We start from the raw sequence: 115343 nt of genomic DNA, 5'->3' as shown, positions 1-115343 counted from the left end.
TCCGCTCGGCTTCACCCGACAGGGCTGCGACGTCTACTCGCGGATCATCTGGGGAACCCGCACCTCGCTCGTGGTGGGCCTGCTCGCCACAGTGATCGGCACGGTCATCGGCGTCGTGATGGGCGCCTTCGCAGGCTTCTACGGCGGCTGGCTCGACTCGTTCCTCTCGCGCGTCGGCGACATCTTCTTCACGATCCCCTACATCATCGCCGCGATCGTGGTCATGTCGGTGATGCCGGTGCGAAACGAGATAGTGCTCGCGTTCGCCATCGGCGGGTTCGCCTGGGCCTCGACGGCGCGCATCATGAGGGCCGAGATCCTCAGGGTGAAACAGGCCGACTTCGTGATGGGGTCCGAGGCCGTGGGTCTCTCGCGGTTCCGCACGCTGCTCGTGCACGTGCTGCCGAACGCGATGGCACCCGTGATCGTCGTCGCGACCCTCGCGCTCGGCGGGGCGATCGTGGCGGAGTCGGTGCTGTCCTTCCTCGGTGTCGGCCTCGGCGGCAGCACCATGTCGTGGGGCAACGACATCAGCCAGGCGCAGACCAGCATCCGCACCGCGCCGATGGCGCTGTTCTGGCCATCTCTGGCGCTGACCGTGACGGTGCTGGCGTTCATCACCCTCGGCGAGCTGCTGCGCGACGCCGTCGACCCGAAGGCGAGGGCCCAGCGATGAGCGAGCCTCTTCTCAGCATCCGCGACCTCAAGGTCGCCTTCCGCAGCGGCAAGATCTCACGCGAGGTGCTGCACGGAGTGAGCTTCGACGTGATGGCCGGCGAGACCCTCGCCATCGTCGGTGAGTCCGGCTCGGGAAAGTCGACGACCGCCGCGGCGATCATCGACCTGCTGCCCGGCACCGGAACCGTGACCGGCGGAACCATCACGCTCGACGGTCGGAACCTCACGAAGGCCGGCCGCAAGGAGATGGAGCGCATCCGCGGCCGGGAGATCGGCTACGTCCCGCAGGACCCGATGTCGAACCTCAACCCGGTGTGGTCGATCGGCTTCCAGGTGAAGGAGGCCGTGCGGGCCAACGGGCTGGCGCAGGGCAAGAAGCAGGTGCACGACCGCGCGGTCGAGGTGCTGCAGCAGGCCGGCCTCGCCGACGCGGCGCGGCGGATGCATCAGTTCCCGCACCAATTCTCCGGAGGCATGCGTCAGCGCGCTCTGATCGGCATCGGCCTCGCGGCCGACCCGAAGCTGCTGATCGCCGACGAGCCCACCAGTGCGCTGGACGTCACGGTGCAGCGGGTGATCCTCGATCACCTGTCGTCGCTGACGAGCGAGCGGGGCACGTCGGTGCTGCTCATCACGCACGATCTGGGACTCGCCGCCGAGCGCGCGGACCGGATCATCGTGATGAACCAGGGCGAGATCGTGGAGGCGGGCCGAAGCGCCGAGATCCTCACCAACCCGCGGCACCCGTACACGCAGCGCCTCGTGGCCGCGGCGCCGAGCCTGGCTTCGCAGCGCATCGGCATCACCGAGCGCAAGGCGGAGCCGGTCTCGACCGCTCCCGCGGTGGTCGAGGTGCGCGGCCTGGTCAAGGACTACTCGATCCGCACCGGCGGGCTTCGTCACGAGCAGTTCCGCGCGGTCGACGACGTGTCGTTCTCGATCCCGCGCGGCAAGACGATGGCGCTGGTCGGCGAGTCCGGATCCGGCAAGTCGACGGTCGCCAAGATGCTGCTGCAGCTCGAGAAGCCCACCGACGGCGAGATCCTCATCGACGGTCAGGCGACCAGCACGATGTCGCGTGCCGACATCTTCAAGCTGCGCCGCCGCATGCAGCCGGTGTTCCAGGATCCCTACGGGTCGCTGGACCCGCTGCGCAGCATCGGCAGCCTCATCTCGGAGCCGCTGCACGTGCACGGCGTCGGCACCAAGGATGAGCAGCACCAGCGCACTCTCGAGCTGCTCGAGAAGGTCGCGCTGCCCCGAGAGCTCGCCTGGAGGTATCCGAACGAGCTGTCCGGCGGACAGCGGCAGCGCGTCGCGATCGCCCGTGCGCTGGCGCTGAAGCCCGACATCGTCGTCCTCGACGAGGCCGTGTCGGCGCTGGACGTGCTGGTGCAGGACCAGATCCTGCGCCTGCTCTCGGACCTGCAGCAGGACCTCGGTCTGACCTACCTGTTCATCACGCACGACCTCGCGGTGGTGCGCGTCGCCGCCGACCTGGTGTGCGTCATGGAGAAGGGCCGCATCGTCGAACAGGGCAGCGTCGACGACATCTTCGCGTCGCCGAAGGAGGAGTACACCCGGCGGCTGCTGGATGCGATCCCCGGTGCGTCGCTCACCCTCGGCGGTGGCGCGGTCTGATGTCGGCTGCACGGCCCCCGCGGGTCTTCCGGGGCACCGGGGCGCTCGTTCTGCTGATCCTCACGGCCGTCGTCGCCGCAGCGCTGCTCGTCGACGCGGCCGTGAGGTCGGGCCTCGGCAATGCGCTGCTGCTGGCGCCGTGGCCGCTGCTTGTCGTCTGGACCGTGTGGGTGGTCGGCGTCGCCTCTGATGTGCGCGCCGATCAGGCCGGCGTGCAGGTGCAGAACCTGCTGCGGCGCATCTCAGTGCCGTGGCACCGGGTGAAGCGGATGACGATGCGCTGGCAGCTCGAGATAGCCGTCGACGACGGCTCGGTCGTGCGGTGCTTCGGCGGTCCGGCGCGCTCCCGGCCGCGCCGGCTCGGTCCGGACCGCGGGAAGGAGCACTCCGTCGCTGAGACGGACGACGGCATCGCCGCCCTCAACCGCCTGCGTGCCCAGGCTGCGGAGGCGGCTTCGAACGCCGGGTCCGGGGCGAAGTCGGATGCCACGATCGTGTGGACCTGGGACTGGACCGCGATCATCGTTCTCGCGGCGCTCGTCGCATGGGCGATCGCCGCCGTCGCGATCACCCGCTGAGTGATCAGCCGGGCAGACCGAACAGCGCCGGCCACGTCGCGGCCGCCCACGGATAGCCGACGAACACCGCGGCGTCGATCAGGAAGTGCGCGACGAGGAACGGCAGCAGCCGCCCGGTGCGCGCGAACAGCCACCCGAACAACAGCCCCATCGCGAGATTGCCGACGAACGCACCGGGCCCCTGGTACAGGTGGTAGGTGGCGCGCAGCACGCTGGTGGCGATGATGATCGGCCAGGGCCCCCAGCCCAGCTGTCGCAGTCTTGCGAACAGGTAGCCGAGCGCGACGAACTCTTCTTGGATGGATGCCCGCGCTGCGGACAGCAGCAGGATCGGCACAGTCCACCAGTGCGCGTCGAGCCCGGCGGGGTTCACCGCCACGAACCAGCCCAGCGACCGGCCGAGCAGATACAGGCCGAGACCGGGGACGCCGATGGCGAGCACAAGCAGCACCCCCGAGCCGGTGTCGCGCGCCGGCTTCGTGCCGTCCAGCCCCAGCGCACCGAGGTGAGGGCGTCGCGACTGCCACAGCAGGAAGCACACCAGCAGCACCGGCACGATGCCGAAGCCGATGGACAGCAGCTGGTAGATGAAGTCGAAGACCTCGCGGTCACTGCGCGACGGATTCAGCGTCGCGGTCTGGTCGCCGAGCGGCGTCTCATCGGTCAGCCGGTAGACGATCTGGACGATCGCGTAGATCGCCGACTGGCCGAGGCCGAGGGCGAGCACGATCCCGATCTCCCACCACAGCCGGGTGCGGGAGGGAGCGGATGCCGTCGAAGCCACAGCTCCGATGCTACGACCTGCCGTACAGGAACCGGGTCTGACCGTGCGTTATCCTGGAACGTCACTTCGTCTCGCTGGCGCTCGCTCAGTACAAGCGACACTCCATCGCATCCCAACTTCCTCTGAGGACTCCTGAATGGCGCACGCCCTCCGCTCTGATCTTCGCAACGTCGCAATCGTCGCGCACGTCGACCACGGCAAGACCACGCTCGTCGACGCCATGCTGCGCCAGACGGGCTCCTTCGGCGAACACGCCCACGTCGACGAACGCGCCATGGACTCCGGTGATCTCGAGCGCGAGAAGGGCATCACGATCCTCGCGAAGAACACCGCGATCACCTACAACGGCATCCACAGCGAGACGCCTGTGACGATCAATGTCATCGACACCCCCGGTCACGCCGACTTCGGTGGCGAGGTCGAGCGAGGTCTGTCGATGGTCGACGGCGTCGTGCTGCTCGTCGACTCATCCGAGGGCCCGCTGCCGCAGACGCGCTTCGTGCTGCGCAAGGCGCTCGAGGCGAAGCTGCCTGTCATCCTGCTGGTCAACAAGACCGACCGTCCCGATGCGCGCATCTCCGAGGTCGAGGCCGAGGCGCAGGATCTTCTGCTCGGCCTGGCATCCGACCTCGTCGATGACGTGCCGGACCTCGACGTCGACGCCCTGCTCGACGTGCCCGTGGTGTACGCGTCCGGCCGCGCCGGCGCCGCCTCGCGCAACCGCCCCGCCAACGGCGAGCTGCCGGACAACGCCGACCTCGAGCCGCTCTTCGAGGCGATCCTCGAGCACATCCCGGCTCCGGCCTACGACGATGAGGCGCCGCTGCAGGCGTGGGTCACCAACCTCGACTCCAGCCCGTTCCTGGGCCGTCTGGCGCTGCTGCGCGTCTTCAACGGCACGCTGAAGAAGGGCCAGACCGTCGCCTGGGTGCGTGCCGACGGCACCACCAGCAGCGCCCGCATCACCGAGCTGCTGATGACCCGCGCTCTGGAGCGCTACCCGGCCGAGTCCGCAGGACCGGGCGACATCGCCGCGATCGCCGGCTTCGAGGACATCACGATCGGCGAGACCATCGCCGACCCCAACGATGTCCGTCCGCTGCCGCAGATCCACGTCGACGACCCCGCCATCTCGATGACGATCGGCACGAACACCTCGCCGCTGGTGGGCAAGGTCAAGGGGCACAAGCTCACCGCCCGCATGGTGAAGGACCGTCTCGACCGCGAGCTGATCGGAAACGTCTCGCTCAAGGTCGTCGACGTGGGCCGTCCGGATGCGTGGGAGGTGCAGGGTCGCGGTGAGCTGGCCCTGGCGATCCTCGTCGAGAACATGCGCCGCGAGGGCTTCGAGCTCACGGTGGGCAAGCCGCAGGTGGTCACCAAGAAGGTCGACGGCAAGGTCCACGAGCCGTTCGAGCACCTGACCATCGACGCCCCGGAGGAGTACCTCGGTGCGATCACGCAGCTGCTCGCGAACCGCAAGGGCCGCATGGACAACATGATCAACCACGGCACCGGCTGGGTGCGCATGGAGTTCATCGTTCCGGCCCGCGGTCTGATCGGCTTCCGCACCGAGTTCATGACGACCACGCGCGGCACCGGAATCGCGAACAGCATCTCGCACGGCTACGAGCCCTGGGCGGGGCAGATCACGACGCGCCAGAACGGCTCGATCGTGGCCGACCGCTCCGGCGTCGTGACGCCGTTCGCGATGATCGCCCTGCAGGAGCGGATGTCGTTCTTCGTCAAGCCCACGCAGGAGGTCTACGAGGGCATGGTGATCGGCGAGAACTCCCGCGCCGACGACATGGACGTGAACATCACCAAGGAGAAGAAGCTCACCAACATGCGCTCGGCCACCGCGGACTCGTTCGAGTCGATGACGCCGCCGCGCGAGCTGTCGCTCGAGGAGAGCCTCGAGTTCGCCCGCGACGACGAATGCGTCGAGGTGACGCCCGAGGTCGTGCGCATCCGCAAGGTGATCCTCGATCAGACCACTCGCGGACGCGAGGCTTCGCGCATGAAGCGTCAGGACGCGAACGTCTGAGCGCAGCTTTCTCGTCGAAGGCCCCGGCACATGCCGGGGCCTTCTGCGTATCCGGCGGGTCCAAGATAACGAACTCATAACACATGCGCGGCCGGAAAGCATGTGAGCATTCCCGGGGACTGGCCACGCAATCCCCAGGCCGGCGATGGGTTCCGCCCAGGCGGGGAAGACAGAATCGAATCTCGTGCCCGGGAAGCCGCTCCCGATGAGCAACCCCGTGCGGGTCCGGGCCGACGACGACCCGAAAGTCGAACCCACCCAATGCTTCACCTTCAGAACACCCGTGTGTCCCGGCGCGTGGCATCCGCAGCCTCCGCCAATACCGCAATGCGCCGTCCCCTGATCGGCATCGCGATCGGCGCGGCGCTCGTCGCGACCGCCGCCGCTGGCATCGTCTACGCGCCGGCAGCCCTCGGAGCCTCCGACGACGCGATCGCACAGGCATCGGATGCCGTCGACGACGGCAAGATGGCACTGACCTACGCCACGGCCCTGAACAACGTCGTGGCCGCTTCCGACGTACAGCCCGGAACCGTGACGACCGCTGTCGATCTCGCCGAGCTGACCGCCGATGTGAAGGCGCTGGACGCCGTCGACGAGCTCTCCGCTATCAGCCTGGCCGGGCTCACCGACGACGTCGTGAAGGGCACCGCCCAGGTGCAGAGCGTGACCGTCGCCCTCAGCAATGCGCTGCAGACCGCCGAAGAGGCGAAGATCGCCGAGGAGGCCCGCCTGAAGGCCGAGGCCGCTCGCATCGCCGCCGAGAAGGCCGCGAAGGAGGCCGCCGAGCAGGCGCGTCGTGCCGCCGAAGCCCTGGCCGCGGCGAACACCCCCGATGGTGCGAAGTCCGTGGCGCGCTCGATGGCGTCCGAGCGCTACGGCTGGGGAGAGGGGGAGTTCTCCTGCCTCGAGTCGCTGTGGACCAAGGAGTCCGGCTGGAACTACCAGGCGTACAACCAGAACGGCGGAGCCACCGGCATCCCTCAGGCCCTTCCAGGTGACAAGATGGCGACCGCGGGAAGCGACTGGCGCACCAACGCGACCACGCAGATCTCCTGGGGCCTGGACTACATCAACCGGGCGTACGGCACGCCGTGCTCCGCATGGGGCCACTCGCAGGCCGTGAACTGGTACTGATCGGCGCCGGAAGATCCTGCGGATCGGGTTCCACGTGGCAGGGCAAAGCACTAGGTTGACAGGTGCAACCGACGGCAAGGAGCCCTGCTGTGATTCCGACTGCCCTCCGCGGCGTACCTCAGGAGGTCTCCACCGGCGTGCTGCCCGGCTGGGACCGAGTGGAGCAGCTGGTGCAGGAGGCGCACGACCGCTACCGCGATGACGACAGCGGCACGGTCGCGGACTACATCCCCGTTCTCGGCGCCGCCGATCCGACGCTGTTCGGACTCGCCGTGGTGGATGCCGCCGGCGGCGTGCACGATGCAGGCGATGCGCTTCACCTGTTCTCGATCCAGTCGATCTCGAAGATGTTCGTGTACGCGCTGGCGATCCAGGCGCACGGCCACGAGCGGGTCCGCGACATCGTCGGGGTCAACAACACGGGTCTGGCCTTCAACTCGGTGATGGCGCTGGAGCTCAACGGCGGGCATCCGATGAACCCCATGGTCAACGCCGGGGCGATCGCCACAACCGCGCTCATGCCGGGGGAGACCCCTGCAGAGAAGTGGGAGTGCATCCGCGAGGGCCTCTCGGCCTTCGCCGGGCGGTCGCTGATCATGGACGGCGAGGTCTACCGGTCGGAGATGCAGACCAACGAGCGCAATCAGGCCCTCGGGCGCCTGCTCAGCAGCTACGAGCGGCTGGAGGGCGATTCGGATGCCATCGTCGACGTGTACACGCGACAGTGCGCTCTGAACGTCACGGCCCATGACCTCGCGGTGATGGGAGCGACCCTCGCTGACGGCGGGGTCAACCCGGTCACGGGCGAGCGCGTGGTCTCCGCGGAGGTCTGCCGCGACACGCTGGCCGTGGTCGCGGCGTCCGGACTGTACGAGCGCAGCGGCGAGTGGCTGTTCGAGATCGGCATTCCGGCGAAGTCCGGCGTCGCGGGCGGCATCGTCGCGGTCTCACCGGGCAAGGGGGCCGCCGGTGCCTTCTCGCCGAGGTTGGACAGCGCGGGAAACTCGGTCCGATCGCAGCTGGCGATCGGATACCTCTCGCGCGCCCTGGGGCTGAACCTGTTCGCCTCCGCGCCCAGAGTCGCCGTGACGGCGGAAGGACGCTCATGACTGTCGAGACCGCACCCGAGACCACCGAGAAGCGCTCATGGCTGCCGATGGTCAGCCTGTTCCTCGCGCAGGTCCTGATGTCGTTCAACGTCGCCGCGCTGCCGATCTCGCTGGGCGGCATGGTCGAGGACTTCGGCGTGCCGCCGACCATCGCGAGCTCCACGATCGTGGTGTACGGGCTTGCGGTCGCAGCGCTGGTCATGACCGGAGCGAAACTCGGGCAGCGGATCGGATGGGTGCTGATCTTCCGCGTGGTCATCGCGCTGTTCGCCGGCTCGTCGCTGATGATGATCTTCTCGCCGACCATCGGCTGGGCCATCGCCGGTCAGGCCGCCGCAGGTGCGGCCGCTGCGATCATCGTTCCCGCACTGGTCGCCCTGATCGCCGAGAACTATCGCGGCGCTCAGCAGGCCACCGCGATCGGCGCGTTGGGGTCGGCGCGTGCGATCTCGGGTGTGAGCGCCTTCCTGATCGGCGGCACGCTGGGAACACTCGTCGGCTGGCGGCCAGTGTTCTTCATCGTGCTGGCCATCGCCGTGACGGTCTTCGCGCTGAGCTTCACACTGCGCGGTGACCGCGGCAACGCCTCGATCCGCATCGACCTGGTGGCGGCCGGCCTGATCGGCGCCGCGGTCGTGCTGCTCACCCTCGGCTTCAACAATCTGAACACCTGGGGGGCCACGACCGCTGCGGAGGGCGCGCCGTTCTCGCTGTTCGGACTGTCGCCGGCACCCGTGTTCATCGTCGTGGGCGTCATGCTCGGGCAGGGGTTCTTCCTCTGGACCCGTCGACGGATGAAGCGCGGGCAGGTGCCGCTGATCGACCTCAGCGTCGTCGACTCGCCCCGCGAGCGCGCCGCCGTCTACGCGATGTTCATCGTGGTCGCTCTGGAAGCGTGCGTGAACTTCTCGATCCCGCTGTACATCCAGATCGTGCAGGGCAGAACTCCCTTCGACACGTCGCTGGCGATGATGCCGTTCAACCTGACGGTCTTCGTCACGGCGACGCTGGTGGTGCGCTTCTACAAGAGGTACCCACCGCGTGTGATCGGCGTGTTCGGCTTCATCCTCACCACCGCGGCGCTGCTCTGGCTGGCCTTCGTGGTGAACAACAACTGGGAGACGCTGCCGACGATCCTCGGGCTGTTCGTGTTCGGCGTCGGCCAGGGCGCTCTGGTCACCCTGGTGTTCAACGTGCTCGTCACGGCCGCTCCGTCGAAGCTCGCCGGAGACGTCGGCTCGCTGCGCGGCACGACACAGAACCTCGCCTCGGCGGTGGGCACGGCAGTGGCCGGTGCGCTGCTTGTCTCGCTGCTCGGCCTCAGTGTCGGGCGAGCTGTCGTCGAGCACCCCGAGATCCCGCCGACGCTCGTCGCGCAGGTGAACATGGACAACGTCAACTTCATCAGCAACGACGAGCTCCGCGCCGTGCTGGAGCAGACCGATGCCACGCCGGAGCAGGTGGATGCCGCGGTCGCGGTGAACGAGGAGACGCGTCTGCGCACGCTCAAGCTCGGACTGCTCCTGCTGGCCGGCATCAGTGCGCTGGCGATCGTCCCCGCGTCCCGTCTGCCGCGGTACAAGCCGGATGAGATCCCGGACCCCGCGCCGGCCGGCGGCGCTGACTGAGCGGCGCTGAATGACCGGCGATTGCTGAGCGGGGTCAGCGCAGCTCCGTGATGAGCACCGCGCTGGTGCCGGCGACGCGCGCTTCGAAGACGTGCGGAGCATCGCCGGCATAGGAGAGGTAATCGCCCGGGTGCATCAGCTCGGGCGCCTCCGCGGGGCCGATCAGGGCCTCGCCGCTGACGAGCACGACGTGCTCGGTGGTCCCGATGTGGTGGGGGAGCGATCGGCGCGGTTCGCCGGGCTCGGCCTGGATCAGGTAGATGTCGCGCCTGCCACCGGGCGCGGCTGCGGACAGCAGCGTCGCGAGATACGGCGAGGCCGCTGACGGGACGCCGGCGTGGTCGCCGAGGCGGATCAGGCGCGGTGCCGTCACGCGCTCCTCGACGAGCGTGGCGAACGGGATGCCCAGTGCGTCGCCGATCGCCCAGAGCGTCTCGACGCTGGGGTTGCCCGAACCGCCCTCCAGCTGCGAGATCGTGCCCTTGGACACTCCTGCGCGCCGGGCGAGCTCGGAGACCGAAAGGCCGGCGCCCTCCCGCTCTCGGCGCAGGGAATGGGCGAGGCGTTCACGCAGATCCATGTCGTTCAGTATTGCAAACGAACGTTGATTTGACTGACCGGGAATCCGCGTTCAGAATGATCGTCATGCGTTCAGCAGATCGAACAGCCGAGGAGGCAGGTGACCGCGCCGCTTCACGCGAGGTGTGGCGCGAAGGGCTCGGCGTGGCCATCGCCACGAGCGCCTACGGCATCTCGTTCGGCGCGCTCGCCGTGGCATCCGGTCTCGACGTCTGGCAGACCTGCGTGCTGAGCGTGCTGATGTTCACCGGGGGCTCGCAGTTCGCGTTCATCGGCGTCTTCGGTGCCGGCGGCCTCGCCGCGCTGCCCTCGGCCGTCGCCTCGGCCGCCCTGCTGGGCGTGCGCAACGTGGCCTACGGCATGCGGATGTCGACGATCATCGGCGACGGCTTCTGGCGCCGCGCCGCCGCGGCGCAGGTGACGATCGACGAGTCGACGGCCGTCGCGATCTCGCAGAGCACCACGAGGCTGCGCCGCCTCGGGTTCTGGATCACCGGCCTCGGCGTCTTCATCGGCTGGAACCTCACCACGCTCGCCGGTGCCCTGCTCGGCGACGTGCTCGGCGACCCCAAAGCGTGGGGACTGGATGCCGCCGCCGCCGCGGCATTCCTCGCGCTGCTGTGGCCACGCCTCAAGCAGCGTCAGGCCATCGCCGTCGGCGTGGCGGCCGCAGTGGTCGCGGCGTCGCTCACACCGCTGCTGATGCCGGGTCTTCCCGTGCTCGTCGCCGCTGTCGTCGCGATCGTCGTCGGCTGGTTCAACTGGCTGGGCCGGAACGACGCTCGGAGACCATCCCTCGCAGCAGGGGAGTCATCGTGAGCGTATGGAGTGCAGTTCTGCTCGCCGCGTGCATCTGCGTGGCGCTGAAGGCGTTCGGGTACCTGATCCCGGCGCATCTTCTCGAGGCGCCGCGGCCGGCGCGCATCTCCGACCTGCTCACCGTCGCGCTGCTCGGCGCCCTCGTCGCGGTGCAGACGCTGGGCGCTGGTCAGGCGGTCGTGGTGGATGCCCGTGTGCCCGCTGTTCTCGTGGCGGCAGGGCTTCTGTGGATGCGCCAGTCGTTCCTGGTCGTGGTCGTCGCCGCGGCAGTCGTCGCGGCGCTGCTGAGGCTCGTCGGCTGGGCGGTGTGATCGGGCATCCGCCAACTAGGCTGTGTCTGTGCGCAGCATCTTCATACGCGGCCTGTCCTGGCTCGCAGCCGCCCTCGTCGGCGCCATCTACGGTATCGCCGCGACGATCGCGCACAGCTTCACGCTGGGGGTCGTGCCGGTCGGCCTGATCGTCGGAGCCATCGGCTGCGCCGCGCTGCTGGTCGCACTGCGCGCTCTCACGGGCGACCGCTGGGCGGCACTGGCCGCGGGACTCGGCATGATGGTGCTCATCCTCGTCATCTCGCAGCGCGGGCCGGGCGGCTCGATCATCGTGCCGAACACCCCGCTCGGCAACATCTGGATGTACGTCGCGTCGGGAATCGTGCTGCTCGTGGTGGCCTGGCCGGACATGGCGAAGCTTTGGGCGATGTCGGCGCACAGCGCGGCGAACGGCTCGCGCCAGAGCCCGGAGCCGGGGAGCGACCGCGTCAGAGGGTCGTAGACTGAAGACGTGACGTACGTGATCGCTCTTCCCTGTGTCGATGTCAAGGATCGTGCCTGCGTCGACGAATGCCCCGTGGACTGCATCTACGAAGGCGAGCGGATGCTGTACATCCACCCCGACGAGTGCGTGGACTGCGGCGCCTGCGAGCCGGTCTGCCCCGTCGAGGCCATCTACTACGAGGACGACCTCCCCGAGGAGTGGTCCGACTACTACAAGGCGAACGTCGAGTTCTTCAACGAGATCGGCTCTCCCGGTGGTGCGGCGAAGGTCGGCGTCTACGCGTTCGACCACCCGGTCGTGTCCGTCCTGCCCCCGCAGGGGGAGTGAGTGGGAGTCCGGGACCTCGCAGACTACCCGTGGGATGCAGTCGTCCCGTACCGGGAGCGAGCCGCCCAGCATCCTGACGGCCTCGTCGACCTCTCGATCGGCTCACCGGTCGACCCGACGCCCGAGGTGATCCGCGCGGCGCTCGCCGAGGCGACGGACGCGCACGCCTACCCGCAGACGATCGGAACACCGACGGTGCGCGCGGCCATCGTCGACTGGTACGCGCGGCGCCGCGGTGTGCCCGACCTCACCGAGGCGAATGTGCTGCCCACCGTCGGCTCGAAAGAACTCGTCGCCCTGCTGCCAACGCTGCTCGGTCTCGGGGCGGGGGACATCGTCGTGCACCCGCGCGTCGCCTACCCGACGTACGCCGTCGGGGCGACCGTCGTCGGCGCGACGCCCGTCGCCGCCGATGATCCGGCCGAATGGCCGGAGGGCACCCGGCTCATCTGGATCAACAGCCCGGGGAACCCTGACGGACGCACCTGGAGCGTCGAAGAGCTCGCCGCCGCGGTCCGCCGCGCCCGCGAGCTGGGCGCCGTTCTGGCCTCCGACGAGTGCTACGCCGAGCTCGGCTGGAGCGGGCCGTGGGAGAGCGAGCCGATCCCGTCGGTGCTCGACCCGCGGGTCACCGGCGGCACCCGCTCCGGGCTGCTGAGCGTGTATTCACTCAGCAAGCAGTCGAACCTCGCCGGATACCGTGCGGCGTTCATCGCGGGCTGCGCCCGCGTCGTCGGCGACATCCTGGCCGCTCGCAAGCACCTCGGCCTCATGCCGCCCGCTCCCGTGCAGCACGCGATGGCCGCAGCTCTCAGCGATGACGAGCACGTCGCCGCGCAGAAGGAGCTGTATCGGCAGCGGCGCGCAGCGCTCGTGCCCGCGCTGGAGACGGCCGGGTTCCGCATCGACGGCTCGGAGGCTGGGCTGTACCTCTGGGTCACCGAGGGTCGGGATGCCTGGGCATCGATGGACCGGCTCGCCGGCCTCGGGATCCTCGCCGGCCCCGGCCACTTCTACGGCGACCACTCCGCCGAGCACGTCCGGCTCTCACTGACCGCCCCGCTGGAGCGCGTGGAGCATGCGGCGGCCCGGCTTCGGGCATCCGCGCACTGATCGCCTTTGTGGAGATCCCTGCTCGGATCGGCATTCTCTTGGTGGATGTCACAGTAGGCCAAAGCCACGGCTAGGCTGTAGAGGCGATGCGGTCGCCCCGGACCCGTGCGGAGCACGCCAGGCCCTGAGGTCCTCGGACATCGCCCCCACGACGATACAGACGCAGCAGGAGGTTGGCGTGAGCGCAGCTCAGCCGGAGAAGGCGACTCTCTCGATCGGCGACACGACGGCAGAGTTCCCACTGCTGAGATCGACGAGCGGGATCGACAGCATCGACTTCTCGACGCTGACCCGTCAGACCGGGTACACCGGCCTGGACTACGGATTCGTGAACACCGCGTCCACGAAGTCGGCCGTCACATTCATCGACGGCGACAAGGGCATCCTGCGCTATCGCGGCTACCCGATCGAGCAGATCGCGAAGAACTGCACGTACCTCGAGGTCGCCTGGCTGCTCATCTACGGTGAGCTTCCCACCGCTGCAGAGCTCGCAGACTTCGACGAGCGCATCCGCCGTCACACGCTGCTGCACGAAGACCTGAAGCACTTCTTCTCGGCGCTGCCGCACACTGCGCACCCGATGTCGGTGCTGTCCTCCGCGGTCGCCGCGCTGTCGACGTACTACGAGGGCCAGACGGACCCGAACAACCCCGAGCACGTCGAGCTGAACATGGTGCGCATGCTCGCCAAGCTGCCCGTCATCGCCGCGTACGCGCACAAGAAGAGCGTCGGACAGGCCTTCCTGTACCCGGACAACTCGCTCAGCTTCGTCGACAACTTCCTCAAGCTGAACTTCGGCGTGCTCTCCGAGCCGTACGAGGTCAATCCGGTCATGTCGAAGGCTCTCGAGCTGCTGCTGATCCTGCATGAGGACCACGAGCAGAACGCCTCCACGTCGACCGTGCGTCTGGTCGGCTCCACCGGCGCCAACCAGTTCGCATCGATCTCCGCGGGCATCCAGGCCCTGTCGGGTCCGCTGCACGGCGGCGCCAACGAGGCCGTGCTCACCATGCTGGGACAGATCCGCGAGTCGGGTCAGAGCGTGCAGCGCTTCGTCGAGCGCGTGAAGAACAAGGAAGACGGCGTGAAGCTGATGGGCTTCGGGCACCGCGTCTACAAGAACTACGACCCGCGCGCGAAGCTCGTCAAGGAGGCCGCCGACGAGGTGCTCGCCTCGCTGGGCGTCAGCGACCCGCTGCTGGACCTCGCCAAGGAGCTCGAAGAGATCGCCCTCGCGGACGACTACTTCAAGGAGCGCCGTCTGTACCCGAACGTCGACTTCTACACCGGCGTGATCTACAAGGCGATGGGCTTCCCGACTCGCATGTTCACGGTGCTGTTCGCGATCGGCCGCCTGCCCGGCTGGCTGGCGCAGTGGCGCGAGCTGAGCCTCGACCCGCAGACCAAGATCGGTCGCCCCCAGCAGCTGTACACCGGCTCGCCGGAGCGCACGTTCCCCACACGCTGAGGCGCGTGACGCACTGAGCTCTGACGCAAGAAGCCGGCCCTCACCTTCGGGTGGGGGCCGGCTTCTCGCGTCGGATGCTGGTCAGCGGCCCTGTGCTGGTCAGCGGCCCTGGGGACGGCTGGCGCGACGAGAGCCCTGCGGGCGGCCGGCCGCCTGCGCCGGGCGCTGGCTCTGTGAACGCTGACCCTGGCCGGTCTCGCTCGAGTAGCGTGCGACGGATCCGCCGCGGGCGCTGCCGGTGTGGCCGGATGCTGAGCCCTGGCTGCGCCCGCTGCCGCGACCGCCCTGGCCGTTGCCGCCCTGAGCGCTGCGGCCCTGAGCGTTGCCGCTCTGGCCGCGGCCACGCGAGCGCTGGCCACCCTGCGAGCGCTGGCCGCCCTGCGAGCGCTGGCCGCCCTGTGAGCCGTCGGCGCCGGTCGCCTTCTTCTTGGGCTGACTCTGCTGCTGCGGGGGAGCGGGCTTGACGTGCGGGGCGCGGTCACCGACGAGCTCGTCCACGGCGTCGGCGGTCGCCGGCTCCGGAGCGACCTTGATGGCGGCCTTGCGCAGCAGATCCTGCACATCGCGGCGCTGCTCGGGCAGCATCAGCGTGACCACGGTGCCCGCGGCGCCGGCACGAGCCGTGCGGCCGGAGCGGTGCAGGTACGCCTTGTGCTCGACCGGCGGGTCGACGTGCACGACGAGCTCGACATCATCGACGTGCACGCCGCGCGCGGCGACGTCGGTCGCGACGAGGACGCGCACGCCGCCGTCTGCCGGGTCGGCGCCGAAGGCCGCGAGGTTGCGCTCCCGGGCGTTCTGACCGAGATTGCCGTGCAGATCGACGGACGGGATGCCCGACGAGGTCAGCTGTTTGGCGAGCTTCTTCGCCTGGTGCTTGGTGCGGGTGAAGAGGATGCGACGTCCGAGACCGGATGCAAGATCCTGCACGAGGTGCTTCTTGGCATCCGCGTCGGCGGCGACGAGCACACGGTGCGTCATCTCGCCGACCGGCACGCTGGCCTCGTCGACCTCGTGGCTGACGGGGTTGTGCAGGAAGCGCTTGGCGAGCGCATCGATGCCGCGGTCCAGCGTCGCGCTGAACAGCAGACGCTGACCGTTCGCGGGCGTCGCCGAGAGGATGCGCGTGACGCCGGGCAGGAAGCCGAGGTCGGCCATGTGGTCGGCCTCGTCGAGGACGGCGATCTCGACGTCCTTCAGCGAGACGACGCCCTGCTTCATGAGGTCTTCGAGGCGGCCGGGGCATGCCACGACGATGTCGACGCCGGAGCGCATCGCCTGCTCCTGCGGGCGCTGGCTGACGCCGCCGAAGATCGTGGTGACGCGCATGTTCTCCGCTTCGGCGAGCGGCTTGATGGTCGCAGCGATCTGGGTCGCAAGCTCGCGGGTCGGGGCGAGCACGAGACCGCGCGGGCGGCCCGGCTGGCGCCGGGTGCCGGATGCTGCCAGGCGCGCGACCAGGGGCAGCGCGAAGGCGATGGTCTTGCCGCTGCCGGTGCGGCCGCGGCCGAGCAGGTCGCGACCTGCGAGGGAATCGGGGAGCGTGTCGCGCTGAATCGCGAACGCTTCGGTCTTGCCGTCAGCCGCGAGAACGTTCGCGAGAGTGGCGGGCACGCCGAGGTCGAGGAAAGAAGGCATGGATGTGGCTCCGGGAAAGGCGCAGGAGTTCTGCGGAAGTGGGCGACGGCGCGGGATCGCGCATCGTTTCGCCGCTCGATGAGACCGCTCGGATCCCTGTGATGGATCACCGATGCGGAAGTGCTTCGACGACGCAGACGTCTCGCGGGGCGAGGGGCGTCGGATCAACCCTAGCAGTCCGGGGCGGCCGGACCTGATCAGGCGTGCAGGTTCTCATTGAGCGTCACGCCGGTGCCTCGCCGCGAGGCGACCTCGACGGCGCCGCTCAGCGAGTTGCGTCGGAACAGCAGACCGTCGCGGCCCGACAGTTCGACGGCCTTCACCGTCGGCCGACCTCCCTCGGGGAGGACCGCGGCGTCTGCCAGCAGAACCTTCGTTCCGGCCGTGACGTACAGGCCCGCCTCGACGACGCAGTCGTCGCCCAGCGAGATGCCGACGCCCGCATTCGCGCCGAGCAGGGTGCGCGCCCCGATCGACACCCGGTGCTGGCCGCCGCCGGAGAGCGTGCCCATGATCGATGCGCCGCCGCCGATGTCGCTGCCGTCGCCGACGACGACGCCCTGCGAGATGCGGCCCTCGACCATGGATGAGCCGAGTGTGCCGGCGTTGAAGTTCACGAATCCCTCGTGCATCACGGTGGTCCCGGGGGAGAGGTGGGCGCCGAGGCGCACCCTCGAGGCGTCGGCGATGCGCACGCCCTCGGGCTGCACGTAATCGGTGAGGCGCGGGAACTTGTCGAGACCCTGCACCTGGATGCCGTGGCGCAGCAGCCCGGGCCGCAGCCGTGCGGCGTCGGCGGGCAGCATCGGGCCGGCGCTGGTCCAGGCGTTCGTGGGCAGGTGCGCGAAGATGCCGTCGAGGTTCAGCTCGTTCGGGCGCACCAGCAGGCGCGAGAGCGCGTGCAGACGCAGGTAGGCGTCGGGCGTGGATGCAACGGGGGCGTCGAGGTCGATCGAGAGCCGCACCACCTCGGAGCGGACCGCACGGCGCTCATCCGCGACCGCGAACTGCTCCAGAGCGGCCGCGCCGGCGGCATCCGGTTCGCCGAACCCGATCTCGGAGAACCAGGCGTCGAGGATGACGTCGCCGTCGGCCGAAGCGATCGTCGTCAGTCCGATTCCCCACAGGGTGCGTTCGCTGCTCATCCGTCAAGGTTAACGGCGCGGCCCTCGCCACTCGTGCGGCGTGACATCACGATGCGCCGTGACGCCACGACAGAGCGTCGGGCGAATGCGACGTCGATAGGCTGGAGCCCATGGTGCTCGACCTGAACGCGTCCGCTGCCCACCTCGCCCGCGTGCTCTGCGACACGCCCAGCGTCTCCGGAGCCGAGGTCCTCCTCGCCGACGAGATCGAGGCGGCCGTTGCCGCGTGCGAGCATCTCGAGGTGATCCGCCACGGCAATACGATCGTCGCGCGCACGATGCTCGGGCGCGCGCAGCGGGTGGTGATCGCCGGTCACATCGACACCGTGCCGATCAACGGCAACGTGCCCACGCGCGACATCGAGATCGACGGTGAGCCGTTCATCTGGGGCCGCGGCACGGTCGATATGAAGGCGGGCGTCGCGGTGCAGCTGAAGCTGGCCGCCGAGCTCACCGACCCCGCCGTCGACATCACGTGGATGTGGTACGACAACGAAGAGGTCGACAAATCGCAGAACGGCCTGTTCCTGCTGTCGAAGGTGCGCCCGGATCTGTTCGCCGGCGACTTCGCCATCCTCGGCGAGCCCTCGAACGGGCGCGTGGAGGGGGGATGCAACGGCACCATGCGAGCCACCATCCGCACCCACGGCGTGCGCGCGCACAGTGCTCGCTCCTGGGTCGGTGAGAACGCGATCCACGGCGCAGCGCCGATCCTCGCCCGGCTGGCGGAGTACCGCGCGCGGGAGATCGAGGTCGAGGGGCTCGGCTATCGCGAGGGGCTGAACGCCGTCAGCATCCGCGGCGGCATCGCCGGCAACGTCATCCCGGATCTGTGCGAGGTCGAGGTCAACTACCGCTTCGCGCCGAGCAAGAGCATCGCCGACGCCGAGGCGCACGTGCGCGCCGCGTTCGCCGGCTTCGAGATCGAGATCACGGATGCCGCGGCCGGTGCGCGCCCCGGACTCGACGCTCCCATCGCGCAGCGGTTCCTCACCGCGGTCGGCGGAGAGCCGCACGCCAAGTACGGGTGGACCGATGTGGCGCGGTTCTCGGCCATGGGCGTGCCCGCCGTGAACTACGGGCCCGGCGATCCGCACCTCGCCCACCATGACGAGGAGCGTGTGCCGATCGGGCAGGTCGAGGACGTCGAACGCGGACTGCGCGCGTGGCTCAGCGGCTCCTGACCTCTGGCATCCGCGCCTGGACCCGGATGCCCGTCACCGGTCGCATCGCGATCATCTACCTGTGCGCGCGGCTCATCACCACGGGCTTCCTCGTGATGGCGTCGGCACTGTCCTCGCCGGCGTCGCGGTTCGGCATGCAGCCGACGATCGGGGAGTACGTCCTGGGGTGGGACGCGCGGTGGTACTGGTGGGTGGCCGAGAACGGGTATCCGTCCCAGCTGCCGCTGACGCCGTCAGGGGACGTAGCCGAGAACGCCTGGGCGTTCATGCCGGTGTACGCATACCTCGCGAAGATCGTCGGTCTCGGTGATTGGGGTGCCGGAGCGCTGCTGATCACATTGGCCGCCGGCTTTCTGGCGTGTCTCGCCCTGCACCGGCTGCTCCGTCGCCGGATCGGCGCGGCGGCGGCGATGTGGGCAGTGGTCTTCTTCGCCAACGGACCGCTGGCCGCGCTGTTCCAGGTCGGCTACGCCGAGACGCTGTTCCTTCTCCTGCTGCTTGTCGCGATCGACCTCGCCTCCCGGCATCGATACGGCTTCCTCTACTTTCTGATCCCGGTGATGGGCTTCACCCGCCCCGGCATCCTCGCCTTCGCGCTCTTCCTCGGCCTGCACGGCATCGCGCGCTGGGTGCGCCGCCGGACCGAGCCCCTGCCGGTGCGAGACATGTGGCACATCGTGGCACTCGGCGCGCTCGCCACGATCGTCGGCTTCAGCTGGCAGGTGATCGCGGCGTTCGTCACCGGCGATCCCGGTGCCTACCTGAAGACCGAGCTGTCGTGGCGACGCAACTGGCTCGCGGATCCGAGCCCGGACTTCTTCCCCTTCGAGGGCTTCGTGCGCGGCGCGGAGTTCTGGTTCACGCAGTGGGGGATGCCCGCATGGGCCGGCCTGATCGCCCTGATCGCGCTTGTGACCGGAGCGGCCCTGGCCCTGCTGAATGCACGCAGCGTGCAGCGGCTCGGCGTCGACATCCGGCTCTGGAGCGCAAGCTATCTGCTGTATCTGCTGGCGGTGTTCTTCCCTCAGTCGAGCACTTTCCGCCTGCTGCTGCCGCTGACGCCCCTGGTCGGAGCGCTGGCCGTGCCGCGCTCGCGCACCTACCGGTGGGGGATGCTGCTGGCCTGCCTGCTGCTGCAGTGGCTGTGGATCTGCGCGATGTACTCGCTCGCGCAGACGTACTGGCAGGTTCCGTAGCTTCTGCGGGGTGTTCGCAGCCGCATTGTGTCCTGCGGTCACACGGGCGTCGGAGCCTACCGATAAACTTGATGCATACCACCCAGGGAAAGGGAGCCACGATGGCAGCGATGAAGCCGAGGACGGGCGACGGGCCGATGGAGGCAGTCAAGGAAGGACGACTGATCATCGTCCGCGTTCCGCTCGAGGGCGGCGGCCGACTGGTCGTCTCCGTCAACGACGCGGAGGCGAAGGAGCTTCACGACGTGCTGGCAGCCGTCGTGGACGCGGCCTGACCTGATCGAGATGAAGAAGGGCGATGGATCACTCCATCGCCCTTCTTGCGTCTCCGGGGGATCCGTCAGCGGATGATCACTCCGACACCCTCGCCAGCTGCAGCAGCCCCTCGCCGACCGTCGAGATCGCGGCGATGACGGCCTGCGACTCCTGCGTCTCCTGCATGAGCGAGCGGTAGGCCGACGTCACGGCATCCCGCTGCACGGGATCGGCGACCTTCCCTCCCGCGAGGACGCGCGGCACCAGCACGATGCCGCCGGTGCGCACCAGTCGCAGACTGTGCTCGACGTACTCGATCACGTTCTCGGGGTCGGCGTCGACGAGCACGATGTCATAAGCGCCCTCGTTCATGCGGGGCAGCACATCGGCGGCGCGGCCGGTGATGAATCGTGCGCGTGCCGGGGGGATCTTCGCGTCGGCGAACGCCTGCCGGGCCGCGGCCAGGTGCTCGGGCTCGTTGTCGATAGTGGTCAGCACGGCGTGCGGAGCGCCGCGCAGCAGCCAGAGCCCGGACACTCCGGCGCCGGTGCCGATCTCGACGATGGAGCGCGCTCCGCTCGTGGCGGCCAGCACTGCGCACTGCGCGCCGACAGCGGCGCTGATGGGGGCCGCGCCGAGCTCCACGGCGTGTGTGCGTGCGCGGGAGATGGCGGACGGCTCGACGATGGTCTCGCGGGCGAATCGGGCGTTCGCGTCGTGCTCGCTCATGGGCATTCTCCTGAGAAAAGGGCGTACTGACAGCGTAAACGGCGCCGGTGGATCACAAGGGAAGGCGCGGCGGGTAGCCTGGGGTCATGGAACTGGGGTTGACCTTCGACAAGCTGCTGCTGATCGGCGTTGTCGCGATGCTCATCATCGGTCCTGAGCGGCTGCCGAAGGCCGCAGAGTCGTTCTCGAAGTTCGTTCGTCGCGCCGGCGAGTACCTGCGCGACACCAAGAGCAAGATGCGCGACGAGCTGGGGCCCGAGATCGACGAGGTGGACTGGCGCAAGCTCGATCCACGGCAGTACGACCCGCGCCGGATCATCCGCGACGCGCTGTTCGAGGAGCCGGACTTCTCCGAGGCGCCGGCGCCGAAGCCGGCCGCCACGAGCAATCCGTTCGCGACCGATCCGATCGAGCCGGTGCGACCGAAGTTCACGCGCAGCACGTTCTCTCGCGCGACCCCTCCGCCATTCGACGCCGAAGCGACCTGACCGGCGCTGCCTCTTCAGCTCAGGTGCAGCGGCAGCGCCCGGCCTGCCAGTCCTCGGCCGTGCTGCGCGATCGTGCGGGCGAGATCGTCGATCATCCGCGCGGCCACGTCGTCCGGTGCGCCGAGCACCACCGGGACACCCGTGTCGCCGCCCTCCCGAAGCGCCGGGCTGAGCGGGATGGATGCCAGCAGCGGCACCTTCTCGTCGGTGCTCAGCGCCTCGGCCACTGCCGCTCCGCCGCCGGATCCGAACAGATCGAGCACGGTGCCGTCGGGCAGTGAGAACGCGGCCATGTTCTCGACGACGCCGATCACCTTCTGACCGGTCTGGCGTGCGACGAGCCCGCTGCGGATCGCGACGTCCGCGGCCGCCGGCTGCGGGGTGGTGACAACCAGCACTTCGGCGTGCGGCAGGATCTGACCGATCGAGATGGCCACATCTCCCGTGCCCGGAGGCATGTCGATGAGCAGTACGTCGAGATCGCCGAAGTACACGTCGGTGAGGAACTGCTGCACCGTGCGGTGCAGCATGGGTCCGCGCCACGCCACGACCCCCTCGCCTTCGCGCAGGAACATACCGATCGAGACGGTCTTCACCTCGTGCGCGACCGGCGGCAGCATCAGATCGTCGATGCGCGTTGGCTGGGTTCCCGGCGCGATCCCCAGTAGGCCTGGAATCGAGAAGCCGTGCACATCGGCATCCACCAGCCCGACCCGGAGTCCCCGCTGCGCGAGCGCGACGGCGAGGTTCGCGGTCACCGTCGACTTGCCGACGCCGCCCTTGCCGCTGGATACCAGGATCACTCGGGTCAGCGAGTCGGGGCCGAACGGCATCTGCCGCGCCGGCCGGCCGGCGCGCAGCTTCTCGGTGAGCGCGCGGCGCTCGTCGGGCGTCATCACGCCGACGTCCACGGTGACGTCGGAGATCTCGGCGACGGATGCCGCGGCATCGCGGACATCCTGCTCGATGCGCTGCGCTGCCGGGCATCCGACGATGGTGAGCACGATGCCGACGTGGGCGACGCTGCCCTCGACCGTGATGTCGCGCACCATGTCGAGGTCGCCGATCGGGCGGCGCAGCTCGGGGTCGGTGACGGCGCTGACCGCGGCTCGGACGCGGTCAGCGGGCGTCATCGTGCGTCTCGGTGGTGTTCGCGGTGCCGTCTCCGGTGCCGCGCGGGGTCTCATCGCCTCTGTCGTCGAGCTCGGCGAGCAGCGACTTCAGCTCCTGGCGCAGCACGTCGCGGGTGACCGCCTGTGAGCTGCGCTCATCGAGTGCGAGGCGCAGGGCGACGATCTCGCGGGCGAGGTATTCGGTGTCGGCGAGGTTGCGCTCGGCGCGCTGCCGGTCCTGCTCGATCTGCACGCGGTCGCGGTCGTCCTGGCGGTTCTGCGCGAGCAGGATCAGGGGCGCGGCGTACGAGGCCTGCAGCGAGAGCATCAGCGTCAGCGCAGTGAATCCGAGGGCTGCGTCATCGAAGCGCAGGTTGTCGGGCATCAGGGTGTTCCAGGTGATCCAGGCCGCGCAGAAGATCGTGAGGATGACGAGGAAGGCCGGAGTGCCCATGGCGCGGGCCACCCACTCGGTGAAGCGCCCGAAACGGTCGCTCGACGGCGCGGGCGCGCGGCTGGGGCCGCGGCTGCTGGGAGTGTCGAGGCTGTTGCGCCGCGCCATCATCGCGCACCGCCTGCGGTGGGCCCTTCGGCGTCGTGGGTGCGCCAGTCGTTCGGCAGCAGGTAGTCGAGCACATCGTCGACGCTGATCGCGCCGACCAGGCGGTGCGCGGCGTCGACGACCGGCAGCGAGACGAGGTCGTAGCTCGCGAGCATGCGCGCCACCTCGGTGGCGGATGCCGTCACCGAGACGGGTTCGAGGTTGTCGTCGAGGATGGCGCCGAGTCTCTCGTGAGGGGGATAGCGCAGCATCCGCTGGAAGTGCACCACGCCCAGCAGTCGTCCGGTCGGGGTCTCGAACGGCGGCAGCGTGACGAAGACCGCGGCGGCGAGTGCGGGATGCAGCTCGTGGCGGCGGATCAGCGCGAGCGCCTCCGCGACGGTCGCATCGGCCGAGAGGATGATCGGCTCGGTCGTCATCAGGCCGCCGGCGGTGTCGGCGCCGTAGCGCAACAGCATCCGCACGTCTTCGGCCTCTTCCGGCTCCATCAGCGCGAGGAGCTTGCTGAGGCGCTCAGGCGGCAGCTGTGCGAGCAGGTCGGCGGCGTCGTCAGGCTCCATCTCGTCGAGCACGTCGGCCGCGCGCTCGTCGCCGAGGCGGTCGAGGATTCCGACCTGGTCGTCCTCCGGCATCTCCTCGAGGGCGTCGGCGAGGCGCTCGTCGGGCAGCTCGCCGGCGACTTCGATGCGGCGCTTCTGCGGCAGATCGAGCAGGGTGGTCGCCAGGTCGGCTGCATGCAGCTCGGAGTAGGTGGCGACGAGCTGCTCGGCCGATTGGGCCTCGCCGGGCTTGCGCAGCTCGGCGACCTCGCTCCAGGCGGCGAAGGTCGTCGGTCCCTTCGCGAAGGGGGAGGGGTTGGTCTTGGGCTTGCGCAGGAACAGCTGGGTGATCGCCCATTCGCCGTGGCGGTCCTGCTCGATCGCGGCGTCCTCGACGACCGCGGTGCCTGAGCCGTCGACGAGGCTGACGCGGCGCCCGAGGAACTCGGCGAGCACGCGCACCTCGCCGGGGCGCGGCTGGAAGCGGCGCACGTTGATCAGGCCGGTGCTGATCACCTGTCCGGAGCGGATCGAGGTGACGCGGCCGATCGAGAGGAAGACATGCCGGCGTCCGGGGATCTCGACGACGAGGCCGATCACGCGCGGCGCGGCGGTGTTCCGGTACACGATGACGACGTCGCGGACCTTGCCGAGTCGGTCGCCGGCGGGATCGAACACGGCGCATCCGGCCAGCCGCGCGACGAAAACCCGTTGTGTGCTCACAGCGTCCAGCGTAGTCCGGGTGGGTGCCAGCGTAGTCCGGGTGGGTATCTCTGCAGCGGAAGGTGTCGCCGCATCGGCGTCGATGGGACAATGGCGGGATGAGCATGCTGAATCGTCCGATGAACGGCAGCGACCTCGGAGAGGTGATCGCGTCGACGCGCGACTACGAGGTGGCGCAGAAGACGGTGTCGAAGCTGATCGCCGGAGAGGTTCCGGCGCGCGACATCGCGATCGTCGGCGAGGGTGTGCGCACCGTGGAGCGTGTGACGGGGCGGCTCGGCTACGCCGCCGCCGCGCGGTCCGGCGCGATCAACGGCGTGCTGATCGGCCTCGTGCTCTCCGCGGTCATGCTGTTCGGCAACCCGGATGCCCCCATCTCGCTCTTCCTGGGGTTCATCCTCGTGGGTGTCGCGCTCGGCATGATCATGAGTCTTGTGACCTACGCGATCGTTCGTCGTCGGCGCGACTTCGCCAGCGTGTCGCAGATGATCGCCGACCACTACGAGGTGCGGGTTCAGGCGGCGTCGCTGGCGAAGGCGCGGCAGGTGGTGGGGCCCGAGCGCCCGGCGGCGACGCGGCCGCCCGTGGATCTCAGTGAGCCGCCGCGTTACGGCGAGCGGATCTCGCAGGCAGGTTCTGGTGCTGGTGCTGGCGCTGGTTCTGGTTCTGGTGCTGGGACTGCGCACGCTCCTGCCGGGCTCCCTGAACCTGCCGCGCACCCTGCTCCGGCGCCGCACACGGCTCCTGCGCCCCCGCCCCCGCCGCCGCTTCCGGCTCCGGCCATGCCCGGGACTTCCGAGACTTCCGCTGCACCTGCGGTTCCCGCGGACACGGACGCGCCGGCGTCCGATGGGGTAGGCGCGGAGAGCGCGAATGCCGGAGACGATGACGCGCCCGGAGACGGTGACGCGGCCGGAGACGATGACGCGCCCGGAGACGCGGCCGGAGACGGCGACGCGGCCGACGACGGCCGGGAGCCGCCGGCGTCCGGACGATGACGTCTCACTCGTCCGCTTCCGATCGCGCTACGGGTGCGTCCGCGTGGGCCTGGGGTCTGATGGTGTTGCTTCCCGTGCCATTGCTGGGTCCGCTTCTCGCGGGATGCGGAATGGTCGCCTCATACGGCTCGCTTTCCAGACAGGGACAGCTCGCGAAGGAGAACGCGGCGTCTGCGCGCTCGTGGGGTCTGATCTTCCTGGTGACGTCCACCGCGTTGCTGGTCGTTCAGCTGGGGCTGGGCTTGATGCGCATGGCGCAGCCGTCGGCAGCAGCATCCGGGTTCTTCCCGCAGGGGATCCCGATCGTGCTGTATGTGCTGGTGTGCGTCGTGCATCTGGTGGTCGTGATCCTGGCGGTGCTGCGCGCGCGCCGCGGTGAGGTCGTGCGGCTGCCATTTCCGAGGAGTGCCCGTTGATTTCGTCGGTGTCCGTGTCGGCGTCGTCGTCATCGGTGGAGGTGCCGCTGCCGAACGGGACGGTCACCGTGACGGCGGCGCGGGAGCTGCCGGCGGGAGAGTCGCGTGGTGTGGTCGCGATCGCGCATGGTGCAGGCGCCGGGATGGATCATCCTTTCCTCGTGGGGTTCGCTGCTGCGCTTCGCGACCTGGGGTTCACGACGGCGCGCTTCAACTTCCCGTATTTCGAGGCGGGGCGCCGGATGCCGGGGCCCGCGGTGCACGCCCAGCTCACGTGGCGCGCCGTCGTGGAGTGGATTCGCGTCGATGCTCCGGATGCCGGGGTGTGGGCATGCGGGAAGTCGTACGGCGGGCGGATGGCGTCGATGGCTGTCGCTGAAGGACTTGAGGTGGATGGGCTGATCTATCTCGGATACCCGCTGCATCCGCCGGGAAAGCCGGAGACGCCGCGGGTCGAGCATCTGCCCGCGGTGCGCCCTCCGCAGCTGTTCGTGGAGGGCTCGAACGATCCGTTCGTGCAGCCGACCTCGCAGCTGGAGGACGCGGTGGCGTCGTGTCAGGATGCCCGGATCGAGTGGATCGAAGGCGGCGGCCATTCGTTCGAGGTGAAGGGTCGCAAACGCCCGGCCGATGAGGTTGGCGCATCGCTCGCGCCGCTGGTGGCGGAGTTCATCGCTGAGAGCGGCCGGTAGCCTGTTGGTCGATGGCCCGCTGGTCGATGGCTCGCTGGTCGGTGACGTGCTCGGCCGTGACCTGCCGGATGGCCGCGTGCGGGTCGGTGGCTGTGCGCCATGCGCCGGAGAGGCGTGACTGGGTCGCGCGCAGCGCGCCGAGGATCTTCAGCAGCGGAGCTTCGCCGAATCGGTGCTCGTCGCCGCGAACGAGGCGGGCCGCGAGGTCGGGTCGCTGGGTCCACAGGATCTCCCGGCCCATCTCGGCGTGCGGCGCGTTGGAGACGATCTTGATCGTGTCGGCGTCTTCGACGTGGGGGATGGCGTTGGCGATGTTCAGCCAGGTGGAGTGGCTGTCCGGGTCGAGGATGATGGTGCCGCGGAATCCGAGCTCGTCTCGCGCGTAGCGCTTCATGAGTTCGGCTTCGGTCGTTGCACCTCCGACGGCGCCGCCGCACAGCACGAGGAGGGGTCGTTCCGCCGTCACGTCGAGCGATCGGACGCCCGCGCGCACGCGGAATCTGTTGACGAGGTTCGCGCGCTCGCCCCGGTTGCGGTATCCGAGCACGATCACTGCGTCCGTGCGGGTGGATACGGGGTGACCTGAGTCCGCGTCCGTGATTGATCTCGTGCCCGTGTCCGCGCTTGATCTGGTGCCCGTGTTCGCGCTTGATCTCGTGCCCGTGTCGGCGCTCGTTGCCGTGTCGGCGCCCGTTCCCGAGTTCCCTCCGGTCCCGAGGTGGCGTCGACTGGCCCGCCCATCGACAAGCTCCGCCCACAACCACAGACACATCGCGCCAGCGCCAACAGCTGCAACCGTCGCCCGCAGAGCGTTCACGCGGCCGCCGCCCGGAATCGTCGGGGAGGTGGATCGATGCCTGCCCACGCGGCGACGAGCGCCGCGCGCCGGAGCAGTGGCACGGGTGGCCCGCCCTCCGGTGGATGAAGCAGAAACTCGCCCTTGCCCTCTCGGCTGATGCGCCATCCGCGGTGGTGAAGCTGCACATGGTGGTGTCGACAAAGAAGGATTCCACGGTCGATGTCGGTCCGCCCCTGATCAGCATGCCATTCGTCGATGTGATGCGCCTCGCAGTACGAGGCCGGCCGGTCGCAGCCCTTCCATCGGCAGCCACCGTCGCGGATCGCGAGCGCGACGCGCTGCTTCGGAGTGAACAGTCGACTCTCGCGGCCCACATCGAGTGGATTTCCGGAACGATCGAGCGTGACGGCCACGGTTCCGGTCTCGCAGATGCGATGCTCGGTCGCGGCGATCGGCAGCGGCATGCCGTAGTCCTCGGTATGCGCGGCGACCGGCGAGCCGGTGACGGCGTCGACCACCTGAACAACGCGGACGCCTGCCTGACGTGTGCCGAACACGCTCTCGGCGTCGGCCAGAGCGCCGGCGCGAAGCAGATCCATCAGCAGATCGTACGACAGCTGATCGTTCGTGCGCGTGTCGGCGGTCAGATCCGCGGCGCGCTCGGCTTCGGCGGAATCGACGAACCGTGGGCCACCGCGACGAGGTCGCAGAGCGGCATCGCGGATCGTGCGCATCCAGGCCGCGCCCTCATCGTCGAAGTCGATGCGACCGCACTCCCGCCCGTCGGCATCCGTCCAGGTTCGGAAGCTGCGTCGCTCGTAGCGCTCGGTGAAGCGGCGTGCCGCTCCCTCCGGGTCGAGCTGATCTCTGATCGCGCGTGCTTGGGTCCGCAGCTCTTCCACCGTGCGCGAGGTGGCGTCCGCTAGCAACTGCTCGGAGGCGGCGCTCCATGCCGCGTGCGTCTCGTCGGACTCGTCCGTCGGCTGACCGAGACCCCGCTGGATCGCGTCCTGCTGCGTCGAGGAGATTCTGCCCTGCATCATCGCCGACGAGAGCTGCGCGTGCCATGGCATCCGTTCGGCATCGCCGCCACATGCGGAATCGCGCTCGAGCCGGTCTTCTGTCTGAGTCTGCCCCGGGGCATCCGGCATCGCCGCCTCGAGCACCGACAGCCCGAGTCGGACGTGTCGCTGCGCCTCGGCATGGCTGACGCCGGTGACATCCTGCACGAGAGCGGCGGGAGTGCGATGCCCGCGTGCTTGCGCGAGACCGTCGTGTCCGGCGTCGCGCGTTGAGCGCGTGGCGGTGATCCCGGCGCCGACGATGCTGATCCGTTCCACCGCTCGCGCCAGCGCGGACGCCGATGTGACGGCATCCACCAGCTCGTCGCCGGCGAGCCTCGACATCACCGCTGCCAGGTCGCCCACCTCGACATCGTCGCCGAGCAGGGCGCGCAACTCGGCGACCTGTGTCTCGATCTCGGTGAAGAGTGCCATGTCTCTATTGTGTGCGGGGCCTCCGACATTCGAACTTCTATTCGAGTCGAGAGTAGATCCGAAAAGATCACGAAAAGGTCACGAATTCGGGTCACCCGCCCGCCCCCGCACCCGCCCGCGACAGGAATTCCGCGACCCGCTCCACATACGCGGCCGGCTGCTCGACGAACGCGAAGTGCCCGGACCGAGGGACCGTCACCACGTCGCCACCCGTGGCCGCGCGGTAGCGCTCCTGCACGGCGGGCGGAGCGACCATGTCACTCTCGCCCACGAGCAGCATCGACGGCACCGCAAGATCGGCCAGCTGCGGCGTCTGGTCCCGGTACATCTCGGCCATGAGCACCAGGTGCGACATGCCCTTGCCCCAGTCGAGTTCCTCGGGTGCCGTCGACATGAGTCGCTCATACTGCTCACGAGTCGACGCATCGTGCAGGAAGAGATCGAGGTAGCGCGGCCCGAGAGGCAGCATCGCCTCCCACGAGCGATCGTCAGATGTGAGGCGACGTTCGAGCGCCGCCAGACGACGGCACTCCGTCGCCGCATCGCGGAGCACCGCAGCAGCATCCGTGCCACCGACACCCGAATCGTCGGCAGCCGCAGCCTCGTCCAGCATCGCCGCGGCCTTCGGCAGCCGGAACCGATCCGTGGCATCCGCATCGAGCGCGGGGCAGTCCAGCACCAGTGCATCGATCCGCTCGGGATGCCGCACCGCGTAATCGAACGCGTACGCGCCGCCTGACGAGTGCCCGATCACCGCCCAGCTCTCGAAGCTGAGCTGCTCGCGGATCGCCTCGAAGTCGTCGATCAGCACGTCGGTGCTCAGTGCGGGATCTTCGGGCAGTGCGTCCGAGCGCAGCACGCCGCGCTGGTCGACGCCGATCATCCGGAAGCCCCGCGCAGCGAAAGCGTCGCCGACGGATGCCATGAAGTCCCACCACGAATTGCCGGGACCCCCGTGGATGAACAGCAGCGGACGACCGTCCGCAGGTCCGCGCTCGTCGATGAACAGGCGGGTGCCGTTGATCGCAAGAAGGGATGCCACCGACGAATCCTATGGGCCGACGCGGACATCGAAAAGCCTTCTTGTACAACGGTCGCGAGATGCACGTCCGCTCCTGCCCGGATGACACGATGGATGCATGATCCGCGCAGTCCTCTTCGACCTCGACGGGGTGCTGCGCCACTTCGATCCCGCCCACGTCGCGCAGATCGAGAAGCGGCACGGGCTCGCCGAGGGCAGCATCCATCGCGCCGCCTTCGACTCGTCGCTGCTCGCCGCCGTCACGACCGGAGCGATGACGCGCGCGGCGTGGGTGCAGGACGTCGGCGTTCGTCTCGGCAGCTCAGAAGCCGCAGCCGAGTGGGGCGCGCACCCCTCGACGCGCGATGAGCGGATGCTGGCGCTGAGCGACCGGCTGCGGGCATCCGGCATCCGAACCGCCATCCTCACCAACGGCACCGACTCCGTCCCCGCCGAGCTGCGCGCTCTCGGCATCGACGCTCACGTCGACGCCGTCTTCAACTCCGCCGAGATCGGCTTCGCCAAGCCCGACGTGCGCGCGTTCCAGCACGTAATCGACGCACTCGGCCTCGACCCGCACGAGGTCTTCTTCACCGACGACTCCGCGTCGAAGCTCACCGGGGCCACGGCGCTCGGCATGCCGACGCACCACTTCACCGGTGTCGACGCGCTGCAGAACGCGCTGCGCGCGGAAGGCGTTCACCCCAAGACGTCCTGATCAGCCAGCACCCTTGTCACCGTGCTGCGCCCGAGTTCGGCCATGACCGGGTTCGTGCGCTCGTAGTACCAGACCAGACCCATCGCCTGCTGCAGCGCCCACGCCGCACCGCGGCGCCACTCGTCGTCCGACGCGCCGACGATCCCACGCACAACAAGCCGCGCCTCGGCCTCGAGCAGGTGCCAGGCGCAGACCAGGTCGAGCGACCGATCGGCTGCCCCGAATGAACCGCCGTCGAGCACTCCGACCAGGCGCCCTTCTGCCACCAGCAGATTGGCGGGAATCAGGTCGCGGTGGCTCATCACAGGCTCACCGACCTGCGGCACTTCACGCAGCATCGACCACGCGCAGGAAACCCTCGCCGCGTCGACGATCCCCGCACTCTGCTTCAGGCAGTGGGCCATCCACTCGTCGTGATCGGCGAGCGCGCCGCCGCGTCCCCGACCGTCGAAGACGCGCGATCCGACCGGAGCCGCGCGCAGCGCGACGACCAACGCCCCGAGGTCCCGTGCGAACGTCTCGGTCCCTGCGGCGCAGAACGGATCCGCGATTTCGCCGGTCAGCCACGTCTGCATCGACCATGCCGACGGATAGCGCTGATCACCGGCGCCGATCCCCAGCGGACGCGGGGCGGGGAAGGGCGATGCGTCGGCGAAGTCGGCGAGCGCGACGGCTTCAGCCGCGAGCTCGTCGGCGGAGACGGATGCCAGCGGAAACCGCGCAACGGCATCCGAACCGACCCGGAAGATCGCGTTGACCGTGCCCGCGCCCGGCACCGCCACGACAGGAAGCCCCGCCAGACGCGGGAACTCGCGGGCGATCAGCTCGCCCGCGAGTTCCTCTTCGATGACCAGCTGGCCGTCATGCATGTGTGTCAGCAGTCAGCCGTTCAGCCGGGCGATCCAGGCCTCGACGTCGTCCGCCGTCCGCGGGATGTCGGCCGACAGGTTGACCGGGCCGTCCTCAGTCATCAGGATGTCGTCCTCGATCCGCACGCCGATGCCGCGCAGCTCGGCAGGCACGGTCAGGTCGTCGATCTGGAAGTACAGGCCGGGCTCGATCGTGAAGACCATGCCGGCCTCCAGCACGCCCTCGTAGTACATCTCGCGACGCGCCTGTGCGCAGTCGTGCACGTCGATGCCGAGGTGGTGGCTGGTGCCGTGCACCATGTACCGGCGGTGCTGGCCGCCCTTGTCGGCGTCCAGCGCCTCCTCGGCGCTGACCGGCAGCACGCCCCACTCCGCAGTGCGCTTGGCGATGACAGCCATGGCGGCCTCGTGCACCTCTCGGAAGCGCGCACCCGGCTTGGCGGCGGCGAACGCGGCATCCGCGGCCTCGAGGACGACGTCGTAGACGCGACGCTGCACCTCGGAGAACCTGCCGTTCACCGGCAGAGTGCGGGTGATGTCGGCGGTGTACTGGCTGTCGACTTCGACACCTGCGTCGATCAGGATCAGGTCGCCCGGCACGACTGCGCCGTCGTTGCGGGTCCAGTGCAGGTAGCAGGCGTGGTGACCGGATGCCGCGATGGTGTCGTAGCCCTCCCAGTGTCCGTCGCTGCGTGCGCGCTGGTGGAAGACGCCCTCGACGATGCGCTCGCCGCGAGGGTGCGCGATGGCCTTGTCGAATTCGCTGATGATGTCGTCGAAACCGGATGCCGTCACCGCGACCGCATGGCGCATCTCGGCGATCTCGTACTCATCCTTCACGAGTCGCAGCTCGGAGACGAAGCGGGTCAGCTCCTCATCCGCGTCGACGACGAGGTCGTCGTCACCGGGGGCGAAGGTGTCGACGTGTGCGGTCGCGAGGTCGAGGTCTGCGGCGACGCCGGCCAGCGACGGGCGCGGGCCGATCCAGAACTCGCCGATCGTGGCATCCGAATAGAACTCGCTGGTCGTGCGATCGGCGCGCTCGCGGAAGTACAGCGTGATCTCGTGCCCGGCATCGCCCTCGCCGGCGCGGGGCTCGAAGACGAGCAGCGAGTCGGGCTCGGAGTCGTTCGCCCAGGCCGTCAGGTGCACGAACGCCGAGTGCGCGCGGAACGGGTAGTCGGTATCGTTGCTGCGCTGCTTGAACGACCCGGCCGGGATCACCAGGCGCTTGCCGGGGAACGCCGCCGAGACCTTCGCGCGGCGCGCTGCGGCGAAGGAAGCCTGCGGGCGTGCGGTCGGCATGGACTCGGGACGGTCGGCCCATCCGGTCGAGATCGTGTCGAGGAAGCCCTTCGGGAACGGCTGCTTGCGGGGGTTCCTCGCTGCGGCCTCTGCTTCGGTGGTCGAGAGGGCCTCTGGGGCGGAGAGGGCTTCGGTGGTCGAGACGTCTTCTGGGGTGTCGACGACGGTGTCGTTCTCTGCGCTGCTCATGTTCCCATTGTCTCACTCTCGTCACTTCATTCGGCCGTGGCCGGCTCCAGCTGGGCCACGACCGCACGGTGGTCGCTGCCGCCGGCGTCGGCCAGCACGACAGAGCCGGAGGCACGCCAGTTCTCGCTCACCATGATGTGGTCGATCGGCGCCCCGGCCAGCCGCGGCATGTCCGCCGGCCAGGTCCCGACGACGCCGTTGCCCGTGGCGCCGGCCACGTCACGGCAGCGGCCCATCGTGCCGCCCTCCATGCCGAACTCCGCCATGTGGTCGACCGTCGCGTTGAAGTCGCCGGCGAGGATGAAGTCGCCCTCCGGACACTGGTCGGCGATCCAGGCGAGATCCGACCGCCACTTCGACATCGCCTCCGGGCGCGGGGCCACCGCATGCACTGCCACGATCGTCGGGCCTTCGCCGTTCACCGGCATCGCCACGGCGCTGGGCACCGAGCCCGTGTTGCTCGTGCCGTCGGTCGAGGAGTCGATCACCGAGTACTCGCCGAGGTCGGCCGACATGAGGATCGTGGTCTGCCACGCCTGCGGGCCGTTCAGCACATCGGGCCGGATGTTGACGTGGTGCACCCACATCGGGTAGCCGGCCTCGCGCATCATGATCGCGATCTGCTCGCCGACCTCCTCGGAGGTCTCCGGCAGCGTCACGATGTCCGCCTGCTGCTCCTGGATGACACCTGCGATGGTCTCGGCCGGCACCGCGGCGCCTGCGGTGTTCCAGGTCAGGACGCGCACACTGGCATCCGATTTCTCGGGCAGCGCGTCCGAGCCGAAGCCGCGCACGGCGCCGATGACCCCGGTCGCTCCGGCGCCGAGCAGCGCGATGATGAGGATGGATGCCGCGAAGCCGCGCAGCGGCCGGGCGAACATCAGCAGCACGGCCAGCACGCTGATCACCAGGAACCCGGCGATCAGCAGCAGGCGCGCCGAGACGAGCTGTGCGATCGGGAAGGTCGTCTCGAGCCGGAAGAACTGCGGCCAGACGAGCACTGCCGTCGCGATCGCGAACAGCACCGAGATGAGGATTCCGACCAGACGTAGCATCGCCCGAAAGCCTAGGCGAGCCGGCTGTGACGGCGCTGGCGGTACTCTCAGAGGATGACCTCAGGCGCGCGCTCCCGCTTCTCAGGGCCGAGTGACCTGCACCTGCACTCCAATCACTCCGACGGCACCGAATCGCCGACCGAGGTCGTGCGCCAGGCGCACGCCCATGGCATCCGCACCTTCGCTCTCACCGATCACGACCGCACGACCGGCTGGGACGAGGCGGCTGCTGCGGCCGCCGAGCTGAAGATGACCTTCCTGCCGGGCATGGAGCTCTCGGCCCGGCACCAGTGGCGCAGCGTGCACGTGCTCGGATACCTGTTCGATCCGACGGACACCGCACTCATGGCCGAGACCGAGCGCATCCGCAGCGATCGCATCGGGCGCGCCGAGCGCATCGTGCGGAACATCGGCCGCGACTACGACCTGCGCTGGGATGACGTGCTCGCCCACACCACTGCGGATGCCACGATCGGCCGCCCGCACATCGCCGACGCCCTGATCACCCGCGGCTTCGCCCGCGACCGCACGGACGCGTTCGCGGGCATCCTGCATCCGGGCAGCGGGTACTACGAGCCGCACTACGCGCCCGACCCGCACACGGCCGTGCGGCTGATCACGCAGGCCGGGGGAGTCGCGGTCATCGCGCACCCGGTCACGAGCGGGAGGGATCGGATGCTGCCCATCGGCATCCTGGAGCGGCTGATCGCCGAAGGGCTGGGCGGCTTCGAGATCGAGCATCGCGAGAACACCGAGACCGGCAAGCGCCAGCTGCGCGAGATCGCAGCCCGCCACGACCTGGTCGTGACCGGATCCAGCGACTATCACGGCATGGCCGGCAAGCCGAACCGTCCCGGCGAGAACACGACATCCGACGAGATGGTCGCCCGCATCATCGACCGCGCGACGGGCACCCCGCCGCGGTACGCCTAGCCCGGGCGAGATCGCGGCCGCCGGCGACGGAGGAACGGTGGCCGGGGAGCCGAATGTCGGTCATGGGCGGCGTTTGCGCGGCATCTGGCTTCCCGCTCGACGCGACGGAGCGGGGGCCGGGAGCCGAATGTCGGTCATGGGCGGCGTTTGCGCGGCATTTGGCTTCCGGGGAGCGAAATGTCGGGGTTGCGCAGGCCGATGGCGGCGCGACTCGGCGAACGACCGGGATTCTCCCGGCTTCCTGTCGGCGGGCGCCGATACCGTTCGAGGCATGCAGTGGGGGACCGCGCTCGAGCAGCGCATCGACACGATCGCCGATCGGATGCTGCAGGACGCGGCAGCCCAGGGAGTGCGCTCCGCGCTCATCGAGTTCACCGTGTTCGTGCTCAAGCAGGCATGGGCGTGCGCGTTCGGCGCGGCCCTGCTGGTCGTCATCATCGCGGCCCGCCTCTTCTATCCCGATGACGCGCCGCTCGCGCGAAACGACGCTCTGACCCTCGCCGCCGTGCTGATCCAGGTCGCGATGCTCGTTTTCGGGCTGGAGACGGTGCGCGAGCTGCGCGTGATCGTGCTGTTCCACATCACCGGCACGATCATGGAGCTGTTCAAGACCGACGTCGGCTCGTGGGCGTACGCAGCCGAGGGGATGCTGCGCATCGGCGGTGTTCCGCTGTTCAGCGGCTTCATGTACGCGGCCGTGGGCTCGTACATGGTGCGGGTGTACCGGCTGTTCGATCTGCGGTTCTCGCGCTACCCGCGACGCTGGATGACAGCTATCGTCGCGGCGGCGATCTACGCGAACTTCTTCACCCACCATTTCTGGTGGGACGCGCGCTGGGCGCTGTTCGCCGCCGTCATCGTGCTGTGGGGACGGACCGTGATGCACGCGCGGATTCGCGTGCGCGTGCTGCGACTGCCGCTGCTGGCCGTGTTCGCCGGCGTGGCGTTCTTCATCTGGCTCGCCGAGAACATCGGCACCTGGGCGGGAGCGTGGGCCTATCCCGACCAGCTGGATGGCTGGCAGCCGGTATCGATCAGCAAACTCGGCTCGTGGTTCCTGCTGATGATCATCTCGGTCGTGCTGGTCACGTGGGTGTACCGGCCCCGGTCGCCCGATGCCGTGGCATCCGGTCTGCGGCGTGCCCGTGACGGCGTCGAGGCCCCTCCTGTCGAACAGGAGAGGCCTCGCTGAGCTGAGAGCGTCAGGCGCCGGTCGGGGCGGCACCGCCGCTGCGGCGACGGCGGCGACGGCGCTGCGGCGCCGTCTTGCCGTCGCGGTGCTCGCTCGTGGCGTCGCCGTCGTGCGTGCCGGCACCTTCCGCATCGCGGTCGGCGGTCGGTGAGCCGGCGGCGGAGTCGGATGCCTGCTGCTCGGCGCCCTCGACGAACGTGGAGCCCACCTTCTCGCCCTCGGAGCTGCGACGGCGGCGGCGACGGCGACGGGTGGTGCCCTCGTCGGTTCCCTCGGCGGCGGCATCCGACGCCTTCTGCGGCTGACGCTGACGACGCTCGGGCTTCTCCGCCTTCGGCGCGGTGCGCAGACGTCCCTTGGTGCCTTCGGGGATGTCGAGGTCCGTGTACAGGTGCGGGCTGGAGGAGTACGTCTCGACGGGCTCGGGCTGACCGAACTCGAGCGCGCGGTTGATGAGGGCCCACTTGTGCAGGTCCTCCCAGTCGACGAACGTGACCGCGATGCCGGTCTTGCCGGCGCGACCGGTGCGGCCGGCGCGGTGCAGGTACGTCTTGTCCTCGTCGGGGATGGTGTGGTTGATCACGTGGGTGATGTCATCGACGTCGATGCCGCGGGCGGCGACGTCGGTGGCGACGAGCACGTCGCGCTTGCCGGCCTTGAACGCGGCCATCGAGCGCTCCCGCTGCTCCTGGCCCATGTCGCCGTGCACGCCGCCGACGTTGAAGCCGCGGTCGCCGAGCTCGTCGACGAGCTTCTGCGCGGCGCGCTTCGTGCGGGTGAAGATGACGGCCTTGCCGCGGCCCTCGGCCTGCAGGATGCGGGCGATGATCTCGTCCTTGTCGAGCGAGTGCGCCCGGTAGACGATGTGCTTGATGTTCGCCTGCGTGAGGCCCTCGTCGGGGTCGTTCGCGCGGATGTGGATCGGGTTCGACATGAACCGGCGCGCGAGCGCGACGATCGGGCCGGGCATGGTGGCCGAGAACAGCTGCGTGTGGCGCACCGGCGGCACCTTCGAGAAGATCTTCTCGATGTCGGCGAGGAAGCCGAGGTCGAGCATCTTGTCGGCCTCGTCGAGCACGACCTCGGTCGCGTTCGACAGATCGAGCAGACGCTGGTTCGCGAGGTCGATCAGGCGGCCAGGGGTGCCGACCACGATCTGCGCGCCGGCCTTGAGCTGATCGATCTGGCCCTCGTACGCCTTGCCGCCGTAGATGGCGACGACGCTGGTCGAGCGGTTCGAGGTGAGCAGATCGATGTCCTCATAGACCTGCACGGCGAGCTCGCGGGTCGGCACGACGATGAGCGCCTTGACACCGGGCTCCGGGTCCTTGCCGAGACGCTGCACGACGGGGATGCCGAAGCCGAAGGTCTTGCCGGTGCCGGTCTTCGCCTGCCCGATGATGTCCTGGCCGGGGAGGCCGAGAGGGATGGTCTGCTCCTGGATGGGGAATGCGTCGACGATGCCCTTGGCGGCGAGTGCGTCGATGATGTCCTGATCGATTCCCAGATCAGCGAATGAAGTCACAGTATGTGTCTGCCTGTCCGGCGCGTGCGCGGCGGTTGCCACGCGAGCGACGCCTCGTTTACGGATCCACGCCGTCAACTTGTGCCACAGGCGCGGGGCCCTGCTCCGATGGCAGGACGGGACAAGCCTACCCGAGGGGGTCGATCGGCCGTAGCGCCGGCCCGATAGTCTGTTCTGGTGGTCAACTGGTTCTGGAAGCGCAAGCCGGCTCGGCGCACTCTGACGCTGCGCAGCAAGGGCGACAGCAGCGGTGCGACACGCGTCGACTTCGCCGAGCTCGCACCCGAGCTGAACCGCTTCCTCGGCCAGGCCGCATATCTGCAGCTCGGATACTTCGAGACGCTCACCCGTGGCATCCGGGGCACGCACGAGCTCGCGCGCAAGGAGGCCCTCTCACGCGCAGCCGGAGCCGCCCTCGACAAGCACCGCGGCATCGTCGAGGTCATCTCCGACCTGGGCGATGACCCCACCGAGGTCATGCTGCCGTTCCGCGAGAACCTCGACGCGTTCCGTCGCAAGACCATCGGCGTGCACCAGGAGGAGACCCTGCTGTCGGTGTACCTCACCGCCGGCATGCTCGACGACTTCTACCTCGCCCTCGCCTCGAGCTACGGCGAGACGGGGGAGCGGGTCGCCGCGATCCTGCGGGAGGACGACCGCGGCAGCGAGATCGTCGCGATCATCCAGCAGACGATCGAGAGCGACGACGAGTGGCGCTCGCTGCTGTCGATGTGGGGGCGGCGGCTGGTCGGCGACACCCTGCTCGTCTGCCGCGGCGCGCTGCGCCCCGGCCGCCTCGAAGCAGACGACACGCGCATCGAGCCGGTCTACACCGAGCTGATGGGCGCGCACGCGCGGCGGATGGATGCCATGGGGCTCGCCTCGTAGCATCGGCCCGCTTCTTGGCGCGGGATTCGCGTCAGATGCCGAGCGCCTGCTTCTCGAGCCGGTCGTGGTGGCTGCGCTGAGCGGTGATGGAGACCGTGACGAGCGCCGCGACGGCAAGGCCACCGCCGATGCTCGCCACCCACAGCCAGACGTTGCCCTCGGCGATGCCTGCCCACTGCATGATCGTGTAGATCGCGGCGGCGACGGCCGTCGCGATCGCCGGGGTGACGGCCACACCGCGCAGCTCGCGGTGCGGCATCAGGAAGTGCAGTGCGACGCCCAGCGAGCACGCGGCGATGAGTGCGAGCAGGATGTACATGTCAGGCGACGAAGCCGACCCGACGCGACTCCTCGGAGCCCAGCTCGACGTAGGCGAGGTTCGCGGTGGGGACGATGTAGGAGCTGCCCTTGGCATCGGCGAAGCTGAGGTGGCTTGCGTTCTGCTCGAGGGCCTCGGTCACCTGGGTGCGCACCTCGTCGGCGCTGCTGTTGGTGTCGAAGCTCAGCTCACGACCGGTGTTGACGATGCCGATGCGGATTTCCACGCGATCTCCTCAAGTTCTGCGAACACCGGCAACTCTACCGGCTGGGACTGACGCGCAGACGGCCGCGCGGCCGATTTCGCCATCGGCGCACAGCGGGGGCGAGCGGCCTTCGTCTCGTCGCTGCGCTCGTCGCTCAGGAACCGCGGCGGGCGTGGAGTGCGATGCGCTGAGCAAGCGCAGCGCGTCGAAGTGTCGGTGCGCGCCGATAGCGTGGATGCCATGACACAGGATGCTGCGCAGCACGCCCTCGTGGAGGCCCCGCCCACGGCATCCGGGGTCGTGATCGGCGCCCCGGGAACGGGTAAGACGACCGCTCTCATCGACCGCGTCGTGCACCTGCTCGGCGCCGGCATGCGGCCCGAAGAGGTGCTGGTGCTGACGCCGAGCCGACAGGCGGCCACGGCGCTGCGCGACCGCATCGGGGTTCTCGTCGAGCAGGCGACTCCCGGAGCGCTGGCTCGGTCGCTCGCGTCCTTCGCCTTCCAGATAGTGCGCGGCGTCACCGTGCAGCGCGGTGAGGATCCGCCGGCGCTGCTGACCGGTGCCGACCAGGACCGCATCCTCGCCGACCTGCTCGCCGGCGATGCCGAGGACGGCGCGCGTCAGTGGCCGGATGCCCTGAGCCCGGCCGTCCGAGCGTCGAAGGCTTTCCGCTCAGAGCTTCGCGCGTTCCTCGCCGAGTGCACCGAACTGGCCGTCGAACCGGGGGAACTGGCCGCCTCGAAGCGCGAGACCTGGAGCGCGGCCGCGGACTTCCTCGACGAGTACCGCGAGGTCATGGGCGGCATGCGCGTGGCACACCGTGACATCCCCGAGCTGCTCGGTGAGGCCACCGCCATCCTGCACACTGCGGACGCCGCTTCTCTCGGCCCTCTCGCCGAGCTGCGCGTCGTGCTGATCGACGATGCGCAGGAGCTCACCCGCGGGGGCGTCCGACTCGTCCGCGCCCTGCGTGCGCGCGGCATCGCCGTGCTCGCATTCGGCGACCCCGACATCTCGTCCGGGGCGTTCCGCGGCGCGAGCCCTCAGCTGTTCGCCGAACTAGCCCAGGTGCTCGGCGAGGTGTTCGTGCTCGATCGGGCGCATCGTCAGCATCCGACGCTCACCACCCTCACCCGCACGGTCACGCAGGCGATCGGCGTGGCGGGGCGAGTCGATCATCGGCGGGCTCCCGCGGAAGCGACCGACGTGCCCGGTGCCCCTGGCGAGGTGCGCACGCTCATCGCGCCGTCTCCCTACGAGGAGGTCGATCGCATCGCCGCGACGCTGCGCGACTGGCACCTCAGCGAGGGCATCCCGTGGAGCGAGATAGCTGTCATCGCGCACGACACCAGGCAGATCGTCATGCTCGAGGCCGAATTGGCCGCACGCGAGGTGCCCACCCGCGCGGCCGGTGTGCCGCGCCCTCTCGGCAGCGAGGGGATCGTCCGCGAGATCGTCGAGATCGTACGGCTGGGGCTGACGCCGGCTCCCGAGCGCACGCCCGATCTGCTTGCCGAGCTGCTCATCTCGCCGTTCGGCGGACTCGACGCCGTGGGGCTTCGGCGGCTGCGCGCCAGGCTGCGGCACATCGAGCTGGAGGACGGCGGATCGACGCCGGCCCGCGAGTTGCTGCGCGAGGCCATGGAGTTCCCGCTGAGGTTCGACCGCGTCGACGCGCCGGAGGCTCGGGTCGCGCAGCGGTTCGCCGAGACCCTCGCGCTGCTGCACGCCGAGGGCGCAGCCGGGCGCACCATCCACGAGCTGCTCTGGCTCGTCTGGGATCGCGCTCGCACCACGGGCGGCGCATCGCTGCAGTCCGCTTGGCGGACCGCGGCCGACCAGCCCGGCGGAGCCGAGATCGCACGCTCGCTCGACAGCCTGGTCGCGCTCTTCGACGCTGCGAAGCGCTTCGTCGAGCGCACCCCGCACGAGAAGCCGGCGCTGTTCATCCGCGACATCCTCGACAGCGAGGTGCCCGAAGACACGCTCTCCACACCTGACCGGCCGGGCCTGGTGACGCTGATGACTCCCGCGACCGCGCTGGGAGCCGAGTTCGAGGCCGTCGTCGTCGCCGGAGTGCAGGACGGCATCTGGCCGAACGTGCGACTGCGCGGCGGCATGCTCGAGACCTGGCGCCTGGCTGAGGCGGTCACCGCGGCACGTGCGGGCGCACCCGAGACCGTTCCCGGCGTGCTGGATCGCCGCCGATCCGCGCTGCACGACGAGTTGCGACTCTTCGTGCGGGCGATCTCGCGCGCGCGCTCGCGCCTTGTCGTCTCGGCTGTCGATGACGACGACATGTCGCCGAGCCCGTTCTTCTCTTTCCTGCCGCCACCGCCGCCGACGGAGCAGGACGAGCAGCGCTATGCGCATCCGCTCACGCTGCGCGGATTGGTCGCGAGGCATCGCCGCACCCTCAGCACCTCGGCGGATCCGATGGAAATCGGCGCGGCTGCCGACCAGCTGCGCATCCTCGCGGAAGCGGGCGTTCCCGGGGCATCTCCTGATGACTGGTACGGCGTGACCGCGCCGTCGAGCACCGCCCCGCTGCGCGACCTCGCCGTCGCACCGGTGCGCGTGTCGCCATCACGCCTGGAGGCATTCGAGGAGTGCGGGCTGAACTGGGTGATCGCCTCGCTCGGCGGCGACACCGTCGCTCCGCCCTCCGCGGGCATCGGCACCATCGTGCACGAAGCGATGGAGAAGGTGCCGGAGGGCGACCTCGACGCCATGCGCGCCATCGTCGACGAGCACTGGCCCGAACTCGATTTCGAGACCGCCTGGATCGGGCGCAAGGAGCGCCGCCGCGCGGACCTCTACGTCGAACGCGTACGCGACTACGTCAGCGAGGTCGTCCGCGACGGCGGACGCGTCGTCGGGGCAGAGGCGAAGTTCCGCTTCGCTGTGGACCTCGAGACCGAGCAGGCGATCGCGATCGAGGAGAGTGCGGATCCCGGCGCCGCGGGTGGCGACGGCGCCGGGTCCGCAGCGGTCGATCCGCGACCGCGCGCGGTGGTCAGCGGCGTGATCGACCGGGTCGAGATGTACCCGACGGGCAGCGGCGAGCACGATGCCGCCCGCGGGCAGAAGTGGGAGCGGATGAAGGACGTCGAAGGGGCGGAGAGAGTGGTCGTGGTCGATCTGAAGACCGGCAAGTACGAGCCCGACACAGAGGCGAACGTGCGGGAGCACGCGCAGCTGGCCGCGTATCAGATCGCCGTGCAGGAGGGGCTGCTCGAGGACGCCCCGGCGGATGCCCTCGCCGGGGCCCGCCTTGTGATCGTGTCGAAGACCGTCGGCAAGGCGAATTACCGCGTCGCACACCAGCACACGCTCGACGCGGATGCCAGGGCGGCGTTCCTGCACCGCGTCGCAGAAGCCGGCCGGGGGATGGCCGCGAGCAGTTTCACGGCGCAGGTCGAGTCGCACTGCGCCGACACGCAGGTGCGGGTCAGCCCGTGCCACATCCACACCGTTCCGGCGGTGAGCTCGTGATCCCCGCGCATGCTCCGAACATCGCTGGCGCGCTGCCCGAAGCCGCGGCGCGCGTGGGCCCTCCGCGGGAGACCCCCTCGACGTGGGAGACGCCCTCGACGTGGGAGACGCCCTCGACGATATCCGCAGAGCACATCGCTCTGGCCCTCGGACTCCCGGTGCCCACTGCGGCGCAGCAGCGCGTGATCCAGGCGCCGCCGGCTCCGGCGCTCGTCGTCGCCGGAGCGGGCAGCGGCAAGACCGAGACGATGTCGGGCCGGGTGGTCTGGCTCGTTGCGAACGGTCACGTGCGTCCGGACGAGGTGCTCGGCCTCACGTTCACCCGCAAGGCCGCCGGTGAGCTCGCCGAGCGCATCGGCGTGCGCCTGCAGATGATCGACCGTTTCGGCAGACGGGGTCTGCTGCCGCACCTGCCGGAGATCGTGGCGACGGATGCCCTCAGTCGGGTGCACGACGCGGGCAGTGACGCGCAGCGCGAAACCGTGCGCACGCAGGTGCTCGACGAACTGGCCGAGCGGTACAGGACAGGCTGGGATCCGCGCACGCCGCGCACCGCTGACGACCTGCTGATCCGACCCCGGGTGTCGACCTACAACGCCTTCGCCGACAGCATCGTCCGTGAGCACGCCGCGCGCATCGGCCGCGACCCCGAGGCAGCCATGCTCAGCCAGTCCGCGTCGTGGCTGATCGCTCGAGCCGTCGTGCTGCGCGCCGACCTGCCAGGGCTGGAAGACATCGACCGGGCACTGGGCACCGTCATCGACGCCGTCCAGAAGCTCGCCGCCGAGGCGCTCGACCATCGCGCCGATCTGGACGCCATCGAGCGGATCGCCAGGGCACAGGCATCCGCATTCGAGCCGTACCGCACCAACCGCGACGTAGACACCGCCGCTGTCAACCTGCTCAGCATGCCTGTGCTGGTGAATCTGGTGCGCGACTACATCGCCGAGAAGCAGCGCCGCGGGGTGCTCGACTTCGCCGATCAGGTCGGCGGCGCCTTCGACATCGTCGAGACCGCCCCCGACGTGCGCGCCGAGCTGCGTGAACAGCACCGCGTCGTGCTGCTGGACGAGTATCAGGACACCTCCGTCATCCAGACCCGGTTCCTCGCGGCGCTGTTCCGCGACAGCGCCGTGATGGCCGTCGGCGACCCGCACCAGTCGATCTACGGCTGGCGCGGGGCCAGCGCCGACAACCTCTACGCCTTCGGCCGTGCCTTCGCGCATGAGCAGACGGCGACCGCGTACAGCCTGATGACCAGCTGGCGCAACGACACCCGCATCCTCGACGTCGCCAACCGCGTGCTCGAGCCGCTGCAGCGGGACGGTCTGGACGTACCGGCGCTCGAGCCGCGCCCCGGCGCCGGCGAGGGGCGCGTCGAGGTTCGCTTCCCCCACACGGTCGACGATGAAGCCGAAGCCGTCGCCGAATGGTTCGAAGAGCGTCGCGCCGAGCACGCCTCTGCCGCCGCCGCCCGCGCACACACCGGGGCGCTGCTGTTCCGCTCCAAGCGGCACATGCAGACCTTCGCCGGCGCGCTGGCGCGGCGCGGCATCCCGCACCGCATCCTGGGACTCGGCGGACTGCTCTCGACCCCCGAGGTCGTCGACGTCGTCTCGATGCTCCGGGTCATCCACGATCCGACCGCCGGGTCCGCGCTCATCCGGCTGCTGGTCGGGCCGCGCTTCGCGATCGGCGTGGCCGACATGGCCGCGCTGTACGACCTGGCGACCGTCCTCGCGAGCCGCGACGCGTCTCTCTCGCCGCTTTCGGACGAGGTGCGCGAGCGGCTGCGATCCTCGCGCGGGGCCGACGAAGCCGTGTCCATCGTCGACGCCGTCGACTTCCTGCGGACGACACCCGACGGGTACCGGCTGGTCGAGGCGATCAGCCCCGAAGGCCGTGCACGTCTCCGTGACGCGGGCGAGATCCTGGAGCGCCTTCGGCGTTCCGCAGGACTGCCGATTCCAGAGCTGATCCGCATGATCGAGTCCGAACTGCGCCTCGACATCGAACTCGCGGCGAACGAGTCCCGCGGTCCCGCCCGCGTCGCCGCGACCCAGCTGCGGGCGTTCGCCGACGAGGTGCGCGCCTTCCTCAGCGCAGACGACCGCGGCACCATCGGCAGCCTGCTGGCCTGGCTCGACAAGGCCGAGAGCACCGACGAGCTCATGCCGCGGTCCGAGCCGCCGGAGCCGGGCGTGGTGCAGCTGCTCACGATCCACGGCTCCAAGGGGCTGGAGTGGGACGCGGTCGCCGTAGTGCGCCTGGTGGAGGACGAGCTGCCGGGCCGCGTCAGCGACACCTCCGGCTGGTTCGGGTTCGGCGTCGTGCCGTTCGCCCTGCGCGGCGACCGCGACGCGCTGCCGGTCTTCAACTGGGATCCCCAGTACGAGATGGATGCCGCAGGCGACGTCCCCGCGAAGCGGCACAAGGCCGCACTGGATGCCCTGTGCGCAGGCATGACCAAGGCGTTCCCGCAGGGCGGGGCGCTGCGCCGGTTCAAGAACGCCTATCGCGACTACCAGCAGCAGGAGGAGCGGCGACTGGCCTACGTGGCGGTCACCCGCGCACGGCAGGACCTTCTGCTGACGGGCGCGCACTGGGCGGGGCAGGTTAAGCCGCGCGTGCCCAGCCCGTACCTGCGCGATGCCATCGACGTGCTCGGGCTCGACGAGATCGGCGCCGTCGACCCCGATGAGAACCCGTATGACGGCCCCGGTATGACCCGCTCCTGGCCGATGGACGCACTCGGCGACCGTCGGGCGAGGGTGGGGGCAGCCGAGCAGGCAGCACGCGCCGCGTTCGCAGCCGATGAGGCGCCGACGCCCACCGCGCAGCTGGAGCGGCTGCTCGCCGAACGCGCCGAGCGGCTGCGGGGCGCCACGGGCGATGCCCCGACCCGCGTGCCGGCGTCGCGCTTCAAGGACTGGGTCACCGACTACCGCGGCACGCTGCGAGACCTGGGCCGGCCGATGCCGGAGCGCCCGTACACGCAGACGCGGATAGGCACGCTCTTCCACGCCTGGGTAGAGAACCGCTCAGGACTGGTCGGCGCGGCCTCGGGCGTCGAGAGCGCCTTGTGGGAGCTGGATGAAGACGCGATCTCGCCCACCGATGCAGCGCCGGAGACGAGCACGGACGACGAACGCGCCCTGGCGGACCTGCGCGCGACGTTCGAGCGCAGCGAATGGGCTCAGCTGCAGCCCATCGCCGTCGAGATCGAGATCGACTTCGCCTTCGGCGGCGGTGCGAGCGGCGACGCTGCCGGTCATATCGTCATCTGCAAGCTCGATGCGGTCTACCGGCGCGAGGACCGCGGAGGACGCATCGAGATCGTCGACTGGAAGACCGGCCGCGCCCCGCGCACGGCTGCGGAGCGGGACGAGCGCATGCTGCAGCTCGCGCTCTACCGGCTGGCCTACCACCGTCGCTACGGGGTGCCGCTCGATCAGATCGACGTCGCGCTGTACTACGTCGCCGATGACCTGGTCATCCGCGGCGACCGGGTCTACTCCGAGTCGGAGCTGCTCCAGCGCTGGAGCGCAGCCCGCGCGGCGCGCTGAGCCTCCTCGGCCGGATCCAGGCCGGTGTGCGCATCGTCTTCGGACGAATCACGTGCGCCGAACGGACCCGGTGCGCCCTCACTGGCATCCGATTCCTCGTCCAGCGCCTCGTGAGTCGACCCCCGCACCCCGCTGACCTCGCTGAGATCCTGGGTCGGCTCCTCCCACGACGGATGCCCGGCACCGCCGCCAGCAGCCTCGGGGCGGACCTCTGCTTCCTCGTCACCAGGGTCTCCGTCGGCGGCATCTGTGTCAGGCTCGTCGGTGTCGTCCCAGAGCAGATCCTCGGGGCGGTAGGCGTCGGTCTGCATCGACGTGTCGACGGACGAGGTGGTCGCGGGCACGCGCTCGAGCACATCCAGCGCCGAATCCACACCCCCCGTGTACGCGGAGACCACTCGCAGGTCATCGTGGCGCAGCCCCTCGGCCAGTGACTCGAGCAGTGCGGCGGCGTCGTCGACGATGTCCTCGCGGCGCAGCTCGGCGCCGTGCACCAGCCAGCGCGCGAACTCCAGTTCGGCGTGCAGCCGCGCGCGCACCCGCAACGCGTCGTCGGATGCCCTCGACGATGCCGCGTCGTACGCCGAGTGCACGTCAGTCGCGGCATCCGGGGCGCCGGAGAGCCAGCCGAGATCCTCTGCTGGATCGCCGACGTTCAGGCCACGCCAGCCCAGCACGCCGACGACGTGCGGGCCCTCGTCGGGGTCGTCCTCGAACAGGAACGACTGAGCCTGCATCCCGCCCAGCGTCACAGCGCTCTCGAACCGCCACAGGTCGTCGTCGGCGGCGGCATCGCGCCACCGCACAGTCAGCCGGGCCGGCACCCGACCGGTGGCCGCGGCCCGGTCGATCATCTGCTGGATGTCGGCGCGCACGCCCTGCGCATCGCGCACGGGCAGCCCGACCGCGCGGACGATGGATGCCGGCAGCGCGTGCACCGCGGCGATCGTCTTGCCGATCGACACTGCGGCGCCTCGGCCGGCGGGAATCTGCGCGGCATCGATCTGGAAGCCCGGCATCAGGTCGGTGACCAGCGCGCGCGCCTCGCCGACCCGTGTCTCGCCGACGTAGGCCGGCGCTCCGAACGCGAGCATCTCGCGCGTCCCGGCGGTGAGCGCGCGCAGCGCGAGCGACTCCTCGGCGAGCTCCAGCGCGGCCGCGTCATCCTCAGCGACGCGGATCACGAGTTCGCGTCCGTCGGCCAGCGTCGCGATCGCGGAATCGAACCTCCCGTCGCCGTCCGAGGTCAGGGCGCGTGCGCCGACGACCTCCGCCCCGGGCGATGCGGCCGTCACCGCCGCCACTAGAGTGAAAGGAGAGCGTGCCATGTTCTCAAGGGTAGGTCTGCACTCTTCCCGGTGCGCCCGCGCCACGCCCGAGCCGCGGTATACGTCCATGACTGGCACGGCCTCCAAAGCACGCGGTGAGCAGAAGAACAGCACGAGAAGCAAGGGGATCGCATGACGCAGCCGCGAGACATCCTCGACAGAGCAGCCGACCTGCGCACCGACCCCGATGTGATCGAACGACTGCGCAGCCAGCCCGAGACGCGCGTCGTGGTCGTCCGCGACGGACGCCTCCGCGTGCAGTCCGGCGCGGTGCTCCGCGTGGATGCCGGCACCGTCGGCGACGCCGAATGGGCGCTCCTCGGACGGGATGCCGACGGTGCGGCGCTGCTGCTGGCATCCGTCCCCGTCAGCGCCGATAGCATCGACACCGCACCCGACGAGACCTGGCTGGGGCTGCGCGACGCCGGCGGCCGCCTGTCGGCGTACGAGACGGAATTGTTCGTCACCGCGATCGCCCTGGCGGGCTGGCTGGTCGATGCACCGCACTGCTCATCGTGCGGTACGCGCATGCAGCTGCAGCAGGCCGGCTGGGCACGACGCTGCGAGCCCTGTCGACGGGACCATTTTCCGCGCACCGATCCCGCGGTCATCGTCGCCGTCGAGAGCCCGGACGGCCAGAAGCTGCTGCTCGGCGCCAACGCCAATTGGCGCGGCCGGATGTACTCCTGCTTCGCGGGCTTCGTCGAAGCGGGGGAGTCGCTGGAGGGCACGGTCCACCGCGAGATCGCCGAAGAGGCCGGAGTGCGCCTGAGCAGTCTGCGCTACCTCGGCTCGCAGGCGTGGCCGTATCCGCGTTCGCTGATGATCGGCTTCCGCGCTGTCGCGATCGATGAGCAGGAGGCGGTGGCGGACGGAGCGGAGATCATCGACGTGCGCTGGTTCACCAGGGACGAGATCGGCACCGCACTGGCCGGTGACGGTCCGGTCGGCCTGCCGGGGGAGTCTTCGATCGCTCGCAGCCTGATCCGCCACTGGCACGAGGAGTCGAAGTGCGGTGCGCTGAGCGAGCGAAGCGAGTCGAAGTGAGTGCACTCGACGCCCTCGACGAGCGGCAGCGCGAGGCGGCATCCGTGCTGCGCGGACCCGTCGCGGTGCTGGCCGGTGCCGGCACCGGCAAGACCCGTGTGATCACCCACCGCATCGCGCATGGTGTGGACACCGGCGCGTATACGCCTTCGCGCGTGCTCGCCGTCACGTTCACCGCGAAGGCGGCGGGTGAGCTGCGCGGACGGCTGCGTGAACTCGGTGTCGGCGGGGTCGCCGCGCGCACCTTCCACTCGGCGGCGCTGAAGCAGCTCAATTTCTTCTGGCCGACTCTCACCGGTGACACCGCGCCGGGCATCATCGACAACAAGGTGCGGATGCTGGGGCAGGCCGCCGATGCCATGCGTCTGCGGCTGAGCACGGCGACGCTGCGCGACATCGCATCCGAGATCGAGTGGCGCAAGGTCTCGATGCTCTCGATCGAGCAGTACGCCGCGCAGGATCGGCCGATCACCGGCATCCGAGCCGAGCAGCTCCTGGAACTGCAGGCGGCGTACGAGGCGCTCAAGGACGATCGGCGCCAACTCGACTTCGAGGACGTGCTGCTGGCATGCGCGGGGATGCTCGAGGCCGAGAGCCGCGTCGCTGCGGCGGTGCACGAGCAGTACCGCCATTTCACCGTCGACGAGTACCAGGACGTCTCCCCGCTGCAGAACCGCCTGCTCGAGCTCTGGCTCGGCGATCGGCGCGACATCTGCGTCGTCGGCGACGCCAGCCAGACGATCTACTCGTTCGCAGGCGCCCAGCAGCGCTACCTGCTGGAGTTCGAACGACGTCACACGGATGCCACGGTCGTGCGGCTCGAGACGAATTACCGCTCGCAGGAGCCGATCCTCGAGGCCGCCAATGCGCTGATGCGGGGGCGCCCGGGCGCGCTCGCGCTGGAACCGGCGAGCAGCGGATTCGGCAGCGAGACCCCTACGGTGACTGCGTTCGAGACTGAGCAGGACGAGGCCGCCGGCATCGCCGAGGCGATCGTGCGCCGGATCGCCTCCGGCGCATCGCCGGCCGACATCGCGGTGCTCTACCGCGCGCACGCCCAGTCGGCGGTTCTGCAGCAGGCGCTCGCCGCGCGTGGCATCGCCACCACTGTGCTCGGCGGCACCCGATTCTTCGACATGCCCGAGGTCCGTCAGGCGGTGCTGGCACTGCGCGGAGCAGCCGTGGCGCCGACGGATGCTGGATTCCTGCCGTCCGTGCGCGATGTGCTGCGCGGACTCGGCTTCACCGAGGAGCCGCCGGCGGCCGGCGGTGCGCAGCGCGACGGATGGGAGGCTCGACGAGCCATTCTCCGCCTGGCCGAAGAGGCACCGGTCGGCACCACTCTGCGCGTGTTCGCGGACCAGCTGATGGCCCGCGCGCAGGACCAGCACGAGCCCGTGCTGCACACCGTGACCCTGTCGACGCTGCACGCGGCGAAGGGCCTGGAATGGCCGCACGTGCTGCTGGCGGGCTGGGCGGAGGGCGCGCTTCCGATCTCGTACGCCTCGACGTTCGAGCAGATCGACGAGGAGCGGCGGCTCGCCTACGTCGGCATCACGCGGGCCGCGCGAACGCTGGCGCTGACGTGGTCGCGTTCGGCGGGGCGGGGGGAGCGGTCGCCGTCGCGCTTTCTGGCAGAGATCGGGACGACATCTCGAGGCACGGGCATCCTTCGTGATGTCGCACCGAACGCCAGGCGTGCCGCCCGTCCGGACTGACGCGCACCATCAGCCCGGCCGACGGCGTGGGAGTGCGGAGCACGCGCGCGACGAGCGCCGCGGCCTGCACGATCTGCGCGGCACCGATGACCACCGAGCGTCCTACGAGCTGCGCGTGCAGCATCGGCCACGCCGGGTCGCGACGTCGCTCATGCGCATCGCGGCACGAGAGGCACGGCGTCCGGCCGGGCACAACGAGAGGACCGATCAGCGCGGCGTTCTGCTCGAAGCCCACCGGCAGGTGCGGCACGTCGTCGCGCAGGTAGGGCGCGAGCTGCAGCGCGGCGGCCGCACCTCCAATCGCGACCACGGCGACGGCCCCCGCTGCACCCCGCGCGGCCTCGTCGATGCCCTCGTCGTGCAGCGCCTGCCGCATGCGCTCGCCGACGCGGCCGTCGCCGATGTTCACCTCGTCCACCCACACCGGAGGTGCGGGCGGGGCATCATCGACCAGCACCGGGCGCAGGGCCTCGAGCATCCGACGCGCGGCGTCGCGGGGAGCGCCGAAGCCGTGCGCCACCACGTCGAAGGAGGAGCGTCGGATGCCCGCGCACAGCTGCTGCAGCAGCGGCTCCATCCAATCGCCGGTGACCTCCAGCCGCACCACGCCCTCTGCGCCGAACTGCACGGTCCGCTCGTCGCGCCACAGCACGGGGTAGCGAGGATCCAGTCTTGTCAGCGTCGGCGGGGTCACGGGACTCATGCCCCGATTCTCGCCACGCGGTGATGGGAGTGGGACGCCGTCACACGATCTGTGGATGGAATCCGGCACCCGCCGGATTGTGGACAACCGGCCGCGGGTCCGAGCAGCCGGTCGCCGCCGCCCCTGCTCCTCGTCGCCGCCCCTGCTCGTTTACGGAACTCAGCAGGGGCGGGGACGCTCAGCAGGGGCGGGGACGTTCAGCAGGGGCGATGATGCCGGCAGGTCGGTCAGACGGGGCGGTCACCGTCCGGACGGGCGTCGTCGTCGGGGGCGTCATCGCCGGGCGCATCGCCGAAGTCCTCGCCGTCGAGCAGCCGGGCCAGCGCCTCGTCCAACTCGTCGGCAACAGGTGCCTCGCCGCGCTGCATGGCCTCGAGTCGCGCGATGAGCGCCTTCGGGTCATCGATGTCGGTCGACTGCGGCATGATGTCCGGGTAGTCCCACAAGGAATCACGGGCCGCGACGCCGACAGCATCCGTCACCGCTCGCCACATCGCCGACGCCTCACGGAGCCGGCGCGGACGCAGCTTGAGCCCGACCAGTGCACCCAGCGCATCCTCGGCGGGGCCGCCGACGGCGCGACGGCGTCGAGCGGCCTCGGCGAGCCGCGGTCCGTCCGGCAGGCGCGCGATGGCCTGCTCGGTGACGACATCGACCCATCCGTCGATGGTGGCGATGAGGTTCTCCAGCCGGGTCAGCGACTCGCGCTGCGCCTCGGTCTGCGCCGGAAGCAGCGCACCGCCCTCGATCGCCGCGCGCAGCTCCTCCGGGTCGGAGGGGTCCAGGCGCGAGGCGACATCCTCGAGCGCGTCGATGTCGACGGTCACTCCGCGGGCGAAGTCGGTGATCTGCGAGAGCACGTGCAGGTGCAGCCACTTGGCGTGCCGGTACAGCCGCGCATAGGCCAGCTCGCGCACCGCCAGGTAGAGGGAGATCTGATCCTCGGGGATCTCGAGGCCCTCGCCGAAGTCGGCGATGTTCTGCGGGATCACCGCAGCGGTGCCGGGCGGAAGCACCGGGATGCCCACGTCACCGCCGGAGACGACCTCCAGCGACAGGCGACCGAGCACCTGACCGAACTGCGCGGCGAACAGCGAGCCGCCCAGGCCCCTCATCAGCTGGCCGGCGCCCTGCACCATGCTCTGCATCTCTTCGGGGACCTGCGTCTCGAGGGCATCCGTCAGCGCATCGGCGATCGACGTCGACACAGGAGAGGCGATCTCCTTCCACACCGGCAGCGTGCGCTCGACCCATTCGCCGCGCGTCATGGCCTGCGGGGGCGAGGCGAGCTCGGAGATCGTGGTGGCCTCGCTGAGCCACAGGTTCGCCAGCCCGAATGCATCCAGCAGCGAGGACCGCGAGCCGTCGGTGATGCCGAGGCCGTCACGGTTCGCGATGTGCAGCGCCTGCTGCTGCGCGCTCTGCCAGGGATCCGCGGCGAACATGCCCTGCATCTGCGACATGAACCCGGCCATCTGCGCCGGATCGATCTGCATGCCGCCCATGCCGCCCATGCCCGAGAGCGCATCGCGCAGCGCTTCAGGGTCGATCTGCCCGCCGGACATCATGCGGCGGAGCATCTCCTCGAATTCCGAAGGATCCTGTTCGTCATCTGCCATGCGAATCGCCCTCTCAGCATGCTCTTGGCGTGTGCGCTCTACGCTAGTCACACGATCCTGTGCTCAGACCCTGAGGGGCCGGATCGCTGTACGCCGCTCGCGAACGCCCCGGAGGTTCCGTGTCCCCTCGCCGCAATGCCGGCACGCTGACCGGCGTCATCGCCCTCAGCGTGGCGCTCGTCGCGCTCGTCGGCCTCACCTTCGTGCCGACGCAGTACGTGATCCAGCGCCCCGGGCCCATCTACGACACTCTCGGCACAGCACTCAGCGCCGACGGCGAGAAGGTCCCGCTCATCGAGGTGGACGGCGCTCGGACGTACCCGACCGCCGGCACGCTCGATCTGACCACCCTGCTCGTGGTGGGCAACCCGGAGCGCACACCCACCTGGTTCGAGCTCGCGATGGCGTGGTTCGATCCGTCGCGCGCCGTCGTGCCACTGGACACGTTCTTCCCCGAGGGCGTCACCTCCGAGCAGCGCAACGAGCGCAACGCCGACCTGATGGTCGACTCGCAGCACGAGGCGACCGCAGCCGCGCTCATCGAGCTCGGATACGACGTGGGGGCAGAGGTCAAGGTGGTCGAGCCCATCGAGGACACCCCGGCTGACGGCATCCTCGAGGCGGATGACACGATCCTCGCGATCGACGGCGTCGACGTCGACTCCGCGACGGTGCTGCGGGACGCGATCCAGGCAGCCGGCGGCGCCGAGGTCACGCTGACCGTAGCGCGCGACGGCGAGGAGCGGGACATCGCGATCACGCCCGAGGAGACGACGGATGCCGCGGGCGAGGTGACCTGGCTGGTGGGCATCTCGCTGACGACGGAGTACGACTTCCCGGTGGACGTGCAGCTGCAGTTGGACAACGTCGGCGGGCCGAGCGCCGGGATGATGTTCGCCCTCGGGATCATCGACACGATGACTCCCGGGAAACTCAACGGCGGCGAGAACGTGGCCGGCACCGGCACGATCGACGCCGCCGGCACCGTGGGGCCGATCGGCGGCATCCGGCAGAAGCTCTTCGGTGCACGCGACGGCGGTGCGACGATCTTCCTCGCGCCGGAGAGCAACTGCGACGAGGTCGTCGGTCATGTGCCGTCCGGTCTGCAGGTGTTCCGCACCGGAACCCTGGAGGAGTCGCTGCACATCCTCGAGACCATCGCCGATGGCGACGACACCTCCGAGCTCCCGGTGTGCACGGCATCCTGACGCCGGTGGGGCCGCGTCCGCGCTGAGCGTACTCGCGGCCGCCGCATAGGGGCACCTGCCTAGGATGGGACGGTGACCTCGACCTCAGCGCCCAGCCCGGCCACGCCCAGCAGCCCGCCCAGCACCTCACGACGCATCCTCGTGATCTCGGTGGCGATCATCGCCGCCCTGATCGCGGCGTTCTTCGTGTTCTCATCGCTGTACACGGAGTACCTCTGGTTCGACCAGCTCGACTTCGCGTCAGTGCTGACGACGCAGTGGATCGCCACGGCGACGATGTTCGTCATCGGATTCTTCGGCATGGCGGTGCCGATCTTCGTGTGCATCCAGCTGGCCTACCGGCTGCGCCCCGTCTACGTGCGACTCAGCTCGCAGCTCGACCGCTACCAGGAGGTCATCGAGCCGCTGCGCCGACTGGCGATGTGGGGCATGCCGGTGTTCTTCGGCGTGTTCGCCGGATTCGCGGCGGCGGGCAACTGGCAGACCGTGCTGCTCTGGCTGAACGGCGTCAGCACCGACACGCTCGACCCGCAGTTCGGCGTCGACACGGGCTTCTACCTGTTCGCCATGCCGTTCTACTCGCTGCTGCTGGCGTTCGTGTCGGCTGTGCTGCTGCTGAGCCTGGTGATCACCGCGCTGGTGTCGTACCTGTACGGGTCGGTGCAGATCGGTCAGCGCGAGCTGCGCATCTCGAAGCCGGCTCGCATCCAGCTCGCCGTGCTCGCGGGCCTCTATCTCGCGGTGCAGGCGGTCAGCCTGTGGCTGGACCGCTACCTCACTCTCGTGCAGTCCGAGGGTCGCATCACGGGTGCCGCCTACACCGGCGTCAACGCCACGATCCCAGGTCTTGCGATCCTGTCGATCCTGTCGGCAGTGGTCGCCCTGCTCTTCTTCGTCACCGCGATCATCGGCCGCTGGCGCTTCCCGCTGGTGGCGACGGCGCTGCTGATCGTCGCCTCGCTCGTCGTCGGCATGGGCTACCCGTGGGTGGTGACCACCTTCCAGGTCGCACCGAACGAGAACGCGTACCAGGCCGAGTTCTACGAGCGGAACATCGCCAGCACGCAGGAGGCGTACGGTGTCGCCGACATGGAGGTCACCTCCTTCATGGCGACCACCGACACCGAGCCGGGGCAGCTGCGCGAGGACGCCGAGACGACGGCGTCGGTGCGCATCATGGATCCCGCCGTGATCAGCCCCACGGTGCGCCAGCTCGAGCAGTACCGCTCGTACTACCAGTTCGCTCCCGAGCTGGACGTCGACCGCTACGAGGTCGACGGCGAGATGCAGGACACCGTGGTGTCCGTGCGCGACCTCGACATGACCAGGCTCGGCGGCGGAGACAGCTGGAACAACCGCGCCGCCGTGTACACGCACGGCTACGGTCTGGTCGCCATGGCCGGAAACCAGCGCACCGACGACGGTGAGCCGGTGTTCCTCGAGCGCGGCATCCCGACGCAGGGTGTGCTCACCGACACGCAGGAGTACGAGCCCCGCGTGTACTTCGGCGAGTCGTCGCCCGAGTACTCGATCGTCGGCGCCCCCGAGGGCACCGACCCGGTCGAGATCGACTTCCCGCGCGGCCAGGACGGCGCCAGCGACACCAAGACGACGTTCGAGGGCGACGGCGGGCCACGCATCGGCAGCACCTTCCGCAAGCTGCTGTACGCGATGAAGTTCCAGTCCGAGCAGATCCTGTTCTCGAACCTCGTCAACGACGAGTCGCAGATCCTGTACGACCGCGACCCCAAGGAGCGTGTGCAGAAGGTCGCGCCGTACCTCACGCTCGACCAGGACCCGTACCCCAGCGTGGTCGATGGCCGGATCGTGTGGATCGTCGACGGCTTCACCACCAGTGCGACCTACCCGTACTCGACGACGGTGAGTCTGCAGGATGCGATCGCCGACTCGCGCACCCCGGCTCCGGCCGTCGCGTTCGACAACATCAACTACATCCGCAACTCCGTGAAGGCGACCGTCGACGCGTACGACGGCTCGGTGACGCTGTACGCCTGGGATGAGGAGGACCCGATCCTCGAGACCTGGCAGAACATCTACCCGTCGACGGTCAAGCCGATCAGCGAGATGTCGGGTGAGCTGATGAGCCATGTGCGCTATCCGACCGACCTGTTCAAGGTGCAGCGCGACGTGCTCGGCGTCTACCACATCGACAACGCGAACGCGTTCGCGCAGGAGGTCAACCGCTGGCAGACGCCGGACGACCCGCGCGCCAAGGACCGCCTGCAGCCGCCGTACTACCTGTCGATGAAGATGCCTGGGCAGGATGAGGCCAGCTTCTCGATGTTCTCGACGTTCATCCCCGCCGCGCAGCAGGGTGAGAGTCGAGAGGTGCTGATGGGCTACCTCGCCGTCGATTCGGATGCCGGATCGGAGGCGGGCGTGAAATCCGACAGCTACGGCACGCTGCGACTGCTCGAGATCGACGCGGCGACGACGGTGCCGGGCCCCGGTCAGGTGCAGAACACGTTCGACTCCGACACGCAGATCGCCGACCAGCTGAACGTCCTGACGCTCGGAAACTCCGAGGTCAAGTACGGCAACCTGCTGACCCTTCCGGTCGGCGGCGGTCTGCTCTACGTGCAGCCGGTGTTCGTGCAGTCGTCCGAGGGCACGAAGCTGCCGAACCTCCGCAAGGTGCTGGTCGCCTTCGGCGACCGTGTGGCCTTCGAGGACACGCTGACCGAGGCGCTCGACGCGCTGTTCGGCGGCGACGCCGGTGCGACCGGTGGGGATGAGGACGTCACCCCGACCGATCCGGATGCCCCGACCGAGCCCACCGAGCCGACCGATCCGGATGAGGGCAGCACTCCCGCGCCGCCGTCGGATGCCATGGCTGCGGCTCTCGAGGATGCGCGCAGCGCCCTCGCTGCCCGCGAGGCGGCACTGAAGGCCGGCGACCTGGAGAAGTTCGCCGTCGAGGACAAGAAGCTGACGCGGGCGATCGAGCAGCTGCTCGCGCTCGAGGGTCAGGCTGCCGAGTAGCAGCCGCGTCTCAGCAGGCAAGGAGGAGGGCGTCCCGTCACGGGGTGCCCTCCTCCTGCGTGCGGGGGACACGCCCGGCACTCACGATCGGATGCCGTCGATTCGCCCTGTCCTCAGAGCCGTGTTAGGCTTTAAGACGTGCCGCGGGGTGGAGCAGTTCGGTAGCTCGCCGGGCTCATAACCCGGAGGTCGTAGGTTCAAATCCTGCCCCCGCAACCAGTGAGAAGAAGGCCTCGTCCGCAAGGACGGGGCCTTCTTCGTCTCCGGATGCGAGGATGGGCGCATGACAGCATCCGCCGCTCTCGTCGCCGTCAGCCAGTTCGCCCCGGGAGCCGACCCGGCAGCCAACCGCGCTCGCGTCGCGTCACTCGTCGCGGATTCCGCTCGCCGCGGCGCGCGGCTCATCGTGCTTCCGGAGTACTCCAACTACTTCGTCAGCCCGTTCGACGACTCGCTCGCGGTCAACGCCGAGACGCTGGACGGGGCGTTCGCGAGCGCGCTGCAGACACTCGCCGCCGCGCACGGCGTCACCGTGGTCGCCGGACTCATCGAGAGCGCGGATGACGGGCGGGTGCACAACACGGTCGTCGCGGTTTCGGATGCCGGTGTGCTGTCTGTCTACCGCAAGCAGCACCTGTACGACGCGTTCGGACAGAAGGAGTCCGACTGGATCGCTCCCGGTGAGCTCGGCGGAGCCGCCGTGTTCGAGGTGGGCGGCATCCGATTCGGTCTGATGACCTGCTACGACCTGCGCTTTCCCGAGGTTGCCAGGACGCTGGCGGATGCCGGCGTCGACGCGATCGTCGTGCCGGCCGAATGGGTGCGCGGCCCGCTCAAGGAGCACCACTGGAACACGCTGCTCACCGCGCGCGCGATCGAGAACACGGTCTACGTGATCGCGGCCGACCATCCCGGACCGATCGGCGTCGGCTTCTCGCAGGTGATCGACCCGCAGGGCGTGGTCGTCGCGGGCGTCAGCGCGGGGGAGGGCATCGCTTTGGCATCCATCGATCCCGACCTGGTCACACGCACCCGCGAGACGAACCCCGCCCTCGCCCTGCGGCGCTACCGCGTCGTGCCGAATAACTGACGCTCGCGCGCCGGCCCGGTGTGTCGCCCTGCGCCGGGCGACGACACGCCGTGCGCCGTCAGTGATCCGTCACGCATCGCGGAGGGATGCCAGGCGGCGGGCGGCTTCCTCGAGCACCTCGGTGCGCTTGCAGGCCGCGAACCGCACCAGACCTGCGTAGTCGCCCCGGTGCTCCGCAGCGACGAATGCCGTGAGGGGGATCGCGACGACGCCGGCGCGCTCCGGCAGCGCGCGGCAGAACGCCGCGGCATCCGCTCCGCCGAGGGCCGTGGCATCTGCGACGGTGAAGTACCCGCCCTGCGGGGTGTGCGTCTCGAAACCCGCTGTGCGCAGCGCTGCGCCGAGAAGCTCGTGCTTGCGCAGCAGCTCGGCAGCGGCATCCGTGAAGTACGCATCCGGCATCCGCAGGCCGACCGCCACCGCGGGCTGGAACGGCGACCCGTTCACATAGGTCAGGTACTGCTTCACTGTCAGCACTGCGGTGATCAGCGCCGCCGGACCGTGCACCCAGCCGATCTTCCACCCGGTGACGTTGAAGGTCTTGCCTGCCGACGAGATCGTGAGGGTCCGCTCAGCCGCGCCGGGCAGGGTGGCGATCGGCACATGCGGCCCGCGGAAGGACAGATGCTCGTACACCTCGTCGGTGGCGATGATCGCGTCGTGCGCGTTCGCAAGCCGCACCACCTCGGATCGCACCTCGGGTGAGAACACCGCACCGGTCGGGTTGTGCGGATCGTTGACGAGGATGATGCGCGTGCGGTCGGTGACGGATGCTGCGAGCTCGTCGAGATCCGGCTGGAAGTCCGGCCGGCGCAGCGGTACGGTGCGCAGGCGCCCGCCCGCCAGCGCGACGGCCGCGGCGTAGGAATCGTAGTACGGCTCGAAGACGACCACCTCGTCTTCGGGCCCGTCGATCAGGGCGAGCAGCGTCGCCGTCAGCGCCTCGGTCGCCCCGGCGGTGACGAGGACCTCGCTGTCCGGATCGACGGCGAGGTCGTAGAACCGTCGCTGATGCTCGCTGATCGCCGTGCGCAGATCGGGGATGCCCCGCCCCGGCGGGTACTGGTTCGCACCCCGGGCGATGGCATCCCGAGCCGCTTCGAGCACCTCCTGCGGGCCATCCTCGTCCGGGAAGCCCTGGCCGAGGTTGATCGCCCCGGTTCTGACCGCTGCGGCCGACATCTCTGCGAAAATGGTGGGCGCGACCTCACCCCGCGGGGAGAGCAGGCCTGCCCCTGCAGCAGTGCGCCGCCAGGCGCCGGAAATGACATCCATGCAGAACAGGCTAAGACCATAGGGGAATTCCACCTTCGCCATACGAAACGCACAGACTCGCTTGCGACTCTGATATCACGTCGAGAAGGAGCAGATGATGAGCGACAACAACAACGGCCAGGCCTCGAACCCCGAGCAGCCGGACGTCGGTGCGACTCCGACTCGCCCGAACCCGCAGACGCCGGCGCAGCCGGATCCGCAGACGTCCGCGCAGCCGCATCCACAGGCGAGCCCGCAGGCTCCCATCGGGCACAGCATCCCGAACACGTTCGGCTCACACCAGCAGCCCGCCCCCGTCTTCCAGGCGCCGTACACCGCGCCCTCGCAGCCGGGTGCCTCGTTCGGCACGGCGCCCCAGCAGCCCCACCAGGACCACCACGGCGCAGGCAGCACCGCGCCGGTCGGCGCGTACACGGCACCCGTCTCCCAGACTGAGAGGAAGAGCGGGGGTCCGGTGAAGATCGCCGGTCTGATCCTCGCCGCCGCCATCGTCGGCGGTGTCGCCGGATTCGGCGGCAGCGCGATCGGTGCCGCGGTTCTTGAACAGCCGTCCTCGCAGTCGGCGTCCGGACCGCAGACCGTCACCGTCAACAACCCCGGCTCCGTCAACGAGACCACCGCGATCGCCAGCGAGGTGCTGCCGTCGGTGGTCACCATCGAGGTCGCGGGCAGCAGCGAGGCGGGCAGCGGATCCGGTGTGATCCTCGACGAGGAGGGCCACGTGCTGACCAACGCGCACGTCGCCACGCTCGGCGGAGCGGTCGGCGACGCGAACATCCGCGTCACCACCTCCGATGGGCGCATCTTCCAGGCCACGATCGTCGGCACCGATCCGGTATACGACCTCGCCGTCCTCAAGCTCGAGGACGCGAGCGACCTCACGCCGATCGAATTCGCCGACTCCGGCAAGCTCAACGTCGGCGATACCGCCGTGGCCGTCGGCGCCCCGCTGGGGCTGTCGAACTCGGTGACCACCGGCATCGTCAGCGCGCTGAACCGCAGCATCCAGGTCGCGTCGTCCGCACTGCCCGACGACGCTCCGGACAGCGAGCAGCCCGGTGACGGCTCGAACGGCGACTCCGAGGACGGCGAGGGCGAAGGCGGTCCCTTCCAGTTCGACATCCCTGGTCTCGGCGCGCAGCAGGCGCAGCAGTCCATCTCGATCGCCGTGATCCAGACCGACGCGGCGATCAACCCCGGCAACTCCGGCGGTGCCCTGGTGAACAGCAAGGGCGAGCTGATCGGCATCAACGTCGCCATCGCGACCGCTGGCAGTTCGCAATCCAGCGAGTCGGGGTCGATCGGCCTGGGCTTCGCGATTCCCTCGAACATCGCCGAGCGGGTCTCGAGCGAGCTCATCGAGAACGGCGCGGCGACCCACGGGCTGCTCGGTGCCACGGTGCGCGATGCGTCCAGCGTCGAGGGTGCCGCGGTCGCCGGCGCGGTGATCGTCGACCCGACCCCGAACGGCCCCGCCGACGAGGTCGGCCTGCGCGGCGGCGACATCGTCACGCAGTTCAACGGCGCACCGATCACCAGCGCCAGCGACCTCACCGCGCAGGTGCGCGCAGTGGCCGCCGGCAGCACCGCCGAGCTCACCTATGTGCGCTCCGGCAAGACGTACACCGCCGAGGTGACGCTCGGAGAATTGGCGCTCTGAGCCCGGTTCGCTCTCAGGACAGGACGCCACCCCGCGATAGGCTCGCGGGGTGGCGTCCTTCTCATTCGGAACCGGCAACGCGGCCAAGCTGCTCCGGCTGCCGATGTATGCCGTCGGACGCATAGGCACCTTTCTGGTGCCGCGTGGGGACACCTGGGTGTTCGGCTGCGGTGCCGGCGTCGGCGATGGCGCGCTCGCGCTCTACCGCGAGGCGGCGGATGCCGGGCACCGCACGCTCTGGCTCGCCCGCACACCGCGCGACGAGGCTGACGCGAAGGCCCTCGGCATCCGCACTCGCCGTCGGGACGGGCTGCGCGGCTGGTGGGCCACGGCACGCGCAGGAGTGCTTGTGGTCACGCACGGGCTGGGCGACGTGAACCGCTACGGCAGCAGCGACGGCTTCGTCGTGCAGCTGTGGCACGGCATCCCGCTCAAGCGCATCGGCCTGGACTCACCGGTCACCGCGCAGGTTCCGAGCGGCATCCCGGGCGCCGGCGCGCTGCGACGGATCCTCACCCTGCTGTACCGGGGGGCGGCGCAGCGCATCCGCGTGCTGCCCGCCGCCTCGCACCGCTCGCGCGGCCGTCTCGAATCGGCGTTCGGACTGGGGGATGACCGTGTCGTCGTCACCGGAGAACCCCGCGTGGACGTCCTCTCCGCCGGCACCGCCGACGCACGCGTCGCCGCCGCGACCACGCTGCTCACCCGCACCGGGCCGCTGCTCTCCGAGCAGAGCGCGCTGCTGTACGCCCCCACATGGCGCGACGGCGGGCCCGATCCCGCCGTGCCCACCGCCGAGCAGTGGATCCGGATCGTGCGAATGCTCGAGAAGCATGATGCCGTGCTGTTCATCCGCTCGCATCCGCTCGGCGAAGGTGCGTACGCGCCCCCGTGGTCGAGCGGAAGGGTGCGGATGCTGAACTCCGACCTGCTGCCGGATGCGACACCCGCACTGGCGCGCATGGACGTGCTGATCACCGACTACTCGTCGATGGCGTACGACGTGGGCCTGCTGTCGATGCCGGTCGTCTACCTCGCGCCGGACGCCGTGGAGTACGCCCGCGAACGCGGCTTCTATGGACGCTACGAGGACGTCGCCGGCACTGACTACGCCCGTGACTGGGACGGGGCCCTCGACCAGCTCGACAGCCTGCTCGGCGACGAGAACGCGTACAGCGCGGCATCCGATCGCTCGGCGGCGCTCAGCGCACACATGCACGCCCACCGCGACGGGCGCAATGCCCGCCGCGTGTACCAGGCCATCCGCGCGCGGGGGATCCCCGCGCCGAAGGGAGCACGATGACGACCGCTCTGATAGATGAGCAGGCCGAGACGCTGGTCATCGCGGGCGAAGGAGCCCGCCCCGCGTCCGCCACCCTCGAGGGCCCGCGGGCACGGGTCAGCGGCAGGCTCACCGGCGGGGGCAAGACCTGGAAGGCGACCTTCCCGCTGCGGACCTCGCGCTGGGGCGGGGCAGAGCTGCCGCTGCCGTCCGGAGCCTACGACCTCGCGATCGACGGCGATGTCGGCGCTGAGGCGGCCGATCTCGACGAACTCGAGCTCGAGCAGGTGCTGCTGCCGACGCTGCGAGTCGAGGTGCGCGGCACCCGAGTCGTCATCGCCGCGCCCATCGCTCCGATCTACGAGACTCCGGAGGGGCAGCGGACCCTCGAGGAGCGGTACGCGTCACAGATCGGCGCGGGCGAGAACGCGGTGTTCTTCGAGAGCTTCTACGGGCAGAACGCGGGCTGCAACCCGCGTGCGATCGACCGCGTCCTCGCCGAGCGCGCGCCCGCGGTCACCCGGTACTGGAGCGTCACAGACCTGTCGGTCGAGGTGCCCGAGGGTGCCGTGCCCGTCGTGGAGGGCGGCCCGGAATGGTGGCGGGCGCGAGCCGAATCGCGGATGCTGATCGTCAACGACTGGCTGCGCAGGCGCTTCGTGCGAAAGCCGGGTCAGCGGGTGCTGCAGACCTGGCACGGCACGCCGCTCAAGCGGCTCGCCCTGCACCGGCCGGGATTCGACCCGCGTCGGATGGCGGCCGTGATCAAGGAGTCCCGCCGCTGGGACGTGCTGCTGGCTCAGAACGTGTACGCGGCGCGCATCCTGAAGAAGGCCTACGCGTTCTTCGGCAAGCCGCTCTGGGTCGAGGGCTACCCGCGCAACGACCTGTTCACCACCGGTGACCCCGCACCCATCCGGGAGGCTCTGGGTATCAGAGCGGACGAGCGCGTGCTGCTGTACGCACCGACCTGGCGCGATGACCGCAGCGAGATGGTCGACTTCATCGACCCGCAGCAGCTCGCAGCGCAGACCGACTCCGTCGTGCTGGTGCGCGGGCACTCGCGCACCCTCAAGCCCGGACGCGATCACTCCGGCGCGCGTGTCATCGACGTGACCGGCTACCCCGAGACCGCGCGACTGCTGCTCATCGCAGACGCGCTGATCACCGACTACTCCTCGGTGATGTTCGACTTCAGCGTCACCGGGCGGCCGATGTTCTTCCTGGTGCCCGACCTCGAGCACTACCGGGGAGAGCTGCGCGGATTCTACTTCGACCTCGCCGAGCGTGCGCCCGGGCCCCTGGTGCACACCCAGGAGCAACTGGTCCGCGCACTCGAGGACCCCGAGGTGCCCGTCGCCTACCAAGACCGCTACGCGGCCTGGAAGGCGCAGTTCAACAAGCTCGACGACGGCGGCGCCGCGGAGCGCGTCGTCTCGCGGATCCTCGATCAGGGCTGGCTCACCGCCTGAGCCCAGCCGGCCGAGCCCGCACGACCCCGACCGGGCCCACCGCCCGACCGGGCCACCCGTTCGCCGCGGGCCGGATCAGGGCAGCGGCGTGTTCCGGCTGCCGAGGCGGGAGGCGTCGACGGTGTCGCCGGCGCCGCGCAGCACCCCGGCGAGGAAGCCGAGTCCCCACGAGAAGTGCATGGTCGGCAGCACCGCCATGGTCCACAGCCGCTCGCGCAGTCCGCGCCGCCCCGACAGTGCGACGGCGACGACGAGTAGTGCGTAGGCGATCAAGGGCAGATAGACGGCGGATGCCACGATGCCGAGCACACCGCTCAGCACGCCCGTGAGCTGGAGGATGCCGATGACCAGCGCGAGCACGGCGACGATCACGAGGGCGGGCGGGGCGAAGAAGCGCAGGCCGTTGCTGCGGCCGTAGCGGCGCACCAGCTCGCCGCGCCAGGCGCCGGTGGCGCGGAACTGGCGTGCGAGCCGCCACCAGCTCTCGCGCGGCCAGTAGGTCACCGACAGGCGAGGGTCGAACCAGACCAGGTGCCCGGCTGCGCGGATGCGCAGGTTCAGCTCCCAGTCCTCGCCGCGGCGGATCGACTCGTCGAACAGGCCCACCTCGTCGAGCACAGCCCGGCGCATCACTCCGAGGTAGGCCGACTCGGCCTCGCCCTCGTGATCACTGCCGTGATACGCGCCCCCGCCGAGGCCGACGGGGGAGTTGTAGAGCCGGGCCACGGTCCGCTGGAAGGGCGTGCGCCCCTCTGCGCGCATCACACCGCCGACGTTCGCAGCACCGGTGCGCTCCAGCGTCTCGAGCGCGCGCCGCGCGTAGCCGGCGGACAGCTCCGAGTGCGCGTCGACGCGGATGACCGTGGCGTATCTGCTGACGCGGATGGCGGCGTTCAGCCCGACCGGGATGTGCGCGGCGGGATTGTCGACCAGCTGCACGCGGGGATCGGCGGCGGCCAGCCGCTGCGCCAGCTCGGTCGTGCCGTCGGTCGAGGGTCCGAGGGCCAGGATCAGCTCGGTCGGACCGTCGACATCCTGTTCGAGCACGGATTTGACGGCGTGTTCGAGGTACTCGCGCTCGTTGAGCACGGGCATGACGAACGAGACGCCTCCCGCTGCGGTCGTGTCGTTCTCGTGCACGTCTCGATCATGTCATGCACGGGTCGGCGTGGAACTCGGACGGCTCGGAGCTTGGCCTACTACGGTCGCCGTATGGACGTCATCAGCGATGCCAGGAAGGCGTACCGTCTGCTGCGACGGGCACTCGCCACCAGGGCGGCGCGGCAGCGAGTGCGCCGGATGCTCGCGCAGCGGACGCCGTTCGCTGAGAATCGGTTCCAGATCGCCGTGCACTTCGCCGACACGGCCGTGAACATGTACCAGATCAGGCAGTGGTACCGGCCGCTGCAGCGGCTCAGCCGCAGATTCCCCGTCGTCGTGCTGTCGCGCTCGCCGCTGGGGGCGGAGGCACTGCTGAAGGATGACGCGCTGCCCACGGTGTTCGCGCCCACGGTCGACGAGGTCGAGCAGTTCCTCGCGCGGCAGCAGATCCGCATCGTGCTGTACGTGAATCAGAACACCCGGAACTTCCGGATGTTCCGCTACGGGCGTCGCTGGCACGTCTTCATCAACCACGGAGAGTCCGACAAGGTCTACATGGCCAGCAACCAGTACAAGGCCTACGATCACGCGTTCATCGCCGGTCAGGCCGCGCACGATCGCCTCGCCGAGGCGCTGTGGGACTACGACGTCGACTCCCGCACCACGATGATCGGCCGCCCGCAGGCCGACCACTTCGCCGGCGACCTCCCGTACACGCCCGATGACCGCACCGTCGTGCTCTACGCTCCGACGTGGGAGGGCGACCGTGCGTCGATGAGCTACGGCTCCGTGCGCAGTCACGGCGTCACTCTGGTGGAGCGCCTGCTTGCCACAGGGCGGCACCGGATCATCTATCGTCCGCATCCGCGCACCGGCGTGATGGACGACGACTACCGCGCGGCGAACGAGCAGATCATCTCGATGATCGGGCGGGCGAACGCGGCGGACCCGACGGCGCAGCACGTGCATGATGACGGCCCGGAGATCGGCTGGCAGCTGACAGCATCCGATGTCGCGATCGTCGACGTCTCGGCGATGATCTACGACCGTCTCGCCACCGGGAAGCCGCTGCTCGTCACCCGTCCTGTCAGCGACGAGGCTGAGATCGATCGCAGCGGTTACCTGTCGGATTGCGAGTGGCTGCCCGCCGAGCGATCGCGCGACATCGTCGACGAGGTCGAGCGCGTCCGCGCCGACGAGGAGGCCGTGGCGCGGCTGGGCCGGTGGGCCACGCGCTACTTCGGCGACACGACGCCCGGCGCCGCGACGGCACGTTTCGAGGCGGCCGTGCAGCGACTGTCGGATGCCTGGGAGCAGCACCACGACCGCGGAAGCGCATAGCCTCGCCCCGTATCCTGGAGTGATGGGTGTCGTCTCAGATGGAAAGAAGGCGTATCGGCTCCTGACGAAGGCTCTTGCCTCGCGGTCGGCCGTGCAGCGGGTCAGACGGACCCTCTCCAGCCAGGGTCCGCACCCGCAGGGGCATTACAAGATCGCCGTGTACTTCGCGGACGGCGCGGTCAACATGTACCAGATGCGCCAGTGGTATCGGCCCCTCGAGCTGCTGGCCGAGCGCTGGCCGGTCGTGGTGCTCTCGCGCAGCGCCACCGGGGCTGAGAAGCTCATCGCCGAGGACGGACCGCCGGTGGCGTTCGTGCCGACCGTGCGCAACCTCGAGAAGTTCATCGCGAAGCAGGACATCCGCATCGTCCTCTACGTGAACCAGAACACCCGCAACTTCCAGATGTTCCGGTACGGGCGTCGCTGGCATGTGTTCATCAACCACGGCGAGTCCGACAAGATGTACATGACCACCAACCAGTACAAGGCGTACGACTACGCGCTGGTGGCAGGTCAGGCCGCCCGCGATCGCCTCAGCCGCACGCTCTGGGACTACGACATCGAGCGCCGCACGATCGAGATCGGCCGTCCGCAGGCCGACCACTATTCGGGAACGCTGCCGTACACGCCGGACGAGCGCATGGTCGTGCTGTACGCGCCGACCTGGGAGGGGGATCGCCCGTCGGCGCACTACGGATCGATCGCCACGCACGGCGAGGCCATCATCGCCGGCCTGCTCGCCACCGGCCGGCACCGGGTCATCTATCGTCCGCATCCGCGCAGCGGCGTGGTGGACGACGCCTACGGCGAGGCGCACCGCCGCATCCTCGCGGCCATCGCCGCGGCCAATGCCGCCGACCCCGGCGCTCAGCACGTGCACGACGACGGCCCCGAACTCGGGTGGCAGATGGCCGCGGCCGACGTCGCGATCGTCGACATCTCGGCCATGGTCTACGACCGGCTGGCAGCCGGCAAGCCGCTGCTGATCACCAGACCTGGCGACGAGCGGGCATCCATCGACACCAAGGGCTACCTCTCCGCCTGTGAGTGGCTGACGGTCGAGGGCTCGCGCGACATCGTCGCCGAAGTCGACCGGGTCAGTGAGGACGAGGAGGCCGTCGCACGTCTGCGCATCTGGGTGCAGCATTACTTCGGCGACACGACCCCTGGCGTCGCCACCGAGAAGTTCCACGCCGCGATCGAGCAGCTCATGCACAAGTGGGATGACTGGCACGGCCGCGACGTCGAAGACGACGTCGATGTCGACGAAGAGGACGACGATGACGGCGACGAGGACGACGAGGACTGAATGGACCTGCCCCACGCCCGTTCCGCGGCAGCGCGGCTGACGGTGCTGCCCGAGTGCGGCTCGACGAACGCCGAGCTGCGGATGCATGAGTCGGATGCCGTCGCCTGGCCGCACCTGTCGGTGCTGCTGACCGATTCGCAGACGGCGGGTCGCGGGCGGCTGGATCGCCGCTGGACGACACCCCCCGGTGCCGCGCTCGCGATCTCGGTGTTGCTGCGTGAGCTCCCCGGTGCGGTCGATGCGCGAGGCTGGATCCCGCTGGCGGCCGGTGTCGCGATGACGGATGCTGTCGCAGCGCAGCTGCCAGAGCATCGCGTCGGTCTGAAGTGGCCCAACGACGTGCTGGTCGACGGTCGCAAGATCTGCGGCATCCTCGCCGAGGTCGCGGGCGAGTCGATCATCGTCGGAACCGGCGTGAACACCGCGATGACTGCGGACGAGCTGCCGGTGCCGACCGCCACCTCGTTCGCCGCGCTGGGCGTCGAGGTCGATGTCGATCGACTGCTCGCCGACTACCTGAGCCGGATCGACGCCATCGCGCGCGAGCTCATCCGCACAGAGGATGCGGTGATGTCGAAGCTGCACGAGCAGGTGACCGCGCACTGCCTGACCCTGGGCGCGGACGTCGACGTCTCGCTGCCGGACGGCAGCCTGCTGCACGGCCGCGCGCGCCGACTCGACGCCGACGGCCGCCTGATCGTGGATGACGGCACCCAGGAGCGCGCCGTGGCATCCGGCGACGTAGTGCACGCGCGTCTGGCCTGACACGCGCCGTCTGCCTGACACGCGCTGTCTGCCTGACACGCGCTGTCTGCCTGCGTGCGATGTCGGCGGACGAAGGCAGAATGAGACTGTGACACAGCCCGTGACTCTCGGTGGGCGGCCGATGATGCCGCCGCCGGGCGCGCCCGTGGAAGAGCTGCTGGTCGCCCGATTCCGCGGACATGCCCGTCGGCTGCTCTGGTCGGCGCTGGTGTTCATCGCTGTCTGCGGGGCCACCGCCTACTTCTACGACGGGCTTCCCGAGCCGTACGAGAACTGGATGCTGCTCAGCGCCGCCGCAGTCGTGCTGCTGCTGCTGGTGGCGGTGCCGTTCCTCGTCTGGCTCTCGCGCAGCTACACGATCACCACCCGACGCGTCATCGTGCGCGACGGACTGGGCTCGCGCCGCCGCCGTGAGCTGTCGCACACCCGCGGATATTCGATCGCTGTGCGCCGCGGCCCGCTGCAGCGGCTGTGGGGCGCCGGCACGATCACACTGAGCAACGGCATCGACGCCCCGCTGCGCCTGCAGAACATCCCGAGCGTCAACCTCGTGCACGAGACACTCGCCGACCAGGTGGAGGTCAACCAGATCCTGGCACATCGCGAAGCGCAGCCCGGCTCGCTGTGAGTCGACCGCCTGCGCGAAGTAGGCGAGAATGGGTGCGACGAAAGGGGCGCGATGACAGTGCGCGTGGGAGTGATCGGCGGAGGGCAGCTCGCCCGGATGATGATCGCGCCTGCGGTCGAACTCGGCCTCGAACTGCGAGTCCTCGCAGAAGACGAGGGGATGTCGGCGCAGCTGGCAGCGACCGCCGTCGGCGACTACCGCGACCTCGAGACGGTGCGCGCCTTCGTGCGCGACGTCGACGTCGTCACCTTCGACCACGAGCATGTGCCGCAGGATGTGCTGCGCGCGCTGGTTGCGGATGGCGTGCAGGTGCACCCGGGGCCGGATGCACTGCAGTACGCGCAGGACAAGCTGGTCATGCGGGCGCGTCTGAGCGAACTGGGCGTGCCGCAGCCGGATTGGGCGCCCGTGCGCGATCGCGAGGAGCTGCAGGCCTTCATCGACGACCATGGCGGTGGCGCGGTCGTGAAGACCCCGCGCGGCGGATACGACGGCAAGGGTGTGCGGATCGTGCGCTCTGGCGCCGACGCGCAGGACTGGTTCGACGCGCTCGCCGAGGGCGACGCGCTGCTGGTCGAGGAGCTCGTGCCGTTCACCCGTGAGCTCGCGCAGCAGATCGCGCGCCGTCCGGGTGGCGAGATGGCCGCCTACCCGGTCGTCGAGACGGTGCAGCGCGACGGCGTGTGCGCTGAAGTGCTCGCGCCGGCCCCGGGTGCCACGTCGCGGCTGACGCAGATCGCCGAGCAGATAGGCCGCCAGATTGCGGAGGGCATCGGCGTGACGGGGATGCTGGCCGTGGAGCTGTTCGAGACGGACGATGAGCGCATCCTGGTGAACGAGCTGGCGATGCGCCCGCACAACAGCGGGCACTGGAGCCAGGACGGCGCGGTGACGGGGCAGTTCGAGCAGCACCTGCGTGCGGTCGCCGACCTGCCGCTCGGGCGCACGACGCCGCGTGAGGAGTGGACCGTGATGGTCAACATCCTCAGCGGTCCCGCCGATGGCTCGCTCGCCGACCGGTTCGAGCCGGCGATGGCACAGCATCCCGAGGCCAAGATCCACACGTACGGCAAGGCGCCGCGCCCCGGCCGGAAGGTCGGACACGTCAACGTGACAGGCGACGACCTCGACGATGTCGTGTACACCGCCCGTGCGGCGGCTGCGCACTTCTCCTGACCCGATCGACGCCGACGCGTGCCGCTGCGACATTCTCACATTTCGACTCGATCGGCTCCGCCGAACTCGCTCGATGACCGGGTTGCGCTCACGCGCGGCGCGAGCGCTGCAAGGTACCCTGTCATGGTGACTGAGCCACTGCATTCCTCGAGCTCGCCCCTGGTCGGCGTCGTGATGGGTTCCGACGCCGACTGGCGCGTGATGAGCGACGCCTCCCAGGCGCTCACCGACTTCGGCATCCCGCACGAGGTCGAGGTCGTCTCGGCTCACCGCACCGTCGACAAGCTCGTCGCCTACGGTCGCGAGGCGCGCAGCCGTGGCATCCGAGTCGTCATCGCCGGCGCAGGGGGAGCGGCGCACCTGCCCGGCATGCTGGCATCTCTCACCGCGCTCCCGGTCGTCGGCGTGCCGGTGCCCCTGGCGCACCTCGACGGCATGGATTCGCTGCTGTCGATCGTGCAGATGCCGGCTGGCATCCCGGTCGCCACCGTGTCGATCGGCGGCGCGCGCAACGCGGGCATCCTCGCGGCACGCATTCTCGGAACCTCCGACGCCGATCTTGCCGACCGTGTCGAGGCGTATGCGCGTGACCTCGAGGGCCAGGTCGAGCAGAAGAACCAGCGGCTGAAGGACTCGCTGTGACGCTGGCGGCGCCGCGCGCCTCCGAGCGAGGTGCGCGCCCGCTGATCGAGACCCGTCCGCTGCGCAACCCGGATGCCGGCGACGCGGGGCAGATGGGCCGGCGCGGCTGGTGGCTGGTCGTACTCAACGTGCTCATCCCCGGCTCCGCCCAGATCCTCGCGGGCAATCGGCGCCTGGGACGCTTCGGTCTCGGCGCGACGCTGCTGGGCTGGTTCCTGCTCATCGTCGCCGGGGGACTGGCGCTGTTCGCGCAGCCGGCCCTTGTCTGGCTCTTCGCCGGTCCGCTGTCGTGGATCATGCTGACGCTCGTCCAGGTGCTGCTGCTCGGGTACGTGGTGCTGTGGGTGGTGCTGACCATCGACACGCTGCGGCAGGTGCGGCTCGTCAAAGTGCCGCCGATCTCGCGGTGGGCGCTGCCGGTGGCATCCATCCTCGTTCTCGCCCTGGTGGGTTCCGGCACGGTGTACGCATCGACCGTCGCGGCGTCCAGCCGCGGCGCGCTGACGACGCTGTTCGGCAGCGGCGGGCCGAGTCTGCCCCCGAGCGACGGGTACTACAACATCCTGCTGCTCGGCGCCGACAGCGGCGACGGACGAGACTCCATGCGCTTCGACAGCATCTCGGTCGTTTCGGTGAACGCCGACTCCGGCGCGGTGACGATCACGGGCATCCCGCGCGAGCTGAGCGGCGCGCCGTTCAGCGAGGGCAGTCCCATGCTCGCTGAATACCCGGACGGGTTCGAAGGGCACGCCGATCAGACATGCGGCTGGGATCCGTGGATGAACCACGTGCGCCACGCTGCGGAGGTCTGCCGCGACGACCAGGGGACCGGTTTGTACCCGGATGCCGCCGCACACGGTTCCGCACCAGGCATCGAGGCGACCAAGGACGCCGCCGAGGGCGTTCTCGGCATCGAGATCCCGTACTACGTGTTCGTCGACATGGACGGCTTCGCTCAGATGATCGACGCGCTCGGCGGCGTCGAGATCGACGTCAAGGAGCGCCTGCCCGAGGGCGGCGGGCCTGGCAAGACCGGCAAGTCGGTCGAGGAGTGGGCGACCGGGTGGATCGAGCCTGGCAAGCAGCGCATGGATGGCGAGACCGCGCAGTGGTACGCCCGCTCTCGGTACACGACGAGTGATTACGACCGCATGAAGCGCCAGCGTGAGTTGCAGGTCGCCATCCTCGACCAGTTCACGCCGCAGAACGTGCTCACCCGGTTCAATGAGATCGCCGAAGCCGGAACCGCGATCGTGCAGACCGATCTGCCGAAGGACAAGCTGCCCGAGTTCTTCGACCTGATGATGAAGGCCAAGGAGCAGCAGGTCACCGAGATCGAGCTGACCCCTGACAACGGGATCGAAGAGGGCGAGCCGGACTTCGAACTGATCCATGAGATGGTGAACGCCGCGCTGCACCCGCCGGTGACCGAGACTCCGGCGCCGTGACGGGCGCACCGCGCTCAGGCTGAGTTGCGCGCGGTGAGGCTTCGGAGCCTCTCAGCATCCCGCGGATAACATGACTCCATGAGTGTGCAATTGCGTGTCGTCCTCGATCAGACGGTGCATGTCGTCGATGCTGATCAGGCGAGTGCCGCGGTTGCTCTGACCACCGGGCTGGTGCAGACGGCGCCTCGTGGTTGTGGAGTCTCGGCCATCGTGCCCAGCGGCGCGGAGCTCTCTCTGCAGGGCGTTCAGGACGTGCGGACGCTGCCGTTCGGACGCAGGGAGCTGGCCGGAGCCTGGCAGATGGGAATCACCCCCGGCGTCGGAGGCGGCCTCATCCACGCGCCCAGCCTGATGGCCCCGCTGGTGCGTCACGACCGCGTGCACGACAACGATCAGACGACGGTGACGCTGTGGGATCTGGACGCATGGGAAGCGCCCGGTTCCATGCCGAAGCCCGCCGTCGCCTGGCACAAGGCCATGCTCAAGCGCGCCGTGAAGCACGCGGATGCCGTCGTCGTTCCCTCGCACGCGATGGCCGCGCGCCTCGCTGAGCTGGCGAGGCTCGGCGATCGCATCCGCGTCATCGCGGGGGCGGCGCCTTCCGGCTTCGAAGTGCCGTCGGATGCTGCGCGCCGGCGCGATGACCTGCTGCTGCCCGAGCGCTATGTCGTCGTCACCGGCGACGCAGAGTCGATGGCGCATGGATTCCGCGCCGCCGCGAGACTCGACATCGACGTCGTCGTGCTGGGTGCCGCGGACGGCTCCGAGCCCGAGCTCGCGGACGCCGCCGCAGCGACCGGCCTGCCGGAGCGCCGTGCGCACATTCGAGGTGCGCTGATCGACGACGACCGGGCCGCGGTGCTCGGCGGTGCGGCCGCGCTGGTCGCGACGGCGACGACCATGACGTGGCCGTGGCGCGCTGTCGAGGCGATGTCGCTGGGAGTGCCATTGGTCGCCGTCGAGTCCGGGATGAACCACGATGTCATCGCCGACGGCGGGTCCGTGATCCCAGCCGGCGAATTGGACGAGGCTCTCGAGGATGCCCTCGGCGCGGGGGAGCGGCGGCTGCGCGTGCTGGCGTCCGATCGCTCTCGTGCGTTCTCGTGGGCGAGTTCGGCGGAACGGATCTGGGCGCTGCACGCAGAGCTCTGAGAACTGTCTGCGAATACCCGCGACGCGCCGGGTCGAATCAGCCGATATTCCGCCGCGCTGGCATCATTGCGCAACTTGCGTCACACTGTTCACATGCCTTCACATGGAACCCGCGGCGCCCGCACGTCCCGAACAGCCCGCTGGCTCGTCACTCTGCTCGCGGTCGTCGGCCTCGTCCTGGGTACCGCGGCGCCCGTTTCGGCGGCTTCGGCGTCGGCGGTTCCTGCGACAGCATCCGTGTCGTCGACCGGTCTCGCCGGAGGTCCTGCGAAGATGTCACTGGCCGGACTCAACGCCGGCAACATCATCAGCGACGCCGTGTTCACCAACAAGGCCACGATGACCGAGGCGCAGATCCAGGCGTTCTTCAACTCGAAGGTGTCGACCTGCCGTGGCGGCAGCGACAAGTACGGTCCGATCGTCTGCCTGAAGGACTTCAAGATCAACTCGGTGACCATGCCGGCCGACGCGTACTGCAAGGGCTACACGGGCGCCAAGGGCGAGACGGCTGCGCGCATCATCCACCGCGTCGCGCAAGCGTGCAACATCAACCCGCAGGTGCTCATCGTCATGCTCCAGAAGGAGCAGGGCCTGATCACCCACACCTGGCCCAGCGCCTGGCGGTACGACATCGCGCTCGGGCAGGGATGTCCGGACACGGCACCGTGCGACCCGAAGTTCGTCGGCTTCTTCCACCAGATCTACGGTGCAGCGCGCCAGATGCAGCTGTACATGGAGGGCAAGTACTTCAACTGGTACGCACCGGGAAAGACGTGGAACATCCTGTACCACCCCAACAAGAGCTGCGGCACCGCGCCCGTCAGGGTCGCCAACAAGGCGACGTCTGCGCTCTACTACTACACGCCCTATCAGCCCAACGCAGCGGCGATGAAGGCCGGCTACGGTACGGGTGACTCGTGCTCGAGCTACGGCAATCGGAACTTCTACAACTACTTCACCGACTGGTTCGGGCCGACCAGCATCTCGACGTTCCAGATGGGTGCTGTTCGGGCCGAGGGCCAGTTCACAGTCGGTCAGGTCGTCCGCGCATCGGCTGCAGTCTCCCCGGCGCCCACCAGCCTGGCCTACCAGTGGTATAGAGGCGGTGCGGCCATCTCCGGCGCCACACAGCAGAACTACTCGTTGACGCCTGCCGACGCGGGGTCCGGGGTGAGCGTCCGAGTGGTCGCGAAGCGCAGTGGATACGCGGACGGCGTGGCGACCTCTTCGGCCACCACAGTCAAGGGAGTGTCGGTCGCAAGGCTGTCCGGTCGCACCAGGGAGACGACGGCCATCGAGGTCTCCCGCGCTGCATGGCCGACGGGCACCGGCACGGTGATGCTCGCCACGAGCCTCGACTACGCCGATGCGCTCAGCGGCGCTGCCGCAGCAGGAAAAGCTTCGGCATCGTTGCTGCTGACGCCCGCCGGCAGTCTGCCCACCGAGGTCGCAGCGGAGATCAAGCGGCTCTCGCCGAATCGTGTGGTGCTGGTCGGCGGCACCGGCGTGCTCTCGAAGAGGGTCGCCGATCAGGTCGCAGCAGCTGTTCCCGCAGCGAAGATCGAGCGGTTGGCAGGGGCAGACCGATACGCGACCTCGCAAGCGGCGGCAGAGCTCGGCGGGGCGAGCGCAGACGTTCTCATCGCTACGGGTCGCGATTACCCCGACGCCCTTAGCGCCGCTGCGGTGGCGAACGGCATCGGCGCGCCCGTGCTGCTCGTCAACGGTGCGGCTCGACAGCTGGATGCTCCGGCGCTGGCGACACTCCGCAAGATCGGTGCGAAGTCGGCGACGATCGTGGGAGGTACCGGTGTCGTCGACGCTCGCATCGAACAGGATCTTGTGAAGGCAGGTCTGACGGTCACCCGGCTGGCTGGATCCGACCGCTATGCCACCAACGACGCGGTCGTCAGGAAGTACTTCCCGGGAAGTGCGCTCAAGGTGCTGTTCGCCTCGGGCATGGGATTCGCCGACGCTCTGCCGGCGTCAGTGCTCGCCGGTCGTTGGAAAGTTCCGCTCCTGCTCACGGGCCAGTCCTGCGTTGTCCGCACCGCAGCCGACTTCATGCAGCAGCGTGGCTCGGATTCCGCGGTCCTCGTCGGCGGGCCCGCAGTCCTGGACGCGGGAGTCGCTGCGCTGCGTCGCTGCTGACCTCCATCGTTCAGCGCGCGCGGTTTCGCACTGGATAGAATGAACCCAGCGACCCTTCGGCTGGAGCCCTCTTGACGATCACCGATCCATTTGCTCTTGTGCCGCGCTCCGATTTCGACACCCCCGGCAAGAGCCACGGTCTGATCGACGTCGTGCGCTGGCGCTATCTGCTGCGCCTGCTGGTGCATACCGGCGTCACAACGCGCTACCGCAACTCCGTGCTCGGATGGCTCTGGTCGTACGTGCGCCCGGCCGCGCAGTTCCTGGTGTTCTGGGTCGTCCTCGGCATCTTCATGAACCTCGATCGCGTTCCGAACTACGCGGTCTACCTGTTCTCCGGCATCGTCGTCATCAACCTCTTCTCCGAGGGCTTCAAGAACGCCACGACGTCGATCGTCGGCAATGCCGCGCTGGTGCGAAAGGTCTTCCTTCCCCGTCAGCTCTTCGCCGTCTCAGCGGTGCTCGTATCGTTCGTGCACTTCCTGCCGCAGGCGGGTCTGCTGCTGCTGGTCTGCCTGCTGATGGGGTGGGCAGGACACATCACCGTTCTGGGCGTGCTCGCAGCGCTGGCTGGAATAGGCATCGTCATGGTCTTCTCGCTCGGGCTCGGTCTGCTCTTCGGCGCCGTCAACGTCCGCTTCCGGGACGCGGAGAACATCGTCGAGCTGATGTTGTTGCTCGCGACCTGGGCGTCCCCGGTGCTCTACTCCTGGACGATGGTGCAGGATGCCATCGTAAACAAGCTGCAGTGGCCGAGCTGGCTCGTCGACGTCTATCTGCTTAACCCGATCACACAGGGCGTGCAGCTGTTCCATTACGCATTCTGGCGCCCGGCCACCGAGGATCTGGTGAGCGCAGCCGGCTACGTCGGCGACGCGCTGGTGCCGCTGCCGCCGAACCTCGCCATGAACACGCTGTGGACGGCATTGATCGCCGTCGCGACGCTGCTGCTCGGGCAGCTGGTCTTCCGTCGCCTCGAAGGAAAGTTCGCACAGGATCTATGAGTGACACAGCGCTCCGTCCGAGCATCATCATCGATGGCGTCCGAAAGACGTTCACCCTGAACCACGCGTTCTCGTTGAAGGACACCGTCGTGTCGTGGATCCGTCGGCGCAAGCTCTCGTCGACCTTCGAAGCGCTCAAGGGCATCGACCTGGTGATCGGCGAGGGCGAGTCCGTCGCGATCCTCGGCATGAACGGCTCCGGAAAGTCCACGCTGTTGAAGCTCATCTCCGGAGTGATGGAACCGGATGCGGGCGAGGTGCTCACGCGTGGCCGGGTCGCCGGCCTCATAGAGGTGGGGGCGGGTTTTCACCCCGAGCTGTCCGGACGTGAAAACGTCTTCCTGAACGCGGCGATCCTCGGTATGAAGAAGGCGGAGATCGAGGAGCGCTATGACGACATCGTGGCGTTCAGCGAGATCGAGGAGTTCATCGACCAGGAGGTCAAGCACTACTCGTCCGGCATGTTCCTGAGGCTGGCGTTCGCTGTGGCGATCCATGTGCGGCTCGACGTGCTGCTGATGGACGAGATCCTCTCGGTCGGCGACGTGCCGTTCCGCGAGAAGTGCCGCCAGAAGTTCGAGGAGCTCATCGCCGCAGGCAAGACCCTCGTCGTGGTCAGCCATGACATGGAGATGGTCCGCGACCTGTGCACGAGGGGCGTGGTCATCCGCAAGGGCGAAGTGATCTACGACGGCGAACTCGAGGGCGCGATCGCCTTGGTGGATGCCGCGTGATTATCGATTGGTTCACGCAATTGCCGGTTCTGCTGGTGACTGCAGGCATCGTCTTCGTCCCTGGCATCCTCGCGTTCGGTTTCGCCGGCCTGCGCGGCCTGCCGTTGTTGGCGTCAGCTCCGCTGTTCACCGTCGCGGCGACTGCTGTGGTCGCGTTGCTCCTTGGAGAAGCGGGAATTCCCTGGGGCCCTCTGCCGTGGGCGCTGGCGATGGTGGTTCTGGTTCCTGTCGCGCTGCTCGTCGGTCGCTGGAGCGGCGGTCGGCTGAGCGATGCGGCGCCGTCGCCGCTGCGATGGATCCTTCCCGCGGCAATCGGTGCCGGCATCGCGCTGTCGATCTGGCGCGTCGTCGCGTATGTGCAGGACCCTTCAGGCGTTTCGCAGACGAATGACGCTGTGTTCCACATGAACGCGATCCGCTACATCCTCGAGACCGACAACGCCTCGTCGCTCCACGTGAATTCGGTGATAGGCGGTCGAAGCTTCTATCCGGCCGCGTGGCACGGAATCGTCTCGCTCGTCGTGCTGCTGACAGGTGCTGAGATCACGGTAGCTGCCAATATGTTCACGCTGGTGATCGCAGCGGTGATCTGGCCGCTCGGCATCGCGTGGCTGGCCCGCGCCGTGACGACGTCGTCGGCTGTGGCCGCGTACGCGGCGATCCTCGCCGGCGCCCTGCAGACCTTCCCGCTGCTGATGTTCCAGTGGGGCGTGCTGTTCCCGAATGCTCTGTCGACGGCCATGATCCCGGCGGCGGTAGCCCTGGTGATCACTGTGCCGCGCTGGGCTGGAGCCACACGAAAGGCGGCACATGTCGTCCGGGTCGCGTTGCTGATTCTCGTAGGAGTCGCGGCGATCCTGCTTGCTCAGCCCGCCGGCATCCTGCCGTGGATGGCGGTCTGTGCCGTCTGGCTCACGTTCCAGATCTTCTCCCATCTCGCTGATTGGCGGTGGCCGTGGGTGCTGGTGAGCGTGGTCATGCTCTGGGCCGTCGTGGTGGCGATCTGGCTGTACCTTGCGCAGGGCACCTCCGGCTCGCATTGGCCTCCCTTCCGCGGCAAGCTCGAAGTGTTCCTCGATGTGCTGTTGAACGGACAGGTGACGATCCCCTTCGCATTCGGCGTCAGCGCCCTGATGCTGGTCGGTCTCATCGTGGCGGCGAGGGCCGTGGCGCTGCGGTGGTTCGCCGTCGCGTGGGCCGGCATCTCGGCGCTTTACCTGATGGTGGCTGCCATCGGTGCGCCAGTCATCCGTGTCGGCATCCTCGGCGCGTGGTATGCCGACCCATACCGGATCGCATCTTTGGCGCCCATTGTGGTCATCCCGCTCGCTGCGATCGGCGCAGATGCCCTGGTGCGCGCGATCTCGGCAAGATTCAGGCGATCCGCAGAGCCCGCGTCGACGCTCGTGGGCCTCGGGGCGACTGTGGCGTTCATGATCGTGCTGATCATCGTGCGCCCCGTCGCGATGCCAGCGGTGACCCAGGGCACGTTCGATCGTGAGTCCCGCTATCTGGCATCCGCGGATGCGTTCCTTAGCCCTGACGAGCGGGAACTTCTCCGAAAGCTGCCCGAGTACGTTCCAGCAGATGCGCGAATCATCGGCAACCCGTCGACGGGAAGCGGATTCGGGTACTTCATCAGCGGACTCGACGTGTATCCGCGCACCTGGGCGACACCCACGACTGCCGCGTGGCAGGAGATCGCTTCCGGGCTACGCGAGGCTGCCTCCGACTCCGCTGTCTGCGACGCGCTGGCTGTCCTCGAGAATCCCGAGTATGTACTGGACTTCGGTCCCGGAGACAACAGCCCTGGTCGCTATGTGATGCCGGGGATGACGGATTTCGCTGGGCAGCCTGGTTTCGAACTGGTCACATCGGTGGGGGACGTCTCCCTGTGGCGCATCACGGCGTGCGCTCAGTAGTGCGGTGGGACATTTAGATAGAATCTGGTGTGATGCGTCCGGTTGATCTACCCGTTCTCGTCGTGATTCCGGCGTTGAACGAAGAGAACTCCGTCGCGGACGTGGTCCGCGACGTGCGCGACGCGATTCCCCGCGCCCGGTGTGTCGTGATCGACGACGGCTCGAGTGACGCGACCGCTGATCGAGCCAGAGCGGGCGGCGCGGACATCCTTCGCCTTCCGTTCAATCTCGGTGTCGGTGGCGCGATGCGGGCCGGTTACCGATTTGCGGAGGCGCACGGCTACCGTGTGGTCATTCAGGTCGACGGCGACGGCCAGCATGACCCGGCGATGATTCCTGAGATGATCGCCCGACTCGAGCATACGGATCTTGTGATCGGCGCACGGTTCGCCGGTAGGGGTGACTACGGCGTGCGCGGTCCACGAAAATGGGCAATGCGTCTCCTCGCTTGGGTGATCAGCCGAGTCGCGGGTGCGAAGCTGACGGATGTCACGAGCGGGTTCAAAGCGGCGGGCCCACGAGCGATCGCGCTTTTCGCCGATAGTTTCCCGGCCGAGTACCTCGGTGACACGATCGAGGCTCTCGTAATCGGAGCCAGAGCGGGGCTGCGGATCCAGCAGATCCCGGTTTCGATGCGGGCCCGTCAGGCGGGTGTGCCATCGCACCGCCCCATCAAGGCCGCGGTCTATCTCGTGCGGGCGTGCGCGGCGTTCGGATTGGCGATGATCCGACCGCGGGCCCGTGTGAGGAATGACGCATGAACATGAGCACGATCACCTATGTTTTCGGGATCCTCGCGGCCTTGCTCGCGCTGATCGCAATCATCGAACTCATGCGGCGCGGCACACTGCGCGAGCGCCACGCCGTGTGGTGGTTCGTCGGTGGGTTGATGGCGCTGGTGATCGCGGTGTTCCCGCAGACGCTCGGCTGGGCTGCCGCGGCTCTTGGGATTGTCGTGCCGGTGAACCTCGTGTTCTTCGTCGCGATCGCACTGTTGTTCCTGGTGAGTCTTCAGTACGGTGCCGAGCTGACACGCGTGGAAGAGAAGCTGCGCGTCCTTGCTGAGGAAGCAGCCTTTCATGAGAGGCGCATCCAGCTTCTCGAGAGCGCAACGGACGCCGAGAATCCGAACGCCGAGCCGTCCGACGGCCCGCAAGAGGGACGCACAGCATGACGGCCAGGAACCGTGCGGTGATCGCTTCGAGGCTTTTCCCGCCGGAAGTCAGCGCAGGTGCCTTCCGGCTTGGAGCCCTTGCCCGAGCACTCGTGAGGCGCGACTGGACCGTGCGCGTGCTCACCACGCGCCCCCCTTCCCATGCCCCACAGGCCAAGGATGCCCTCGGCGTGGAAGTCCGACGTTGGCCGGTGCTCAGGGACGCGGGTGGCAACGTCCGCGGATACGTGCAGTACATGAGCTTCGACGTGCCGTTGGTGGCACGCCTGCTCTGCACGAAGTACGACGTGGCTGTCGCCGAGTCGCCGCCGACCACCGGGCTGGTGGTGGCGCTGGCGTCCGCGGTTCGTCGTCGTCCATTCGTGTACTACGCGGCCGATGTGTGGACTGACGGGGTGATCTCGATGGGCGCACCTCGCATCGTCGTGTCAGTGATGCGCTGGATGGAGCACGCTGTGCTGACCCGAGCACACAGCATCATCTCGGTCTCCGATGAGGTGACGGAACGCCTCACCCTGCTCGGCGCCGACTCTGCCGCGATCTCGACTGTAGGCAACGGAATAGACACCGACATCTTCACCCCCGACGGACATTCTGCCTCCGAGGAGATCTACTTCGTCTATACCGGGACGATGTCGGAGTGGCAGCAGCCGGATGTCTTCATTCGTGCATTTGCGCAGATTGCAGACCGCGATCCTGACGTGCGGTTGAAATTCTTCGGTCAGGGCGCTGTGGAGAACGATCTCCGGCGGCTTGCCCAGGAGTTGGTGCCAGGCAGAGTCGACTTCGGAGGTGTGGTGAGCCCGGCGGAGTCTGCTGCATGGATCCGTGGAGCGGTCGCGTCGCTAGTGAGCATCGCGCCAGGCATCGGCTACGACTTCGCCAAACCCACCAAGACCTACGCTGCGGCGGCCTCCGGTACGCCGGTGCTCTTCGCCGGACCATCGGCGGGTGCGAACCTCGTCACAGAGGCTGGACTCGGACGGGCGGTCGCGTTCACACCGGACGCGGTTGCGACCGCGATGCGCGAACTTCTGACGGCTGCCGTTGACGGCACTTCTGCGAACGAAGGTCCGCGGCGCGCGGCCTGGGCTCAGAAGCACGTTTCGCTGCGGGCCGTCGCTGAACATGTGGGCCGCGTTGTCGCGGAAGCTGCGCAGACGCCGACGAGTAAACTCGATCCTGCTTCCCGCAGGTCATCTGGCGAAAGCGAAAGGCGAAAATCGTGACCTCCTCATCTGTGCGGATCGTGGACTCCGCTGACGTCTCCGCAGACGCGTCCATCGGCGACGGATCCTCCATCTGGCATCTGGCACAGGTGCGCGAAGGCGTGAAGATGGGTGCGAACTGCATCGTCGGCCGTGGCGCCTACATCGGCACGGGCGTCGAGATGGGCGACAACTGCAAGGTCCAGAACTACGCCCTGGTGTATGAGCCCGCGAAGCTCGGGGACGGCGTCTTCATCGGGCCCGCGGTGGTGCTGACCAACGACACGTATCCACGTGCCATCAACGCCGATGGCACCATCAAGAGCGCGCAGGACTGGGAGCCGGTCGGCGTCACCATCGAGCGCGGAGCCTCGATCGGCGCACGCGCGACCTGTGTCGCTCCGGTCAGGATCGGCGCCTGGGCCACCGTTGCCGCCGGTGCCGTGGTCGTGAAGGACGTGCCGCCGCACGCACTGGTCGCCGGCGTGCCCGCCCGTCGGATCGGCTGGGTGGGGGAGTCGGGCGTTCCGCTCGTTGCAGGAGACGACGACGCGACCTGGCTGTGTCCGACCACGGGCTCGCGCTACTTCGAAATCAATGGAATTCTCACCAAGGAGGTCGCGTGAGCGAGTTCATCCCCCCGGCGAAGCCGATCATCGGCGACGACGAGCGCGAGGCGGTTGATCGTGTGCTGCGCAGTGGCATGGTGGCGCAGGGGCCGGAGGTGGCGGCTTTCGAGGAGGAGTTCTCGGCGCACTTCGTGCCTGGGCGTCCTTCAGTAGCGGTCAATTCCGGAACCGCGGGGCTGCACCTGGGTCTGCTCGCAGCGGGTGTGGGTCCGGGCGATGAGGTCATCGTGCCGTCGTTCACGTTCGCTGCGACCGGCAACTCGGTGGCGCTGACCGGAGCGACCCCGGTGTTCGTCGACATCGAGCCGGAGACCTTCACATTGGATCCGGTGGCGGTGGCCGCGGCGGTGACCTCGAAGACGAAGGGTGTCCTGCCGGTGCACCTGTACGGGCACCCGGCGCGGATGCGCGAGCTGGAGGCGATCGCCGCTGAGCGGGAGATCGCGCTGTACGAGGACGCCGCGCAGGCGCATGGTGCAGCGTTGGATGGCAGCCCGGTGGGGTCGTTCGGCGAGTTCGCGATGTTCAGCCTGTACCCGACGAAGAACATGACCAGCGGTGAGGGTGGCATGGTCACCACCGCGACGGCGGAGCTCGCTCGGCAGGTGAAGCTGCTGCGCAATCAGGGCATGGAGCGCCAGTACGAGAACGAGATCGTGGGGTTCAACGCGCGGATGACCGACATCCATGCGGCGATCGGTCGTGTGCAGCTGACGAAGGTGGATGCCTGGACGGCGACCCGCCAGTCGAATGCCGCGTTCCTGGACGCGAACCTGCGGGGAGTCGTCGTCCCGCCGGTCGCCGAGGGTGCCGTGCACGTGTACCACCAGTACACGATCCGGGTGCCCGAGGATCGCGACGGGTTCGTGAAGGCATTGAAGGAGGAGCACCAGGTGGGTGCCGGGGTGTACTACCCGATCCCGAATCACAGACTGCCTTCCCTCGCGCCGTACGCTCCGGGGCTGAATCTGCCCGAGACGGAGCGCGCCGCGCGTGAGGTCGCATCTCTGCCGGTGCACCCGTCGCTGTCGGCTGCGGACCTGGAGCGGATCGTCACCGCGGTGAACGCTGTCGCTGGGGCCGGTTCCTGATGGTGCTGCGGGCCGGACTTCTCGGCATCGGGATGATGGGACGCCATCACGCGCGTGTGCTGCGTGAGCTGGAAGGGGTGGATCTCGTCTCGATGGCCGATCCCGGCGGCGATCCGCATGGTGTTGCCGGGGATCTGCAGGTGCTGCCGGATATCGACACGCTGATCGATGCGGGGCTCGATATGGCGGTGGTCGCCGTGCCGACGCGGTTCCACGAGGATGCGGCGCTGAAGCTGGCTGCTGCCGGCGTGCACACCCTGGTCGAGAAGCCGATCGCGCACTCGCTGGAAGCCGGACAGCGCATGGTCGATGCGTTCAAGACCGCCGGCCTGGTCGGAGCGGTCGGACACATCGAGCGCTTCAACCCCGCGCTGCAGGAATTGCGCCGCCGCATCGAGGCCGGCGAGCTCGGGGCGGTCTACCAGATCGTCACCCGTCGTCAGGGGCCGTTCCCCTCGCGCATCGCCGACGTCGGAGTGGCGAAGGACCTCGCCTCCCACGACGTCGACCTCACCGCGTGGGTGGTGCAGTCCGACTATGAGCGAGTGTTCGCACAGACGGCGTTCAAGTCCGGCCGCGAGCACGAGGACATGATCACCATCACAGGCCGCACGGCGAGCGGTGTCATCGTGAACAACATCGTCAACTGGCTCTCTCCGATGAAGGAGCGCCTCACGGTGGTCACAGGGGAGAAGGGCGCCTTCGTCGCCGACACCTCCACCGGCGACCTCACGTTCTACGCCAACGGCACCATCCCGCTCGAGTGGGAGTCGGTCTCCAGCTTCCGCGGTGTCTCCGAAGGGGACGTGACACGGTACGCATTCGCCAAGCGCGAGCCGCTGCGCGTTGAGCACGAGGCCTTCCGCGACGCCGTGCTCGGCAAGCAGACCGACGTCGTCACGATGGAGCAGGGCCAGCGCACCCTCGCAGTCATCGAAGCAGCCCTGGAGTCCTCCCGCAGCGGAGCCGCCCGTAACCTGAGTGCATGATGAACGCGGCCCGCACGACCCTGCGCGGCGCGGCTGCCGCGGCGGTCGTCGCTTTTGCGATGATCGGGACCTTTCTCACGCCAGTGCCGGCCGCCGCCGCTCACGTCAAGCCCGCGGCGCGCACCATCCACGCGGGACCGGCTGTGACTGATGGAACGGAGCGCCTGGCAGGCGAGGACCGCTACGAGACGTCTGTGGCGGTCTCGAAGAACTTTGCACCCGGCGTGCCCATCGTCTACGTCGCGACTGGGCAGGACTACCCGGACGCGCTGTCAGCCGCCGCAGCAGCCGCGTCGGCCGGGGGGCCGCTCCTTCTCACTCTTCGCACCCGGGTGCCAGACGTAGTCCGACAGGAGCTGAAGCGCCTGTCTCCCGACAGGATTGTCGTCGTCGGCGGCAGCGGCGTGATCTCGGCCAGCGTGCTGGAAACACTTTCTGAGACGGCGCCGACCGCTCGCGTGGCCGGGGCTGACCGCTACAAGACTTCGGCCGCGCTCGTTTCCGCGACCTTTGGCGCAGCCGGGGCCGGTCACGTGTTCCTGGCAACCGGCCGCACGTTCCCGGATGCGCTCGCAGCATCCGGAGCCGCCGGCGCCGAAGCGGCTCCCGTGCTGCTGGTGGACGGTGCTCAGTCGCGCCTGCCGGACCACACGATGCGGCTCCTGACAGCACTGGGGGCATCACGCATCTCTATCGCCGGAGGTTACGGCGCGATCAGCGAAGGCGAGCAGGCGCAGCTTCAGCGGGCCGGATTCGCGGTCGAGCGTCACGCGGGGCGCGGACGCTACGAGACAGCGGCATCCATCAATGAGGCGTTCTTCACCCCGGAGTCGGCTCCGGCTGTGTTTCTCGCGACGGGGGAGGACTTTCCTGACGCGCTGGCGGGTGCTGCCCTCGCCGGCGGCATGGGTGCACCTTTGTTCGTCGTTCAGCGCACATGTGCGCCGCAAGCAGTGCGCTCAGCGGTCACAGCCTTCGGTGAAGCTACACGTGTCGCCCTCGGGGGCGCAGCTGTGGTCTCATCGTCGGCCGCCCGGCTCAATCCGTGCACGACTTCCGATTCCGCGAAGCTGTCGATGGATTTCGCGACAAGCGGCTGGCATTTGACGACGGCGTCACCGATTCCGTACGGGGATCGAGCACCGGTTGATGTACGCTCGGCGGCCCAACCCGTTGATGCGACTGGGCTGCGCATCTATACGCGGCGAGACAACGGCGCGCGTGCTGATCACCCCGTCGTGTACGCGCAGTACGGTATCTCAGCGCTGCAGGAATATGAACGCACCGGCGAGGAGCTGTGGCGTGCTCGCGCCATCCGCAACGCTGAACGGCTCATCGAGATGCGCTCGCTGCGCGGCGATGCCTGGTGGTTCAGCTATACATTTCCGTGGACCTACGACGGCCGCACTCTGAGCGCACCGTGGTGGTCGGCAATGGCACAGGGACAAGCGCTGTCACTGTTCGTCCGGTTAGCGGAGGAAACTGGTGAGCGAAGGTGGGAGACCGCAGCCGAGCATACTTGGCAGAGCTTCCTTCAGGCGCGCTCGACGAAGAGCCCATGGTCCAGCACGATCATCGACGGTCTGCTGTATCTCGAGGAGTACGCGGGGGACCAGCCGCCGCTGCGGGTACTCAACGGACAGATCTTCGCACTGTTCGGTGTCCACGACTACTGGCGCCTTACGGGGGATCCCACCGCTGCACGGCTGTTCGATGGTGGAGCGACGACTGTTTTGGCGATGATGCCGAAGATTCGAGTCCCGAACGGTGTCTCGTACTACTGCGTCCAGGACGGATTCTGTCAGCGGCCGCGTTGGCAGGATGCCAAATACCACGCGATCCACTCCTGGCAGCTGGACACACTCGCCACATTGACGGGTGATCGGCGGTTCTCCGAGTGGGCGAGCCTGCTGCGCGAGGACTGGAGCGCACCGGGGACGTACTCGGCGCGCCGAAGCGCACAAGGTGCCCCGTTGAACGCCGATCCTCTGGACTCCGAGGTGTGGAATGACGAACACTGATTCCTCTCGGATTCGCGCCTTCGGTGCCCGCGATCTGCTGTGGAAGCTGCTGGCGGTTCTCCCGGAGTCGCTGCAGATGAGGCTGAGACCATCCAAGTTCGGGTTCACCCCTTCGCAGATTCCCGCGCCGGTGCAGGCACCTGAAACCGGCATCCGCTTGTACGTCGGGCCGTTGAACTCGGCGGGGCAGGGCTGGGCATGGGCGCGGGCAGCCGAGCGGGTCCGTGGGGTCGGTGCGGTCAGTATGCAATACCGTACGGATCACGATCTCGGCTATCCGACTGACCATCATGTGCCGCGACTGGTCGTCATGCGGTCTCAGAAGTGGGGGCGTCGGCAGCTCGATGCCGTCGCACAGCAGTTCACGCACGTCATCACCGAGTCCCAGCATCCGCTGTTCGGGCTCGCCCTCGACAATGATCCGGTTCGTGAAGCCAACCAGCTGCGGAAGGCAGGAGTGTCCGTCGCGTCGCTCTGCCACGGCAGTGACATACGCCTGCCCTCTCGCCACCGTGAGTACGAGCCCGATTCGCCCTTTCACGCCGTCGAAGCCGAATTGACGAAGCGCCTCGAAGAGGGCGTGCGCCGACGTGCTGCGGTTCTCGACGAGCTCGACGGCGTTGAGTTCGTCTCGACGCCAGACCTCCTGCGAGATCGCCCGAGGGCCACGTGGCTGCCGGTCGTCGTGGACATCGAACGTTGGGAGACGGATCAGCCGGTTCTTGAGCGGGACAGGCCCGTCGTTCTGCATGCTCCCAGTGATGCCGGTCTCAAAGGGACCGAACTCATCCGTGACACCCTCGAGCGCATGCACGGTGCAGGACTGATCACACTCCGGATGCCGGGACGCCTGCCGGCCGACCGGGTGCCTGCCGAGGTTGCGCGTGCGGATATCGTCCTGGACCAGTTCTCACTCGGGATCTACGGAGTCGCGGCCTGTGAGGCCATGGCAGCCGGTCGTGTCGTCGTGTCGCACGTCAGCGCATTCGTCAGAGACCGCGTCGTCGAGGAGACCGGTCTCGATCTTCCGATCATCGAGGCGACAGCCGCGCAGGTTGAAGAGCGGATCCTTGAGGTCATCGCCGATCGGGAGCGTTTTCGATCCATCGCCCGCAGCGGTGTTCAGTTTGTCCGCCGGATCCATGACGGCAGCCAATCGGCCGCGAAGCTCGCACCGTTTCTCGGCGCGTCCGGTCCTTCATGAGTTCCCCAGCGCCGCCACGTAGACTGAGGTCCATGCTTCTTGACGGTACGGACGCATGAGCGACAAGCCCCGACTGCTCATCATCTCCTTTTCCGTGATCGAACGAGATGCGCGCGTTCTTCGACAGATCCGTCTCTTCGCCGACGATTACGCCATCACCACTCTCGGCTTCGGCGACGCTCCGGAGGCGGTTGTCCGGCACATTCGAGTGCCCGACGGAATGCGCGCGAATGATGTCAATGGACGCTTGATCACGCTCCGCCGGTATGCGACGGCCCATTGGCGCGCTCCCGCCGTCTCATGGGCCCGGCAGCACACCGCTCGCGGGGAATGGGACATCGTGCTGGCCAACGAAGTCGATGCCGTGCCGCTGGCGCTCCGGCTTCGCCCGAGGCTGGGAGTGCACGCTGATCTCCATGAATACCATCCTCGTGTGAAGGAGGAGCAGCCCCTGTGGGATCGGCGGATCCGACCTTACGTCGAGTTTCTGTGCCGGCGCTATGTCGCCCGCGCGGATTCATGGACCACTGTCGGCGAAGGGATCGCTGCGGAATATGAGCGCATGTTCCGATTCCGTCCGGTAGTCGTCGCAAACGCTGCACCGTATCAAGCTCGCGACGTCACGCCGCCAGCGCAGCCCCTGCGGCTCGTTCACTCGGGTGGAGCCGTGCGCGCCCGTCACCTCGAAGTCACGGTTGAAGCCGTGCTGGCCGCGAAGCTCGATGCGACCCTCGACCTCTACCTCACGCCCAACGACCCCGGATATCTGCAGGAGTTGAGGGAGCTCGCCGCGAGCTCCGGCGGGAAAGTTCGAGTGCTCGATCCGGTGCCGTACTCGCAACTGGCAGACACGATCGCCGACTACGATGTCGGAATCCATGTCCTTCCTCCCGTGAACTTCAATCACCTGTGGGCGCTGCCGAATAAGCTCTACGACTACGTGCAGGCAAGACTCGCCGTGGTGATCGGGCCTTCGCCGGAAATGGCGCGAATCGTCTCCGAACGAGGTTTCGGCGTCATCGCAGACGGCTTCGAGTCGCAGGATCTGACTCGCGCACTTGACACACTCACACCCAAAGACGTGACGACCATGAAGCGGGCGGCCGCGGCCGCCGCCGTTGATCTGGTGTCCGATGCTGAAGATGCGGGATGGCGGAGGGCGATCGACGCCCTCGCTCGGAAGGAATCACTGGCGCGATGAAGTTGATCTGGCACACGTATCGGCGCATCCTGCCTTATCTGCCCGGCGACGCGCAGCGATACATCCGCTTCTATATGGTCGCCACGAGTCTGCTCGCCCTGCTGGACATCATCGCGCTCCTGCTGCTGACGACCTCGCTGGCCTCGATAGTCTCGGGCCTCGAGGTGACGATCCCGGTGATCGGCACGATCGGTCAAGAGGGATATGTGTGGATCCTGCTGAGCGTTTCAGGGCTCATCATCCTCAAATCCATCGCGGCAATCGTCTTCCAATGGATCGCGACCCGTCGAATGGCAGCGTTCGAGCTCGAGATCGGTGATCGGCTCTTCGAGTCCTACATCCACGCCCCGTGGACGGAGAGGATGCAACGCAACCGTGCCGAGCTCGTGCGGCTCGCGGACGTCGGCATCGGCAACGTGACGGGTGGATTCCTGCTCCCATTCATGCAGCTGCCGACACTCGTCGTGACTTCCGCTTCTGTGCTGCTCGTCATCATCGTCGCCCAACCGCTTACGGCGATCGTGACTGTCGTCTACTTCGGTATCATCTCCGCCATCCTGACGCTGCTCATCTCGAAGCGCGCTGTTCGGGCAGGACGCGTGAACCGGGACTACTCGTTCCGCGTCGCATCACTGCTGACCGACATGATGGGCGCGATGAAGGAGATCACCCTCAGAGGCAAGTCCGAAGACGTCGCCCACACAGTGCACGAGAACCGCGTGCATACGGCACGAGCCCGAGCGAATCTCAGCTTTCTGGGTGCCGTGCCGCGATTCGTCCTCGACGCCGCGGTGATCGGCGGATTCGTGCTCGTGGGCGGTCTCGCGTTCCTCGTGGGAGGTTACGAGCAGGCGATCACAGCCCTGGCGCTGTTCGGTGTCGCGGGTCTGCGTCTGGTGCCATCACTCACGGGCTTCCAGAGCTCGATGACAGTTCTCACGTCGAACAGTCCGCACGTGGATGCGGTGATCCGAGACGTCGAAGCCTCCAAGAGATATCTCGAGAATCGGGAGCACCTTGGTCAGGAGCCCATCCACGGTGAGCCGGCGACGCTGTCTCTGCGTGACCTCGTCTTCACCTACCCGGGTTCCGATACTCCCGCCGTCGAAGGGCTCAGCGCGGATATCCCGATGGGATCCAGTGTCGGCATCGTCGGTTCCTCGGGCGCGGGCAAGTCGACACTCGTGGACCTCCTCCTCGGCCTCGTCACGCCCACATCGGGTGAAATCCGGCTGGGTGATCAGCCGATAGAGGAGATCCTCGCGGCGTGGCGGAGACGGGTGGGGTACGTGCCGCAGGATGTCGCGCTGTTCGATGGATCGGTCGCGCAGAATGTCGCGCTGTCATGGGACGACGACATCGACGAAGGCAAGGTGGAGGACGCCTTGCGTCGCGCGCAGCTGCTGGACGTCATCCGTGCGCGTGCCGGAGGCATCCGAGCGACGATCGGTGACCGGGGCGTCGCGCTCTCCGGCGGGCAACGTCAGCGCCTCGGCATCGCCCGAGCCCTCTACGCAGACCCCTATGTCCTCGTCATGGACGAGGCGACCAGTGCGCTGGATACGAAGACCGAGTCAGAGGTCGCGCGAGCCATCGCGCAGCTGCGCGGCCAGGTCACGATCATCTCTGTGGCACACCGGCTCTCGACCATCCGTGATCATGATCAGCTTTGGTTCATGAAGGACGGGAGGCTGCAGGCGAGCGGAACCTTCACCGAGGTCGTGCACGCGGCTCCGGAGTTCGGCGAGCAGGCAAGGTTGGCGGGGCTTCTATGAACATCGTCGTCATCACAGCCGGGGGACTGATCCCCGAAGAGCCGCTCGGAGTGCTGCCTGCTGGGACCGCGGTTCGTCGTGTCGCGGTGTCGGGCCTTGAGCGCCCAGGCCCCGACACCCTTCTCATCCCGCTTCCTGACGGTCTCATCGCCCGGTGGGCGCGTGTGGTGAACACTCGGGCGCGCCGCAGTGTTGTTCTGCGCATGCTCGTGAGGATTTCGCCACTGGACGCAGGTGCGTCCTTCTGGCGTGCGGTCAGGCGTGATGCGCGGGTGGCAGCTTTCATGGACCAGGCAGATCTGCTGGTGGCGGCCGATCGCGACGCGAACTACGCGTGCTGGCACCTGGCACGCAAGACGACCATTCCCGCCGTCAGCGGATACTCCGCGGCGAAGAAGGAGCTGCAGCGGAGGACTGCCGAATGAGACCCCACCTGCTTTACACGGCCTGGAGCTTTCCGCCGAGCCGCGCGGGCGGGGTGTACCGCGCCCTCGCCACTGTGAACGCTTTCGCAGCAGATGGTTGGGACGTCACGGTTCTCACCGTCCCGCGTGAGATCTTCGAATCTAGTACCGGCGTCGACGACTCATTGGAGCAGCAGGTTGCGCCAGGTGTCCGGGTGCTGCGCGTCGACCCGCGGTCGACGGCGCACATCAGCGATCTGCATCGATGGAGCCGTTTCCGCGCCCGCAACATCGAACTCTGGCGCGGCGTCGACAGGTTGAGGGATCTGCGGCACTTTCCTGAACTGACGTACGGCCGCTGGAAGCCGAGGTTGGAGAAAGCGGCGGCACAGGTGCACACCTCGCACCCGGTCGACCTTGCCATCGGCACCGCGAATCCGAACGTCGACTTCACCAGCGGCGCTTATCTGTCGCACCGGTTCGGTGTGCCATACGTCATGGACTACCGCGACGCCTGGGGCCTGGACGTATTCAGCGGCGAAGCGCTGGGAACCTGGATCCCAGGACGCGCCCGAGTCGAGCGACGCCTCCTGGGCGGTGCAGCAGAAGTCTGGTTCGTGAACGAGCCGATCCGCGCATGGCATGCGCAGACTTTCGCTGGAGCCGAACGGATGCACGTCGTCGCCAACGGTTACGACGAGTACGAGGTTCCCCTCGCGTCGCCAGTGCGTGCAGAACGGGATGGCGGCCTGAGGTTCGGATACATCGGAACCATGTCGGATCAAGTGCCTGTCGCACCGCTGGTGCAGGCGTGGCGGCTTGCTCGCGAACGCGGAACGGTCACGCGATCCTCGCAGCTGGTGATCCACGGGTACGTGGGCCACTACGGCACGGGGGTCGCAGCCGATGCCCTGGCCGGCGCCGAATCAGAAGGCGTTGTCTTCAGAGGTCCGGTGAGCAAGTCGCGCATCGGCGAGGTGTACGCAGGCTTCGACGCACTGGTTCTCGCTCTCGGCACCGGTCGATACGTGACAAGTGGCAAGGTCTACGAGTATCTGGCGACTGGTATCCCGATCGTTTCGGTACATGACCCGGGCAATGCCGCCACCGGCGTCGTTCGCGATGCGCCGGGGTGGGTAGGAACGCGCTCGCTGGATCCGTCGGACATCGCCGATGCGTTGTCGGAGACGGCGGCGACAGCCGCCGCGCAGACACCTGCTGAGCGTGCCGAAGCGCAGCGGTGGGGAGCACAGTATGCCCGACATGCGCAGCTGACTCCCCGGATCGCCAGCCTTCGCCGCTTGGTGGAGGGCAGGCAGTGAGTCGGATCGCCCTGACCAAGGGGTCGTTGCGCATTCCGCCGACGTACTTCGCGGTCCAACACGCGTTGGAGCTGAAGGGCGAGTTCGACTTCAGGTTCTTCACGATGGCGGCCCAGGTCACCGATGCTGCTGTGACCGATGCGATTCGCGTCGTGGATGCGTCATCAGGCACCCCGTTCGCACATGGGCGACGTCCCTGGCGGCAGAGGGAGCGCGCTCTTCCGCTCTTGAACGGGCGCATGCAACGGCAGATCAGAGCGTGGGATCCCGCCCTCATCCATCAGCATTTTGCGAACTGGTCGCAACCTGCGGTGGCGGCGGCGCGAAAGGCCGCAGTTCCGCTGCTGCTCACCGTTCACGGTGCGGATGCCTTCGTACCGCTGACGCCGCTGAGCGACAGAAACGCACTCGGCCGGCCCACCCTCCGCTGGCACCACCGGACCGTCCGCCGCGCGTTCGATGCATCGTCGCGCATCCTGGCCGTCAGCGAATACATCGCGGGTGTTGCAGTGACAGCTGGCGCTGATCCGCATCGAGTCATGGTGCATTATCAGGGCGTCGACACGGATCTGTACAGCCCCACACCGCGGCCGGGCGGCAGTGTTCCACGCGTCGTCTTCGTCGGCGCGCTGTCACGCGCGAAGGGCTTGCGGGACCTGCTGGAAGCCTCGGTGCTCCTCGCGCGCGATGTCACCCATGAACTCGTCATAGTCGGGGATGGACCGCTCCGCGGTGAGGCGGATGCCGCGGCACGCGAGCACGCGCATATCGACGTACAGGGCGCACTGGATCGGACGGGAGTGCGTGCGGCGCTCGCCGGAGCGACGGCCTTCGTGCTGCCCACGCAGGAGAACGCGGGACGGCGTGAGGCTGCAGGCCTGGTCTCGCTGGAGGCGCAGGCCTCCGGCGTCCCGGCGATCGTCTACGACTCAGGCGGGGCTTCCGAGATGCTGGTTGACGGCAGCAGCGGCCTCGTCGTCCCAGAGGGGGACGTACCGGGGCTCGCCGATGCGATCCGATCGATCATCCAGCTCCCCGACGCCGACTGGCAGGCGATGAGCACGCGGGCTCGTGCGTTCGTCGTCGAGAGCCGCAGTCTGCGCACAAGTGCCGGGCAGCTGGCCACGCACTACCGTGAACTGATCGAGGAACGATGATGGACCGCCCCCGTATTCTCTGCGTCTCTTTCTCCGATATCCGTAGCGATGCCAGGGTGCTCCGCCAACTGGAGGTGCTCGCTCGGCACGGTGAGGTCACCACTCTGTCCTACGGCGATCGTCCCGATTCGGCGTCCGATCATCTCTCGATCCCAGCTGACCTTCCATCGCTGCCGCAGACACTCTTCGGCGTCGTCAGACTCGCGCTGCGGCGCTTCGCATCCGTTGCCATGGAGGCCCCGGCAGTGAAGGCCGCGCGCGACCTCCTGCTTGGGCGCGAATTCGATATCGTGGTGGCCAACGAGGCCCGAGCGCTTCCGCTCGCATTCGAGGTCGCCGGGTCTCCGAAGGTCTGGTGCGATTTGCACGAATGGGCGCCGGCTGAGCGTACGCATGTGCTGTCGTGGCGGCTGCTGGTCGCACCCTTCATGACCTGGGTCTGTGCGCAGTACTTGCCCCGGGTGGACGCCGCAACCACAGTCAACACGTCGATCGCGCAGATGTACGAGCAGCAGTTCGGGGTCCACTGCGACATCGTCCGGAACGCTGTCGCCTATCGACCGGACCTCAGGCCGACACCGCCCGGGGAGTGCATCCGACTGGTCCACAGCGGCGGAGCCGTCCCAGGGCGCAACTTGGAAGCCATCATCGACGCGGTCGATCTGCTCGGCGATGGCTACACGCTCGACCTCTATCTTGTGCAGTCACGACAGGCCGAGTCGTACTGGAAGCAGCTCGTCGCACGCATCGCCTCGAGCCCACGTACTCGACTGCATGCGGCCGTCACCCCGGAGGAACTGCCGGCGACCTTGAACCCGCATGATCTGGGTGTGTACGCACTTCCCCCGCACACCCCGAATCACCGGCTAATGCTGCCGAACAAATTCTTCGACTTCGTGCAGGCGCGGCTCGGCTTCGTATTCGGTCCGTCTGTCGAGACCGACCGTCTCATCATGGAGAACGGTCTTGGTGTCATCGCCACGGGGTACAAGGCGAGCGATCTCGCAGATGCGATTCGTGGGCTGACTGCCGAGCAGATCAAGGGGTTCAAATCCGCGACCGACGCAGTCGCCCTACGCCTGTCGTCGGAAGCCGACGTCCTTATGGAGGAGCAGATTCTGAGTCGGCTTACGGCCGCAGAAGCCTGAGTGGGCGATGTTCGAGGGCGTCCCACCGCGTGACCGGGAGGGGCGCCATAGGATTGACTGCGTGAAGATCGTCAGCGTCGTGGGCGCCCGCCCGCAGTTCGTAAAACTCGCCCCCATCCACAAGGCCGCGCTCGCCGCCGGCGTCGAGCACGTCATCGTGCACACCGGTCAGCACTACGATCCCATGCTTTCCGATGTCTTTTTCGAGGACCTCGGCATCGGCAGTCCGGGCGTCCACCTTGGTGTGGGCAGCGGGTCACACGGCATACAGACCGGTGCGATGCTCGCTGCGTTGGATGGCGTCTTCGATGAGCATCGTCCGGACTGGGTGCTTGTGTACGGCGACACGAACTCGACGGTTGCCGCCGCATTGAGCGCCGTCAAAATGCATATACCCGTGGCACATCTCGAAGCCGGGTTGCGCAGCTTCAACAGGCGCATGCCAGAGGAGCACAATCGCGTGATGACGGACCACGCAGCAGACCTGCTGCTGGCGCCGACCCAGGTGGCCGTCGATCACTTGGCGAGCGAAGGCTTGGCTGAGCGCACGGTGCTCGTCGGTGATGTGATGACGGATGTGCTTTACGAGGTGAGAGACAGGATCGGCTCCGCGCACTCCGGGCTGCTGGCCGAACTCGACCTACGGGCTGGAGAATACTACCTGGCAACGATTCACCGCGCGGAGAACACCGACGATCCTGCCCGTCTGACCGAGATCGCTACAGCCCTGGGCGACCTGGATCGCCCGGTGGTCCTGCTCGCGCATCCCCGGGTGGTTGCGAAAGCCGCGACCCATGGGATCGAACTCAACCAGGGCACACTCATCGCACACGCGCCTCTCGCTTACCCTGATCTCATCGCCGCGGCGCTTTCCAGTGCAGGTGTCGTCACGGATTCCGGCGGACTTCAAAAGGAAGCCTTCCTCCTGCGCGTGCCGTGCACGACCGTTCGCACCGAGACGGAGTGGGTGGAGACCATCGACCTCGGCTGGAATGTCTTGGCGAATACTGCTGAGGAGATCGCCGCCGGTGTATCGCGTGCGCGTCCTTCGGACACGGATGCCACGCCCTACGGTGACGGACACGCAGCCGCTCGCGTCGTCGATGTGCTGCTGAACGCCGCGCATGATGCGCGCCCGTAGACTGGAACCCATGCGCATCGCCGTCATTGCCCTCGGAAAAATCGGGCTCCCCCTCGCCGTCCAGTTCGCCTCCTCAGGGCACGACGTGATCGGCGTCGACGTCAATCAGAAGGCGGTCGACACCATCAACGCGGCGCGGGAGCCGTTCCCCGGAGAGGCGCACCTGCAGGAGCGGCTCGAAGAGCTGATCCCCGCAGGACGACTGCGCGCGACGACCGATTACGCCGAGGCGATCCCGCGGGCCGATGCTGTTGTGCTCGTCGCCCCCGTCTTCGTGGATGACGTGACGTGGGAGCCGGACTTCAAATACATGGACGCTGCCACGCGTTCGCTCGCGGAACACCTGACTCCGGGCACGCTCGTCTCGTATGAGACGACTCTTCCGGTGGGTACGAGTCGGACTCGCTGGAAGCCGATGCTCGAGCAGGGGTCCGGTCTGACCGAGGGAGTGGACTTCCACGTCGTCTACTCGCCCGAGCGGGTGCTCACTGGTCGAGTCTTCGAGGACCTGCGCAAGTATCCCAAGCTGATCGGCGCGCTCTCGCCCGAAGGCACTCGCCGAGCACGCGAGTTCTACGAGGCTGTGCTGCAGTTCGACGAGCGCCCTGATCTGCCCCGCCCGAATGGCGTGTGGGACCTTGGCTCCACCGAGGCATCCGAGATGGCGAAGCTCGCCGAGACGACCTACCGTGACGTGAACATCGGGCTCGCCAACCAGTTCGGTCTGTTCGCGGCCTCGCACGGCATCGACGTCTACAAGGTGATCGAGGCATGCAACTCGCAGCCGTACAGCCACATCCACCGGCCTGGCATCGCTGTCGGCGGGCACTGCATCCCGGTGTACCCGCGGCTGTATCTGTCAACCGACCCCGATGCCGACATCGTGCGCGTCGCACGTCAACTCAACGCCTCGATGCCCGAGCGCCTGGTGGCGCAGGCCGAGGATGTCCTCGGTGACCTCACCGGTCAGCGTGCCGTCGTGCTCGGCGCCGCGTACCGCGGCGGCGTGAAGGAGACGGCGTTCTCCGGCGTCTTCCCCACGGTCAAGTCACTGCAGTCCCGCGGTGCTCAGGTGGTCGTCCACGATCCGCTCTACACCGACGACGAGCTGCGTGGGCTCGGGTTCGAGCCGTATGCGATCGGCGATGTCGTCGATCTGGCGATCCTGCAGACCGACCACGCCGACTACCGTGAGCTCTCACCGGCACAGCTGCCGGGAGTGAAACTGCTCGTCGACGGGCGCAACGCGACCGACGCCGCTCAGTGGGCCGGCACTCCCCGGATCGTCGTCGGCACGAGCTCCTGACGCCGCGGGCGCGACCAGCCGAGCCTCATTCCGGGCTGGGCACGATCACCGCGACCGCGCCGTCAAGCGTCGACGCGAACTTCACCGTGTCATCGGAGCCGAACACATAGGCGGCTCCTGTATCGGGATCGACGATCGCGTCGAGCCCGTCTCGATCCTCGGTGGCCCAACCGCGATCGGTGAGGTGACGTCTGGCCGCCTCTGCCTCGGCTGCGGTCGCCTGCGCCCAGCCGAACAGCGCCGGTTCGGAGGTGCCGTCGGTCCATTCGCAGATCTGGCCGTCGGCGAACGTCGGCTCGTCCACCGGCCAGGGCTGCGGCTCTCCCGCTTCGAATCCGCCGGTGTTCAGCGTGCGCGCGAGGTCCGCCGGGATGATGTCTGCACATGACACGCCCAGGTGATCGGCGATCTCGCCCTCTGAGGGCAGCTCAAGGCTCGGCGTGGGCATGGGCGACTCCGCCTCGTCGGGCGTCGGATCCGCCGTGCAGCCGGTCAGCAGCACGACTCCGAGGATCAGGGACGCAAGCGCGGTGACTGGTCGGATCATCGGTGCGCTCCCTCTGCCGTCGGCCATTGAGTGCTCGCAGTCTAGGGCGTCGGCGATCTAGCCGCCAGCGATCTCTATCAGATGAGTTCTTGCGTTGCCTGAGAAACTCGTGTACTCATAGGTAAACCGTCACGAAGTAGTGAGGGTGAGCATCCGTTGTACTAATGGGAAGACACGGACGCTCAGACGCGAGCTGGGGCGCGTCAGGGGTTTCTTCGGTGTACCGAGGATGAGCCGTGCTCTGGGTGCGTGTCTGTGGCTCCGGTCAAGACAACTAGGGGGCCTCATGTCTGGGGACATGGTCACACCAACAGGATCGCTTCGGCGTCCACGAAAATTGCGGGCGGTCATCGCCGGCGTCGCTTCGGCGACGATGATAGTCACCGGTCTGATCGTCTCGGCACCCGCTGCGGTTGCCGTGACGGAGACGCCGGAGACCACGTCGTTCTATGTGAACGCCAACGATCTCGACTTCATACTCCGCCAGATCCAGATCGCTGAAGCGCACGATCAGCGCACGACGACCGGGCAGGGCGTCGGTCCGCTCCTCTGCTCGACGCCGACGGACACCACCGGAAAGTGCGTGCCCGATGCGAAGCTTCCCTTCGGTCTGCGGACGGTGGACGGCAGCTTCAACAACCTGGTGAACGGACGCACGCACTGGGGTGCGGCGGACCAGCCCTTCGACCGATTGGTCGAACCCGAGTACAAGCAGGGCTCCGCCCGGCCGAACGTCCCGCAGGCGCCTGGTTCCGGCCAGGACGTCTCCATGTGCGACCCGCTGCCGGCGGGAACGCCCGCGACGCTCACCCCGACCTGCTACGAGCAGTCAGCACCCGGTCACTTCGTCTACGACACGGCGCCCCGAACGATCAGCAACCTGATCGTCGATCAGACCGCGTCCAACCCCGCTGCGGTCAACGCGGCCGAGGCCACCGTCGGCGGGATGATCAACCCGGACGGAACCGCGTTCATCCCGAACACCGCGACGGATGAGGGGCTGTCCGCTCCGACGAACACGTTCTTCGCGTTCTTCGGCCAGTTCTTCGACCACGGACTCGACCTGGTGAACAAGGGCGGGAACGGCACGATCGTGGTGCCGCTGCAGCCCGATGACCCGCTTTACGACGCGACGTCGAACACGAACTTCCTCACCCTCACCCGAGCCGAGCGCGGCGCCGGTGCAGATGGCGTCGTGGGAACGGTCGATGACACACACAACAACCAGACCACGCCGTACGTCGATCAGAACCAGACGTACACGTCGCACCCGTCGCATCAGGTCTTCCTCCGCGAGTACGAGCTGGTCGACGGTGCCCCTGTGGCCACCGGCCAGCTGCTGAACTCCGCCGAAGGCGGGATACCGACCTGGGCAGACATCAAGACGCAGGCGCGAGAGATGCTCGGCATCGACCTCGCGGACGATGACGTGCTCAACGTCCCCATGGTCGCCACCGACATCTACGGCAACTTCATCCCGGGCGACAACGGACTGCCATTGCTGGTCACAGCCGACGGCACCGTTCCCGCCAACCGCGGCTCGCCCGTGGACACGGCCCCGGCGCTGCACACGAACCACGCGTTCCTCGATGACATCGCGCACGGAGCCACCCCGCTGTTCGACTGCGCCACAGGTGCTCTCGTTCCGCAGGAGTATGACGAGCAAGGTGAGCCGATTCCACCGACAGTTGCCGTCTGCGACGCGGGCGGAGCACCTGTTCGCGGTGAGCTGACCGGATACGACAACGTCACCCTCGATGAGCACTTCATCACCGGCGACGGGCGTGGAAACGAGAACATCGGCCTCACCGCCGTGCACCACGTGTTCCACTCCGAGCACAACAACATGGTCGCCCAGATCGAGACCGTGCTGGCGGCCAACCCCGAACTCGACAAGGCGTTCCACGGCCTCGAGCACCAGTGGCCGAACGAGCGGCCCCAGGACGTGCTTCCGGGACCGGAGGCAGACGACTGGAGTTACGGCCAGCGGCTCTTCCAGGCCGCACGGTTCGTGACCGAGATGGAGTACCAGCACCTCGTCTTCGAGGAGTTCGCTCGCAGCGTGCAGCCGGCCATCGACGCCGTCGTCTTCAATGAGAACAGCTACAACCCGAACGTCAACGTCGACGTCCCCGCCGAGTTCGCGCATTCCGTGTACCGGTTCGGGCATTCGATGATGACGGAGGACATCGGGCGCACCGGATTCGGTACGGCGGACGTGCCACTTCTCGACGGCTTCATCAATCCACGGGCCTACGACCAGGAGGGGGCGCTGACCCCGGACGAGGCAGCAGGATCGCTGATCATGGGGACGACCGGGCAGACGAGCAGTCAGATCGACGAGTTCGTGGTCGACACCCTGCGCAACAACCTGCTCGGGCTGCCTCTCGACCTGGCGACCATCAACCTGCTGCGCGCACGGGACACCGGCACGCCCAGTCTGCAGGCCGCTCGCGAGCTGTTCTACGGGCAGACCGGCGATGTGAGCCTGCGCCCGTACGCCAACTGGACGGATTTCGGCAACGGCCTCAAGAACGGCAACATCTTCGGACGCGGTGGACTCAACGCCTCGCTCGTGAACTTCGTGGCAGCGTATGGAACGCACCCGACCGTGGTCGCGGCGCAGACGGTCGCACAGAAGCGTCTCGCCGCGTCGTACCTCGTGAACGGTGCACCGGCTGGACGCGAGTTCATCCAGCGATTCGGTGGTGTCGATCGCTACGAGACCGCAGCGCTGCTCAGCCGCGCGACGTTCACGACCGGTGCGAACGTCGCATATGTGTCTTCCGGATTCGACTTCCCGGATGCGCTCGTCGGAGGACCGGCGGCCGCGCAGAACGGCGGTCCCATCCTTCTGACAGCACCCACCTATGTGCCCGTGTCGACCAGCGCCGAACTGCAGCGGCTGAACCCGAGTCGCATCGTGGTGCTCGGTGGCACCGGTGTCGTCAGCGCCGACGTCGTGAACACTCTCCGCGGAATCGCGCCGGTCACACGAATCGCGGGGGCTGATCGGTACGAGACCGCGGCCCGGGTCAGCGCAGCCACGTTCTCGGCTGGCGTGGATCGCGTCTACGTGGCGGTCGGCAACGACTTCCCTGACGCACTCGCCGGCGGGGCTGTGGCATCGAAGAGCGGCGACGGCGGTCTCAACCGCAGCGGTGCTCCGATCCTGCTCACTCAGACGAACCGCATTCCGCAATCGACAGCGACGGAGCTGAGGCGTCTCAATCCGCAGAAGATCATCGTCCTCGGCGGACCTGGCGTCGTCTCTGCCACCACCATGCGGGCGCTGGATGCGTTCACTTCGGGAACCGTCGAGCGGCAGTCCGGCAATGATCGATACGGGACGGCGGCCAGTGTCAGCCGCGCGGCCTACCCGAGTGGCAGCGACACGCTGTACGTGGCAACAGGACGCACGTTCCCGGATGCGCTCGCAGCCGCACCGCTCGCAGGCAGGGCCGACGCACCGCTGCTGCTGGTGCCGACCACGGGAACGATTCCGCAGGTCGTCAGGAATGAGATCGCGCGTCTCGGGGTGACCCGGATCGTGATCCTCGGTGGTCTGGGAGCGGTGGATGCCGGTGTCGAGACGCAACTCGCCGCGTACGCACCCGTCGCCACGCCGGCCCCTGCGGATCGCCATGAATTCATGGCATCCACCGGCAGCTGGAGCAACCGCAGCACCGGACTGGATGAGGTGGACTTCTGGACCGGTGGTCTCGCCGAGCGGCTCAACCCGTTCGGTGGGATGCTCGGAACGACGTTCAACTACGTCTTCGAGAACACTCTGGAAGACCTGCAGTTCGGTGACCGGTTCTACTACCTGTTCCGAAACCAGGGCAACCAGCTGTTCGCGGGGCTCGAGGGCAACTCGTTCGCCTCGCTGATCGAGCGCAACACCGATGCGGAGAACATCCCGGCGGGAATCTTCCACGTGAACCAGATCGAGTTCGATCTCGACAACCCGACGCCGCTGCCGCACGGTTTCACGCGGCTTGCGAACGGCGAGTATCGATTCGTCGGCGAGGAGCACGTCGAGATGCACGGCACCACAGGTGACGACCGCATGCGCGCCGACCAGGGCGACGATTCGCTCTGGGGTCGTGAAGGCGACGATGTCATCGAGGGGGGCTCCGGAAACGACCTCATCCACGGTGGCATCGGCGACGACATCATCACCGACCTGTTCGGCGATGACGAGATCCGTGCAGGCATGGGCAACGACGCCGTCAACGGCGGACCGGGCTTCGACCTGCTGCTGGGTGGAGGCGGTCACGACTTCATCACCCGCGGTGGTGACATCGGCGACGTCTTCCTGGGTGACGGCAACGACACCTATCTCGGTGGCACAGGTCGCGCCAACATCTTCGGCGGTGAGGGCGATGACTGGGTCGAAGGAGGATCTCACGCAGACCTCGCCCAGGGAGACAACGCCAACCAGTTCCAGAACGATGTGATCGGCGGTGACGACGTCGTGCTCGGGCGCGGCGGTGACGACGACATCGAAGGAGAGGGCGGTGACGACATCCTCGTTGCAGAGAAGTTCGGCACCGACCGACACCTCGGCAACATGGGCTGGGACTGGGTCACCTACTACGGGGAGACGGAGCCGGTGGATGCCGACTTCAACTTCACCCTGCTGCAGCGCCCGGACACGACCGCTGTGCGCGACCGCTTCGACCAGCTGGAAGCACTCTCGGGAGGTGCCGGCAACGACATCCTTCGAGGACCCGACATCGCGGTGGAAGGCGAGTTCCTGGGTGATGAGGAGTATCTGCACAAGATGACGGAATCCACGCTGGATCTCGTCGACGGGCTGCGTGAGATGCTGCACCCCGCTGGCATGAACTTCGGACAGCAGTTCATGCGCAACGGGCCGATCATCGATTCGGACGGGTTCCCCAGCATCATCATCGGTGGTGACGGAAGCGACCTGATCGAGGGTCGTGCCGGCAACGACTACATCGATGGCGACGCCTACCTGGCGGTCGAGCTCGGACTCGTGGACGCGAGCGGAGCGATCATCGAGCAGCACGCCAGCGCGAGTGCCTATCGCGCACGGCTGCTGACCGGTGAGATCAACCCGGGTGACCTTCGGATCATCCGCGAGATCCGCTACGCGGCAGACTTCGAAGACGCTGTGGACGTGGCCGAATACGCCGACGTGCGCAGCGCCTACGAAGTCACGCCGATCGGCGACTACTGGCAGGTCACGCACACCGGCGCCGCAGAGGCAGAGGAATCCAGTGGCACCGACATCCTCAGGGGTATCGAGGTCATCCGATTCGTGGACACCTGCCTGATTCTGACCCCGGGTGCAGCCGCACCTGAGGACTGCATCAACGTCGGCGAACTGCGCATCACGGCGGCGGATCCGATCATGGAAGGAGTTGCGGTCACGGCCGAGCTCTTCGACCTCGAGGGAAACCCGTACGATCTCTCGGCGGCTCAGAACGTGCGGTTCTTCTGGGTCGGGGGAGAGGGCGCCAGCCCCGAGGAGATCGCCGAGCGGGAGGAGCTGATCCTGGGCGGTGTGAACCCCGATGCGGGGGTGCCGAACCGGAGCACGTTCATCCCGAACGACAGTGCGGTCGATCAGTATCTCGAGGCTCGCGTGAGCTTCGAGATCGACGGGGTCGTCCACGTCGTGACATCCGCACCCACCGCCGGTGTCGTGCAGAACGTGAACGACGTGGGAGTCGCGCCGGTCATCGGCGGAACGCCACAGGTGGATTCCACTCTGTCGATCGGCGTCCCGAGCGACGAGGACGGCACGGAAGAGGTGGTGTTCACCTACACCTGGCAGCGCGCAGCCACAGCTGACGCCGCGGACGGCGACTGGGTGATCACAAAGGCGCCGGGCTCGGATCCCACACAGAACACCGCATACCTCGTGACGGCCGACGATGAAGGACAGTTCATCCGCGTCGTCATCGAGTACACGGATCAGCAAGGCGCTGACGAACGCGTTGTCACCGCGGTCGTCGGCCCGGTGGTGCCGGCGCCGGTCACGCCGTAGTCCGTGTGAGTTCCGAGGTCTCCGTGTGGCAGCCCCTTCAACCGCCCCCGTCCGCCACACGGAGACCTTGGGTCTGCCGCGCGGATGATCGCACAGCCGATCATCCGCGCGGCCAAGACTCACAGCATCGCGCCGATACGATTGAACTATGGATCTTCTCGTCGTAGGGTCGGGCTTCTTCGGCCTCACCATCGCCGAGCGCGCGGCCGAAGCCGGGCGCAAGGTGACCGTCATCGACCGTCGCCCGCACATCGGGGGCAACGCGTACAGCGAGGCAGAGCCTGAGACCGGCATCGAGGTGCACCGCTACGGTGCGCACCTGTTCCACACGTCGAACCCGACGGTGTGGGAGTACGTCAACAGGTTCACGTCGTTCACGAACTATGTGCATCGGGTCTACACCACCCATAAGGGCGCGGTCTTCCCGATGCCGGTGAACCTCGGCACGATCAATCAGTTCTTCCAGGCCGCCTACACACCCGATCAGGCGCGCGCCCTGGTGAGGGAGCAGGCGGGGGAGTTCGACGTCAAGACGGCGCAGAACTTCGAGGAGAAGGGCATCGCGCTGGTGGGGCGCCCGCTGTTCGAGGCATTCTTCCGCGACTACACCGCGAAGCAGTGGCAGACCGACCCGCACAAGCTCTCCGGCGACATCGTCAGCCGGCTGCCAGTGCGCTACACCTACGACAACCGCTATTTCAGCGATACCTGGGAAGGGCTGCCCACCGACGGCTACACGGCGTGGCTGGAGCGGATGGCCGATCACCCGAACATCGAGGTGAAGCTCGACGTCGACTACTTCGACCAGTCGCAGCCGCTGAACAAGTCGGCGACCGTCGGACAGCTCCCGGTCGTCTACACGGGACCGGTCGACCGCTACTTCGACTATGCCGAGGGAGCACTCAGCTGGCGCACGCTGGACTTCGAACAGGAGGTGCTCGACATCTCCGACTTCCAGGGCACCAGCGTGATGAACTATCCCGATCTCGACGTGCCCTACACCCGCATCCATGAGTTCAAGCACTTCCACCCCGAGCGCAAAGACGTCTTCGCTCAGGACAAGACCGTGATCATGCGCGAGTTCTCGCGCTTCGCCGACCGCGTCGACGAACCCTATTACCCGGTCAACACGCCCGCCGACCGGGACGGACTGCTTGCCTATCGCGAGCTCGCCAAGGGAGAGTCGGACGTGCACTTCGGCGGGCGTCTGGGCACCTACCAGTACCTCGACATGCACATGGCGATCGGCTCGGCGCTGTCGATGTGGCGCAATCAGCTCTCCGGTGAGAGTGCCTGACGTGGCGACGACGGTCGGCGCGCCGGGGACTCCCCGACGCTACTTCCACTCGCTGTGGCTGCTGTCGGCCCGCGACCTCAAGGTGCGGTACTCGACCAGCGCCCTGGGTTATCTTTGGTCGGTGCTCGACCCGCTGGTGATGAGCGCCATCTACTGGTTCGTCTTCACACAGGTGTTCCAGCGAACCGTCGGCGAACAGCCGTACATCATCTTCCTGATCAGTGCGCTGTTGCCGTGGGTGTGGTTCAACGCGGCTGTCGGCGACTTCACCCGCGCCTTCAAGAAGGATGCCAGGCTGGTTCGCTCCACCGCGATTCCCCGCTCCATCTGGGTGAACAGGATCGTCCTGAGCAAGGGGATCGAATTCCTGTTCTCTCTCCCGGTGATCGCGATCTTCGTGATGGTCAACATCCTCACCGAGTCGGAGCCCGACAAGATCGCACAGGTCGGATGGGGCATCCTCTGGGTGCCGGTCGCGGTGCTGCTGCAGGCGATCCTGCTGATCGGTCTCGGTCTGCTGGTCGCACCGCTGTGCGCCCTGTACACCGACCTGGAGCGCACCACAGCGCTCATCCTGCGCGCGCTGTTCTATGCGACGCCCATCATCTACAGCGTCAAGGATCTGCCCGGGCCATTCGAGACCATCGGCATGTTCAATCCTCTTGCGGGCATCATGACCCTGTACCGGATGGCCTTCTTCCCCGACCAGTGGGATCCGCTGGTCGTGATCATCAGTGCCGTGATGAGCCTCATGATCCTGGCACTCGGCATCTGGGTGTTCCGCACACTCGAGCGTCCCGTCCTGAAGGAGCTGTGATGACCGCTGCGATCGAGGTGAACGGGCTCGGCGTGCGATTCCGCCGGAACCGAAGGGGCAGCCGAACGTTCAAAGACCTCTTCTCAGGGGTCAGCCGACGATCGCGCCCCGGTGAGTTCTGGGCGCTGCGCGATGTGTCCTTCACCGTCACACCCGGCGAGTCGATCGGTGTGGTCGGGCGCAACGGGCAGGGCAAATCCACCCTGCTGCGTCTCGTGGCGGGCGTCCTGCTGCCCGATGAGGGCGGCGTGCAGGTCAACGGCGGCGTGGCACCGCTGATCGAGCTTACGGGCGGGTTCGTCGGTGACCTGACGGTTCGCGAGAATGTCCGCCTCACCGCGGGTCTGCACGGCATGTCGAAGGCCGAGGTCGCCTCGCGCTATGACGAGATGATCGGATTCGCCGAACTCGAGGACTTCCAGGACACCCCGTACAAGCATCTCTCCAACGGCATGAAGGTCCGCCTCGCGTTCTCTGTGGTGTCGCAGCTCGACGAGCCGATCATGCTGGTCGACGAGGTGCTCGCCGTCGGTGACAAGGCTTTTCGCGAGAAGTGCTATAAGCGGATCGATGAGATGCTCGCAGACGGGCGGACGCTCTTCTTCGTCAGCCACAGCGAGCACGATCTGCGCCGCTTCTGCGAACGCGGCCTGTACCTCGACAAGGGCGCGCTCGTTCTGGACGCTCCCATAGCCGAGGTCCTCGATCGGTACAACGCCGACCACCGCAGTCGCTGATCGCGGCAGTCGCTGATCACGGCCGACGCTCAGCCGCCGACCAGATCCTCCAGCGCGTTCCGCGCTGACCGCGCGTCCGAGAGCGGAGCGGCCGTTGGGGCGCCGCTGTCGAAGGCTTCACGGAGCCGGTCGAGTGCTCTGCCGTAGCTCTGCACGCCGTCTGCCCATTTCTTCTCGATGGAGCTCGGTGCGACGGCATCCGACAGGCGTCCGGCGTCACCCCGCAGCTGATCGACGATCTGGACCCCCTCCTGTGCCGAGGAGTCCGCGGCGTATGTCAGCCCGGTGCCAGCGTCATCCAGCAGCGGCTGGACCTTGTTCCGGAACACGGGCAGCGCAGGATCCGCGGGAGCGGGGGAGCTCGCAGTCGGAATCGGGGCGGGGACGGGGGCGGTCGCGGACGGGGTGGGCGTCGTCGTCGGCGTCGGCGTCATCGTCGGAGTCGGGGATGCCGTCGGCGAGACGGAGGGACTGACCGATGGCGTGGCTGACGAGGTCGGCGCAGGCGCCGGCGCCGCGGCCTCCCACGGCCGTGCGACGAGCAGGAAGACACCGACGGCGATCGCCACCGCGAGGACGATCAGCGCGCCGATCAGCCAGCCGCGTCCGCCGCGGCGGCGCTCCGGCGGGAAATCCCAGACGTACTCGGCCTGCGGCTCGCTCATCGCGCCTCCAGTGACGGCATGGGCTGCCAGGTGCGGTCGCGGCCGATCCTGCCGCCGTCCCGGATGCCGCGGAATAGATTGCTGGTACCGCGCACGGTCCGCTCGACGAAGACCAGACGGATCAGCTCCTTGAAGAATGTCGCCGTGGTGCCGAGTCCGAACAGCACAGGATTGTAGACGCCGTGCACCCGGTAGTAGTGCTTGATGAATGCCCGGTTGCGCATGATGTAGTACCGGTAGGCGTTGCTCGAGGCATTGAGGTGGCGGATGCCCATGTCCCACTGCCGGATCTCGCGGGTGCGGCGCAGCACGAACTCGTCCACGATTACGGCCGTTGTCAGTCGAGACGCCATCCAGCCGTAGACCTGGTCATCCCAGTAGATGAAGAAGCGAGGATCGGGCAGACCGACCTGCTGCACGATGGAGCGGTGGATGAACATGCCCTCGAAGCAGCCGCTGTTCATCTCGCGATAGCCGGCTCCGTCGAACTCCGAGGGAGCGAACGGAATGGGGATTCCCATGCGCTCGGCGATGCGGTACTGCCAGTAGAATTCGCTGCCGTCGTAATCGTAGCGTCGACCCTGGATGCTCTTGAAGCGTCGCGACCAGCGGCCCATCTTCGCCAGACCGTCGGGCAGCACCTCGACGTCGTCGTCCATCATCCAGATCCATTCGGATCCCAGCTCGTAGGCGGTGCGCATGCCTTCGCTGAATCCGCCGGATCCGCCGGTGTTGGTCTCGAGGCGACGGTAGACGATCTCGGTGCCGATGTCGGCGCGGAAGCCCTCGACCACCTGCGTCGTATCGTCGACGGAGTCGTTGTCGATGATGACGACGCGGCCCGGCTTGGGCTCCATCGCGCGGATGCTCGTCAGCAGTCCCTTCAGCAGCTGCGAGCGGTTGTAGGTGACGACGACGATCGCCGCGGATGCCGGATCGAATTCGGTCGCGGTCATGCGTTCTCCTCGAAGGTCTGTCGCCAGGACGCATCCGAGACCAATTCGGGGAGCGCTTCGCGGTACTGGGACTGCAGCTTCGACCAGTGGCGCTTCAGCCTGCGGTGCAGCAGGACGGACTCGAGCAGCATGCGTCGGTACCGAGCGCGATCGCGGGTGTAGATGTTCTTGCCTGATCCATCCGCTGAGCTGACCAGGGCGCTGTCATAGTACGGCACTCGCCACCACAGCGCGTCGCTCTTGCCGAACTCCACCTCGGGCTGCGCGATGTTCGCTGGATCCGGCGTGCGCATCCAGTGCGCCAGGAGGGTGCGCAGCGTGAACCAGCGCAGCCGAAGCCCGGTCGGGCTGTCGAAGTCGTGCAGCTTCGACATCTTGTACACGCGTCGACCCTTGCGCGAGTGCAGGACCGTGCTCGGGTCGCGGTGCACGACGGTCTCCGGATACTCGGCGGCGAGTGCGCGGGCAGCCGGCATCGCCGTGGCGAGATTGCGTCGCATGTGCTCCGGGCCCGAGAGCACGTCTCGCAGCGCACTGTTGCGCAGCGCGACCGGGTAGTACTGCATCATCATCAGGTGCTTGAGGTCGACGCGGAGGCTGTGCTTGAGCAGACGTCCGCCGCGGGGAGCGTTCGAATGCAGCAGCGCCGCCACGGTGCGGTTGCGGGCGTGGAAGTACGCCTGCCAGTCGATGGTGTCGTCCTTGTTGATCCACGACACGTGCCAGAGCGCGACACCGGGCAGTGACACCGTCGAGAACCCGGCCTCGCCGGCGCGCAGGCAGAACTCCGCGTCGTCCCATTTGATGAACGCCGGCAGCGACAGTCCGACTCTGCGGATGGCTTCGAGCGGGATGAGGCACATCCACCAGCCGTTGTAATCCGCGTCCATGCGCATGTGCAGCAGCGGCGACTGGCGCAGGTTCGCGACACCGAAATCGTGCGGCATCTTCTCCTGATACAGGTTGCGCCACATGAACGGATGTTCGTCGACGACCTCGGCCCAGCCGTGCAGCTTCGGACGGTCGAGAAGGTCGAACATGTGGCCGCCGACCAGCACCGGCGTGGTGGCGTAGCGCGCGAACACGACGGACCGACGCAGCGATTCGGGTTCCACGAGCACGTCGTCGTCGAGCAGCTGCACGAAATCGCTCTCCGGCCGCTGCAGTGTCTCGTGCATGGAGCGCGCGAATCCGCCAGAGCCGCCCAGGTTCGGCTGGCGGACGATCTGCAGGGTCTCGCCGAGGTCGGAGGAGACCTGTGCGAAGCCGTCCTCGTCCGAGACGAGCTGCGTGCCCTGATCGATCAGGAAGATGCGGTCGATGACTTCGAGCGCATCCGGCGCTTCGGCGAGCGCTCGCAGGGTGTCGATGCAGTAGCCGGGCTTGTTGTAGGTCGTGATGCCCAGCGAGGCCTTGCCGGTGCGAGCCGGTTCGTGCTCCGTCGTCCATTCCGCGCCCTCGAGCACGGCGTGCTTGTCTTCCGCGACCAGGTCGAACCAGATCCAGCCGCCGTCGCTGTACTCGGTGAGCGCGAGATCGAACGACGTGATCGCCTCGCCGCTCACCTCGCGGGTGTCGACGCGCTGACGGATGCCGGAGCCGTTGGAGCGGTAGACGAGGATCGTCGCAGGGCCAGTCGTGCGCACCGTGAGGGTGATCTCCCGGACGCTCGTCCAATGCTGCCAGTACGACGCCGGAAACGCATTGAAATAGGTGCCCAGCGACACACGGCGACCCGAGGAGATGCGCGCGCGGCGACGGTCGAGGATGTTGCCGAGCTGCGCGCGGTTCGACACGCGGACCGGCTCCTCATCGATGACGGACCAGGTCTCGGGGTCGGCGTAGAGGGGCAGCAGATCGGGGTCGCGATCGAGGGGGAAGACGACGTTCTGCAGCACGTGGGTCACGGGTGCAAAGTCTACCTGGAGCCGCTCTGAGAACGATGCAGGCGACAGGCTGTGCCCGGGCGCCGCAATGTCAGCCGTCGGTGTTCTCCGGACCCAGTGTCGGCACGGCCCCGGTGTGCGCGGCGTCCATGTTCTCGCGCCACGATCGGCTCTGCCCGGCGCGCAGCAGGCAGAGCACGAGCAGCACCCATCCGATGCCGATGAGGGTGAAGCTCTCGAACATCGAGTCGACCGCGAGCGTGATCAGCATGAGCGGGGTCCAGGCGTACACGACGGATCTCCGTACACTCGCGACCAGCCACGAGCGCACCATGGCGACGGCACCCATGATCAGGAACAGGGCGAGGCCGATCCAGCCCAGCTGCAGCAGGATGTCGAAATAGGCGTTCAGTGCGGATTGGTGGTGATCGTCGAGCAGGAAGTTGATGTACGTGAACGGGTACTCGCCGCGTGCCCACGGGCCGAACCAGCCGTATCCCGTCACGGGCTTCTGGGCGACGAAGTCCAGGATGAGGTTCCACAGGTCTGCGCGCGTGGAGAAGTCCGAGCCGGCGTCGAGCAGCCGGATGATCTGGTGCCGCAGCGCGATCGCGATGGCCAGCACCGCGGCGACGAGCGCACCGAGCACCCACTGCACTGTGGCTCGATGCGCCGGTGCGGTGTGCCTCACGATCGTGAGCGCGACGGTGGCGACGCCCACAGCGACGGCGAGCACCAGCACTGTCGGCGACGCGGACAGAAGTGCGAGGAAGCCGCCCAGCGTCACGGACAGGATTCCGACGAGGCGGGTGATCGACTGGGTGCGCCACTCGATGACGAAGGTGATCAGGCCGACGACCGCGATGAAGCCGAGCATGTTTCGGGTGCCGAAGATGCCCTGGATCGGCCCACCCGTGGCCAGGTCGCCAGAGATGCCGAGCGCTGAGAACGGGGTGTCGAGCAGCACGCCGGACATGATCTCCAGCGCCAGCGAGATGACCAGCAGCCACCGGAGCGTGTCGCCGATCGCGCGCACGGTCTGGAGCGTGTCCCGCACATGACCGATGGTGATCGCGATGATGGCGTAGCCGAGCAGCGTCAGCCAGCCGACGAGGGTGTCGGAGCGGTCAGAACTCCACAGCACGCTCGCCAGGGCGAGGGCGATGAAGCCCAGCAGCGACGTCGGTGCGAGGCGCAGGAGCGAGAGCTCCTCGCGCCGTGCCAGCAGCATCCCGATGCCGATCATCGCGAGAATCGCGATGATCGTCGCCAGGGTGACACGCGACATCAGCCGCTCGATCAGGAACGACGTGAATGCAGCGGTCAGTGCGGTCAGGGCGTACGCGCGGGCGAACTCCGCCGAGGCGAGCAGCGAGACCAGCTGCCGCCGGGGCGTCATGGCACCCGCCGCGACCGTTGTCCGTGTGAGACCGGCGTCCGCTCACTGACGCCGACGCCCACCCAGGGAACGGTCTTCATCTTGAACGAAAGCATGATCAGCAGCAGCCAGCCCCACAGCATGATCGGCGCGGATTCGGCGAGGCCCTCCACCAGCAGCACGGCAGCCAGCAGCACCGGCAGCAGCGAGACGGGGGAGTAGGGCCTGGTGGCGTCGAGATCCCAGCGCGGCCTGTCGACCGCGAAGAACCACGCGCGCCACGTGAGGGCGAACCAGGCTATCGCCATGAGAACAAGGCCGACGATGCCGAGCTGCAGGAAGACATCGAGCCACATGTTGTGTGCGTGGAACACGGTGAGGCCGTGGTTCATGATCCACCCGTCGAACGCCGGGTCCCACGGCACCCACGGCGAGGAGAAGCCGTTGCCGAAGACCGGCCTGGCGACTGCGCGCTCCCAGACCGCCTGCCAGATCTCGATCCGACCCGTGAGGTCGGACCCCTTGCCGAGCAGACCAAGCAGCTGATCGCGCAGCAGCAGGGCTGTCGCGATGCCGACAGCCGCGACCGCGGTGAACACCGCGTACACGGTGCGCCGTCTGCGCGGAGTGCCGGCCGCGCGGATGATGAGCGCCGCTGTCAGGACGGCGAGCACGACGGCGATGCTCAGATACACGGTGGCCGAGGCTGCCTTCACCAGCAGAAGCACCGCGAGCACGGCCCAGCCGATCAGCATCCCTCGCCGCCTGACGTGCGCGGCGTACAGCACAGCGAACACGATGAGCGCGAACAGACACATCATCGCCATCGTGTGCGCGTTGCCGACGATCCCCTGGATGCGGCCGCTGTTGAACAGGTTGCCTCGCACCCAGTACAGATGCGGGTCGACAGCGCCCTCTGGCAGGTCGACGAAGTTCGGCAGCAGCGGCGTGCGACGCACGAGCGCGACCCACAGCTCGATCGCGAGCGAGAGCGCGAGGATCAGCTTCAGCGTCGTCGACAGCGCCCGGGCGATCTCCTGCCAGGTGAGCATCGTCGCGACCATCAGCGCCGTCACCGTCACCGCCGCGAGCAGCACCCAGGTGAGCAGCGTGGCACCGGGCCAGCGCGACCACAGCGTCGACAGCAGCGCGATCGCACCGTACCCGAGTGCAGCCCATGGCAGCCGGCGCCATCGGAACCGCGTCGGTCGCCGGCGGACCACCGCGGGCACCCAGATCGCGAGCGCGGCGAGCGTCACGACGACGATCACGATCACGGCGCCGATCGGGCCGACCAGGTTGTACACCGCCGTGTGTGCGAACACCGCGAACAGCGACAGCACACTGAACGCGCGCACCATGAGGTGGCCCGTCGTCTCACGTGCGGGCGCGACGGGGGGCGCAGCCACGGGATGCTTGGTGTACACGGCCATCGGGATCAGGCTACCGCGCCGCACGTCCGCTGCCACCGAGAGACACCCGAGCGACGACCCTAGGCTGTAGGCATGCTCCTCACCATCACGAATTCGCCGCGCGACTACGCGTGGGGCTCGACATCGCTGATCGCCGGTCTGGAAGGACGCGCGCCCTCCGCCGCGCCCGAGGCCGAGGTGTGGTTCGGGGACCACCCCGGGGATCCCGCCGAGGTCTCCACGGGCGGCACTCTCGACGCCGTGACCGGCGGCACGCTGCCGTACCTTCTCAAACTGCTGGCCGCCGCGGATCCGCTCTCGATCCAAGTGCACCCGACGCGCGAGCAAGCGCAGGAGGGCTTCGTCCGCGAGGCCGGCAGGGATGCCGCGGATCCCACGCGCAACTACCGCGATGCGAACCACAAGCCCGAGCTGATCGTCGCGCTCAGCGACCGGTTCGAGGCGCTGGCCGGACTGCGCCCCGTCGAAGACACCCTGCGGATGCTGGCGTCATTCCCCGACACCGACGGCGTCACAGCACTGCGCACCCGGCTCGCGTCGGGCGATGCGGCGGATGCGCTGCGCGACGCGATCGGCTGGCTGCTGTCGGGCACCGCCCAGGCCGAGGTCGATGACGTCATCGCAGCGATCGCCGCTGCGCGTTCGGACGAGTTCTCCGAGGCGCTCACCGCTGTGCGCTCGATCGCCGAGCGAAACCCGGGGGATGCCGGGGTCGTCGTCGCACTGCTGATGAACTTCATCGTGCTGCGGCCCGGTGAGGCGATATTCCTGGCAGCCGGCCTGCTGCACGCCTATGTCTGCGGACTCGGCGTCGAGATCATGGCAGCCAGCGACAACGTCCTGCGCGGCGGGCTCACTCCGAAGCACATCGACGTCGCCGAGCTGCTCGCCGTCGTCGACACCACACCTGCGCCGGTCCCCGTGCAGGTCCCCGCCGGCGCGATCACCGATTACGCAATCCCAGTGGAGGACTTCGCTCTGCGGCGGGTGCTGGTGGACGGCGAAGTCGCCGTCGGCATCGACGGTCCAGCCATGGCGCTGGCCACAGCGGGTGAGGTCAGCGTCTCCGGCGCGGCGGGAGAGGCGATGCCCGTCACCGTCGGCGCGGCTGTCTTCGCGATGGACGAGCGAGCACTCGTGCTGCGCGGACACGGCGAGATCTTCATCGCCGAACCCGGTCGGACCTGACCGGACGCAGTCGACGCGACACGCCGAGAGAGCGTCAATGAACCTTAAACGCGCTCTTGAGGGTTTACGATCTGCGACTTGACCGCAGCGAATGACACGGGTGTAATTAGTGGTGCACGGCCCGTGGGGGGCACACGCAGGGTTGGGAGTACGACATGACGGGTTATCGTTCAGACGTTCCCGAGAACTGGTTCGTCGATCCGGTCAATCTCGGGGTGCCAGGGGTACGCCGAGTCGAAGAGGATGACGGAGCGCTCGCGTGGCAGGCGGATGCGCTCTGCGCGCAGACGGATCCGGAGGCGTTCTTCCCTGAGAAGGGCGGTTCCACCCGCGACGCCAAGCGCATCTGCACCTCGTGCGATGTTCGGGGCGAATGCCTGGAATACGCGTTGAACAACGACGAGCGCTTCGGCATCTGGGGTGGACTGAGCGAGCGCGAGCGCCGCAAGCTCAAGCGCCGCGCCAGCTGACCGCTTCGCGGGCGCGCCGGGCTCACTCACCGAGGTACCGCCTCCGCCTGCCTAGGCTGACGATGCCATGCCAGCCCGAGTCCATGCCATCATCGTCGCCCGCGCCGACCAGCCCGCCAGTATCCAGCTCACGCGCACGCTGAACGCGGTCCGCGACCAGTCCTCACCCCCCGCTGCAGTGACCGTGGTCGTTCTCGGCAACGCGTCGCACGTTCGCGGTTCCGCCGAGATCGGTCACCTCGTGGAGGGGATCATCGAGGCGCGTTCGACGACCACGTATGCGGAGGCCGTCGCCCTCGCCCAGCCGCGCGTCGCGAAGGGGAGCTCGGTCTGGCTGCTCGCGCAGGACACCGCGCCCCGATCGACCGCGCTGCGGCTGCTGAACGGAGCGCTCGAGCGCTCGCCGTCGGCGGCCATCGCCGCACCCAAGCTCGTGCGCCGCGACGATGACCGCGAGATCGTCTCGCTCGGGGTGAGCATGAGTCGTTTCGGCAGAACGGTGGAGCTTGCCGCGGGGGAGCTGGATCAGGGGCAGCACGACTCGGTCGAGGACGCCCTCGGTGCCGATGTCCGCGGCATGCTGATCCGCGGTGCAGCGCCGCGGGTGCTGCGTCCGGACGTGGCGCTGTCCGGTGCCGACGAGGGCCTCGATCTCGGTGTGCGCGCCCGACTGGGTGGCGCACGCCTGGTCCTCGTGCCGAAGGCGCTCGTCGAGACGACGGCCCGCGGTCCCGCCGCCTTGCCGCAGAGCCGGGTCTCCCGCGCCTGGGTCACGCGTCGCGCACAGCTGCATCGGCGGCTCGCCTACGCGCCGGCGATCGCCGTTCCCCTGCACTGGCTGAGCCTGCTGCCGCTCGCGCTGTGGCGATCGATCACTCATCTGATCGGCAAGCGCCCAGGCGAAGTGGCGCCGGAATGGGGCGCCGCCATCGCGACGATGTTCCGTCTGCCCTCGCTCGCGCGCTCGCGCGCCGCCATCCGTTCCTTCCGCTCCGCGTCATGGGCTTCGATCGCACCGCTTCGCGTCACCAGGGACGACCTGCGCCAACGGCTCGACGACGGCCACGGCAGTGAGCGCGGCGTCGTCAGCGAGCTGCGCTTCTTCAGCGGCGGTGGCGCATGGGCTGTGCTCGCCGCCCTCGTCGTCAGCATCGCCGTCTTCCTCCCGATGCTCGCGTGGCCCGCGATCGGCGGCGGCGCGCTGCTGCCGCTCCGGGAGACGGTCGGAGCGCTGTGGGCGGATGCCGCGTGGGGCCTTCGGGACCTCGGTCAGGGCGTGGTCGGCCCGGCGGATCCGTTCGCGGCGGTGCTCGCCGTGCTCGGTACCCTGTGGCCGGGTTCTCCGTCATTCGCGCTCGTGCTGCTCTGGCTGACGGCGCTGCCACTGGCCGTGCTGGGCGGGTGGTTCGCCGCCACGAGGGTCACCGATCGCTCAGGTCTGCGGATCCTCGCCGGGGTC

96 protein-coding genes and 1 tRNA gene (2 of these 97 only partly in view) are annotated in these 115343 nt (G+C 68.2%); 70 read left to right on the top strand and 27 right to left on the bottom strand.

Annotated elements, in window-relative coordinates:
• The 3 genes in view from ACQUSX_RS04870 to ACQUSX_RS04860 are tightly spaced (each overlapping or abutting the next) and all read left to right on the top strand, a layout consistent with a single transcriptional unit that may run on beyond the window.
• On the top strand, positions 1–676 hold the 3' portion of the coding sequence (locus ACQUSX_RS04870) for an ABC transporter permease (protein WP_428905832.1). The gene continues 269 nt to the left of window position 1, outside the view; the window shows 676 of its 945 coding nt (coding positions 270–945); its start codon lies off the left edge, out of view; its stop codon occupies positions 674–676.
• Positions 673–2319, top strand: a complete 1647-nt coding sequence (locus ACQUSX_RS04865) for a dipeptide ABC transporter ATP-binding protein (protein ID WP_428905831.1) — start codon at positions 673–675, stop codon at positions 2317–2319. Before ACQUSX_RS04870 ends, ACQUSX_RS04865 begins: the two co-directional genes overlap by 4 nt.
• A complete protein-coding gene (locus ACQUSX_RS04860) occupies positions 2319–2897 on the top strand; it encodes a PH domain-containing protein (RefSeq protein ID WP_428905830.1) in 579 nt (192 codons plus the stop codon). Before ACQUSX_RS04865 ends, ACQUSX_RS04860 begins: the two co-directional genes overlap by 1 nt.
• A gap of 4 nt (positions 2898–2901) precedes the next feature.
• Here the strand turns inward: ACQUSX_RS04860 and ACQUSX_RS04855 are convergent, their stop codons facing one another.
• Positions 2902–3681, bottom strand: coding sequence for a CPBP family intramembrane glutamic endopeptidase (locus ACQUSX_RS04855; protein WP_428905829.1), 780 nt, complete (start codon positions 3679–3681; stop codon positions 2902–2904).
• Positions 3682–3817: 136 nt separating this feature from the next.
• On the opposite strand from ACQUSX_RS04855, the gene typA reads away from it, so the two are divergent.
• From typA to ACQUSX_RS04835, 4 genes are all read left to right on the top strand, one after another.
• Complete coding sequence (gene typA / locus ACQUSX_RS04850; protein ID WP_428905828.1) at positions 3818–5728, top strand: translational GTPase TypA; 1911 nt, start codon at positions 3818–3820, stop codon at positions 5726–5728.
• 327 nt (positions 5729–6055) lie between these two features.
• Positions 6056–6865 (top strand): aggregation-promoting factor C-terminal-like domain-containing protein, encoded by an 810-nt coding sequence (locus tag ACQUSX_RS04845; RefSeq protein ID WP_428905827.1) that lies wholly within the window; start codon positions 6056–6058, stop codon positions 6863–6865.
• 89 nt (positions 6866–6954) lie between these two features.
• The gene (gene glsA, locus ACQUSX_RS04840) at positions 6955–7974 is read left to right on the top strand and encodes a glutaminase A (protein ID WP_428905826.1); all 1020 of its coding nucleotides are present in this window, start codon (positions 6955–6957) and stop codon (positions 7972–7974) included.
• Positions 7971–9602: an MFS transporter gene (locus ACQUSX_RS04835; protein ID WP_428905825.1), complete on the top strand. Its 1632-nt coding sequence runs from the start codon at positions 7971–7973 to the stop codon at positions 9600–9602. The genes glsA and ACQUSX_RS04835 overlap by 4 nt, the downstream gene beginning before the upstream one ends.
• Positions 9603–9636: 34 nt before the next feature.
• On the opposite strand, the gene ACQUSX_RS04830 is transcribed toward ACQUSX_RS04835, so the two are convergent.
• Positions 9637–10182 (bottom strand): helix-turn-helix domain-containing protein, encoded by a 546-nt coding sequence (locus ACQUSX_RS04830; RefSeq protein WP_428905824.1) that lies wholly within the window; start codon positions 10180–10182, stop codon positions 9637–9639.
• A 65-nt stretch (positions 10183–10247) separates the two neighbouring features.
• On the opposite strand from ACQUSX_RS04830, the gene ACQUSX_RS04825 reads away from it, so the two are divergent.
• The 6 genes from ACQUSX_RS04825 to ACQUSX_RS04800 all read left to right on the top strand — a co-directional run bounded on the left by ACQUSX_RS04825 (position 10248) and on the right by ACQUSX_RS04800 (position 14685).
• Entirely contained in the window at positions 10248–11000 is a 753-nt protein-coding gene (locus ACQUSX_RS04825) for an AzlC family ABC transporter permease (protein WP_428905823.1), read from the top strand.
• Positions 10997–11311 (top strand): AzlD domain-containing protein, encoded by a 315-nt coding sequence (locus ACQUSX_RS04820; RefSeq protein WP_428905822.1) that lies wholly within the window; start codon positions 10997–10999, stop codon positions 11309–11311. Before ACQUSX_RS04825 ends, ACQUSX_RS04820 begins: the two co-directional genes overlap by 4 nt.
• A 28-nt stretch (positions 11312–11339) precedes the next feature.
• The gene (locus ACQUSX_RS04815; RefSeq protein ID WP_428905821.1) at positions 11340–11774 is read left to right on the top strand and encodes a histidinol dehydrogenase; all 435 of its coding nucleotides are present in this window, start codon (positions 11340–11342) and stop codon (positions 11772–11774) included.
• 9 nt (positions 11775–11783) lie between these two features.
• Positions 11784–12104 (top strand): ferredoxin, encoded by a 321-nt coding sequence (fdxA, locus tag ACQUSX_RS04810; RefSeq protein ID WP_428905820.1) that lies wholly within the window; start codon positions 11784–11786, stop codon positions 12102–12104.
• Positions 12105–13217 (top strand): succinyldiaminopimelate transaminase, encoded by a 1113-nt coding sequence (gene dapC, locus ACQUSX_RS04805; protein WP_428905819.1) that lies wholly within the window; start codon positions 12105–12107, stop codon positions 13215–13217.
• A 178-nt stretch (positions 13218–13395) separates the two neighbouring features.
• On the top strand, positions 13396–14685 hold the full coding sequence (locus ACQUSX_RS04800; RefSeq protein WP_428905818.1) for a citrate synthase: 1290 nt from the start codon (positions 13396–13398) through the stop codon (positions 14683–14685).
• 99 nt (positions 14686–14784) lie between these two features.
• Here ACQUSX_RS04800 and ACQUSX_RS04795 read toward each other — a convergent pair whose 3' ends face one another.
• Both ACQUSX_RS04795 and dapD read right to left on the bottom strand, forming a co-directional pair.
• Positions 14785–16323 carry a DEAD/DEAH box helicase gene (locus tag ACQUSX_RS04795; RefSeq protein ID WP_428905817.1) on the bottom strand — a complete coding sequence of 513 codons (1539 nt, stop codon included), beginning with the start codon at positions 16321–16323 and terminating at the stop codon, positions 14785–14787.
• Positions 16324–16520: 197 nt separating this feature from the next.
• Complete coding sequence (gene dapD / locus ACQUSX_RS04790) at positions 16521–17468, bottom strand: 2,3,4,5-tetrahydropyridine-2,6-dicarboxylate N-succinyltransferase (protein WP_428905816.1); 948 nt, start codon at positions 17466–17468, stop codon at positions 16521–16523.
• 110 nt (positions 17469–17578) lie between these two features.
• Here dapD and dapE point away from each other — a divergent pair, with 110 nt between their 5' ends.
• The 3 genes from dapE to ACQUSX_RS04775 all read left to right on the top strand — a co-directional run bounded on the left by dapE (position 17579) and on the right by ACQUSX_RS04775 (position 20123).
• Positions 17579–18652 carry a succinyl-diaminopimelate desuccinylase gene (gene dapE, locus ACQUSX_RS04785; protein ID WP_428905815.1) on the top strand — a complete coding sequence of 358 codons (1074 nt, stop codon included), beginning with the start codon at positions 17579–17581 and terminating at the stop codon, positions 18650–18652.
• Entirely contained in the window at positions 18634–19848 is a 1215-nt protein-coding gene (locus tag ACQUSX_RS04780) for a hypothetical protein (protein ID WP_428905814.1), read from the top strand. Before dapE ends, ACQUSX_RS04780 begins: the two co-directional genes overlap by 19 nt.
• 101 nt (positions 19849–19949) lie before the next feature.
• Positions 19950–20123 carry a DUF3117 domain-containing protein gene (locus ACQUSX_RS04775; RefSeq protein WP_243224785.1) on the top strand — a complete coding sequence of 58 codons (174 nt, stop codon included), beginning with the start codon at positions 19950–19952 and terminating at the stop codon, positions 20121–20123.
• 76 nt (positions 20124–20199) lie between these two features.
• On the opposite strand, the gene ACQUSX_RS04770 is transcribed toward ACQUSX_RS04775, so the two are convergent.
• Complete coding sequence (locus ACQUSX_RS04770; RefSeq protein ID WP_428905813.1) at positions 20200–20832, bottom strand: O-methyltransferase; 633 nt, start codon at positions 20830–20832, stop codon at positions 20200–20202.
• 86 nt (positions 20833–20918) lie between these two features.
• Here ACQUSX_RS04770 and ACQUSX_RS04765 point away from each other — a divergent pair, with 86 nt between their 5' ends.
• Entirely contained in the window at positions 20919–21320 is a 402-nt protein-coding gene (locus ACQUSX_RS04765) for a twin-arginine translocase TatA/TatE family subunit (protein ID WP_428905812.1), read from the top strand.
• Between the two features lie 14 nt (positions 21321–21334).
• Here ACQUSX_RS04765 and ACQUSX_RS04760 read toward each other — a convergent pair whose 3' ends face one another.
• From ACQUSX_RS04760 to ACQUSX_RS04750, 3 genes are read right to left on the bottom strand one after another with little or no spacing between them, the layout of a single operon-like run.
• Positions 21335–22453 (bottom strand): Mrp/NBP35 family ATP-binding protein, encoded by a 1119-nt coding sequence (locus tag ACQUSX_RS04760; protein ID WP_428905811.1) that lies wholly within the window; start codon positions 22451–22453, stop codon positions 21335–21337.
• The gene (locus tag ACQUSX_RS04755; protein ID WP_428907590.1) at positions 22440–22994 is read right to left on the bottom strand and encodes a DUF1003 domain-containing protein; all 555 of its coding nucleotides are present in this window, start codon (positions 22992–22994) and stop codon (positions 22440–22442) included. Before ACQUSX_RS04755 ends, ACQUSX_RS04760 begins: the two co-directional genes overlap by 14 nt.
• Positions 22994–24256 carry a magnesium transporter gene (locus tag ACQUSX_RS04750; protein WP_428905810.1) on the bottom strand — a complete coding sequence of 421 codons (1263 nt, stop codon included), beginning with the start codon at positions 24254–24256 and terminating at the stop codon, positions 22994–22996. The genes ACQUSX_RS04755 and ACQUSX_RS04750 overlap by 1 nt, the downstream gene beginning before the upstream one ends.
• 98 nt (positions 24257–24354) lie before the next feature.
• Here ACQUSX_RS04750 and ACQUSX_RS04745 point away from each other — a divergent pair, with 98 nt between their 5' ends.
• Genes ACQUSX_RS04745 through ACQUSX_RS04735 form a run of 3 tightly spaced genes read left to right on the top strand, consistent with a single transcriptional unit; the run spans position 24355 to position 26362 of the window.
• A complete protein-coding gene (locus ACQUSX_RS04745; protein ID WP_428905809.1) occupies positions 24355–25254 on the top strand; it encodes a YflT domain-containing protein in 900 nt (299 codons plus the stop codon).
• Positions 25251–25670: a magnetosome magnetite crystal formation protein family gene (locus ACQUSX_RS04740; protein WP_487250600.1), complete on the top strand. Its 420-nt coding sequence runs from the start codon at positions 25251–25253 to the stop codon at positions 25668–25670. Before ACQUSX_RS04745 ends, ACQUSX_RS04740 begins: the two co-directional genes overlap by 4 nt.
• Positions 25667–26362, top strand: a complete 696-nt coding sequence (locus ACQUSX_RS04735) for an alpha/beta hydrolase family protein (RefSeq protein WP_428905807.1) — start codon at positions 25667–25669, stop codon at positions 26360–26362. The genes ACQUSX_RS04740 and ACQUSX_RS04735 overlap by 4 nt, the downstream gene beginning before the upstream one ends.
• On the opposite strand, the gene ACQUSX_RS04730 is transcribed toward ACQUSX_RS04735, so the two are convergent.
• From ACQUSX_RS04730 to ACQUSX_RS04720, 3 genes are all read right to left on the bottom strand, one after another.
• A complete protein-coding gene (locus ACQUSX_RS04730; protein ID WP_428905806.1) occupies positions 26340–26909 on the bottom strand; it encodes an ElyC/SanA/YdcF family protein in 570 nt (189 codons plus the stop codon). The two genes, ACQUSX_RS04735 and ACQUSX_RS04730, sit on opposite strands and share 23 nt — an antisense overlap.
• Positions 26910–27175: 266 nt before the next feature.
• Positions 27176–28657: an HNH endonuclease signature motif containing protein gene (locus ACQUSX_RS04725; protein WP_428905805.1), complete on the bottom strand. Its 1482-nt coding sequence runs from the start codon at positions 28655–28657 to the stop codon at positions 27176–27178.
• A 91-nt stretch (positions 28658–28748) separates the two neighbouring features.
• Complete coding sequence (locus ACQUSX_RS04720; RefSeq protein WP_428905804.1) at positions 28749–29699, bottom strand: alpha/beta fold hydrolase; 951 nt, start codon at positions 29697–29699, stop codon at positions 28749–28751.
• Between the two features lie 97 nt (positions 29700–29796).
• Here ACQUSX_RS04720 and ACQUSX_RS04715 point away from each other — a divergent pair, with 97 nt between their 5' ends.
• Positions 29797–30396, top strand: coding sequence for an HAD family hydrolase (locus tag ACQUSX_RS04715; protein WP_428905803.1), 600 nt, complete (start codon positions 29797–29799; stop codon positions 30394–30396).
• Here the strand turns inward: ACQUSX_RS04715 and ACQUSX_RS04710 are convergent.
• From ACQUSX_RS04710 to ACQUSX_RS04700, 3 genes are read right to left on the bottom strand one after another with little or no spacing between them, the layout of a single operon-like run.
• On the bottom strand, positions 30378–31265 hold the full coding sequence (locus tag ACQUSX_RS04710; protein ID WP_428905802.1) for a phosphotransferase: 888 nt from the start codon (positions 31263–31265) through the stop codon (positions 30378–30380). The two genes, ACQUSX_RS04715 and ACQUSX_RS04710, sit on opposite strands and share 19 nt — an antisense overlap.
• A 12-nt stretch (positions 31266–31277) precedes the next feature.
• Positions 31278–32759, bottom strand: coding sequence for an aminopeptidase P family protein (locus tag ACQUSX_RS04705; protein WP_428905801.1), 1482 nt, complete (start codon positions 32757–32759; stop codon positions 31278–31280).
• Positions 32760–32785: 26 nt separating this feature from the next.
• The gene (locus tag ACQUSX_RS04700; RefSeq protein ID WP_428905800.1) at positions 32786–33814 is read right to left on the bottom strand and encodes an endonuclease/exonuclease/phosphatase family protein; all 1029 of its coding nucleotides are present in this window, start codon (positions 33812–33814) and stop codon (positions 32786–32788) included.
• A 54-nt stretch (positions 33815–33868) separates the two neighbouring features.
• On the opposite strand from ACQUSX_RS04700, the gene ACQUSX_RS04695 reads away from it, so the two are divergent.
• Positions 33869–34747: a PHP domain-containing protein gene (locus ACQUSX_RS04695; protein WP_428905799.1), complete on the top strand. Its 879-nt coding sequence runs from the start codon at positions 33869–33871 to the stop codon at positions 34745–34747.
• A 271-nt stretch (positions 34748–35018) separates the two neighbouring features.
• Complete coding sequence (locus tag ACQUSX_RS04690; RefSeq protein WP_428905798.1) at positions 35019–35939, top strand: DUF817 domain-containing protein; 921 nt, start codon at positions 35019–35021, stop codon at positions 35937–35939.
• A 10-nt stretch (positions 35940–35949) separates the two neighbouring features.
• Here ACQUSX_RS04690 and ACQUSX_RS04685 read toward each other — a convergent pair whose 3' ends face one another.
• Positions 35950–37464 (bottom strand): DEAD/DEAH box helicase, encoded by a 1515-nt coding sequence (locus ACQUSX_RS04685; protein ID WP_428905797.1) that lies wholly within the window; start codon positions 37462–37464, stop codon positions 35950–35952.
• A 177-nt stretch (positions 37465–37641) separates the two neighbouring features.
• On the opposite strand from ACQUSX_RS04685, the gene ACQUSX_RS04680 reads away from it, so the two are divergent.
• Positions 37642–38352, top strand: coding sequence for a ferritin-like fold-containing protein (locus ACQUSX_RS04680; RefSeq protein ID WP_428905796.1), 711 nt, complete (start codon positions 37642–37644; stop codon positions 38350–38352).
• A gap of 31 nt (positions 38353–38383) precedes the next feature.
• On the opposite strand, the gene ACQUSX_RS04675 is transcribed toward ACQUSX_RS04680, so the two are convergent.
• Together ACQUSX_RS04675 and ACQUSX_RS04670 are read right to left on the bottom strand one after the other, a co-directional pair.
• Positions 38384–38671, bottom strand: coding sequence for a hypothetical protein (locus tag ACQUSX_RS04675; RefSeq protein ID WP_428905795.1), 288 nt, complete (start codon positions 38669–38671; stop codon positions 38384–38386).
• Position 38672: 1 nt separating this feature from the next.
• The gene (locus ACQUSX_RS04670) at positions 38673–38897 is read right to left on the bottom strand and encodes a DUF3107 domain-containing protein (protein WP_428905794.1); all 225 of its coding nucleotides are present in this window, start codon (positions 38895–38897) and stop codon (positions 38673–38675) included.
• Between the two features lie 219 nt (positions 38898–39116).
• Here ACQUSX_RS04670 and ACQUSX_RS04665 point away from each other — a divergent pair, with 219 nt between their 5' ends.
• Positions 39117–42374 carry an ATP-dependent helicase gene (locus tag ACQUSX_RS04665; protein WP_428905793.1) on the top strand — a complete coding sequence of 1086 codons (3258 nt, stop codon included), beginning with the start codon at positions 39117–39119 and terminating at the stop codon, positions 42372–42374.
• Between the two features lie 119 nt (positions 42375–42493).
• Complete coding sequence (locus tag ACQUSX_RS04660; RefSeq protein WP_428907589.1) at positions 42494–45940, top strand: ATP-dependent helicase; 3447 nt, start codon at positions 42494–42496, stop codon at positions 45938–45940.
• Here ACQUSX_RS04660 and ACQUSX_RS04655 read toward each other — a convergent pair.
• Positions 45886–47268, bottom strand: a complete 1383-nt coding sequence (locus tag ACQUSX_RS04655; RefSeq protein WP_428905792.1) for a phosphotransferase — start codon at positions 47266–47268, stop codon at positions 45886–45888. The genes ACQUSX_RS04660 and ACQUSX_RS04655 overlap by 55 nt on opposite strands.
• Positions 47269–47400: 132 nt before the next feature.
• Between ACQUSX_RS04655 and nudC the strand changes: the two genes are divergently transcribed.
• Both nudC and ACQUSX_RS04645 read left to right on the top strand, forming a co-directional pair.
• Complete coding sequence (gene nudC, locus ACQUSX_RS04650) at positions 47401–48315, top strand: NAD(+) diphosphatase (protein ID WP_428905791.1); 915 nt, start codon at positions 47401–47403, stop codon at positions 48313–48315.
• Positions 48312–50033 carry an ATP-dependent helicase gene (locus tag ACQUSX_RS04645; RefSeq protein ID WP_428929948.1) on the top strand — a complete coding sequence of 574 codons (1722 nt, stop codon included), beginning with the start codon at positions 48312–48314 and terminating at the stop codon, positions 50031–50033. Before nudC ends, ACQUSX_RS04645 begins: the two co-directional genes overlap by 4 nt.
• Before the next feature lie 930 nt (positions 50034–50963).
• Here the strand turns inward: ACQUSX_RS04645 and ACQUSX_RS04640 are convergent.
• Positions 50964–52355 carry a zinc-dependent metalloprotease gene (locus tag ACQUSX_RS04640; RefSeq protein ID WP_428905789.1) on the bottom strand — a complete coding sequence of 464 codons (1392 nt, stop codon included), beginning with the start codon at positions 52353–52355 and terminating at the stop codon, positions 50964–50966.
• 119 nt (positions 52356–52474) lie between these two features.
• On the opposite strand from ACQUSX_RS04640, the gene ACQUSX_RS04635 reads away from it, so the two are divergent.
• The 4 genes from ACQUSX_RS04635 (at position 52475) to ACQUSX_RS04620 (ending at position 57656) form a co-directional block, all read left to right on the top strand.
• A complete protein-coding gene (locus ACQUSX_RS04635; protein WP_428905788.1) occupies positions 52475–53563 on the top strand; it encodes a YlbL family protein in 1089 nt (362 codons plus the stop codon).
• A gap of 72 nt (positions 53564–53635) precedes the next feature.
• A complete protein-coding gene (locus ACQUSX_RS04630; RefSeq protein WP_428905787.1) occupies positions 53636–56566 on the top strand; it encodes a UPF0182 family membrane protein in 2931 nt (976 codons plus the stop codon).
• Between the two features lie 142 nt (positions 56567–56708).
• A tRNA-Met gene (locus ACQUSX_RS04625) sits at positions 56709–56785 on the top strand.
• Between the two features lie 64 nt (positions 56786–56849).
• Positions 56850–57656, top strand: coding sequence for a carbon-nitrogen hydrolase family protein (locus ACQUSX_RS04620; protein ID WP_428905786.1), 807 nt, complete (start codon positions 56850–56852; stop codon positions 57654–57656).
• Positions 57657–57725: 69 nt separating this feature from the next.
• Here ACQUSX_RS04620 and ACQUSX_RS04615 read toward each other — a convergent pair whose 3' ends face one another.
• Entirely contained in the window at positions 57726–58931 is a 1206-nt protein-coding gene (locus tag ACQUSX_RS04615; protein WP_428905785.1) for an aminotransferase class I/II-fold pyridoxal phosphate-dependent enzyme, read from the bottom strand.
• A 97-nt stretch (positions 58932–59028) separates the two neighbouring features.
• On the opposite strand from ACQUSX_RS04615, the gene ACQUSX_RS04610 reads away from it, so the two are divergent.
• Genes ACQUSX_RS04610 through ACQUSX_RS04600 form a run of 3 tightly spaced genes read left to right on the top strand, consistent with a single transcriptional unit; the run spans position 59029 to position 63345 of the window.
• Positions 59029–60591, top strand: coding sequence for a S1C family serine protease (locus tag ACQUSX_RS04610; protein ID WP_428905784.1), 1563 nt, complete (start codon positions 59029–59031; stop codon positions 60589–60591).
• Between the two features lie 49 nt (positions 60592–60640).
• Complete coding sequence (locus ACQUSX_RS04605) at positions 60641–61894, top strand: CDP-glycerol glycerophosphotransferase family protein (RefSeq protein WP_428905783.1); 1254 nt, start codon at positions 60641–60643, stop codon at positions 61892–61894.
• Complete coding sequence (locus tag ACQUSX_RS04600; protein WP_428905782.1) at positions 61891–63345, top strand: CDP-glycerol glycerophosphotransferase family protein; 1455 nt, start codon at positions 61891–61893, stop codon at positions 63343–63345. The genes ACQUSX_RS04605 and ACQUSX_RS04600 overlap by 4 nt, the downstream gene beginning before the upstream one ends.
• 75 nt (positions 63346–63420) lie before the next feature.
• Here ACQUSX_RS04600 and ACQUSX_RS04595 read toward each other — a convergent pair whose 3' ends face one another.
• The gene (locus ACQUSX_RS04595) at positions 63421–64440 is read right to left on the bottom strand and encodes a glycosyltransferase family 2 protein (protein WP_428907588.1); all 1020 of its coding nucleotides are present in this window, start codon (positions 64438–64440) and stop codon (positions 63421–63423) included.
• Between the two features lie 117 nt (positions 64441–64557).
• Here ACQUSX_RS04595 and ACQUSX_RS04590 point away from each other — a divergent pair, with 117 nt between their 5' ends.
• The 28 genes from ACQUSX_RS04590 to ACQUSX_RS04455 all read left to right on the top strand — a co-directional run bounded on the left by ACQUSX_RS04590 (position 64558) and on the right by ACQUSX_RS04455 (position 96488).
• Positions 64558–65787 (top strand): CDP-glycerol glycerophosphotransferase family protein, encoded by a 1230-nt coding sequence (locus ACQUSX_RS04590; protein WP_428905781.1) that lies wholly within the window; start codon positions 64558–64560, stop codon positions 65785–65787.
• A gap of 22 nt (positions 65788–65809) precedes the next feature.
• Complete coding sequence (locus ACQUSX_RS04585) at positions 65810–67096, top strand: CDP-glycerol glycerophosphotransferase family protein (protein ID WP_428905780.1); 1287 nt, start codon at positions 65810–65812, stop codon at positions 67094–67096.
• A complete protein-coding gene (locus ACQUSX_RS04580; protein ID WP_428905779.1) occupies positions 67097–67861 on the top strand; it encodes a biotin--[acetyl-CoA-carboxylase] ligase in 765 nt (254 codons plus the stop codon). It abuts the gene before it with no gap.
• Positions 67862–67949: 88 nt separating this feature from the next.
• On the top strand, positions 67950–68489 hold the full coding sequence (locus tag ACQUSX_RS04575) for a PH domain-containing protein (RefSeq protein WP_428905778.1): 540 nt from the start codon (positions 67950–67952) through the stop codon (positions 68487–68489).
• A gap of 51 nt (positions 68490–68540) precedes the next feature.
• On the top strand, positions 68541–69665 hold the full coding sequence (locus tag ACQUSX_RS04570; protein WP_428905777.1) for a 5-(carboxyamino)imidazole ribonucleotide synthase: 1125 nt from the start codon (positions 68541–68543) through the stop codon (positions 69663–69665).
• Between the two features lie 174 nt (positions 69666–69839).
• Complete coding sequence (gene purE / locus ACQUSX_RS04565) at positions 69840–70307, top strand: 5-(carboxyamino)imidazole ribonucleotide mutase (protein WP_428907587.1); 468 nt, start codon at positions 69840–69842, stop codon at positions 70305–70307.
• Positions 70304–71755: an LCP family glycopolymer transferase gene (locus tag ACQUSX_RS04560; RefSeq protein ID WP_428905776.1), complete on the top strand. Its 1452-nt coding sequence runs from the start codon at positions 70304–70306 to the stop codon at positions 71753–71755. Before purE ends, ACQUSX_RS04560 begins: the two co-directional genes overlap by 4 nt.
• A gap of 78 nt (positions 71756–71833) precedes the next feature.
• Positions 71834–72907, top strand: coding sequence for a glycosyltransferase (locus ACQUSX_RS04555; protein WP_428905775.1), 1074 nt, complete (start codon positions 71834–71836; stop codon positions 72905–72907).
• 93 nt (positions 72908–73000) lie between these two features.
• On the top strand, positions 73001–75058 hold the full coding sequence (locus tag ACQUSX_RS04550; protein ID WP_428905774.1) for a cell wall-binding repeat-containing protein: 2058 nt from the start codon (positions 73001–73003) through the stop codon (positions 75056–75058).
• A gap of 71 nt (positions 75059–75129) precedes the next feature.
• A complete protein-coding gene (locus tag ACQUSX_RS04545; RefSeq protein WP_428905773.1) occupies positions 75130–76062 on the top strand; it encodes an ABC transporter permease in 933 nt (310 codons plus the stop codon).
• On the top strand, positions 76059–76796 hold the full coding sequence (locus tag ACQUSX_RS04540) for an ABC transporter ATP-binding protein (protein ID WP_428905772.1): 738 nt from the start codon (positions 76059–76061) through the stop codon (positions 76794–76796). Before ACQUSX_RS04545 ends, ACQUSX_RS04540 begins: the two co-directional genes overlap by 4 nt.
• Positions 76793–78718, top strand: a complete 1926-nt coding sequence (locus ACQUSX_RS04535) for a DUF6541 family protein (RefSeq protein WP_428905771.1) — start codon at positions 76793–76795, stop codon at positions 78716–78718. Before ACQUSX_RS04540 ends, ACQUSX_RS04535 begins: the two co-directional genes overlap by 4 nt.
• Before the next feature lie 32 nt (positions 78719–78750).
• Positions 78751–79479, top strand: a complete 729-nt coding sequence (locus ACQUSX_RS04530) for a glycosyltransferase family 2 protein (protein WP_428905770.1) — start codon at positions 78751–78753, stop codon at positions 79477–79479.
• Positions 79476–79892 carry a DUF2304 domain-containing protein gene (locus tag ACQUSX_RS04525; protein ID WP_428905769.1) on the top strand — a complete coding sequence of 139 codons (417 nt, stop codon included), beginning with the start codon at positions 79476–79478 and terminating at the stop codon, positions 79890–79892. The genes ACQUSX_RS04530 and ACQUSX_RS04525 overlap by 4 nt, the downstream gene beginning before the upstream one ends.
• Positions 79889–81121 carry a glycosyltransferase family 4 protein gene (locus tag ACQUSX_RS04520; RefSeq protein WP_428905768.1) on the top strand — a complete coding sequence of 411 codons (1233 nt, stop codon included), beginning with the start codon at positions 79889–79891 and terminating at the stop codon, positions 81119–81121. The genes ACQUSX_RS04525 and ACQUSX_RS04520 overlap by 4 nt, the downstream gene beginning before the upstream one ends.
• Complete coding sequence (locus ACQUSX_RS04515) at positions 81118–81726, top strand: acyltransferase (RefSeq protein ID WP_428905767.1); 609 nt, start codon at positions 81118–81120, stop codon at positions 81724–81726. Before ACQUSX_RS04520 ends, ACQUSX_RS04515 begins: the two co-directional genes overlap by 4 nt.
• Complete coding sequence (locus ACQUSX_RS04510) at positions 81723–82820, top strand: DegT/DnrJ/EryC1/StrS family aminotransferase (protein WP_428905766.1); 1098 nt, start codon at positions 81723–81725, stop codon at positions 82818–82820. Before ACQUSX_RS04515 ends, ACQUSX_RS04510 begins: the two co-directional genes overlap by 4 nt.
• Positions 82817–83809 (top strand): Gfo/Idh/MocA family oxidoreductase, encoded by a 993-nt coding sequence (locus tag ACQUSX_RS04505; protein ID WP_428907586.1) that lies wholly within the window; start codon positions 82817–82819, stop codon positions 83807–83809. The genes ACQUSX_RS04510 and ACQUSX_RS04505 overlap by 4 nt, the downstream gene beginning before the upstream one ends.
• Positions 83806–85830: a cell wall-binding repeat-containing protein gene (locus tag ACQUSX_RS04500; RefSeq protein WP_428905765.1), complete on the top strand. Its 2025-nt coding sequence runs from the start codon at positions 83806–83808 to the stop codon at positions 85828–85830. Before ACQUSX_RS04505 ends, ACQUSX_RS04500 begins: the two co-directional genes overlap by 4 nt.
• Complete coding sequence (locus ACQUSX_RS04495) at positions 85817–87034, top strand: glycosyltransferase (RefSeq protein WP_428905764.1); 1218 nt, start codon at positions 85817–85819, stop codon at positions 87032–87034. The genes ACQUSX_RS04500 and ACQUSX_RS04495 overlap by 14 nt, the downstream gene beginning before the upstream one ends.
• Positions 87035–87089: 55 nt before the next feature.
• Positions 87090–88235: a glycosyltransferase family protein gene (locus ACQUSX_RS04490; protein ID WP_428905763.1), complete on the top strand. Its 1146-nt coding sequence runs from the start codon at positions 87090–87092 to the stop codon at positions 88233–88235.
• A complete protein-coding gene (locus ACQUSX_RS04485) occupies positions 88232–90010 on the top strand; it encodes an ABC transporter ATP-binding protein (RefSeq protein ID WP_428905762.1) in 1779 nt (592 codons plus the stop codon). Before ACQUSX_RS04490 ends, ACQUSX_RS04485 begins: the two co-directional genes overlap by 4 nt.
• The gene (locus tag ACQUSX_RS04480; RefSeq protein WP_428905761.1) at positions 90007–90435 is read left to right on the top strand and encodes a hypothetical protein; all 429 of its coding nucleotides are present in this window, start codon (positions 90007–90009) and stop codon (positions 90433–90435) included. The genes ACQUSX_RS04485 and ACQUSX_RS04480 overlap by 4 nt, the downstream gene beginning before the upstream one ends.
• On the top strand, positions 90432–91736 hold the full coding sequence (locus ACQUSX_RS04475; RefSeq protein ID WP_428905760.1) for a glycosyltransferase: 1305 nt from the start codon (positions 90432–90434) through the stop codon (positions 91734–91736). Before ACQUSX_RS04480 ends, ACQUSX_RS04475 begins: the two co-directional genes overlap by 4 nt.
• Complete coding sequence (locus ACQUSX_RS04470; RefSeq protein ID WP_428905759.1) at positions 91733–92893, top strand: glycosyltransferase; 1161 nt, start codon at positions 91733–91735, stop codon at positions 92891–92893. Before ACQUSX_RS04475 ends, ACQUSX_RS04470 begins: the two co-directional genes overlap by 4 nt.
• On the top strand, positions 92893–94041 hold the full coding sequence (locus ACQUSX_RS04465; protein WP_428929947.1) for a glycosyltransferase family protein: 1149 nt from the start codon (positions 92893–92895) through the stop codon (positions 94039–94041). The genes ACQUSX_RS04470 and ACQUSX_RS04465 overlap by 1 nt, the downstream gene beginning before the upstream one ends.
• Positions 94042–94102: 61 nt before the next feature.
• Complete coding sequence (gene wecB, locus ACQUSX_RS04460; protein ID WP_428905757.1) at positions 94103–95182, top strand: non-hydrolyzing UDP-N-acetylglucosamine 2-epimerase; 1080 nt, start codon at positions 94103–94105, stop codon at positions 95180–95182.
• Between the two features lie 10 nt (positions 95183–95192).
• Positions 95193–96488, top strand: coding sequence for a nucleotide sugar dehydrogenase (locus tag ACQUSX_RS04455; protein WP_428905756.1), 1296 nt, complete (start codon positions 95193–95195; stop codon positions 96486–96488).
• 25 nt (positions 96489–96513) lie between these two features.
• Here the strand turns inward: ACQUSX_RS04455 and ACQUSX_RS04450 are convergent, their stop codons facing one another.
• Entirely contained in the window at positions 96514–97035 is a 522-nt protein-coding gene (locus ACQUSX_RS04450) for a hypothetical protein (RefSeq protein WP_428905755.1), read from the bottom strand.
• 373 nt (positions 97036–97408) lie between these two features.
• Between ACQUSX_RS04450 and ACQUSX_RS04445 the strand changes: the two genes are divergently transcribed.
• The 4 genes from ACQUSX_RS04445 to ACQUSX_RS04430 all read left to right on the top strand — a co-directional run bounded on the left by ACQUSX_RS04445 (position 97409) and on the right by ACQUSX_RS04430 (position 105908).
• A complete protein-coding gene (locus ACQUSX_RS04445; RefSeq protein ID WP_428905754.1) occupies positions 97409–103057 on the top strand; it encodes a peroxidase family protein in 5649 nt (1882 codons plus the stop codon).
• 148 nt (positions 103058–103205) lie between these two features.
• Positions 103206–104354, top strand: a complete 1149-nt coding sequence (glf, locus tag ACQUSX_RS04440; RefSeq protein ID WP_428905753.1) for a UDP-galactopyranose mutase — start codon at positions 103206–103208, stop codon at positions 104352–104354.
• Position 104355: 1 nt separating this feature from the next.
• The gene (locus ACQUSX_RS04435) at positions 104356–105171 is read left to right on the top strand and encodes an ABC transporter permease (RefSeq protein WP_428905752.1); all 816 of its coding nucleotides are present in this window, start codon (positions 104356–104358) and stop codon (positions 105169–105171) included.
• Positions 105171–105908: an ABC transporter ATP-binding protein gene (locus ACQUSX_RS04430; RefSeq protein ID WP_428905751.1), complete on the top strand. Its 738-nt coding sequence runs from the start codon at positions 105171–105173 to the stop codon at positions 105906–105908. The genes ACQUSX_RS04435 and ACQUSX_RS04430 overlap by 1 nt, the downstream gene beginning before the upstream one ends.
• A 29-nt stretch (positions 105909–105937) precedes the next feature.
• Here ACQUSX_RS04430 and ACQUSX_RS04425 read toward each other — a convergent pair whose 3' ends face one another.
• From ACQUSX_RS04425 to ACQUSX_RS04405, 5 genes are all read right to left on the bottom strand, one after another.
• Positions 105938–106573 (bottom strand): hypothetical protein, encoded by a 636-nt coding sequence (locus ACQUSX_RS04425; RefSeq protein WP_428905750.1) that lies wholly within the window; start codon positions 106571–106573, stop codon positions 105938–105940.
• A complete protein-coding gene (locus tag ACQUSX_RS04420) occupies positions 106570–107529 on the bottom strand; it encodes a glycosyltransferase (RefSeq protein ID WP_428905749.1) in 960 nt (319 codons plus the stop codon). Before ACQUSX_RS04420 ends, ACQUSX_RS04425 begins: the two co-directional genes overlap by 4 nt.
• Positions 107526–109436 carry a glycosyltransferase gene (locus ACQUSX_RS04415; RefSeq protein WP_428905748.1) on the bottom strand — a complete coding sequence of 637 codons (1911 nt, stop codon included), beginning with the start codon at positions 109434–109436 and terminating at the stop codon, positions 107526–107528. The genes ACQUSX_RS04420 and ACQUSX_RS04415 overlap by 4 nt, the downstream gene beginning before the upstream one ends.
• Positions 109437–109506: 70 nt before the next feature.
• A complete protein-coding gene (locus ACQUSX_RS04410) occupies positions 109507–110814 on the bottom strand; it encodes an O-antigen ligase family protein (protein WP_428905747.1) in 1308 nt (435 codons plus the stop codon).
• Positions 110811–112226, bottom strand: coding sequence for an O-antigen ligase family protein (locus tag ACQUSX_RS04405; protein ID WP_428905746.1), 1416 nt, complete (start codon positions 112224–112226; stop codon positions 110811–110813). Before ACQUSX_RS04405 ends, ACQUSX_RS04410 begins: the two co-directional genes overlap by 4 nt.
• A gap of 72 nt (positions 112227–112298) precedes the next feature.
• Here ACQUSX_RS04405 and manA point away from each other — a divergent pair, with 72 nt between their 5' ends.
• From manA to ACQUSX_RS04390, 3 genes are all read left to right on the top strand, one after another.
• Entirely contained in the window at positions 112299–113414 is a 1116-nt protein-coding gene (gene manA, locus ACQUSX_RS04400; protein ID WP_428905745.1) for a mannose-6-phosphate isomerase, class I, read from the top strand.
• Positions 113415–113569: 155 nt separating this feature from the next.
• Positions 113570–113884 (top strand): WhiB family transcriptional regulator, encoded by a 315-nt coding sequence (locus tag ACQUSX_RS04395; RefSeq protein ID WP_428905744.1) that lies wholly within the window; start codon positions 113570–113572, stop codon positions 113882–113884.
• Between the two features lie 67 nt (positions 113885–113951).
• Positions 113952–115343, top strand: the 5' portion of a protein-coding gene (locus ACQUSX_RS04390) for a glycosyltransferase (protein ID WP_428905743.1). 1647 nt of this gene lie beyond the right edge of the window; the window shows 1392 of its 3039 coding nt (coding positions 1–1392); its start codon is at positions 113952–113954; the stop codon falls past the right edge of the window.

Origin of the sequence: Microbacterium alcoholitolerans, from assembly GCF_050408615.1 — a bacterium.
In the GTDB taxonomy this organism is placed as follows: Bacteria; Actinomycetota; Actinomycetes; order Actinomycetales; family Microbacteriaceae; genus Microbacterium.
The sequence above is the reverse complement of the archived record's forward strand: the minus strand, read 5'-3'. Positions and strand labels throughout refer to the sequence as shown.

Excerpts from the sequence above, each read along its gene's own strand:
- ACQUSX_RS04865 (WP_428905831.1), top strand. The coding sequence starts at position 673 with ATGAGCGAGCCTCTTCTCAGCATCCGCGACCTCAAGGTCGCCTTCCGC.
- ACQUSX_RS04860 (WP_428905830.1), top strand. The coding sequence starts at position 2,319 with ATGTCGGCTGCACGGCCCCCGCGGGTCTTCCGGGGCACCGGGGCGCTC.
- typA (WP_428905828.1), top strand. The coding sequence starts at position 3,818 with ATGGCGCACGCCCTCCGCTCTGATCTTCGCAACGTCGCAATCGTCGCG.
- ACQUSX_RS04845 (WP_428905827.1), top strand. The coding sequence starts at position 6,056 with ATGCGCCGTCCCCTGATCGGCATCGCGATCGGCGCGGCGCTCGTCGCG.
- ACQUSX_RS04835 (WP_428905825.1), top strand. The coding sequence starts at position 7,971 with ATGACTGTCGAGACCGCACCCGAGACCACCGAGAAGCGCTCATGGCTG.
- ACQUSX_RS04830 (WP_428905824.1), bottom strand. The coding sequence starts at position 10,182 with ATGGATCTGCGTGAACGCCTCGCCCATTCCCTGCGCCGAGAGCGGGAG.
- ACQUSX_RS04825 (WP_428905823.1), top strand. The coding sequence starts at position 10,248 with ATGCGTTCAGCAGATCGAACAGCCGAGGAGGCAGGTGACCGCGCCGCT.
- ACQUSX_RS04795 (WP_428905817.1), bottom strand. The coding sequence starts at position 16,323 with ATGCCTTCTTTCCTCGACCTCGGCGTGCCCGCCACTCTCGCGAACGTT.
- dapD (WP_428905816.1), bottom strand. The coding sequence starts at position 17,468 with ATGAGCAGCGAACGCACCCTGTGGGGAATCGGACTGACGACGATCGCT.
- dapE (WP_428905815.1), top strand. The coding sequence starts at position 17,579 with ATGGTGCTCGACCTGAACGCGTCCGCTGCCCACCTCGCCCGCGTGCTC.
- ACQUSX_RS04775 (WP_243224785.1), top strand. The coding sequence starts at position 19,950 with ATGGCAGCGATGAAGCCGAGGACGGGCGACGGGCCGATGGAGGCAGTC.
- ACQUSX_RS04770 (WP_428905813.1), bottom strand. The coding sequence starts at position 20,832 with ATGAGCGAGCACGACGCGAACGCCCGATTCGCCCGCGAGACCATCGTC.
- ACQUSX_RS04765 (WP_428905812.1), top strand. The coding sequence starts at position 20,919 with ATGGAACTGGGGTTGACCTTCGACAAGCTGCTGCTGATCGGCGTTGTC.
- ACQUSX_RS04760 (WP_428905811.1), bottom strand. The coding sequence starts at position 22,453 with ATGACGCCCGCTGACCGCGTCCGAGCCGCGGTCAGCGCCGTCACCGAC.
- ACQUSX_RS04755 (WP_428907590.1), bottom strand. The coding sequence starts at position 22,994 with ATGGCGCGGCGCAACAGCCTCGACACTCCCAGCAGCCGCGGCCCCAGC.
- ACQUSX_RS04745 (WP_428905809.1), top strand. The coding sequence starts at position 24,355 with ATGAGCATGCTGAATCGTCCGATGAACGGCAGCGACCTCGGAGAGGTG.
- ACQUSX_RS04740 (WP_487250600.1), top strand. The coding sequence starts at position 25,251 with ATGACGTCTCACTCGTCCGCTTCCGATCGCGCTACGGGTGCGTCCGCG.
- ACQUSX_RS04725 (WP_428905805.1), bottom strand. The coding sequence starts at position 28,657 with ATGGCACTCTTCACCGAGATCGAGACACAGGTCGCCGAGTTGCGCGCC.
- ACQUSX_RS04715 (WP_428905803.1), top strand. The coding sequence starts at position 29,797 with ATGATCCGCGCAGTCCTCTTCGACCTCGACGGGGTGCTGCGCCACTTC.
- ACQUSX_RS04710 (WP_428905802.1), bottom strand. The coding sequence starts at position 31,265 with ATGCATGACGGCCAGCTGGTCATCGAAGAGGAACTCGCGGGCGAGCTG.
- ACQUSX_RS04705 (WP_428905801.1), bottom strand. The coding sequence starts at position 32,759 with ATGAGCAGCGCAGAGAACGACACCGTCGTCGACACCCCAGAAGACGTC.
- ACQUSX_RS04700 (WP_428905800.1), bottom strand. The coding sequence starts at position 33,814 with ATGCTACGTCTGGTCGGAATCCTCATCTCGGTGCTGTTCGCGATCGCG.
- ACQUSX_RS04695 (WP_428905799.1), top strand. The coding sequence starts at position 33,869 with ATGACCTCAGGCGCGCGCTCCCGCTTCTCAGGGCCGAGTGACCTGCAC.
- ACQUSX_RS04690 (WP_428905798.1), top strand. The coding sequence starts at position 35,019 with ATGCAGTGGGGGACCGCGCTCGAGCAGCGCATCGACACGATCGCCGAT.
- ACQUSX_RS04675 (WP_428905795.1), bottom strand. The coding sequence starts at position 38,671 with ATGTACATCCTGCTCGCACTCATCGCCGCGTGCTCGCTGGGCGTCGCA.
- ACQUSX_RS04665 (WP_428905793.1), top strand. The coding sequence starts at position 39,117 with ATGACACAGGATGCTGCGCAGCACGCCCTCGTGGAGGCCCCGCCCACG.
- ACQUSX_RS04655 (WP_428905792.1), bottom strand. The coding sequence starts at position 47,268 with ATGGCACGCTCTCCTTTCACTCTAGTGGCGGCGGTGACGGCCGCATCG.
- nudC (WP_428905791.1), top strand. The coding sequence starts at position 47,401 with ATGACGCAGCCGCGAGACATCCTCGACAGAGCAGCCGACCTGCGCACC.
- ACQUSX_RS04640 (WP_428905789.1), bottom strand. The coding sequence starts at position 52,355 with ATGGCAGATGACGAACAGGATCCTTCGGAATTCGAGGAGATGCTCCGC.
- ACQUSX_RS04620 (WP_428905786.1), top strand. The coding sequence starts at position 56,850 with ATGACAGCATCCGCCGCTCTCGTCGCCGTCAGCCAGTTCGCCCCGGGA.
- ACQUSX_RS04615 (WP_428905785.1), bottom strand. The coding sequence starts at position 58,931 with ATGGATGTCATTTCCGGCGCCTGGCGGCGCACTGCTGCAGGGGCAGGC.
- ACQUSX_RS04610 (WP_428905784.1), top strand. The coding sequence starts at position 59,029 with ATGAGCGACAACAACAACGGCCAGGCCTCGAACCCCGAGCAGCCGGAC.
- ACQUSX_RS04600 (WP_428905782.1), top strand. The coding sequence starts at position 61,891 with ATGACGACCGCTCTGATAGATGAGCAGGCCGAGACGCTGGTCATCGCG.
- ACQUSX_RS04595 (WP_428907588.1), bottom strand. The coding sequence starts at position 64,440 with ATGCCCGTGCTCAACGAGCGCGAGTACCTCGAACACGCCGTCAAATCC.
- ACQUSX_RS04590 (WP_428905781.1), top strand. The coding sequence starts at position 64,558 with ATGGACGTCATCAGCGATGCCAGGAAGGCGTACCGTCTGCTGCGACGG.
- ACQUSX_RS04585 (WP_428905780.1), top strand. The coding sequence starts at position 65,810 with ATGGGTGTCGTCTCAGATGGAAAGAAGGCGTATCGGCTCCTGACGAAG.
- ACQUSX_RS04580 (WP_428905779.1), top strand. The coding sequence starts at position 67,097 with ATGGACCTGCCCCACGCCCGTTCCGCGGCAGCGCGGCTGACGGTGCTG.
- ACQUSX_RS04570 (WP_428905777.1), top strand. The coding sequence starts at position 68,541 with ATGACAGTGCGCGTGGGAGTGATCGGCGGAGGGCAGCTCGCCCGGATG.
- purE (WP_428907587.1), top strand. The coding sequence starts at position 69,840 with ATGGGTTCCGACGCCGACTGGCGCGTGATGAGCGACGCCTCCCAGGCG.
- ACQUSX_RS04555 (WP_428905775.1), top strand. The coding sequence starts at position 71,834 with ATGAGTGTGCAATTGCGTGTCGTCCTCGATCAGACGGTGCATGTCGTC.
- ACQUSX_RS04550 (WP_428905774.1), top strand. The coding sequence starts at position 73,001 with ATGCCTTCACATGGAACCCGCGGCGCCCGCACGTCCCGAACAGCCCGC.
- ACQUSX_RS04540 (WP_428905772.1), top strand. The coding sequence starts at position 76,059 with ATGAGTGACACAGCGCTCCGTCCGAGCATCATCATCGATGGCGTCCGA.
- ACQUSX_RS04530 (WP_428905770.1), top strand. The coding sequence starts at position 78,751 with ATGCGTCCGGTTGATCTACCCGTTCTCGTCGTGATTCCGGCGTTGAAC.
- ACQUSX_RS04525 (WP_428905769.1), top strand. The coding sequence starts at position 79,476 with ATGAACATGAGCACGATCACCTATGTTTTCGGGATCCTCGCGGCCTTG.
- ACQUSX_RS04520 (WP_428905768.1), top strand. The coding sequence starts at position 79,889 with ATGACGGCCAGGAACCGTGCGGTGATCGCTTCGAGGCTTTTCCCGCCG.
- ACQUSX_RS04500 (WP_428905765.1), top strand. The coding sequence starts at position 83,806 with ATGATGAACGCGGCCCGCACGACCCTGCGCGGCGCGGCTGCCGCGGCG.
- ACQUSX_RS04495 (WP_428905764.1), top strand. The coding sequence starts at position 85,817 with ATGACGAACACTGATTCCTCTCGGATTCGCGCCTTCGGTGCCCGCGAT.
- ACQUSX_RS04490 (WP_428905763.1), top strand. The coding sequence starts at position 87,090 with ATGAGCGACAAGCCCCGACTGCTCATCATCTCCTTTTCCGTGATCGAA.
- ACQUSX_RS04485 (WP_428905762.1), top strand. The coding sequence starts at position 88,232 with ATGAAGTTGATCTGGCACACGTATCGGCGCATCCTGCCTTATCTGCCC.
- ACQUSX_RS04480 (WP_428905761.1), top strand. The coding sequence starts at position 90,007 with ATGAACATCGTCGTCATCACAGCCGGGGGACTGATCCCCGAAGAGCCG.
- ACQUSX_RS04475 (WP_428905760.1), top strand. The coding sequence starts at position 90,432 with ATGAGACCCCACCTGCTTTACACGGCCTGGAGCTTTCCGCCGAGCCGC.
- ACQUSX_RS04465 (WP_428929947.1), top strand. The coding sequence starts at position 92,893 with ATGGACCGCCCCCGTATTCTCTGCGTCTCTTTCTCCGATATCCGTAGC.
- ACQUSX_RS04455 (WP_428905756.1), top strand. The coding sequence starts at position 95,193 with ATGCGCATCGCCGTCATTGCCCTCGGAAAAATCGGGCTCCCCCTCGCC.
- ACQUSX_RS04450 (WP_428905755.1), bottom strand. The coding sequence starts at position 97,035 with ATGATCCGACCAGTCACCGCGCTTGCGTCCCTGATCCTCGGAGTCGTG.
- ACQUSX_RS04445 (WP_428905754.1), top strand. The coding sequence starts at position 97,409 with ATGATAGTCACCGGTCTGATCGTCTCGGCACCCGCTGCGGTTGCCGTG.
- glf (WP_428905753.1), top strand. The coding sequence starts at position 103,206 with ATGGATCTTCTCGTCGTAGGGTCGGGCTTCTTCGGCCTCACCATCGCC.
- ACQUSX_RS04430 (WP_428905751.1), top strand. The coding sequence starts at position 105,171 with ATGACCGCTGCGATCGAGGTGAACGGGCTCGGCGTGCGATTCCGCCGG.
- ACQUSX_RS04425 (WP_428905750.1), bottom strand. The coding sequence starts at position 106,573 with ATGAGCGAGCCGCAGGCCGAGTACGTCTGGGATTTCCCGCCGGAGCGC.
- ACQUSX_RS04420 (WP_428905749.1), bottom strand. The coding sequence starts at position 107,529 with ATGACCGCGACCGAATTCGATCCGGCATCCGCGGCGATCGTCGTCGTC.
- ACQUSX_RS04410 (WP_428905747.1), bottom strand. The coding sequence starts at position 110,814 with ATGACGCCCCGGCGGCAGCTGGTCTCGCTGCTCGCCTCGGCGGAGTTC.
- ACQUSX_RS04405 (WP_428905746.1), bottom strand. The coding sequence starts at position 112,226 with ATGGCCGTGTACACCAAGCATCCCGTGGCTGCGCCCCCCGTCGCGCCC.
- manA (WP_428905745.1), top strand. The coding sequence starts at position 112,299 with ATGCTCCTCACCATCACGAATTCGCCGCGCGACTACGCGTGGGGCTCG.
- ACQUSX_RS04395 (WP_428905744.1), top strand. The coding sequence starts at position 113,570 with ATGACGGGTTATCGTTCAGACGTTCCCGAGAACTGGTTCGTCGATCCG.